The following is a 115,343-nucleotide window of genomic DNA, read 5'->3' as shown; positions in this document are numbered from 1 at the left end:
GGGCGTCGGGTCGTCGGTCACGACCTCGCTGAACATGCCGTAGAACGACGCGTTGAACCATTCGCGCAGGTGGTGATAAAAGCCGCCCGCGGCCGCCTGGGTGGCGAACGACGGATCGGTGCCGATCAGGTCGAGCGGGATCAGCAGGTTGGGGAAGCTCTCCGCCGCCGGGTCCTTGGCGTAGGTGCCGTGGCAGCCGGCGCAGTTGCACTCGAAGACCTGCGCGCCGTCAGCGGCGAGCGCCTCGTCGATCGCAAACGGATACGTGGGCGCTTCGAGCGAGGCGAGATAGGCCTGGATGTCGGCGAAATAGTCGACCACGGGGCCGGCCTCCTCGACGCTGTCGGTACACAGCGACGAGGCCAGGACCATGGTCCCGCGGTGGTCGCCGCGCGACATGCCGTTGGCGAAGTTGCTGGTCTTCTTGCCGACGCGCCACCACGGCGGCGGATCGGCGGGGAGCACCAATTCCGCGGAGAGCTCGTACAGCGGCTCGTCGCTCCACGCGAGCGTGACCGGATCGCGGTGCGACAGCAGGATGATGGCGAACATGACCGCCGGGTTGGCGCCGACCGTCATCATCGTCGAATAAGGCCCGAGCGCCGCGGCGCGGGCCTTGAACTTGTTGAAGGCGGCGTTGGCAAGGCTGGTCTCGGGCAGGTCGGGCAGCGGCTCGGCGAACTCGCTGAGCGAGGTCGTGAAGTCGGCCGAGGCCTTGCCGAGGCCGACGATCAGCTCGCCGTTGAAGTAGCCCGCGTGGCACTGCAGACAGTTGGAGACGACCAGCTCGCTGTCGTCCGCGAGGGTGACGACGTTCCAGGCGTGGCCGACCTCGGCGTTCTTGCCGGCGCGACCGGGCAGCGGCTCCTCGACGCCGAGCACGCCCTCGGCGAAGCCGAACAGGTCCCAGGGGATCCCGCAACTCACGTAATCGCGGGTCAGCAGCGCCGTGTAGCCCGCTGCTGGGTCTCCGGAGGGCAGCTCGGGCGCCGCGATCGGCTGCCCGCGCTCCCACGGGCCGCCGTGGCAGAGCGGCTCGCCGTCATCACCCGTGCTCGTGGCCTCGGTGGGGCTGCCGCTGCTGCTCTCGGTGAGGCTGCCGCTGCTGCCCGTGCTCGTGTCCGACGCGCTGCCCTGCTCGGTCGCCGCCGAAGGAGTGTTCGCGCAGGCCGACGCCAGCGAGAGGAGGGTGAGGACGGCGACGGGACGCATGCCGCCATCCTATCCGATCTGGCCGGATGGCATGGAAGTGTTCGCTGCCAAGCGCGAGGTGGGGCGACCCGACCACGCATCACGATGCGCGGTCAGGTCCGTATCACCGGGTCCGTCGACGGCGACGGAGCGCCAGGGCGCCGAGCACGACCAGCGGCGCGGTCGAGCCCCGGGAGCCGTCGACCCCGCACGCGCATCCGTCGTCATCGACGCCGGCCTGGCCGGCCCCGCTGTCCGAGGCCCCGCTGTCCGAGTCCTGGGTCTCCGACGTATCGACGCCTGCGCTGCCGTCGGAGCTCGAAGTGGTCGGCTCCGAGGTGGTCTCCGATCCGTTCGCCGTGTCCGACTCCGTGTCCGTGCCAGGTGCCTGGGTGCCGACGTGCACCACGACCTCGTCGAAGCCGATGTTGCGGTCGTGGTCGATCGCCTGCACGCGCACCGTGTAGACGCCCTGCGGCAGGCCCGACAGCGACCACGTCTTCTGGAAGTTGAAGCTCGGGCGATCGTCGACGAGCTCGCCGTCCTTGTAGATCATGATCTTCCAGCCGGCGCCGTCGTGGTCGTCGCTGATCTCGGCCTCGATGTCCACGTTGGAGCCCGGCGGGAGGTTCAGATCCTCGGCGGGCGAGACGATCGTGACGGTCGGCGGCTCGGTGTCGGGGGTGTTGGTCCCGAAGTACGCGAGCAGCTCGGCGTGGGTGTTCTGCGCCCCGCCGCCGCACCACACGTCGTGGGTCGACTGGCAATTGATGCTGCCGGTGGCGTCGTTGTACTCCTCGCAGTTGTCGCCCCAGACCTTGTCGCCGCCGTCGACGTACGGGTGCATGACGAACGGTGAGTTGAAGCCGGTGTCGATGTGGCCGAGCCCGAACGCGTGCGCGGCCTCGTGCAGCGCCGTCGTCGAAAGGGTGTTGGTCTGGCTCGGCGAGGCGGCGGCGGTGAACGCGAGGGTCGTGTCGCGCCACCATCGATCGCCGCAGTCGCTGCTGCACGACACCCCGAGGATGCCGGAGGACATGCCGATATCGCCGGGCTTGCCGCCCATCATGACCATGGCGTACGGCAGCTCGGGCGGGGGCGCCTTTTCGTACGCGACCCGGATCCCGTACGGCCCGAGCAGGTTCTTGAAGGTCTCGATGATCGCCAGCGCCTGGGCCTCGGTGCCGAGGAACCCGGGGTACTTGAAGTTGCCGACGATGCAGGTCGACTCCATCAACGCGGCGTTGCTGCCGTTCGTCATCTGGCCGCCGAAGAAGTTGAGGAAGATCGTGGCCCGGTGCGGCGGGTACTGCCATTCACCGAGAGCCGTCGTCGGCGCCGGCGATTCGGCGAACAGCTCGGCCGGACCGACGACGTCGCCGTGAACCTCGAGCCCGCCAGCCTCCAGCATGTTCTGGAAGTCGAGCCTCCGGGCCTCGAGCTCCTGCTCGGACGGCTCCGCGACCTCGGTGACGGGCCGGTCGAACAGCGTGCGCGGCCCCGCGGGAGACGCCGTCGCCGAGCCCGGTGCGACGATGGCCAGAAGGAGTGGGGCGAGCGCGAGGAGGGTTCGGCGTGCGTTCATCTCGGGTGGTCCTGGCCGTGGCACAGTATCACAGCGAGGCTTCCGTCGACGGCCGCGTGCAGCCGGCACGCATCGAAGACATGTCCGAAGGGACATGTCATATCTTTCGGGCATACGCGCCCGAGGGAGCTGCGTCGGTGCGAGCCCCCATGAGCCATCATCCGACCCGTGGCGGCGTGGCGCAACGAGAGGTCGCACAGCGACTCATTGTCGCAGCGAACTCATGCGGCTGGAGGGCGCCTTGATGACCCGGACGTCTCGCATGCACCCGCGTGCGGTCAGGGGCTCGGCGCTCGGCGGCGGCGCCTGACGCCGCCCAGGGCCAGCATCACCAGCCATGCCGCGGTCCCTGCGCTGCTGCGTACCGCGCAGCCGCAGCCTTCGTCTCCGCGCTCCTGGGCGTCGCCGCTCGAGTCCGAGTCCTCGGCTGCGGTCGCGCTCGCGCCGGAGCTCGTGGAAAGGCCCTCGTCCTCGCCCGGGTCCACGAAGAAGCAGACTTCCTGCGACACCGTCACGTTGGCGCCGTGATCGCGCGCCTCCACGGTGAGACAGTGGCTGCCCGCGGCGAACGGCCGGTCCAGCCAGCGATACGGCGCCAGCGAATCGGGGCCGGCCTGCGCCAGCCCGTCGATGCGCAGCGTGACCGCGGAGAGCCCGATCTCGTCGCTCGCCTCGGCGACGATCGTCACCAGCGCCGGCGCCTCGAATGCGTCCCCGTCCGCCGGGCTGGTGATCGTCACCACCGGCGGCGTGGTGTCGGCGACGGCGGGCCCGAACAGCCACAGCAGCTCCTGGTGCGCGTTCTGCCGGCCGTCGTCGCAGAAGCGCCGGTGCTGCTCGCAGTGGAGGGGGCCGCCGCCGGTCAGGGCCAGACATTCGTCGCGGAAGCTCGCGTCCACGCCGACGAGGGTCGGGTTCATGATCTCCTCGGGCTCGGCCACATGCTCGAGCCCGTAGGAGTGCGCGAGCTCGTGGCTGATCGTCGTCGCCTGGGCTGCCGCCGAGAATTCGTCGTCTGCGCCGTGGAACGCGAGCACGACGCTGCTGGCGACCCCGTCGTCGCAGTCGAGCGCGGACGCACCCGTCACGCCGTCGCCGAACGGGTTGGTCGGCGAGTTGACGCTCATCGCGTAGGCGCCGGCCTGCGGCCGGACATCGGTGATCGTCACGTCGTAGGCGGCCCAGTCGGCCAGGACCGCCTGCAGCGACGCGTCGCGCTTGCTGCCGAGGCCGTACGGCGCGTAGTCGGCGACGAACTCCGCGAACATCGTCGTGTCGGTGGTCGCGTCGTCCTGCTCGCCCTGCGCGAGGCTCACGCCGTCGTAGTTGAGGAAGAACACCCGGCTGCGGGCGTGGCCGAGCGCTGCCACGCCCGCTTGCGGCGAAGTGCTCGCGCACCAGGAGCGAGCCGCCGGCGCGCCCTCTGGCGGCGGCTCCGTGGCGGCTCGCGCGGTCGCGGCGATCAGGCCGACGCCACAAGCCAGGCTCCAAACCGCGAAGGGAGACGGAAGCAAGCGATCGTTCTCTCGCACGAACTTCACCACGTGCCCGCGCGATCGTCCAGCCGTCCCGGCGTGCGCCGGCGACAGCGTCGGCGACGCGCGAGTGCGGTGATTCGTCGATCGCCGAAGTACCGGACGCTTCGCGACGGGCTGGTACGACCTCGCCGATCTAAGTGCGGTGCGCGATCGTCGTCGCGGCCGAGGGGTTCGACCCTGCGGGGGAGGCGTGAGGAGCGGGTGCGCAAAGGAGGGGGCTGCGGATCCGGCGCTGCCCGTCCGGGCCCGGTTTGCGCCCGCGTAACCGCGGGTAAAGGGGTCGTAAGCGGGCGAGCGCGGGCGGGTCGGGCGACGAATAGTACCAGCATCGCCGGGGTCGAAAGCCCCGCAAGGAAAGACCCGCCATGAACGCCATCACCAAGATCCTGCTCCCCGTCGCGCTCCTCTTCGCTTGTGACACCGAGGACGGCGAAGACATCGAGTCCACCGAGCTCGCCGCCGAGTCGAACCACGAGGGCGAGGGCCGCCGCGGTCGTGGCGGTCCGATGCGGCTCGACACCGACAAGGACGGCGCCATCTCGCAGGCCGAGGCCGCGGGGCATCGCATCGCCGCGAAGTTCGCCGAGCTCGACGCGGACAAGGACGGCAAGCTCAGCCGCGACGAGCTGCGGGCCATGAAGGGCCGCGGCGGCAAGCACGGCGGCGGCAAGCGCCACGGCGACCCGGCCGAGCGCGCCAATCACCTCGTGCAGAAGTTCGACGCCGACAAGGACGGCAGCCTCAGCGCCGCCGAGCTCGTGGACCATCCGCGCCTCGCGGGCAAGTTCGCCGGGCTCGACGCGGACAAGGACGGCAAGCTCGGGCTCACCGAGCTGCAGGCGATGAAGGGCCGCGGCGGCAAGCGTGACCCGGCCGAGCGCGCGGCCCACTTCATGGCCCGCGCCGATGTCGACACCAGCGGCTCGCTGTCGCTGGCCGAGGTCGCCGACCACCCGCGGCTCGCCGGCGAGTTCGCGGCGATCGACACCAACAGCGACGGCGCCTTGAGCATGGCCGAGCTTTCCGCCTTCAAGCCCGCGCCCCGTGGCGAGCGCGGCTTCGGCCCGCACGGCGAGCGTGGCCGCGAGCGGACGGACCGCGGCTGAGCGAAGGCGATCGAGCCGGGGGAGAGTCGCTCCCCCGCTGCATGGGCTTCCGGAGCTCCTTCGCCCTCCGTCGCGCTGCCGCCCTCGCTCTCGGTGTCACTCTCGGGGGCGACGAGGGACTGCAGCTCGCCGTCACCTCCAGCCGCGTGCCGGCGGCGCCGCGCAGGGCGCGGCGCCGAACGACTCACTGGCACGGCAGGTGGACGTCGACGATCTGGCCGCTACGGACCGCACCCAGGGCGTCGCGGAACTCGAAGGCCGAGCGCTCGACCCCGCAGTTGCCGCGCTCGTCGCAGTCGTAACGCCGGCCGAACCCGAGGTCGATGGCGATGAGCTCCGCCTCGGCGACCGGCATCAGCTCGCCCAGGGCGCCGCGGCGGTCGCTGTTATGATCCGACCAGAGCACCAGCTCGTGGAAGATCGGGTCGGCCGCGGTGATCTTGCCGTCGCGGTCGACATCGAACTCGCCGAGCGCCTCGAAGCCATGGCTGGCGCGCACGCCGGTGGTCAAGAGCGTGCCGCTGCCGAACAGCTCGCGGCCGCTGCCGATGAGCCCGTCGCCGTCGCGGTCGAGGGCCAGCCACGGCTGGGCCGGCCAGTCGGTGCTGAGGCACGAGCCCTGGCCGCTGATGTCGAACGCCGCGGCCCCGGCGGCCTCGAAGCGGATCGGCTCGCCGTCGAAGCTGACGACCAGCGGCGTCCAGCAGCACGGGTCGTCGGTGCCGCAGCACGGGTCTTCGCTGTACCACTGTTCGACCGAGAGCGCGCCCTCGAGAATGGCGCAGTGGGTGCCCTGGCACTCGCCCTCTTCGAACACGTCGTCGGGGGTGCAGGCGTGTTCGACCGCGCAGGTCGTCCACTCCTCCGCGCCCCACGAGACCACGCAGAGCGACGTGCCTTCCTCGCCCCCCGCGGTGGTGCAGGGCATCGAGTGTTCGCCCTCGCACCACTCGAGCCGATCCTCGCCGCCCCACGACTGCGAGGTGGTCCAGGCGGCGAGGATCTCGTCGGGGCTCATGTCGGCGACGAGGAACTGGCACTCGTCGTCCGGGGGCAGGGGGTCGGTCGTGGTGCTGGTCTCCGAGTCGCCCTCGGAGTCGGCGCCCTCGGAGTCGTCGCCCTCGGTGGCGCTGGTCGTGGTCGTGGTCGACGGCGGGCTCGCCGGGTCGGTGTCAGCCTCGGAGTCGCCCTCGGAGCCGGCGATGTTCGTCGTGTCGCCCGGCGCGGTATCGACCTTTTCACAGGCAGGAGCGAGGCCGAGGAGCGGCGCGAGGGCGAGGAGGAGGCGAGGAGTCGACGGGCTGCGCGTCATGTCCGGCAGCGAATGCACGGGGGATGCCAGATCGTTTCCTGGCCCGTGGCGGCCCGTAGGGGCCGTTTCTCCGCGGGCCCATGGTGCGAGTGTCAGGGTCCTGGCGTCGATGTCCGCGTCGCGCGTGTCTCGACGAGGGGCCCGGAGCGGCCCTCCATTCAGTCGCTGCTCAGCGGCGAGCGGGCGGAGGAAAGGACGGCGTCACGAAGTTCGGGGTCGGCAGCGAAATCTCGGCCGGCAGCTTCGCGGTCGCGCCCGAGCGATAGAACTCGAGGATCGCAGCGAAGACTTCGGGCTGGTGGCGGGTCATCCGGGTCAGCTGCTCGTGCACGGCGCGGTGCACGATCATCACGCGGCCGCGCGGGAAGTAGGGCGCGATCTGCAGCATGTTCTCGATCGGCGTCGAGGTGTCCCAGTCGCCGTTGACGAACAGCACCGGCACCTCGCTCGTCGCCGGGGCGCGCAGCGCGTCGCCGAAATCGGGGGTCGGCCAGGCCGGGCGCGAGCTCTCGTGAGGCTCGAAGCTCCACGTGCCGAGGTAGTGGGTCGCTGGATCGCTGTGCAGCCGGTGCGCTCGGGTCGCGCTGAAGCCCAGCCCCGAATCGATCAGCGGCAAGATCACCGAGGAGAACTTCGACCTGCGGCGGCGCGCCAGCTCCTCCCGCGCCCACTCCTCGTAGCGGCCGTGATACAGCGACAGGATGAACGCCGGCCACGTTTCGGCGTCGTCGGGCAGCAGCGCATTTTGCAGGTCGGCGAGGCCGAGCACCACCGCTTCGGTCTTGCCGGTCTCGGGCACGCGGACCTTCACGGTGACCGGACCACGGGCGAACCGGTCGCGGAGCTCGCGGACCGCGGCCATCAATCCGCCGGGCGGCAGATACGGCCGCAAGTTCGGCGCGCGGTCGCCATCGAAGGCGATGCGCTGCAAGGCGGCGAACAAATAGGATGGCATGTCGACGCCGTCGTCGAGCGGCTCGACGCCGTAAAGCACGGCGCGCTCGACGATCTCCGGGTGCAGCCGCAGGACCGCGAAGCTCCACTGCGAGCCGAAGCTGCCGCCGAGCAGGTTGAGCTTGGCGTAGCCGAGCGCGCGGCGCAGCTCGGCGACGTCCTCGACGCACTCGCGCACGTGATAGCCGGACAGATCGTGATCCGGGTTGGCGGCGATCGCCGCGGCCGCAAAGGCGCGATAGGTCGCGCTCTCGGCCTCCATGGAGCTCGGGCGATCGAGCGGCGCGGGCACGGCATCGGGCAGGCGCAGGGTGGTGCCGCGGCGCGAGAACCCGCGCTGATCGAGCACGATGACGTCGGCGACGGCGCTGTAGCGGCGGAAGTTCTCGAGCCGGCGGCGCGAGTTCTCGCCGCTGTCGGTGAAGGCGTCGAGGTAGCTGTTGCCCGGCCCGCCGGGCAAGAACACGATCGGCGCCGCGCGGGTCGGTCGCGCCGCTCGCAGCCGCGCGAACCCGACGTCGATCACGCGGCTGTCCGCGGCAGCGCGATTCTCGAGCACGTGCAGGGTGCCGAGCTCGAACTGGATCTTCTCCCCCGCGGCGGAGGTCACCGACGCGGGTTCGAGCGAGACCGTCCCGGCCCGGGGGGCCGCAGGCGAGGCGAGGGCGAGCAGACCGGCGAAAAGTCGGGATATGAGCATCGAAACCGAAGAATATTCTCGAACTACCCGGTATTCTATCGAATAGAATTCGAACGGAGCCGGAGATGTCGACCCTCGACCGAATTGATCGCGCCCTGCTCGGGCTGCTGCAGAAGGATGCACGGATCTCCAACAAGGAGCTGGCCGCGAGCGTCGGCCTCGCGCCGTCGTCGTGCCTCGCGCGCGTGCGCCGGCTCGAGGCCGAGGGCGTGATCACCGGCTACCGCACCGAGCTCGCGCCGCGCTCGCTGGGCCTCGACCTCCAGGCCATGATCGCCGTCCAGCTCCGCCTCCACGTCGGCGAGGCTTTCAACAGCATCGGCGACCACCTGCGCTCGCTGCCCGAGACGGTCGCGGTGTATTGCCTCGGCGGCTCGACCGATTTCCTGGTCCACGTCGCGTGCCGCAACACCGAGCACCTGCGCGTGCTCACCATCCGCTCGTTCACCAGCCGCCCCGAGGTCAGCCGGATCGAGACCTCGCTGGTGTTCTCCTACGCGCGCTCGAACCTGGCCGTCGAATGAGCGCGCGGCCTCGCTGTCGCGGCGGGCAGCGAGCGCGCCCGCGACGATCGCGGCCGGGACTCAGCCGGCAGCGCCCGGCTCGCAGCGCACGAGGAACACCTTGAACTGCAGCGAGACGAAGATCGGTCGCGGCGCCACCAGGTCTGTCTGCGCGAACAACTCGAACAGCGCGGCGTCGGACTCGATGAAGTGCATCATGTTCGCGCTCTGACGCCGGCGTTCCAGATCCTCCTGGGGGATCCCGTGGGCACGCCAGCGCCGCAGCTCCACGTCCCACAGGGATGGGTCCATGCCGACGCGGCAGCCGACGACGAGCGGCGCGCCGGGCTTGAGCCGCCGGGTCACCTCGCGCAGCAGCGCGAGGCGCTCCGCTTCCGGCACGTGATGCAGCACTCCCAGCATTTGCGCGCCGTCGAAAGGAGGACCGGGAGGCAGGCTTTGCAGCTCGCCGACGTGCAGGTGCGTGCGCGAGAGCAGCCCCTCGGCGGCCAGGCGCTCGCGGGCGACCGCCAGCATCGCGTCGGAAGGGTCGACGCCCGTGAAGCGCCAGCCCGGGACCTCGAACCGATTATAAGGCACCAGCTCCGCGCCCGTGCCCAGCCCGACGAATAGCAGGGACGCGGTGTCCTGGCCGTCCAACTGGCTGGTGAGCGCGCTGACGCCGAGCTCGTACATCGCTTGCGTGCCCGCGAGCGCGACGGCGGCCTGGGTGTCGTAATGCGCGGCTCGGTCGGCACCGAAGCCCGACACGGGTGGATGAGCAGAGGGAGCGGAGTGTTCGTGGGCCATGAGGTGTCCTCCAGAGCGTCCGCGCGAGGCGGAACGTCGATGACCCGAGGATGCGCCCCGGCACGGGCGGGCGACAGGGCGAAGATTCATGCGAGATCGGCCGAGATTTCGCTCGGCCGGGTCGGCGGCCTCGGCTCCGTCATGCGGGAGGCGGTGCTTCGGGGAGGGCCTCGGACCCTCGGCCGGAGAGCGACGCTCGTATCGCCGCTACTCCGACCAGCAGGCCATCTCGTCGCACTCCCCGAGCAGCTCCGGCTCGGCCGGCTCCGGCCCGTCTTCCTGCTGATCCTTGGCCTTCTCTCCGACCACGTATTCTTTCGCCGGCCCCCAATATTTGGGGCGCTTGCGCTGGGCGTCGCTTTGATAGCCCTCGTAGTCGAGTTGATGCATGTAGAGGCTGTAAAAGGTCAGGGTCGGCTTGGCGGGCGCGGCCGGCTGGGCGGGCGGAGGCGGCTTGGCGGGCGTCGCGTTTTGAGCGGGCGGAGGGGTCTTGGCGGGCGCCTGCGTGGCGGGGGCTGGCGTTGCGGGCGCGGGGTTGGTGGGCGTGCCGGACGCAGGAGTCTGCGCGGGGGTCGTCGTGGCAGGCGCGGCCGGCTGGGCGGGCGGCGCCCCCGGGCACTCGAGCTTGTGCCGGATCAACGTGAACCCGGACGAATACAGCGCCTTCTTGTCCTCCGCCGGGAACGCGATCTCCTTGTACTTCTGATTGACGAGGTATGCGACGACCTCGCCGTCCTTGATGCAGCGGACGCCGTCGACCTGCTTGAGCTGAGTCCCGGTCCCGGCGTCGAAGTGGATCCCGCCGTGCCAGATGCCGCTCGCGCCGATCGGGTAAAAGCCGTCGTCCGCCTTCGGCAGGGCCGCTGCGCTCAGCGACGGCGAGCCGATGTAATAGCCGCCGTCCTGGACGTCCTTGCCTGCGTTGTCCGGGAACGGGAACACCCAGGCCGCGGCCTGGGTCCCCGGCTCCGCCGGCAACCAGGCGCTGCGCGCGGTGATGCGCTGATTGATGCTGCCGTCCCGCGCGTTCCGGAGGTTGGTGTTGTCCACCCAGTACTTGTGGTCGTGGATCACCGCCCGGAATGCGGGGTAGTCGGCGGCCGTGATCGACGGCAACAGGCGGGGCTTGTGCCGTTCGGAGAGGTCGCCGCGGAATCGCAGGTCGACCAGCACCTCTTTCATCTTTTGCGGGTAAGCGTCCCAGTTGCCGCCCCACGACCGGATGATGCTCTTCGTGTACCCGACGTACACCGGGTACACGTGGGTGAAGAGGGCCATCGACTGGTCGCGGGTCAGCAGGGGGATCGAGTCGGCGTTCGTGTTCACCCAGTCGCGAGCGGAGGTGCTGGTCAGGCCGGCGCCACCCACGAACTTGTCGATGCTGGTCTGGGGCACACCCGCGTTGGCGAGGTCGGTGCGGATCGACGCGGCGCTGCGCTGGCCCATGTCGTATCCGGGGCCGATGGTCACACCTGACACGCCTCCCGGCCAGTGCGCCTTGAGGACGCTCGGCAGGTGGCCGCCCTCGGTCCGGAATGTCAACTCGCAATAATCAGGGAACTCTTTGGTCGCCATCCCGCCACCCGCCGCCGATCGGTCGCGTCGCTCCGACGCGCGTTCTCATGAGCGAGGATATCGACGGGCCCAGGGCGGCGCAAGGCGGCCGCTGCGTCCGCGCGGGCCTGGCTCGGCCCGGCGGACAGACGCCCGACGCTCGAGTGCGCTCACGCCCCGACGATGACACGAGAGCGGAAGACCTCGGCCTGCGCCAGCCGCGTCTCGTCGCTCTCGGTCCTCGAAGCGAGCGCCAGCACGCACAGGCACATGAGCCTGCACGGCACGGGCTGCGCCTGGGACGCATCGCGCGCCCGCGGGGCGAGCCAGGGCGAACTCTCGTGCGTCCGGCGTGCGCCGCCCCGGTCGCGCGGGCGCAGCGGAAGTGATAAAAATGGAAGCTGTAGTTCGGCCGCCATGCTCAAGTTCGTCAAGCAACAGATGACCCAGCTCGCGGAGGCCGGCGCTCGTGACTTCGAGGCGCAGATGGTGAAGCGCCTCGGCGAGCAGCTCCCCTCCGTCGCGGGGATGAGCGGCGCGGAGCTCCTCGGCAAGGTCAAGGCGGGCATCGAGCGGGCGGCCGCGCATCACATCACCTCCGAGAAAGACGTCAGCCGCTTCCTCGCGCTGGCCGCCGTGCTCGGCGAGCAGTTCGACGTCGACCCGAAGCTCACGTGGGCCGCCGAGCTGCTCGCCAAGGCGAACCCCAAGTCCGCCACCGAGGTGATGGATCGGCTCTGCGAGGAGGCCGCGGCGCAGGACACCGGGGACGGCGAGAAGTCGCCGGCGCAGCCGAAGCCCACCCCCGCGGCCGACGAGGAGTTCAGCAACCGGGCAAAGGTCGGCGACCCGATCGGCCGGTGCCCGCGGGCGATCGCGCGTCGGCTCTACATGTTCTCGTCGTGAGCGCGGCGCCGGGCCGCCGGTTCTTGTCAGCGACCCCGCGACTCGTCAGACATGTCCTTCGAGACATGTTCTCAGAAGCGCGCGACGCCGGTGCGTCGGACATGTCCTTTGCGACATGTCTGTTCGCGCGAATCAATTCCCGGTCAGCGACCAGTGCGGCTCGTCGGATTTGGTCTTCGCGCCGTGGTAGGTCCAGTGGTAGACGCCGTAGGTCGCGCCCACCTCGAGCAGGTCTCGCTTCGAGCCGATCGCCACGGTCTTGCCGGTGGCGTCGACGACGCTCTTGCCGACGCCCCACGCCGGCGTGAAGCTGACGTCGATCGCCTGGCCCTTGTTGTGATTCGACCGGTAGGCCATGCCGATCGCGCCGGCGGCTCCGTACCTCGTGTCCATCTCTCGCGCCCCCTGCCGGGCGGCGGTGAGGTTCGGCTTGCCCGCGCTGTCGAGGTGCGCCCAGTCGATGTTGACCGGCGCGTCGCCGTCCTGCGGGACGAATGCGGGCACCTTGTCGGGCGCGAGCCGGCCCGCGGTGATCTCGCGGGCGTAGTACATCAAATAGGAGCGCTGCGGCGGGCGCAGCGTGGTGTTGATGTTCCTCGCCACGCCCGCGGTGGCGAGGGCGTTGAAGAAGTTCGTGACGCTCGTGCGGAACGGGTCCTTGAGGTCCGAGATGGCCTGGCTGGGCATGAAGCGGCTGACCCACACCGCGCCGCTCTTCTCCCGCGCGCCGCCGGTGTCGGCGCTGGCGGCGGTGGCGCTGGGCTGGGAGTAGAAGTTCTCGATGAGGCCCGTCGGATGGATGTGGTAGGCCACCGGGCTGCTCGGGAACCCCTGCACCTTGGCGGCCACCTGCGGCCACCACCGCAGCCCCTTGATCCGCAGCTTCTCGGCCTGCCACTCCGGCTTGCCGTCGAGGACCAGCGGGTCGAGGGCGTCCCACTTGGCGTCCTCGCCGCCCCACTCGCTCTCGTAGCGGCTGAGGATCCGGCTCAACGCCTGCGCCAGCAGCGGCTGCCGCATCGCCGCGCGCAGCTCGTGGGGCTCGAAGATCCAGTTCTTGTTGGTGTCGATCAGCTCGTAGAGCTTCTGCAGCAGCGCGCTCTTGTCGACCTTGTCGGCGCGCATCTTGAAGTCGCTCAGCTCCTCGTCGTTGGCCATGCCCATGCGGTAGAGCATCGTCGACCACTGATCGACCGGCTCGATCTCCCCCTCCTCGACGAACTCGAAGCCCGGCCAGGCCCACGGCGATTGCCACGACACCTTGTCGTGGCCCTTTTCACAGGCCCAGCCGACGGCCGTGGTGTTGCCGCTCGAGTCGGGGTCGCGCCGCGCCGACACGCGCCACCAGAGGTTGCCATCGGGGTCGGTGGCCCGCCCGCTCGCCGGCGTGCGCTCGAGCTCCGTCTTCGAGATCACGCGGGTGAGGGTGACCGGCGGATCGGCGGCGTTGGCCACCCGCAGCGGATACTCGCTCCACGTCTTCAACGGCACGCACGCCGTCGCCCGGGCGTCGAGCGCCGAGCGCTCCACCCACACCGGCTGGCCCGTCGGCACCAGCACCTCGCGTCGCGTATAGCCGAGGCGTCCCGAGGCGGCCTCGTCCTGCGTGCGCTGACCGTCCTGCGCGCCCACGAACCAGCCGGTGAAGACGGCGCCGCTGGCGTAGGTCTTGGTCGCGGTGTCGTATTCGCCGAGCGGGCGGCGCTCCAGCACTTGCAGCGTCGCGCGCTTGACCTGCACCCACGCGCCGGCGGCCTTGCTGGCGACGGGCGCCACCGGGTCGTCGGCCCCGATCTCGCCGTTCGACGACGCGGGCTGGACCAGCTTCGCGCCCTTCTCGACCACGAACAGGGTCCCGCTGCCGGCCGGCAGCGTCTTGGCGTATTGCCGGCACTTCTCGATGAAGCCCGGGACGTCGTCGCCGCTGAACACCTCGAGGTGGAGCAGCGGACGGCGCCCGCGGACCGGGGTCTGCAGCGCGTCGACGTGCTGTTGATATTCGCCGATGTATCCGACGAACTCGCCGGCCGCCATCGCGACCGGCTTGGCCGGGGCGACGACCTCGTCGAACACCTCGGGCTGGGCGGCGCCTTGATCGAGCTCGCCGATGAACACCCAGCCGGTGGCGGCCGTGGGATCGAGGGCGCCGTTCTGCTGCACCGGGGCGATCTGGCCGGACACCACGCGGCCGATCCGCGCCCACTTGCCGTCCGACGAGCGCTCGCCGAGCTCGATCCGTGCGCCGCGTGGGAGCAGGCCGAGCTTGGCGCTGCGTCCGCTCGCCTCCTTGCGGATGTTCAACCCGATGACCTTTGGGGTGCTCAAAGTGGTCCCTCGCCCCGGTGGCTGCGCGAGCGCGGAGACATCACCGAGTCCATCGCGGCGGACTGTAACACGGTCGCCTCCGGCACGGACGGCGCGACGAGCCCGCGCGCCCCGGACGATCGGCGTGAATCACCGAACTGGCGTGCGCATGCGGATGCCGCGTGGACCCCCTCGGATCGCCCGTGAGGCCCTCGCCCGGGCGCGGTTCGAGGACTCCTACGATTCCCGACGCGTGACGCCCGGTCCACCCGGAGGCGCGGGCGACGACGCACCGGATACGCACTGGACATAGCCGGTCCATGGGCCGGCCTTCTTGCGCGGCTGTCACGACGGCGACGAGCGCTGGCGAGCATGCGCAGAGGTCCGCGCAGCGACGCGCGAAGCCACTCGTGCGACTCACGCGCGGGCGCTCGCCTCAGGTCGCGACGATCACCCCGACCAGGATGACCACGGCGAGCGCGACATTGACGACGAGCAGCTTCTTCTGCAGCGACCATCCTGCGGCCGCGGCCAGCCGCGGTGACTTCGGCGGGACGGGCCCCGGCGCGAGGATCCTGGTCTGCTCGTGCGACGGCAGCTCCGGCGCGACCTCCGAGGATCCGCGCGACGTTGCGGCGTCGTCTTCAGACGCGCCTGGCGGTCGCCAGATCACCGTGCGATCCGGCTCGCTCGCTCGCACCGGGAGCTCGGGCGCCGGCAGGATCATCGTCGAGTCGGAGGCGGGCCGCGCCCCGACGAATGTCGCCATCGCGGGCGACGGGGTCGATCGATTCGCGGGCTGTCGAGTGACGCCATTCGCGGCGGCCGAGGCCGGCGCCGGCAGCCGCGAGAGCGAAGGATTCAAGGGCGAGCGCGCGACGACCGTCGCGTCGACCGGCGGCTCCGGACGCGCGATGGCCCGCTGGGACCCGGTGCCGGGGCGGGTGGAGGCTGCAGGCGAGCCGTTGACCGCGCGCCGCGAAGTCGCCCCCGACCTCGCGCTCGCCGGCGGAACAGACGCCTGCGCGCCCGTCTTGCGCGCGCGCGCAGCCTGAGCTGCCTGCGCGATCGCTTCGAGCGACACCACTTCGGTCCTGTCGCTCACCGGGATGGGGACCTGCGCGCCCGTCTCGTGCGTGCGCGCAGCCGGTGACGCGGGCGTGAGCGAATCGAGCGCGAGCACCTGAGTCCCATCGCTCGCCGCGGAGACGGGGACCTGCGCGCCTGTCCTTTGCGTGCGCGCAGTCGGTGACGCAGGCGCGAGCGAATCGAGCGCGAGCACCTGAGTCCCGTCGCTCGCGGGGACGGGGACCTGCGCGCCCGTCCGGCTCGTGCGCGCGGCCGGTGCCTGCGCGATCGAATCGAGCGCGAGCACCTGGGTCCCGTCCTCCAGCGGCGGCAGCAGGGGCGGCGGCGCGGCGGGCGAAGGCTTCGCCGAGCGAGGCGGGAGCGCCGAGGGGACCACGGACTGCGGGGCCGTGCGGCGCGATTGCGGAGGCGGGAGCGCCGAGGGGACCACGGACTGCGGGGCCGTGCGGCGCGACTGCGGAGGCGCCGTGTCGCGCCGTACGTCGCGCTGCGAAGACGCCGTCGCGCCGCCGTGCAACGGGGGCTCCGCGCCGGCGGGCGACGGCTCGGCGCGCGGGGCTGGTTTCGGCTCGCGCGAAGCCGGCGGCGGCGCGGGCTGGACCGCGACGAACTCGATCTCGAGCAGGGCGCACATCGCCACGCGCAGCGCCGCCAGATCGGCGTAGCGCTGCCCTGGATCGGCGCCCAGAGCCTTGTGGACGAGGTCGCGGACGCCCTGGCTCAGGTCGGCGATCGCGTCCACCCGCGGTGGTTCGTCGCCGACGCGCTGGCCCGTGATCAATTCACAGAGCATCACCCCGATCGCCCGGACATCGCTCCGCGGATCGCCGCTGTCGCCTTGCTGCTCCGGTGCGCGGTACGGCGAGTCCTCGACGCCCGTCACCTCGACGACCCCGTAGTCGAGCACCCGCACCTCGTCGCGCCCGGTCACGACGCAGCGCGACGGCGTCAGCGCGCGGTGGGCCACGCCCGTGGCCGCGTGCGCGCGCTCGACGATCGCCGCGATCCGCTCGCACAGGGTCAGCGCGCGCTGCCAGGGCGTGGGGCCGCGCTCGACCAGCCGCGCCAGGCTGGACGCCGCTTGTACGTCCGTCGCGCAATACGGCGGGGCGGGGGCGGCCTCCGTCAAGCCCCGGGGCAGCACCAGGCCCGGGATCTTGGCCGCGGCCGCCGCGCGGACCGCTCGAGCGAACGCGCTCCACGACTCGGCCCGGACGCAGGTCGGGTCGAACAGCAGCAGCTCCACCTCGCGGCCGACCTGATGATCGACGGCCAGGAACACCTGCGTCGATCCGCCCTCGCGCAGCGGCGCCATCAGCTCGAAGCGTTCGCGGACGCGGTCACCGACGCGCGGAGAGAACGAACCGGACACGGGCGTCCGACCATCATGCCCGCGATGACCCGCGTCTGTCCATTGCGCCGACGAAAGCGCGCGCGCGCCCGCGTCGCGCACGCATCCGCGGACCGCGGCGCGCATGATGCGTCCCATGGCCACATCGCCGTTCGTGTGTCGCCCTCCGCGTCTTCTGTTAGGCTGCCACGAACCCGCAGAAGGCCGTTGTCATGCCCGAAGCCGCCCGGATCAGCGACTATCACAGCTGCCCCAAAGACGGGCCCGTGCCGCACGTCGGCGGGCCGATCTATTCGGGCAGCGCCGACGTGATCGTCGGCTTCCTCCCGGCGGCGCGGAAGGACGATCGCGTCGTGTGCTTCCCGGTCGGTCCGACCGACAAGATCAAGCAGGGCTCGGCGACCGTGCTGATCAATCACCGCCAGGCCGCGCGCCGCACCGATCCCGCCGTGCACGCCTCGGGCGACATGATCACGGCCGGCTGCCCGACCGTGATCATCGGCGACACCCCGCAGAGCTTCGCGCTCCGGGTCGCCGCGCGCCGCGGGACGCCCTTCTGTGAGGAGTGCGAGCGCCAGCGCGTCGCGGTCGACACCTTCGACGACTCCGCCGAGCCGATCGCGTCCGACCCGGGCAGCGCGACCCTCGACGACGACGAGCCGCCGCCCGGCGCCCGCAGCGGCCGCGACGCCTTCGCCGACCTCGACGTCTCGAAGCACGAGCTCGCCGCCCAGGACGACGCGGACGACGGCCTCGCGGAGCTGCGCGTGCAGACCCGCTACGCCGTCGCCTATCAGTTCTACGCCGCGCACGGGCCCAGCAAGATGAAGCCGAGCCAGATCCTCTCGCACATCAAGGGCATCGACCTGAGCCGGCCCGTCTCGGTGCGCTCGTTCAGCGAGCAGACCCTGTTTCAGCGCAGCATCCCGGGCGCCGGCACCGGCCAGTACTTCACGCTCGACCCGTCGATCACGCCGGAGGAGGTCGGCTGCTCGTCTTCCGCCTACGCGCTCGTCGACGGCAAGCCGAGCCCGCCGCCCGTGGTCCGCGAGCCGCGCGAGGTCACCTTCGGCGATCCCGCTCTCGGCCTCCAGAGCACCGCCGCCCCCATCGTCGACGATTGGTCGCTCGCGGATCCCGTGCACTGCAAGGGCGGCGCCACGCAGGTCATGATCCCCAAGCGCTTTCACCCGTGGGGCTGACGCGTGTCCGAGCTGATGCGGATCACGTCGCGCGACGCCTTCGCGGAGGTGCTCGCCGAGGCCCGCGCCCACACCCGCGCGCTCGACCCCTCGCGCTGGCCCGCGCTGCGAACGATCGCCGTCCAGCTCGAGTTCATGGCCCGGACCACCGCCCGCGGCCGGATCCCTCACCCTGACGATCGCGCGCGCACCAACCTCGGTCCGCTCGGCCTCCGCGAGTTCGGCGAGCTCGACCCCGAATACGCCGACGCGCTCGGCGAGCTCGACTACACGTTCGCGCGCTATCACCTGCTGCCGCTCGGGCCGGCGACGAGGCGTCGAGCGATCTTGCAAGTATGGTCGGGCCGCGAGAGCTACCACAAGCTGATCCTCGAGCCGGGTGAGCCGCGCACCGTGGGCACTGCGCGGTCCGATTTCGTGGTCCACGCCGATGCCGGCGGCTCGCCGCACTTCCAGATCGTGTGGGACGGCGTGTGCGCCCACGTGCAGGCCCTCGACCCGCACCGGATCGCCGTCGACGGCGAGCCGTGCTTCGTCGGCGAGCTGGCCAGCCGCGGGTGGATGACGGCCGGCCGCACGAGCTTCCGCTTCCTCGTCGAGGACTACACGCCGCCGCCCGGGCCGGTCACGCCGAGCGAGGCGGGGCTCGCCGCTCTCGCCACGCTCCGGGCCCCGTGCGACGCGGGCACGCTCTACGCGGTCGTCGACGCCGCGCGCTCCGAGCGGGCGCTCCAGCTCATCGAGGAGAGCGTCGATCCCTACGCCTCGCTGTTCGACGGCGAGAGGGGCCGCGCGTTCGACGACGTGGCGCCGTACGTGGTCCAGCTGCGGGCCGACTCCCTGCTGCTCGAGCGCCTGGTCCATGAGGGCTGGGGCGACGCGTGGGGCGTGTTCCTCGTCAGCAAGAAGCCGCTCGAGGCGGTGCGGCGGCACCTGCGACAGTTCTTGATGGTCGAGGTCGAGGGCGAGGCGGACCGCGTGTATTTCCGCTTCTACGACCCTCGCGTCTTGAAGTCGCTAGAGCCGGTGTTCTCCCGCGAACAGCGGGCCGCGCTGCTGCGTGGGCTCGACGCCGTCTACTACGAGTCGTCGGACGCGCTGGCGGTGCTCGCCGCCGAGTGACGCGGCATGTCCGAAAGGACATGTCACTCGCGTGCGCCACGAGGTGGCAGCTCAGCGGCGCGGGTCCGGGCCGAGCATGTCCCAGCGGTTGCCGGCGATGTCGCGGAACACGGCGACGCGCCCGTACGGCTCGGTGCGCGGGGCAGACACGAACTCGACGCCGGCCGCGAGCATGCGCGCGTGTGCGGCCTCGAAGTCGTCGACGCGCAGGAACAGGCCGACGCGGCCGGCGAACTGCTCGCCGACAGCCGCGGCCTGACGCGGCCCGTCGGCGCGCGCGAGCAAGATCGCCGTCTGCGCCCCGGGCGGCCGCACGACCACCCAACGCTTCGAGCGCCCGTCGTTGGTGTGCGCCGGCGAGTCCTCGACCAATGTGAAGCCGAGCGCGCCGACGAAGAATTCGATCGCGGGGTCGTAGTCGTCGACGATCAGGGCCACGAGCTCGAGGGAGGACATGCCGCGCAGAGTATGCCGGATGTTCGGCTGCGTGATGGCGTCGGAGCTCGCCACGAGCAGCGCTTCGAGGTCGCGCTCAGCGTCGATGACCGCGACGGCCGACCTGGATTCGAGGGCATCCAGTAGAGCGTGACGAGCGGCGAGTCGCCGCTGGTCATGCGTCTCCCTGAACACACGTGAGGTGCCCGGTCGCCCGTGTTCTCGGTAGGGCAGGGCATGAGGCGGGGCCGTAGGTCCGGGGCTCGACAAATTTCGTGAGACGGTCGAGCTCCTCGCTGCGTCCTGCCGTGAGAGGGCCTGTCGAGCGCCGTGTCTCTCCCCGCGACCCGCGAAACGGCGAAGAACCTCACCGGCACCTTCTACGAGGTTATCCTCTGCGAAGACGACCAGACCTCGCATTGCTCGCACCCGGTCACCAACCTCCAGCGAACCGAGTCCACGTCCATGAGTGCCACGCCGAAGAAGAAGTCCGCGAAGTCTGCCGCGAAGAAGGTCCCCGCGACTGCGAAGGCAAAGTCCGCGAAGAAGGTCCCCGCGACTGCGAAGGTAAAGTCCACGAAGTCTGCCGCGAAGAAGGTCCCCGCGACCGCGAAGGCAAAGTCCGCCGCGCCCGCGAAGCCGAAGCCCGCGCGGCCGGGAAAAGCGTCCGCCGCGGCTCAGACGCTCACGGTCGAGGCGCTGCTGGACCGGAGCCGCAAGGCCGCGGGCAGCGTCGAACGTCTGCGCGAGTCGGCTGCGATCGAGGAGGCGGCGCGCCGCTGCGTCGCCGCCGGACGGCCCGAGCTGGCGGCCTCGCTCGCCCAGGGGCTCCGCGCCGACCTGCGGGCACCCACCCTCGCTATCGCCGCGGCGGCCGGAGCCGGCTCCGTGGACGCGGCGCTCGACGCGTTCGTGAAGAGCGCGGCCAAGGACCCCAGGGGCCGCCCGTTGTGGGCCGCCAACGCCGTCGAGGCGCTCGCTCTTGTCGGTGCCGGCGGGCGGGGGGCCGCGCTGGAGCAGCTCGTCGACGCGGTGATCGACGAGGCGTTCGCGGGCGAGCCGGAGTGGGGCGAGTCCGACCGCTTCACCGCGCTCGTGCCGCTGTTGCGCGCGCAGGTCGCGAACGGCGCCGCGAAGTCGGTGCGTCGCACGCTCGATCGCTGGCTGCGCGAGGACCCGGAGTCGCTCGGCGAGGTCCTGCAGTACGCAGACTCGCTGCTGTGGATCGCCGTCGACGATCCGAAGACCACGCTCGCGCTGATCAACGCCATCGAAGCCGGTTACCGCCACATCGCGCTGAAGCGAGGCGACGGAGTGCGGGCGTGCGCGACCTGGGCACGCGAGCACCTCGACACGCTCGTCGCGCTCGAGTCGGACGCGGCCATCCCGCTGGGCAGGCACCTCCTGGCGGCGGGTCGCGACGCCGAAGCGCGGCACGTGCTGGCGCCCCGCGCCGAAGAGGAGCCGCTGGCCTCGGAGCTCGTCGAGCGCCACCTCCTGCTCGGCGAGATCGAGGCGGCGAAGCGGCTCGCGCGCGACCCGGAGCTCTGGCCCGAGTCCGACAAGTTCACCCTGTACAGGATCCGCCTGGGCGTCGAGACGGTGGCTCAGGCGCGCGAGCGGCTGCGCCAGCTGAATCCGCGGACCGGTGGCAGCGTGATGGCGCAGGTGGGAGCCTTGAGCGACCTCGCGGGGCTGGCACTCGAGCGGGGAGAACACGCCGAGCTCGACCCGATCCTGGCGGCCATCGAGGGTCTTCTCGCTTCCAAGAAGCGGACGCAATACGACGTCGGGATCGAGGCGAGCATGCGCAGCCAGCTCGCGGACCTGCGGCTCCGCATCGTGGCCGCGCAGGGCGATCGGTCCGCGGTGGCGGCGGCGCTCGAGGCCGACCTCGCCGATCTGCCGCGCATTCAGGCCTACGCGAAGGACACCTACGGCAAGAACGCAGTCACGAGCTCGCTGGTGCACCGCGCGATGCGCCACGGGCAGCCGGAGCTCGCGCTCAAGGCCGCCAGGAAGGTCACCCCCGCGGACCGCCACACCGTCGCGCGGCAGGTCGCCGCCGCCTTCCTCCCCGCCGATCCGGGCGGCGCGCTCGCGGCCCTGGACGCGCTCGCCGGCGACAAGGCCGACTCGATGTTGCTCGCCCGTCCGCCCGACGGGACCGGGGCCGGCGTGCAACTGCTCCCGTCGATCTGGTCCGCCGTGCTCTCGCAAGCGACAGGGCAGGGCGCCGCATGACGTTGCGGGCCCGCTTCCATGCGCTGATCGACGAGCTCGCCGCGCACCCCGACATCACGACCGACAAGCAGACGCTGGGGGCACCGACGTCGGGGGCCGAGCTCGACGGGGCCGAGGCCGAGCTCGGCCGGCGCCTGCCTGCCGCGCTGCGGGCGTTCTACGCCGAGCTCGACGGGGTCGAGATTCGCTGGTCGCATCGCCAGGAGCGGTGGCGTGATTTCGGCGCGCGCGGGGCGATCCGGATGCTCCCCGTCGGTGCGCTCGCGCGGGTCGCCGAGCGCATCGGCGGCGGTCGCTGGATCCCGATCGATTTTCCGTACGACACCAGCTACCTCGGGCTCGCGCGCCGCTCTGGCGGCTTCTCGCTGGTCGAGGAGGACTCCGGCGAGGCGCGAGCGCTGACGAATTCGTTCAGCGTCTACCTCGACGCGCTGCTCGAGGCGCGCGGCTGGGCCTATTGGCAGCACATGTTCCTCTACCAGCCGCGCGGCCGTCATCTCCGCGTGGAGGACTCGCAGGGGCGAATGCAGGCGGTGTTGCCGGTGCTGTTCCCGGGCTTCGAAGTCCGCCGGGTGGGCAACGCCGCGAAGTGTCGCGCGGTCGACATCACCAGCCTGCTCGCGGGCGAACGGCTGCTCGTGTATCGCCTCCGCGACCTGCCGCCGGCGTTCACCGAGCCGGTGCCCGCAGCTGGCCCGCTGGCGGACAAGCTGTTCTTCCTGGTGGCCGCGAGCTCCTCGATCCCCGACGAGCTGTTCGCGGCCATCCCCGAGCCCGTGTGCGACGCCAGCGACGACGGGCGCCGGATCGCCGAGGAGATGGGCAGGATCGCCGGGCACGCCTTTTGCCTCACCGACCTGATCGCGCCCGAGCAGCAGGCGATCGGCGGTCGCCGCACGATCCAGGTGACGACTGGCTTTCACACGGGCAGCGCCGACGCGGTCGAGGCGTGGTTGCGGCGGCGCGGGTGTCAGTTGCTCCCGATCGACCGCTGGTTCGCGCAACTGTCGTTCTTCACTGTGCGTGCGGCCGACGGCGCGGCGCTCGACACGGTCCAGATGCGGAGCCGCGTGGTCAACTCCGGTTTGCGTCGCCCGCTGGCGGCCGTGGGGCGCGGGATCTTCGTGGTCGATCGCAGCGACGACGAGTGGCAGCAATTCGTGCTCTACCACCATCCGGACGGCCTCAAGTACGGCAGCGAAGCCCCCGGGCCCGGCGAACATTGCCTCGAAGTCGCGCTCGCGGACCTGGCCCCGGGGCAACTCACGGCGCTCGAACTCGGGCCGGCGCGCGGCGGGTCGGCCACGCAGGCGACCGCGCCGGCGGACGAGTGGATCGCCGTCGGCCGGCCGTCGGAGCTGCCGGCGGCGATCGCCGGGCAGCTGCCCGCCGGCTCGCCGTTCGCTTCGCGGCTGTTCTGGCTCGCGCCGGCTCAATCACCGCTGATTCAGGCGCTGCGCGCCGCGCTGGTCGAACCGCCGCTGGCGGGCATCAGCGCGGCCTTCCGCGTCTGCGACATGCTCGAGCAGTCCGCCGAGCCCTGGCGGCTCGCGCGAGGGCTCGCCTCGATCGCCGCCGGCTTTCACACCGCCGAAGGCGCGGACGTCGAGGCGTGGCTGCGCACGAGGGGTTGCCGCACGCTCCCCCTCGCCGAGCTGCTCACGTGATTGGCCAGTGCCAAATTCCTGGCTGCCCGGTGGAGCCCCCGGGCTCAACTCCGGCCGGTCGCGTCGCGCCACAGCTCGAGCAGCTTGCGCAGCGCCGACCCGTCGGGCCGCGGCGGCTCCGAGAGCTCCGGGTCGAGCTCGATGCCGAAGCGACGCAGATCGAGGAAGGGGTTCTTCTCGAGGTCGAATGCGCTGAGCGGGCGGTCGAGCCGTCCCGGGCGCAGGCCATACGAGACCGCGCTGCGCTGCACCGCTTCGCTCTCGAGGTATTGCAACCAGTGCTGCGCGGCCTCGAGTTCACGGGCGCGCATTTCGTCGTCGGGCCACATCAGCACCGCGGGGTGCTCGGCGACGTAGGTCGTCGGCGGGTAGTATACCCGGACCTCGCCGAGATGTTCGGATTGGAGCCGCCCGAGGATCGGGAAGACGAGGCTCTCGTAGGTGATGACGCCGTCGTAGCTCTTCGGCCCGAGGTCGAAGACGTGATCGGTCAGCAGGATCGCGGAGGCGAACCAATCGTCGCGCCCGGCGTTGCAGCGCCGCAGCCACCGCTGCAAGACCTCGCCCTCGCGCTCGAGCGCGGGCGCGAGGTCCCCGGCGCCGCCGGCGAGGAGGTGCTGCCGGGCCATCAGCGAGAGCGTCGCAATGCCGCCGGCGGACGACGTCGGCGCGGGGAACCCCAGCTTGACGCGGCCCCAGGAGCGCAGCGCATCGGGCGTCGGAATCGTCGGAGCGGCGGGCTTCGACGGGACCGCAGCGGCGGCGCGCCCCTTCTTCGTCACGACCGGCGGAGCGGGCTGCGCCGGCTTGCGCTGCAGGTACCAGTCGATCCAGGTGCCCGGGAGCATGTCCTCCTGCAGCACGTCTTCGAGCGCGGGCGCGCGAGGGATCGTCGGACAGAGCGCGTCGACCCAGAACCCCACCCCGTCGCGGTCGGCCTCGCGGATCGCCTGCAGCGCCCGGAACTGCTCCTCGTGCAGCAGGGCGACCAGCGGCGAGCGCACGAGGGGGCGCCGCTCGTCGATCCGGAACAGCGATTCGCTCGACTGCTCGCCCCAGCGGATCTCGAGGTAGCGCAGCGACAGCTCCTCGGCCGGCGCCCACAACGTCGGTCGCAGCTCACCGCGGAGAATGGCGCTGGCAGCGTCGAAATCGTCGCGCGCGGTCAGTTGCAGCTGGACGTTCGGGCACTCCTCCATGAAGGCGCTGGCGGCCTGCGTGAGCCAGGGACCCTGGTCGATGCTGTGGATGACCTCGACGAGGGTCGGCTGGCCACGCGGGCCAGGCGGGCCGCACTCGATCGGTGCTTCGCCGAGCTCGTCGCGGACCTCGACGAGCTCGGCGACCGGCGGGACGGCGTCGACCAGGTTGCCGCCGAGCGCCATGAACGCCGCGATGACGCCGACCACGACCCACAAGGCGCCGAGGAACAGCGCGTTACCGAGGATGGAGCTCCATCCCCGGCGGCGCACCGGATCCTTGCGCGAGGCCGGTTTGCGGCGGCCGAGCCTGAACAGCGCGACCACGAGGAAAGACAGCGCGAGGGCGAGGCCGATGCGAATCGCCGTCTCCATCACGCACATCCCGAATCGCGGCGACCCGCGCGTACTGGGGCATCTATGGGCATTGCGAAGGCATCCTCGTACACGGGCTCCAGAGCGTCAAACGAGCAGGCGATCATTCTCCGGGGCCGCATTCACGCCGAGCGCTCAGCGAGCCGCGGACGACGTGGTGGACGCCGAAGTGGCGGCCGTCGAATTGGAAGCCGTCGAGTTGGTGGCCGTCGACTTGGAGGCCGTCGAAGTGGCGGCCGTCGACTTGGAGGCCGCCGATTCGGCGGCCGCCGGCGCGGCGGCCGGCAACGAGTCACCACCGACGTTGAAAAGCAGCGAGGAGCCCGAGCCGGCCCCTCCGCCGAGCACGAGCACCTTGGAGTTGTTCGCCTTGGCCAGCTCCGACGTCGCTTCGAGGTCGCGCCAGCGCAGTACATCGGGGGAGAGCTCGCCGATGATCGTATTGTAGTCGCGGATGCCGCTCGCCTCGGTCCGCTTGCGCTGGGCCTCCGCCTCCTCGCGCTCGAGCCTGTGGCGATACTCGAGCGTGAGCTGCTCCTGGCGGTACCGCTCGGCGATCGCGGCGAGCACGACCTCCGGCAGATCGAGGTCGACCAGCTCGATCTCCTGGATCTGCACGTACGGCTTCTCCTCTTCGCCGTCGCCGAGTTCGTCGCGCGCGAGCGAGGAGATCCGCCGCAATTCAGCCATCAGGTCATTGGCGCTCGAATAGATCTTGTACGCCGGCCGATCGCCGAAGGCCCGCCGGACGTGGGCCTGGATGTCCGGCTCGATGATCCGCGCGAAGTAATCGGGGCCGATGTCGCGGTGCAGATGCCCGAGCATGTCGCTGTCCGGCCGGAACTTCACCGAGATGGCGACCTGCAGGTTGAGCCCCTCGTCGCTGAGGACGTCGAACTTCAGCGTCTTCTGCTGCAGGCGCACCTCGTACACCGTCAGGTGGTCCCACGGCGGGATGACGTGCAGCCCTTCGCCCCACACCCTCTCCGTCACGGTGCCTCCGGCGAAATAGCGGTACATCACCCCCTGGCTCCCGGTCGGGATGGTGATGAACATCCGCGGCCACAGGAAGCCGAGCATCAGCAGCACCACGACCAGCGCGGTGTAAGTGAGGTATTCGAACTGACCGAGCGTCCTCTCGCTCCATTCGCGGAAGGGCGAACGGTCGTCGACCTCCTTCGTCTCCTCGGTGCTCGCCATAGAATTTCAGCCTGCTCGCCGTTTGGCCTTGCGCGCGCCCGAGAGCTGCGCGGCGATGAATCCGCCGATCGGCGTCAGCACGATCGACAGCAGCGCTGTCCACCAGAAGCCGAGGCGCCGCGTCGTGCCGAGCAGCCCGAGCGCCAGCACGGTCACGATCGGCAGCGCGTAGACGAAGAGCAGGGTCAATTCCATCGCCGGCTCCTTCGGACTACGCCGGCTTCTGGGGCGACTCGCTCGACGCGCCGGGCCGATTGCGCAGCTCGGCGACCTTGTCCTTCGCGTCCTCGAACTCGCGCCTGAAGTGCTCGCGCATCCGGTGCGGATCGAAGTCGAGGAAGGTGCCGCCGGACTCGAAGTGCATGACGAACACGCGGCCGATGGCGTGCGTGAAGGCGCCGGACGCGACCGACACGCTGACGATGCCCAGCGCCTGACCGACCACCGGGATCAGCTTGGCGAAGCTCATGCCGAGCGCCGCGCCGACCCCGACGCCGCCCATGCCGACGAGCAGCGAACCGACGAGCTTCTTGGCGAGGTCCTCGCGGAACGTGATGCCGTAGAGCTCGGACAGCTCCTTGAGCTGCTTGACCTGCACCGCGCTGACGGCGAGCACGTCGGCGATGGGGATCGGTACCACCCCCGCGCCGAGCGCCCACAGGACGTTGCGATGGATGATCGCGTCGGCCTTCATCAGCCGAGCCTCCGGGTCAGGGGTCACTTCGTTCGTTTGTGTCGTCTCGCTCACCATGGATAGTACCTCACTGCATTTGGGTTTGAATGTCAAGGTTCGTTGCATCGATTTCTCGGCCGCGTGCGCTGCGCGGCTGTCGCCAAGAGCCCGCTCTGGCCCGTCTGGCACGCATGAACGCGCACGCCGGCACGGTCGTCGGATACGACCATGCGACGATCATTGCGCTGCAAAGCCTCCGGGACGCGCCCGCGGGCAGCGCTTTCCCGGAGCACCGGATGCGACGCTCGTATGCTTGCTCGGCGCTTATGACAAGAGTCAGATCGTCGCCTGCCGACCCCTCGTTCTGCTCACGTTCGTGTGCAAGCATGTGGCCAGGAGCGGCCCGCGGTGCGGGTACGCGAGCCAGTTCGGCGGTTCGCGCAGATTCGCCCGACTCGCCGGCAATGCCTGGAGATGGGATGTGAGTAGCGGACGCCGCGTCTCGCGATCGGTGACGCCGCGTGTTTCACCGGACCAGTTCACTGTCGTGCGCCGCGCGACGCGTAATGAATGTTGACGGCGACCGGCCGACGTGCGAGCGTGCTGTCGCGTTTCACCGCTGGATGCCGACTGAGCAGGAATACTTCGATGCGCGACGACGAGACGGATGACACCCTGCGTTACGAGGTGGTCCTCAACCACGAGGAGCAGTACTCGATCTGGGCCGCCGACCGCGAGCTGCCGGCCGGATGGCGCAAGGCGGGCAAGCGTGGCACCAAGCGAGAGTGCCTCGCCCACATCGATGAAGTGTGGACCGACATGCGGCCGCTGTCCCTGCGGATCGCCATGGCCAAGGCCGCGGGCTGAGCCCGTCCGGCCACCGGCGTACGACGGCATCGAACCATGACTATCGTCGAACTGTTCCTCGACGAGGCAGGGCGGGAGCGACGCGCGGTGCTGGCCGCGGCCAGCCTCGCCGGCGTCGCCAACGTGCTGGTGCTCGCGCTGGTCAATACAGCGAGCGCTTCGTCCGACCCGACCGAGTTTCGCGTGTTTGCGATGTTCGCCCTGGGCGTCATCCTCTACGCCGTGGCGGGGCGCGCCACGTACCACCGCTGTGTGGCCATCGTCGAGTCGGCGCTGCACCGCATGAAGACGCGGATCGTCGACAAGGTCGAGCGCGCCGATCTGGCCAGCATCGAGCGCATCGGCTCCGCCGAGATCTTCGACCGCCTCACCGAGAACGCGGCCGTGATCTCCGGGTGGGCAGGCAACATGGCCCACGTGCTGCAGTCGGCCAGCATCTCCGTGTTCGCCTGCCTCTACCTCGCGTACGTGTCGCCGACCGCGTTCATCTTGCTCGCGGTGCTGACCGCGATCAGCGTGAGCATCTACCGCGCCAGGATCCGCGAGCTCGACGGCTACTTCCAGGAGAAGGCCCAGACGCGCCTGCGCTTCTTCGACTCGCTGACGGATCTGCTGCGCGGCTTCAAAGAGGTGAAGTACAGCCGTCGCCGCGGCAGCGAGCTGCGCGCCGGCATCGTCGCGCACTCCGAGCGGATGCGGCGCGCGACGGTCCAGTCCGGCCGCATCTTCGACGACAACTGGATCTTCGCCAACTGCAGCCTGTTCGCGCTGCTCGGCACCGTGGTGTTCGTGCTGCCCCAGTACGTGCAGACGGACACGGCGATGACCGGCACGCTCGTCGCCGGCACGATGTTCATCTGGGGTCCGCTCAGCGGCATCATCAACGGCGTGTCCGCGTTCACTCGCTCCAACCAGGCGCTGGGCGAGATCGCGGCGCTCGAGGCCAAGCTCGACGCGGCCGGCCTCGAGAGCTCCGAGCCCGGCGAGGACCCCTGGGGCGGGCGCATCTCGTCGATCGAGCTGCGCGGCCTGCAATACGGCCACGCCGGGGGCAGCGAGCAGGGCTTTCACATCGGCCCGATCGACCTCACCGTGAAGGCCGGCGAGGTGCTGTTCATCGTCGGCGGCAACGGCAGCGGCAAGACGACCCTGATCAAGACGCTCACGGGCCTGTACGCGCCGAGCGGCGGGCGACTGTCGGTCGACGGCGTCACTGTCGACCCGCGCAACGCCGCCACCTACCGCGAGCTGTTCACGACGATCTACTCCGACTTCCACCTGTTCTCGCGCCTCTACGGCCTCGCCGACGTCGACGCCGGCGAGGTTCACCGGCTGCTCGGGCAGATGCACCTCCGCAGCCAGACCTCCTTCGCCGAGGGGCGCTTCACCAAGCGCGAGCTGTCGACCGGCCAGCGCAAGCGCCTGGCGATGATCGTCGCGCTGCTCGAAGACCGCCCGATCTACGTCTTCGACGAGTGGGCCGCCGACCAGGACCCCGAGTTCCGCAAATACTTCTACACCGAGCTGCTGCCCACGCTCCGGGCCCGCGGAAAGACCGTGCTCGCGGTCAGCCACGACGACCGCTATTTCTCCTGCGCAGATCGGGTCATCACGATGGAGCAGGGGCAGATCCGCAGCGTCCAGGTCTCCGCGGCCACTCCGTGACCTGCTCGGGATGATCGAGGCCGGGCGCGCGGTGCTCATCGCAGCTCCGCCTGGCTCGGTGGGAACGCTGCGTCGAGCACCGCCTCCCAGTTCACCGGCAGCTGCGGGACGCCGGCGGCGGCGATGCGCGCCGTGAGCTCGTCGCGGGCGGTGACGCCGAACCTCCGCACGTAGGCCGACAGGTACTCCGGGCGGGAGAACAGGAACATCAGATCGGTGAGCTGCATCGGGCGAATCACCAGCATCGGGTGCGGTGCTTCGAGCGGGCGGTAGTCCGGGTTGTGCAAACCGGGCTCGTGGCAGCCGGGATAGAACTGGCCGATCATCAGACCCTGCGCGGTGATCTCGGGCTTGAGCGCCTGTTGCACGGGGTCGATGAACCGCGGCCCCGCGTCGTTCGGCAGCCCGGGGAACAGGGTAAGGATGGCGCGGAACTCTCGACCCACGCCGGCGATCGGGAGCTCGGTGGGAAAGCGTGCCACCAGCGCGCGCATCACCGACTCCACGGCTGCGGGGTGGAGCTCTCCGTCGTACACGTGAAAGCGGATCGATCGGAAGCGGTTCAGGCCGGGCTCGACGAAGGGACACACGGACCCCTTGCGACCGATGATCGGGTTCGGTCTGGAGATGAACGTCTTGAGCCACGTCCGCACCTCCAGCAGCTGCGCGCGCGTCGCTGCCGGCAGACCGGCGCTCTGCTCGTCGAGCTGCTCGGCGCACAGCAGCCGAGCTTGTGATGGATCTGTCAGTTGCAAGACGTGTCCTCCCTCCGCCCGCGCGCGCATTCGATGATTCGCCGTAGCGACGACAGGAACGCGGCTGCGATCCGCTCGATCGTCGCGGTGTCGTGGACGGCGCTGCTGAAGCTCCAGCCGAGCCGCAGCCGCCCGTCCACCACGATGCAGCTCACCACGAGCTCGTGAAACAGCGCCATGTTGGGGCTGATGCTCGAGGGCGCCGTGCCGGCGAAGGACCACGGCGAGCCGGCCTCGTACTGCCCGAGGTAGTTGAACACCACCGGCATGGGCACCGAGAGCGACGCGCGCACGCTCGCGTCCGGATGCGCATAGCGCAGCCAGCCGTAGCCGAGGCCGCGGCCGGGCACGGACCGCAGTTGCGCTTGCACGTCGCGCAGCAATACGGCGGGGTCGTTGTCCGGCTGCACGCTCAGCCACAGCGGGAACAGCGTCGAGAACCATCCCACGGTGCGGGACACTTCCACGTCGGCCACGACAGGCTCGCGGCCGTGGTGCTGCAGCGCCACGCAGACCGTGTCTGTCGCGGAGGCGGTGCTCAGCGCCGATGCAAGGGCCGACAGCAGGACGGCGTCGATCTCCGTCCCGTGCGCCGAGCCCACCGCGCGCAGCAGGGCGCTGGTATCCGCCGGCGAGAGCTCCACCTCCACGGTGCGGCTGTCGCCGAAGCTGCCCGGCGCGACGTCGCGGTCGCGCACGATCGCGGTCATGCGGCGAGCGCACTGCGCCTGCCAGTACCCGAGCTCCTCCGCCAGGCCGCCGCCGGCGACGAACGCGTGCAGTCGCTCGGACCACTGGCGCAGCGACGTCGTCTTGGGTCCGAGCTCCGGCGTCCGTCCGGCGCTCAGCGCCTCGCATGCGCGCTGCAGGTCCTCGCACACGATGCGCCACGACACGCCGTCGGTGACGAGGTGGTGCAGGACGAGCACCAGCTGCGCGCCCGCCTCGCCCAGGTCCAGCCACGCAGCGCGGCAGATCGGGCCGCTGGAGAGGTTCATGGCGCGCTGCAGCCTCGCCACCGCCTCGAGCGCGGCGGCGTCGCGGGCCTCGCCGTCCACCGCCGAAAGATCGACCCGCTCGAGCGCGAGGGTCGCCCCCGCCTCGTGCTCCTGAACCCACCCGGACTCGCTGCGACGATATCGCAATCGCACCGCGTCGTGCTGGGCCGCGACGATGCGCAGCGCCTCTGCGGCGACCTCGGGCGAGAGCCCGGCAGGCGGCGTCCAGCGCATCGCGGGACAGTAGTGATGAGCATCGACGGGATCCGCGTCCAGGAACCAGCGCTGGATCGGCGTCAGCGGCACCGTCCCGTGCACGGCGTCCTGCTCGGCCAGCACGGCGCTCTCTCGCCGCACCACCAGCGCGAGCTCGGCCACCGTCTGATGCGTGAACATGTCGCGCGCCGTGAGATGGAGGCCGGCTCGCTTGGCGCGACCGATCACCTGCAGCGCCAGGATCGAGTCCCCGCCGAGCGAGAAGAAGTTGTCGTGGATCCCCAGCGGCGACACCTGCAGCACCGCCGACCACAGCTCGGCGAGCACGCGCTCGGCCTCGCTCCGCGGCGCCACGCAGGAAGTCTCGACCGCGTCGCGCGTCGCGTCGGGCGGCGGCAGCGCCTTGCGATCGACCTTGCCGCTGGGGCTCAGCGGCAGCGCCGTGAGCCGCACGAACAGCGAGGGGACCATGTATGTCGGCAGCGCGGCGCCGAGGTGCTCGCGCAATGTGTCGTCGGTGCATGCGCCCTCGCCGGGCACCACGTGCGCGACCAGGCGCCTGTCACCGGGCGCGGGCTCCCACACGCCCACGGCGCACGCTCGCACCGACGGGTGCGACGACAGTACTGCTTCGATCTCCCCGAGCTCGATGCGGAAGCCGCGGATCTTGACCTGGTGATCGATGCGCCCGAGGAACTCGAGCTGTCCGTTCGCGTCCCAGCGCACGAGGTCGCCCGTGCGATACATCCGCGCCCCGGGCACCGCGGAGAACGGGTCCGGCACGAAGCGCTCCGCGGTCAATTCAGGCCGCCCCAGGTACCCGCGCGCGAGCCCGGTCCCGCCGATGTAAAGCTCGCCCGGGACGCCCACCGGCGTCTGTCTCAGATCTTTGTCGACCACGTGGAGCTGCGTATTGGCGATCCCTCGCCCGAGCCGCACGGGGCTGGGGCCCGCGTCGACGCGCGACAGCGCGGACCAGATCGTCGTCTCGGTCGGGCCATACGCGTTCCACACCCGGGATGCCCTGCGCGTCAGCTCGAGCGCCAGATCTGGCGTCATCGCCTCGCCGCCGCACAGCACCTGCAGCGGCCGCTCACCTTTCCAGCCGGCGTCCAGCACCATGCGCCACGTGGCCGGCGTCGCCTGCATCATCGTCGCGCGATCGAGGGCGCTCACCAGCGCTTCGCCGTCGCTCGCGTCGTCGCGGGACACCAGGTGGATCGCGGCCCCCCGGATCAGGGGCATGAAGAGCTCGAGCCCGGCGATGTCGAACGACATCGAGGTCACGGCCAGCAGCGCGTCCTGGGGCCCGATCGCCGTCTGCTCGGCGAACGCGTGCAGCAGGTTCGTCAGCGCCGCGTGAAGGATCTGGACGCCCTTGGGCCGCCCCGTCGAACCCGACGTGTAGAGCACGTAGCTCGGGTGGTCCGGCCCCACGGCGACCGCGTGGGGCGTGCGCGGCTGTTTCCACGCGGGCGCGCCCGCGTCGAGGTGCACGGTCACGACCTCGTGCGGCGGGAGGCTGTCACGCAGGCGCGCCTGCGTGAGCAGCACGGCGGGCCTTGCGTCCGTCAGCATGAAGGCCAGCCGCTCGCGCGGATAGCTCGGGTCGAGCGGCACATAGGCCCCGCCCGCCTTGAGGATCCCGAGCAGCCCCACGACCATCTCGAGCGACCGCTCGACGCACAGCGCCACCAGCACCTCCGGACCGACGCCCAGGCCGCGCAGGTGATGAGCCAGCTGGTTCGAGCGCTCGTCGAGCTCCTGGTAGGTCAGCTGCTGCGCGCCGAACACCAGCGCCACGGCGGCCGGCGTGCGCCTGGCTTGCGCCGCGAACAGCTCGTGCACGCAGCTCTCGGCGGGATAGGCCGCCGTCGTGTCGTTCCACGCCGCGAGCTCCGTGTGCTCCGCCGCCGTCAGCAGGTCCAGCTGCGACAGGCGCTTGTCCGGGTGAAGCACCCCGTCCTGCACCAGCGCCTGCAGGTGCCTGGCGAGCCGCTCGACCGCGCCGGCGTCGACGCGGGTCGTGTCGTAGGCCAGGGAGACCTCGGTCCCCTCCGCGTCGTGAAGCACCCCGAGCGCCAGCGCTTGCTTCGCGGTCACCAGGCCGGTCGGCATCGCTTCGACGAGCGGCGACCAACCGGCCCCGGCGCTCGTCGTCGGCGGCGTCACCTCGAAGAAGGTCACGTCGAACAGCGGGCTCTCGCCGGCCTGGCGCGCCAGCCCCTGATCTTGCACGACGACGTCGAACGGCAGCGCCTGGTGCTCGTAGGACTCGAGCGCGGTCCGCCGCGCCCGCGCGAGCAGCTCGGCGAACGAGGGATCGCCCGCGAGGTCGGTGCGCAGCACCACCGTGTTGGTGAAGAACCCCAGCAATTCGGCCGCGCCCGGCACCTCGCGGTTTGCGATCACGGCGCCGAGCCCGAAGTCCTGCTGGCCGCTGTACCGCGACAGCACCGCCGCGAAGGCGGCATACCAGGCCATGAAAAGCGTGCAGCCGTGGGCCCGCGCGAGCGCCTGCAGCCCGCGGCTCACCGCCAGCGGGATCCGCAGCGCGGCGCTCGCTTCGAGGCCGGGACCGCGCGCCGGAGCGGCGCGAACGATGGGCAGCTCCAGCCGCGGCACGTTCGCCAGTTGGTTTTTCCAGTAGGTCCGCGACGCCGCGAAGCCGCCGGTCGTGAGCGCCTCCTGCTCGGCGCGGGCATAGTCGGCGAACTGGTAGGCGAGCGCCGGCGACTCCGCCGCTTCGCCGCGGCAGCACGCCTCGTAAAGGCGTGAGAGCTCGGACAGCAGCACGCCGCTGGACCACTCGTCGGTGATGATGTGGTGCTGAATGACGAGCACGACGTGGTGCTCGGCTCCCAGGCTCACGACCAGTGCGCGCGTCAGCGGGCCGGTAGCGAGATCGAAGCGGGTCCCGATCTCGGACTCGAGGTGGGCGCGCAAGGCGGCTTCTCGGATTGCCTCGGGCAGCGTCGAGACGTCCTCGATGCGCAGCGGGATCGAGGCGCTGTCCGCCACCCTTCGCATCAGCACGCCGTCGATCTCGGGATAGGTGGTGCGAAGGATCTCCTGCTGCTCTGCCAGCCGCTCCACGCTGTGACGCAGCGCCGGCAGCGAGAGCGCGCCACGGACGACGAACACGTGCGGGACCTGGTACGACCGGGCCTTGGGCGCGAGCTTGTCGACGAACCAGATCCGCCGCTCGGTCCCCGAGAGGCCGCTGTATGCGGGAGCGGCCGCGCCGCGCGGGGAAGGTGAGAGCGCGGGTCCGGGCCGCGTCTCCATCTCGACGAGCGACGCCGCCAGGGCCGCGATCGTCGGCCGTCGCAGCAAGGTGGCGAGCGTCAGCCCGAGCCCGAGCCTCGTCTTGACTGCCGACGCGACGCGCACCGCCAGCAGCGAGTGGCCGCCGAGCGCGAAGAAGTCGTCGTCGATGCCGATGGGGCGCACCTCGAGCAGCTGTTCCCAGATGGCCACGAGGGCGCGCTCGACGTCGTTGCGCGGGGCGACAAAGGCTTCGTCGGCGCCACGCATCGCCTCGGGAGAGGGCAGGGCCTTGCGGTCGACCTTGCCGTTGGTGCTCAGCGGCAGGGCGTCGAGGAAGACGAACGCCGACGGGAGCATGTAGTCGGGCAGGTCGCTCCGCAGGTGCTCACGCAGCGAAGCTGGCGTAAGGTCGTCTTGCTTCGCCACGACATAAGCGACGAGGCGCATGCTCCCTGGCGAGTCCTCGCGCGCGACGACGACGGCCGATCCGACCGCGGGATGAGACGCGAGCGCCGCCTCGACCTCGCCGAGCTCGACGCGGAAGCCGCGGATCTTGACCTGATGATCGACGCGGCCGAGGAACTCGAGCTCGCCGTCCTCGTTCCAGCGCGCGAGGTCGCCGGTGCAATACATGCGGGCGCCGGGCTGGTTCGAGAAGGGATCCGGCACGAACCGCTCGGCGGTCATGGCAGGGCGATTCAAATAGCCGCGGGCCAGACCGACGCCGGCGAGGTGGATCTCGCCGGGCATGCCGAGCGGGACCTGTCGCATCTTGCCATCGAGCAGGTGGATTCGAACGCCGTGCACGGGCCGGCCGATCGAGAACCGCTCCGGGCGCGACGGATCGAACCAGGCCTGGGCCGCAAAGATGCTGAACTCGGTGGGGCCGTAGGAGTTGAGGACCTGTCGGCCCTCGGCCCACTGAGCCACCAGTGAGGGTGATGTCTTGTCACCCGCGAGGGTGATGTGACGCAGCGCCGGCGCGCGGCAGCGGAGCACACGCAACATCGCAGGCGGGATGAAGGAGAAGGTGATGGCGCGGTGCTCGAGGCACTCGGCGATGCCCTCGACGGCATCGAGGGCGTTGCTGGGCAATACGCAGGTGGCGCCGTTGCAGAGGGAGAGCATCCAGTCGACGATCGCGCCGTCAAAGGCGATCGCGGCGCTGAAGAGGATGCGATCGCCGGGATGGACGACGATGTGCCGGCGCTGGAAGGCGACGCGGGCGGCGAGGCCTCGATGCTCGTTGACTACCGGCTTGGGCTTGCCAGTGGAGCCCGAGGTGAAGACGACGTAGTTGGCGTGGTCGAGGGTCACGCCGCTCGCGGGCGGCGTGCTCGGTTGCGAGGCCCACTGCGCCGCGTCGACATCGAGGCGCACCACCTTCACGTTTGGTGTTGCGAGACGATCCTCGATGGCCGCGTGCGTCAGCAGTACCGGCGCGCCGGCCTCGGCCAGCAGCAGCGAGAGCCGGTCCGATGGATACGAGGGGTCGAGCGGCACGAAGGCGCCCCCGGCCTTCAGGATGGCGACCAGACCGATCACCATGTCGAACGATCGCTCGACGCAGAGGACCACACGGACCTCGGGCCCGACACCGAGCGCGCGCAGGTGGTGCGCCAGCCGGTTGACCTGTGCCTCGAATTCGCCATAACTCAGCGGCTGCCCGTCCTGCTCGAGCGCGACGGCCTGCGGTGCTCTGACCGCCTGCTCGGCGATCAACTCGTGAATGCATCGTGCGGCAGGATCGGTGCGTGGCGTGTCGTTCCACGCGGCGAGCTTCTCGGTCTCCTCATCCGTCAGCAGATCGAGCTCGGAGACCCGTCGATTCGGATGCGCAGCGGCGTCGGTCACCAGCGTGCTCAGGTGCCCGCACAACCGCTCGGCCGCGACTCGTGAGACGCGTGTGGTGTCGTACAGCACCTCGACGACAGTCCCCTCGGCCGTGTGCTGCACGGACACGGCCAGCGCATTCTTGGCCGTCGTCACACCTCGCGGCACCGGACCGGAAATCGGCGACCAGCCGGCCGCGGCGTCGCCCTTCGCTGGCGTCACCTCGAAGAAGGTCACGTCGAACAGCGGATTCTCTCCGGCCTGTCGCGCCAGCCCCTGCTCTTGCACGACGACGTCGAACGGCAGCGCCTGGTGCTCGTAGGCATCGAGGGCAGTGCGTCGCGCCCGCGCGAGCAGCTCGGCGAAGCTCGGGTCGCCCGCGAGGTCGGTGCGCAGCGCCACCGTGTTGGTGAAGAACCCGAGTAAATCGGCCGTGCCCGCGACCTCGCGGTTGGCGATCACCGCGCCGAGCCCGAAGTCCGTCTGGCCGCTGTAGCGCGACAGCACCGCCGTGAGCGCCGCGTACCAGGCCATGAAGGGCGTGCATCCGTGGTCGCGCGCGAGCGCTTGCAAGGCGCGGCTCGCCGCCGGCGGGACGCCGAGCGTGACGCTCGCCTCGGGGCCGCGCTCCGGGCCGGTGCGAACGATGGGCAGCTCGAGCCGCGGCACGCCCGCGAGCTGGTGCTTCCAGTACGCCCGAGACGCCGCGAAGCCACCGGTCGTGAGCGCCGCTTGCTCGGCGCGGGCGTAGTCGGCGAACTGGTAGGCGAGCGCCGGCAGCTCCGCCGCCTCGCCGCGGCAGCACGCCTCGTAAAGGCGTGAGAGCTCGGACAGCAGCACGCCGCTGGACCACTCGTCGGTGATGATGTGGTGCTGAAGGACGAGCACGACGTGGTGCTCGGCCGCCAGGCTCACGACCAGGGCGCGCGTCAGCGGGCCGGTCGCGAGATCGAAGGGGACGGCGATCTCGGCCTCGAGGTGGGCGCGCAGGGCCACCTCTCGCGCCGAATCGGACAGCGCCGAGACGTCCTCCACGCGCAGCGGGATCGCCACACTGTCCGCCACCCTTCGCATCAGCGCGCCGTCGACCTCGGGGTAGGTGGTGCGCAAGATCTCCTGCCGCTCCGCCAGCCGCTCCACGCTTTGGCGCAGCGCCGGCAGCGAGAGCGCGCCGCGGACGACGAACACGTGCGGGACCTGGTACGACCGGGCCTCGGGCGCGAGCTTGTCGACGAACCAGATCCGCCGCTCGGTCCCCGAGAGGCCGTCGTACGCGGGCTCGGCCGCGCCGCGCGGGGCGGGCGAGAGCGCGGGTCCCGGTTGTGTCTCGATCCCGGCGAGTGACGCCGCCAGGGCCGCGATCGTCGGTCGTCGCAGCAAGGTGGCGAGCGTCAGCCCGAACCCGAGCCGAGCCTTCACCGCCGAGACGACGCGCACCGCCAGCAGCGAGTGGCCGCCGAGCGCGAAGAAATCATCGCGGACGCCGATGGGGCGGACCTCGAGCAGCTCCTCCCAGATGGCCACGAGGGCGCGCTCGACGTCGGTGCGCGGCGCCGTGAACGTCTCGGCCGGACCGCGGCTCGCGTCGGGGGCGGGCAGGGCCTTGCGATCGACCTTGCCGCTGGGATTGAGCGGCAGCGCGTCGAGGAAGACGAACGCCGAGGGCACCATGTACTCCGGCACCGTCGCGCCGAGGCGCTCTCGCAGCTCGCTCACGATGGCTTGGTCGCCGACCACGTAAGCCACCAGCCGCTTGTCGCCGGTGGCATCCTCGCGCGCCACGACCACGCAGTCGCGCACCGAGGGATGCGCGGCGATGGCGGCCTCGATCTCGCCGAGCTCGATGCGGAAGCCGCGGATCTTGACCTGGTGGTCGATGCGGCCGAGGAACTCGAGCGCGCCGTCGTCGCGAAAGCGGGCAAGGTCGCCGGTGCGGTACATCCGAGCGCCGCGCACGAGCGGATCGGGCACGAATCGCTCCGCCGTGAGTCCTGGGCGATGAAGGTAGCCGCGCGCGAGCTGGACGCCCGAGAGATACAGCTCCCCAGCGACGCCGACGGGGACCGGCCGAAATGCAGCGTCGAGCACGTAGGTGCGGGTGTTGTCGATCGGCTTGCCGATCGGCACCGGCCCCGTCTCGTCGGGCCGGCAGGCGTGGCGCGTGACGTCGATGGCGGCCTCGGTGGGGCCGTAGAGGTTGTGGAGCTCACCGCGGTTGCCCGCATACCAGGCGGCGCGCAGGTGCTCGGGCAACGCCTCGCCGCTGGCGAACACGAGGCGCAGCGAAGCGCGCTCGCGGGGCTCGGTCGCCGCCAGGAACACGGCGAGCATCGACGGCACGAAGTGGACCACGGTGACGTCGGCCGCCGCGAGGACGGCCGCGAGGTAGCGCGGATCCTTGTGCCCCTCGGGCGCGGCGATCACCATGCGGGCGCCCTCGATGAGCGGCCACCACAGCTCCCAGCCGGACACATCGAACGACAGCGGCGTCTTCTGCAAGATCGCGTCGCTCGCCTTCAGAGCGTAGGCCCGCTGCATCCAGCGCAGGCGGTTGTAGAGGCCGCGATGCGTGTTGAGCACGCCCTTGGGCTGCCCGGTCGAGCCCGAGGTGTAGATGACGTAGATCGCGTGATCGGGGCCGACGTCGACCGCCGGGGACGTACGCGGTTGACGCTGCCAATCGCCCTCGTCGAGCTGCACGGTCGCAACGTCGTGCGGCGGGAGGCTGTCTCGCAGGCGCGCCTGCGTGAGCAGCACGGCGGGCCGCGCGTCCTTCAGCATGAAGGCCAGCCGCTCGCGCGGATAGCCCGGGTCGAGTGGCACATAGGCCCCGCCCGCCTTGAGGATCGCCAGCAGGCCGACGACCATCTCGAGCGAGCGCTCGACACACAGTCCGACCAGTACCTCCGGGCTGACGCCCAGCCCGCAGAGGTGATGGGCCAGCTGGTTCGCGCGCTCGTCGAGCTCGCGGTACGACAGTCGCTGATCGCCGAACACCAGCGCCACGGCGTCGGGCGTGCGCGCGGCCTGTTCTTCAAACAGCGCGTGGATGCACCGCGCCGGCGGATACGCCACCACCGTGTCGTTCCACGCCGCCAGCGTCGCGTGCTCCGCCTCTGTCAGCAGGCCGAGCTCGGACAAGCGCCTGCCCGGGTGCGCGACCATGTCGAGGAGGACCGTTCGCAGGTGCCCCCACAGCTGCTCGATGTCCTCGCCGCGCAGCGCCGCGGGTTCCCACATCCAGCGCAGGTCGAGGGTCGTCCCCACCGCCACCGTGATGGCCAGCGGATAGCTCGTCTGCTCGAAGGCCTGGAAGTCCACGATCGGCAGGGCCTCGGCCTGCTGCGCCGCCTCGTCCACCGGGTAGTTCTCGAACACCAGCAGCGTGTCGAACAGCGCGCGACCGCCACCCACCGCGCTCGCGCGCTGCACCTCGTAAAGCGGGGTCGCCTCGTGCACGCGCAGCTCGACCTGCTCGGCTTGCAGTCGCTGCAGCCATTCGAGCACGATCTCCGAGCCGGACCAGCGGGCCCGCAGCGGCAACGTGTTGATGAACAGGCCCACCATCCGCTCGATGCCGCGGAGCGGCGCGCTGCGACCGGAGGTCGTCACGCCGAAGACGACATCCGTGCGCCCCGTGGTGCGGCCGAGGAGCTGCGCGAGCGCCCCTTGCACCACCGTGTTCAGGGTCAGCCCGTGCCGCCGCGCAAAGGCCGTGAGCGCCTCGGTCTCGGCCGCGGTCAGCGAGGCATCCCGCTGCTCGTGCTCTCGCGTCGCCTCTGCGGGCGCCTGTGCGGGCGGCGGGAACGGCAGCCGGGTCGGCTCCTCGACGCCGGCCAGGTACGCTGCGAAGAACGCCGACGACGCCGCCTGGTCGCGCGTCGCGAGCCAGGCGATGTACCGCTCGTAGGCCACCGGCTCCGGCAGCGCGAGCCGGCGCCCGCCCCGGTTCGCGGCATAGGCGGCCTGCAGCTCGCCGAGCACGACCGGCATCGACCAGCCGTCGGCCAGGATGTGATGCGTCGTCTTGAGCATCCACGTCCGGCCGCCAGGCAAACGCACGAGCACGACTCGCGCCAGCGGGGCCCGCCCCAGATCGAAGCCGGCCGCCCGCTCCTCGCGCCGCAGCGCCTCCCACCGCGCCTCCGCCTCGGCGACTTCCAGCGAGGACCAGTCGTGCGTCGGCATCGCGAATTCGACGCTCCTCCGCACCACCTGCAGCGGCTCCGGGACCCCCTGCCACAAGAAGGCCGTGCGATACACCGCGTGGCGCGCGAGCACGGTCTTCCACGCGCTCTCGAGCGCCGTCGCGTCGACGTCGCCGCCCAATTGCAGCGCGAGCTGGACGGTGTAGGTCGGCGACTCCGGCTCGTTCAGGGCGTGGAAAAGCAGCCCAGCCTGCAGCGGCGAAAGCGGGTAGACGCTCTCGACGTCGCGCATCGCCCCGAACAGTCCGTCCAGGGCTGGTTGCTCGATCCGCGCCAGCGGGAAGTCCGAGGGCGTGTATCCGAACGCTTCGCCCGCCGCGCAATGATCGATGATTCGCCGCAGCGAGGCGACGAACCGCGCGGCGAGCCGCGCCACCGTCGCTTCGTCGTGAATCGCCGCGCTGTACGTCCATTCGAACCGCAGCCGGCCCTGCCACACGCCGCCGTTCACCGCCAGCGCGTGCCACAGCGCCATTCGCGAGCTCGTGGTCCTCCCCGTCGGCTCCGCCGCCGGTGCGAACATCGACCGGCCTTGCGTCCCCATGTCGAACTGCCCGAGGTAGTTGAACACCACCGGCGGATCGACCGAGAGTGCGGCGCGCACCGCCTCGTCCGAATGTGCGTACCGCAGCCAGCCGTAGCCGACGCCCCGGTTCGGCACCGAGCGGAGCTGCTCCTTGATCCCCTTCAGCAATGTCCCGGGGTCGTCGGTCGCCGGGACCGTCAGCCACACCGGGAACATCGAAGTGAACCAGCCGACGGTGCGGGACACTTCCACGTCCTCGATCAGCGCCTCGCGGCCGTGCCCCTCGAGGGTGACGCACACCGTGTCCGTGTCGCAGAACTTGCTCAGCGCCGCCGCGAGCGCCGAGAGCAGGACATCATTGATCTCGGTGCGGTAGGCCGCGCTCACGTCGTGAAGCAGCGCCCGGGTCTCTGCCTCGGACAGCTCCACGTCGACCGTGCGACTGTCACCGACGGTGCCCGGCGCCGCCTCGCGATCTCGCGGCAGCGGCGTGATGCCGCGCGCGCACTGGGCTCGCCAGAAGTCCAGCTCCTGCGACAGGCCGCCGGCGGCGACGAATGTGTGAAGCCGCTCCGACCACTGCCGGAACGAGGTCGTCTTGGCAGCGAGCGCCGGGGTCCGTCCGGCCAGCAGGGCCTCGCACACGCGCTCCAGGTCCTCGTGCAAGATCCGCCAAGACACCCCGTCCACCACGAGGTGGTGCACCACGAGCAGCAGCCGCGTGCCCTGCTCGCCCAGGTCCAGCCACGCCGCGCGGGCCACCGGACCCGCGGACAGCGACAGGCTGCCTTGCAGGTCGTCCGCCGACGCCTCCACGGCCGCCCTGCGCACGTCGGGTGGCAGCGCCGAGAGGTCGATGCGCGCGAGCGGCAGCGCCGCGTCCTCCGCGTGGATCTGGACCCACCCGGATTCACTATGATCATACCGCAAGCGCAGCGCGTCGTGCTGCCGCAAGACGACCTGCAGCGCCTCGGCCACGAGCGCGGGCGACAGCGCGGGCGACGGTGTCCACATCCAGGCCTGATTGAAGTGGTGGGCCTCCTCGGGGTTCTTGCTGAAAAACCACTGCTGGCTCGGCGTCAGCGCGGCCGTGCCGGTCACCGCCTGCTCGGCCACGGCCGCGCTCGAGCTGCGCGCCACCTGCACCAACTCCGCGACCGTCTGGTGCATGAACATGTCGCGCACTGTCACGTGCAAGCCGGCTCGCTTGGCCCGGCCGACCACCTGGATCGCCAGGATCGAGTCTCCGCCCAGGGCGAAGAAGTTGTCGTGGAGCCCCACCGCCGCGATGCGCAGCACCTCCGACCAGACCTCGGCGAGCGCTCGCTCCGCTGCGGTGCGCGGAGCGACGAAGGCCTCGTCGGCGCCGCGCATCGCCTCGGGAGCGGGCAGGGCCTTGCGATCGATCTTGCCGTTGTTGGACAGCGGCAGGGCGTCGAGGAAGACGAACGCCGACGGGAGCATGTAGTCGGGCAGGTCGCCTCGCAGGTGCTCGCGCAGCGAGGCCGCCGTGAGCGCCTCGTGCTTCGCCACGACATAGGCGACGAGGCGGGTGCTGCCCGGCGAGTCCTCGCGCGCGACGACGACGGACGATGCGACCGCGGGGTGAGACGCGAGCGCCGCCTCGACCTCGCCGAGCTCGACGCGGAAGCCGCGGATCTTGACCTGATGATCGACGCGGCCGAGGAACTCGAGCTCCCCGTCCTCGTTCCAGCGGGCGAGGTCGCCGGTGCAATACATGCGGGCGCCGGGCTGGCTCGCGAAGGGATCCGGCAAGAACCGCTCGGCGGTCATGGCGGGGCGATTCAAATAACCGCGGGCCAGGCCGACGCCGGCGAGGTGGATCTCACCCGGCATGCCGATCGGGACCTGTCGCATCTTGCCATCGAGCAGGTGGATTCGAACGCCATGCACGGGCCGGCCGATCGAGAACCGCTCCGGCCGCGACGGATCAAACCAGGCCTGCGCAGCGAAGATGCTGAATTCGGTGGGGCCGTAGGAGTTGAGGACCTGGCGGCCCTCGGCCCACTGAGCCACCAGCGCGGGCGATGTCTTGTCACCCGCGAGGGTGATGTGGCGCAGCGCCGGCGCGCGGCAGCGGAGCACACGCAGCATCGCAGGCGGGATGAAGGAGAAGGTGATGGCGCGGTGCTCGAGGCACTCGGCGATGCCCTCGACGGCGTCGAGGGCGTTGCTGGGCAACACGCAGGTGGCGCCGTTGCACAGCGAGAGCATCCAGTCGACGATCGCGCCGTCAAAAGCGATGGCGGCGCTGAAGAGGATTCGATCGCCGGGGTGGACTGCTATGTGCCGGCGCTGGAAGGCGACGCGGGCGGCGAGGCCTCGATGTTCGTTGATCACCGGCTTGGGCTTGCCGGTGGAGCCCGAGGTGAAGACGACGTAGTTGGCGTGGTCGAGGGTCACGCCGCTCGCGGGCGGGGTGGTGGGTAACGAGGCCCACTGCGCCGCGTCGACATCGAGGCGCACCACCGTCACGTTTGGTGTTGCGAGACGACCCTCGATGGCCGCGTGCGTCAGCAGTACCGGCGCCCCCGCCTCGGCCAGCAGCAGCGAGAGCCGGTCCGGCGGATACGAGGGATCGAGTGGCACAAAGGCGCCCCCGGCCTTCAGGATGGCGACCAGGCCGATCACCATGTCGAACGATCGCTGCACGCACAAAGCGACGCGGACCTCGGGCCCGACGCCGAGCGCGCGCAGGTGGTGCGCCAGCCGGTTGACCTGTGCCTCGAATTCGCCGTAACTCAGCGGCTGCCCGTCCTGCTCGAGCGCCACGGCCTGCGGTGCTCTGACCGCCTGCTCGGCGATCAATTCGTGAATGCACCGCGCGGCAGGATCGGTCGGCGGCGAGTCGTTCCAAGCCGCGAGCTTCTCGATCTCTTCGTCGGTCAGCAGCTCGAGCTCGGAGACCCGTCGGTCCGGATGCGCGGCGGCGTCGGTGACCAGCGTGCTCAGGTGCCCACACAACCGCTCGGCCGCGATTCTCGAGACGCGTGTGGTGTCGTACAGGACTTCGACGACAGTCCCCTCGGCCGTGTGCTGCACCGACACTGCCAGCGCATTCTTGGCGGTAGTCACGCCCTCCGGCACCGCGCCGAGGCGCGGCGACCAGCCGGCCGCGGCGCCCGTCGTCGGCGGCGTCACCTCGAAGAAGGTGACGTCGAACAGCGGATTCTCTCCGGCCTGTCGCGCCAGCCCCTGATCTTGCACGACGACGTCGAAAGGCAGCGCCTGGTGCTCGTAGGCATCGAGCGCGGTCCGTCGCGCCCGCGCGAGCAGCTCGGCGAAGGTCGGATCGCCCGCGAGGTCGGTGCGCAGCACCACCGTGTTGGTGAAGAACCCCAGCATCCCCTCGGTCCCGGCGATCTGGCGGTTGGCCACCACCGCGCCGAGCCCGAAGTCCTGCTGGCCGCTGTAGCGCGACAGCACAGCCGCGAGCGCGGCATACCAGGCCATGAAGGGGGTCGCGGCGCTCTCGTGGGCGAGCGCCTGGAGCTGGCGGCTCGCCTCTGGCGACAGGCGGAGCGAGACAAAACCTTCGGGCCCCGAGACCGCTCCCGCAGCGGGAGCGACGATCGAGAGGTCGAGCCGCGGGACTTCGACGAGGGCCTGCTTCCAGTAGGCCCGCGACGCCGCCAACCCGTCGCCCGCGAGCGCCGCTCGCTCTGCACGCGCATAATCCGAATACTGGTAGGCGAGGGGAGCCAGCGCGGTCGTCTGCCCGCGGCGCGATGCTTCGTAAAGGGACGACAGCTCCGCGAGCAGCAGCCCCCAGGACCACTCGTCGGTGATGATGTGATGCTGATGCACGACGACGACGTGCCGGTCCGCGGCGGTCGTCACGGCCAGGACCCGGGTCAGGGGCCCGCGCTCGAGGTCGAAGCGGGACTCCACCTCCGCGGCGAGCATGGCCCGCAACGCCGGATCGCGCTGCGCTGCGGGCAGCGCCGAGACGTCCTCGACGCGGATCGGGATCGACACGTCGTCCGCCACTTCTCGCCGCGGCGCGCCGTCGACCTCCGGATAGGTCGTACGGAGGATCGCGTGACGCAAGACCAACGCGTCCACGCTGTCCCGCAGGGCCCGGACACACAGCGCGGACGCAACCTCGAACACGTGCGGGATCTGGTACGACCGCGCCTGCGGCGACAGCTTCTCGAGGAACCAGATCCGCCGCTCCGTGCCCGACAGGCCCGCGAACGGCGCCTCGCCGTCCGCTCGCGGCAATAGGCTGATCGGGGGCGCCGGTCGCTCTGCCCGCGGGTCCCAGAGCACCGCCAGCGCCTCGATCGTCGGGTTGCGAAGCAGCGCGGTCAGGCTCGGCGCGCTCCCGAATCGGGCCTGGATGGCGGACAGGACGCGAAAGGCGAGCAGCGAATGACCACCCAGCAGGAAGAAATCATCGCGCACGCCGATGGGGCGGACCTCGAGCAGCTCCTCCCAGATGGCCACGAGGGCGCGCTCGACGTCGGTGCGCGGCGCGACGTAGGTCTCTGTCGCGCTACGCGTCGTTTCGGGGGCGGGCAGGGCCTTGCGATCGACCTTGCCGCTGGGATTGAGCGGCAGCGCGTCGAGGAAGACGAACGCCGAGGGCACCATGTACTCCGGCACCGTCGCGCCGAGGCGCTCTCGCAGCTCGCTCGCGGTGGCGTCTTTGCCGACCACGTAAGCCACCAGCCGCTTGTCACCGGTTGCATCCTCGCGCGCCACGACGACGCAGTCGCGCACCGAGGGATGCGCGGCGATGGCGGCCTCGATCTCGCCGAGCTCGATGCGGAAGCCGCGGATCTTGACCTGGTGGTCGATGCGGCCGAGGAACTCGAGCGCGCCATCGTCGCGAAAGCGGGCAAGGTCGCCGGTGCGGTACATCCGAGCGCCGGGCACGAGCGGATCGGGCACGAATCGCTCCGCCGTGAGTCCTGGGCGATGAAGGTAGCCGCGCGCGAGCTGGACGCCCGAGAGATACAGCTCCCCAGCGACGCCGACGGGGACCGGCCGAAATGCAGCGTCGAGCACGTAGGTGCGGGTGTTGTCGATCGGCTTGCCGATCGGCACCGGCCCCGTCTCGTCGGGCCGGCAGGCGTGGCTCGTGACGTCGATGGCGGCCTCGGTGGGGCCGTAGAGGTTGTGGAGCTCGCCGCGGTTGCCCGCATACCAGGCGGCGCGCAGGTGCTCGGGCAAGGCCTCGCCGCTGGCGAACACGAGGCGCAGCGAAGCGCGCTCGCGGGGCTCGGTCGCGGCCAGGAACACGGCGAGCATCGACGGCACGAAATGGACCACGGTGACGTCGGCCGCCGCGAGGATCGCCGCGAGGTAACGCGGATCCTTGTGCCCCTCGGGCGCGGCGATCACCATGCGGGCGCCCTCGATGAGCGGCCACCACAGCTCCCAGCCGGACACGTCGAACGACAGCGGCGTCTTCTGCAAGATCGCGTCGCTCGCCTTCAGACCGTAGGCCCGCTGCATCCAGCGCAGGCGGTTGTAGAGGCCACGATGGGTGTTGAGCACGCCCTTGGGCTGCCCGGTCGAGCCCGAGGTATAGATGACGTAGATCGCGTGATCGGGGCCGACGTCGACCGCAGGAGGCGTACGCGGCTGGTGCTGCCAATCGCCCTCGTCGAGCTGCACGATCGCAACGTCGTGCGGCGGGAGGCTGTCTCGCAGGTGCGCCTGCGTGAGCAGCACGGCGGGCCGCGCGTCCTTCAGCATGAAGGCCAGCCGCTCGCGCGGATAGCCCGGGTCGAGCGGCACATAGGCCCCGCCTGCCTTGAGGATCGCCAGCAGGCCGACGACCATCTCGAGCGAGCGCTCGACACACAGTCCGACCAGTACCTCCGGGCTGACGCCCAGCCCGCAGAGGTGATGGGCCAGCTGGTTCGCGCGCTCGTCGAGCTCGTGGTACGACAGTCGCTGATCGCCGAACACCAGCGCCACGGCGTCGGGCGTGCGCGCGGCCTGATCTTCAAAGAGCTGGTGGATGCACCGCGCCGGTGGATACGCCACCGCCGTGTCGTTCCACGCCGCAAGCTGACGCAGCTCGTCCGAGGCGAACTGAGGCAGGCGACCGATCGGGCTGTTCGGGTCGGCCATGCCGGCCCAGCGGAGCACGTCCCCCGCGTCGGCGGGGCTGCCTGCATCCTGCTGCGCAGCGACATTCTGTTCAGTCCTCGGCTCGAACCCTCGAACGTCCCGGCTCTCGTCGTGCATGCTCATGTTAATTCCTGACCGATGCCCTGGCATTCATCCGCGCGCTCGCCGTGGCGAGCGTCGCGCCGATCACGGGATGCACCACGCCCGTGTCCGCGGGTCGAACCCTGGATCCACCGGCCCTCGTGATCGAATTCGGCAACCTCGTCTCCTCAGCCGCGATTGCGGTGGCGGTACCGCCCTCGCGGCCGCCCTGCAGTGACCCGGAGCTTGCCGACATCGAAAAAAACTGCGCTCCTATTCGGCTCGTCTCTGAAGAGAGAAAGGACATCATCGGGCCCCCGACGTCGTTTCACGCCCTGTCGGGGGCGCGTCGCCACTCCTGCCATATTTCTCTCGATATTCGCAGGGTTGCGAAATGGCGGACTTATCGGGGGAAATCGAACGAGTCGTGGTGCTGCCGTCATCGATCCACGGGCGGGCGCCCGATGGGCGCCCGATGGGCGCCCGGCTGGCGAATGTCGAGTGCGATTGCACGCACCATCGCAGGATGGTCGTCTGCGCTCCCCGGTTCACCACGGGCATTCAAGGCAGTGGTGGTGCTCGGGTCAGCGCGCTCGAGAGGTCGTGAGGGTCATACGGCCTCGCAAGTGTCGCCCGTCGGCGGCGGCGGGCATGTTGCCTGCTGCACCTCGACGATCTGCATCATGCCTTCGTCCTCGTGCTCCAAGATGTGGCAGTGCAGCACGTACTGCCCCTGGAAATGCGGGAAGCGCGACAGGAACTTGAGGGTGCCGTCGGCGTTCGTGCCGCTCGTGGGGATGAGACAGGTGTCGCGCCAGATCGCCTGACTCGGGCTCTTCCCGTTGATGCTCGTCACCAGGAACGAGTTGACGTGGATGTGGAAGGGATGAACCGTCTCACCCCCGGTATCGCTGAACTTGTTGACGAGCGTCCACTCCTCCACGGCGTCGAGGGCGATGCACTGGTCGATACGGCTCATGCAGAACGTCCTGCCGTCGATGAGGAAGTGCGCGCCGTCAGCGTCCACGTTCACCGCGAACTCGACCTGGCGAGTGTTCGTGATCGCGTTGCCGGGCTTCGACATGTCGTCGAACGACGGGTAGAGCGCTGGCGGCGTCAGCACCTGCGGGATCTGCAGGCTCGTGTCCGGCTTGCCCGAGACGACCACGGTGGCGAGGACCTGCGGCGCCCAGCAGACGAAATCGAGGTAGCCGAGCGCCACCATCTGGTAGGTGCCCGCTTCGAATTGGACCAGCATGTCCACGCGGCCCCCCGGCGGGATGACGTACTCGACCTCGGACACGGGGTCGGCGAGCGGCATCTTCAGGGGTGCGCCGTACGTGATCCCGTCGGTCGCTACCTGGTAGTACGTGGCCGACTTCGCCCTCAGCGCGTCCCGATCGAGCATGGGCGGGCCGCCCGAGGCGGCGCAGGAGTAGCCGAACGGATCGTAGCCGGGCTTCGGCAGCGAGGTCGCGGTGTCGGCCTGATCGTCCGGCACGCGGAGGAAGGCGACGTCCAGCGGCGCACGAAAGCCGGTGTGAAGCAGCCGAAGCCGCTGCACCTCGCCCGGGCGCATGCGAAGGACCGGATCGATCTGTCCGTTGACGTGGAAGAAATCTTCGACGCCCGGAGGAAGCGGACCGGAATGGCCCATCTCCCCGTACGTCGCGAGGCGGGTCTTGCCATCGCACGAATCCTGGGTCTGGATCATGTACTCGCCGACGACGAGGAGCTGCTCCTTGCCCTGCCCCGGCCCGGGCTCGGGCGAGAACAGCCTGTCGAGGTCGTCTCTCTCCTCGTCGCGAATGATGAGCGCCCCGACCATGCCGCCTGCCACCTGGATCGCCGTCGATCCGTGCATGTGCGGGTGGTACCAATAGGTCCCGGCCGGATGGTTGGCCTTCGAGCCGTCCGGCATGGCGATGTCTCGCGGGATATCGAAGACGAAGTCGTAGCTCTCACCAGGACCGATGATCAGGAAGACATCATCGCCGGGCGGCCCGGGGTCGACGTGCAGGCCGTGCGTATGGAGGTTGGTCGAGTTGTTGTGCGTGCCCGGGCCGTGGCCGCCCGCTCCGTGCCCGCCGCCGCTGCCGCCGCCCATGGCGCAGTCGGGGGGGTCCACGGCGCTGTTGTCGTCCGGGAGGCCGTTGATGAGCTTCAGCTTGAGCCGATCGCCCGGGCGGAGCTCGATGCTCGGGCCCGGGACCACCCCCGTATACGTCGCATCGCCGAAGCTCGCCTCGCCGCGAAGGACCTTGAGCCCCGTGTACGCCCGGGTCATGAACGTATACTGGCCCACCGTCACTTCGGTCTCGGTGATGGTCACCTCGATGTCGAGCACGCCGTCGCGCGAGCGGACGCTGGCGGGCGTGAAGAGCTCGCCATTGGCGACCGGTCGCGGATCGCCGTCGTCCCCCGGACTGCAACCAGTGAGCCCGGGCAGCAGAAAACCCGCGCCGAGCGTGGCCCCCACCTTGAGGAAGCCGCGCCGATCGATCGTCAGCGCGGCAGGGGACCGGTCGTTGCCAGGCGAAGGTCTCTTCTGAAGGGTCATGAAATTCTCGTCGAGCCTCGGGGTGATGGGCCCGCCCGGATCCGAGGCTTGAGGGTGAAGAGCCAGGACCCTCCGGTTGCGATCCAAAAAACTTCGAACTATTTTCGCGCCCTCGCTGGCGACCTCCACGGCGTCGGCGGCAGGGGCAGCAGAGCCGCCCTGTGGGCCTCGAAGCGCTACTGGGCGCCCGGCCATGGAGAGTCCGTCTGGGTCGGCTACGGAACGGGTCGACCCCGATCTGCCTGCAGGGCTGCGGAAAATTTCGAGTTATTTTGGATCGCAGCGAGAGGGTCCAGGCTCTTCACCCGTGAGCCGCGAAGCGCGCTCGTACTCTCGTCGCCGATCGAACTCCCCATGAAGATGCATCGTGTCGTCGTGCTCGTCGCCGCGTCTGTCGCGGTTTTTGCCCATTCCACCGTTGCCGCAGCCGACCCGGCCGGCGATCAGCTGCTCGCCGATATGGACGCGGCGTTGAACCGCGCCCAGACCCTCGTGATCGACTTCGAGGTCTTGAACCAGGAGGCGGGCAAGCCCGAGCGCAAGATGGCCATGCAGCTGGCGAGGAAGGCCAAGAAGCACCTCTTCGAGTTCAGCGCCCCGGCCGACATGAAGGGCACCAAGTCCCTCACGCTCTCGCCGACGGAGATGTACGTGTTCTTGCCCTCGTTCGGGAAGGTCCGCCGGATCGCCAGCTCCGTGGCCGATCAAGGCTTCTTCGGCCTCGCTTACAGCCAGACCGACCTCACGACCACCGCCTACGGCGCGCGCTACACGGCTACCCGTACCGGCGAGGATGCCACCACCTGGAAGCTGGTGCTCACGCCGAAGGCCGGCGTCGAGGCGCCGTACGCCCGCATCGAGATCGCCGTCAACAAGGACCGCAAGCTGCCCGGCGAGCTCAAGTACTTCGACGCCCAGGGCAAGCAGCTCAAGATCGAGACCCGCACCGGCTACTCCTGCGAGGGCAACGTGTGCGCGCCCGCCGAGTCCAGGATGGTCGACAGCGTCAAGGGCGGCCAGACCCGGCTCGTGCGCAAATCGTGGCAGGTCAACGCGCCGCTGCCCGACGACCGCTTCACCAAGCGCGCGCTCGAGAATTGACGGCAATCGCTCTACCGGGCCCCGCTCAGCCGCGCGAGCGGGTCATCGGCCCGCTCGAGCTCAATGACCCGTGCGGCAATACCCATCACCTCACCATGTTCATCGCCGCTTGCGCGCTCGGGGCGCGGAAAACTCAGCCGGCCCCGCGAAGCTCGCCGCGGTCCGGCGAATCCACCTTTTCAGGTGGCGAGTGGTCTGCCGAGGATACGATGGCGCGGTGCGAGCCGATCCCGAGAAGGCGAAACTCGAGCAAGACATCATCGACCGCCCCGACGACCGCCGAGCAGGGGACGCCTCCGCCGAGCGGCTGAGATCCGAGGGTGACTCGCGGGGCGAGCCGAGCCTTGGCACCGATGCGGCCCTCGCCCGCGGCCTCGCGCTGTTCAACGCCGGCGATCACTTCGCGGCCCACGAGGCCTGGGAGGACCGCTGGCGCGTGGCCACCGACCCCGACGAACGCCGCCTGCTGCAGGGCCTCATCCAGGTCGCCGCGGCTCACCACAAGCTGCATGTGCAAGGCAAACCCGAGAGCGCTGCGCGGCTGCTCGCGCGCGGGATGGCCAAGCTCGACGCGTGCGCGCCGGACGCCGGGGGGCTCGCGCTCGCCGATTTCCGGGAGGCGACGCGCGCGTGGTTCGCCGCCGATCCGCCACGGCGCGACCCGGGGCCCACGCTGGGGTTTCGGCGGTGACCCGTGGGCTGCGGGCCGCGGACGGTGTATTCCTCCCGGCACCGTGGCCTACGCCCGCGCCGAACCTCAAAGCGTCCGCCGCGAGGCGCTGCACCTGCGCGACGGGGCGCTGCGCATCGTCGCGGTCGCGGACACGCACAGTCGACCGCACCCCGGGGCCATGGCTCACATCGCCGCGCTCGAGCCGCAGTACATCTTGCATGCCGGCGACGTCGGCGAGCTCGCGGTGCTGACCGAGCTCGAGCGGATCGCCCCGGTGTTCGCCGTACGCGGCAACATCGACGCGAAGGCGGCGACGCTGCCGGACCTGCGCACCCTCGAGGTCCGCGACGGCGACGCCGTGCGGCTCACGATCGCCATGCTGCACATCGCCGTGGCCGGTCCGCGGCTGCGGGCCGACGCTGCCCGGTTCGCCCGGGCCGAGGATGCCTCGCTGGTCGTCTGCGGGCATTCGCACGTGCCCTTCATCGGCCGCGACCGCGGCATCGCGGTGTTCAACCCCGGGTCGATCGGCCCGCGTCGGTTTCAACTGCCCATCGTGTTCGGCGTCCTCGACATCACGCCGGAGCGCGTCGGCCTGCGGCACGTCGACTGTGAGACCGGCGCCGTGTGGACGCCGCCGACCTGACTCCCTCCGTGCGTCGAGCCGAAGTCTCAGGTGCCACGGCGGTCGGGCGGCTGGCCGCGGCGTGTCCCGCGCTCGCTGCCACGTAGGCGCTCGCGCCCAATCTTGCCCCGATCCATGGCGGAACCGCCGGGGAGCATTATGTGTCGCCGGTGACGAGCACATCGGACCACGAACTCGGACTCCTCATCGGGGTCCTGCCCGCCGAGCTGCAGAGCGCCGTGCGCGCGCTCGCGCCGGCTCAATTGCTCGAGGTGGTGATGGACCTCGGTCGCACGCCCGAGGCCCGGCTCGAGGGCCGCGCCGAACGCCTGGCCGGCACGCCCGTCGGCCGCGCGGACATCGACGCCGTGCTCACCGAGTTGAGCCCGGTGGGCGAGGACAACCGCACCGGCATCGAGGGCACGCTGCACCGGATCTCGGTCATCCGGAACCGGCGCGGCGAAGTCGTGGGCCTGACCCTGCGCGTGGGGCGGGCGGTGGTCGGCGCGGTCGAGCTGTTGCGGGACCTGGTCGAGACCGGGCAGAACGTGCTGCTGCTGGGCCGGCCAGGCGTCGGCAAGACGACCAAGCTGCGGGAGATCGCGCGCGTGCTGGCCGACGACCTGGGGCGGCGCGTCGTCGTGGTCGACACCTCCAACGAGATCGGCGGCGACGGCGACGTGCCGCACCCCGGCATCGGTGCCGCGCGGCGGATGCAGGTGCCGCGGCCCGACCGCCAGCACGCCGTGATGATCGAAGCGGTCGAGAACCACATGCCCGAGGTGATCGTCGTCGACGAGATCGGCACCTCGGCCGAGGCCGCGGCCGCGCGCACCATCGCCGAGCGCGGAGTGCAGTTGATCGGCACGGCGCACGGCAACACGCTCGAGAACCTGGTGCTGAACCCGACCCTCTCGGACCTGGTCGGCGGCGTGCACACCGTCACGCTCGGCGACGACGAGGCCCGGCGGCGGCATTCCCCGAAGACGGTCACCGAGCGCCGGGGGGCTCCCACTTTCGATGTCGTGGTCGAGATGGTCGGACGCGACGAGGTCGTGGTGCACCACGACGCCGGCGCCGCGGTCGACCGGCTGCTCGCCGGTGATGCCGTGAGAGGCGAGCGCCGGCAGCCGGGCCGCGCACCGACGCCCGACGTCCCCGCGGCCGCGCCCGAGGCCCCCGGCCCCGCCAGGCGCTCCCGGGCGGGGAACCCGGCCACGTGGGAGGGCCCGGTGCTGATCTACCTGCACGCGATCAGCCGCGACCTCCTGGTCCGTGCGCTCCGCGACGTCTCGGTGGACGCGCGGATCGTGAACAACCCCGAGCATTCGGACATCATCTTCGCGCTGCGCGCCCGGGCGGACGACCAGAAGATCCGCCGGCTGGCAGAGGCGGGTCGGCCGGTGCACACGGTCAAGCGCAACAGCGGCTCGGAGCTGCGTCGCGTGCTGCAGGCCGCCTTCCCGACGGTGCCGGGCATGGACGACGAGGTCGTCCGCGAGGCCATCCTCGAGATCGAGCAGGCGATCGACCGGGCCGTGAGCGAGAACATCACCGTGGCGCTAGGGGCCCAGCCGCCGCCGCTTCGCAAGGTGCAGCACCGGGTCGCGGCCCGGCACCATCACGTCGAGGTCTACTCGGAGGGCCACGAGCCCTTCCGTCACCTGGTCGTCCGCCCCGCGGGGGGCGACGATTTCGACGAGGACGAGGCGGCCGCGCCCTGAACCTTCGCGCCGTAATCGTCCGGTCTGCCGCATCGTGAAGAGTCCGGGGCGTTCGGCCGAACGGCCTCGCCCCGGTCGCGGAGATGGGCGTGGAGGAGTGGGAACGGCCCGCGCTGGGGTGATAGACTGCGGTGGTGGGCTCCTTGCGCGAAATTGCGAGCGACCACCGCGTCACGCTGACCGGTCGCACCGTGATCGGCCGCTCGCATCGAGCACGATTGCCCCTGAAGGGCCGCACCGCGTCGTCCGAGCACGCCGTGCTGTTCTGGGACGCTGGCTGGATCCTCCGCGATCTCGGCAGCCCAGAGCTTCTTCGACGATGATCGGCGGATCGAGCGCCTCCATGGGCACGCTTGTGTCGGGCTCGGATCAGAGCATTGCTACTCGGCGAATGCCGAGGCAGCCGCGGCCTGCTGATTCGTCCCCCGCGGATCGTTCCCGTAGCGTCGGGCCCGATCCGGCCGCCGATGATGGGATGTCTCCTTGGACATGTCTAAAAAGGCATGTTCATGACGACATGTCCTCGCGGCCTCACGATGCGGGCGACACCCGCGCGACAGGGCGGCGCGCAGGGACGGCGCGTCGTCGCGGTCCAGGTGACGTGAGCATCCGGGCGGACAGGGAGCCGCGTGACGACCTCGACGGGCGTTCGTCGCGGGGTCGCGTCACAGCATCGGCAGGCCGCACACGTGCTTGCCGATGAAGGACATCTCGTGGCGCGTTCGACCCCGCTTCATGCGGCGCGATCAGAGTGGCGCGTCGGCGACGAGCTCGACCGTCACCCCGCGGGCGAGGCCCAGCCGCACCGTCGTACCCGGCGACACCAGCGTCAGCGGCCAGTACAGGTAGTAGTTCGCGCCGGTGACGTCCTGCCCGCCGACCGCGACGATCTCGTCGCCGACCTGCAGCGCGGCCGCGGCCGCCGGGCTGCCCGGGCGCACCACCGCGACGGTCAACCGCCGCTGCAGCGGGTCCGCCCCCGGTTCGGCCTGCTTGAGTCCGATCCCGAGGTCGCCCCCCGACTCACCGCTGCGGACGGCCTTCTTCACCAGCCGGATCGGCGGCAGCTCGATCACCGGCCCGCCCTCGAGCCGCGTGTTGATCGAGGCCGACGCGTACGTCTCCGCCTCCTCCGGGGAGGCCTGCACCATCACCAGGCCCGTCGGCGCCCGCGCGACCTCGAACCGCCCCGCCGCGTCGCTGACGTGCTTCTTGTCGCCGGGTTCTCCGCCGAAGCGGACGATGGTGCTCTCGAGGATCTGCACGGCGACACCCGGCACCGGCCTGCCCTCGAGGTCGACTACCGTGCCACGCACCGTCACCTTCGCCGCGAGCTCGACGCGGATCCCGGTGTTCTCCTCGCCTGGCCCGAGGGACATATCCATCGTCCGCGTCCCCTCGGACGCCGACACCTGCACCCGGTAGGTCCCGGGCGGCAGCTCCGCGAAGCTCCACGCCCCGTCGGTGCGGAAGAACGAGTCCATCCGGCGGAACCCGGTCCTGATGTCCTCCACCTTGACAGTGAACTCCTGCGGCGCCCTGCCGCCGGGCAGCGCCACCGTGCCGCCGAGCCGCCCCGTCTCGGCGATCGTCAGCACGACCTCGCTGCCGGGCGCGACCTGCTCGGCGATCGCCTCGCCGCCGCCGCGCCGGTATGCGCGCACGGTGTACTTGCCCGGGAACAGCCCATCGAGCGAAAACCGGCCGTCGCCGTCGGTCAGGCGCGGCCGTTCGGAGTCGCGGTCGAATCGCCCCGTCAGCAGCCCGGCCCCTCGCCCCGCGGCGCCCCATTCCTCCGACTCGCGGATCGCCTCGACGAATGCGTCGGGCACGACCTCGCCGTGCTCGCCGCGGACCGTCCCGACGATCGTCTCCGAACCTGCCTCGACGACCAGCTTGACCGTCTCCACCGCCCCGGGGCGGACCTCGAGCTTCACCCCCTGCGCGTCGTCCGGACCGGCGCCCGGTGCCCGCAACACATCGTCCTTGGCAGCGAGGACCCGGTACTCGCCCGGCGCGATCTCGCGGACGACGAAGGTGCCGTCGTCGGCCGTGGTCACCTGCGGGCCGGGTCGCGCTCCGAGAAACTGCACCCCCACGCGCGCAAGCCCCTTCCCATGCGCGTCGCGGACCTCGCCGCGGACCTCGCCGGACGTCGGCGCCACCAGCCGCACGCCCTCCACGTCCTGTCCTTCGGGCACCGTTACCTCGGTCGGCTTGTCCGGCGTCACCCGCTTCTGGTTTATCGCAGACGCGTAGACCTGATAAGTCCCGGGCAGCAGCCCCGGGAGCTCGAAGCGCCCCTGTGCGTCCGACTGGCTGTCTCGCGCGCGAATCGTCCGCGCCCGCGGCTGCGCGGGGTCTTGTTTCGAGTGTGCCGATAGCCGGAGGCCCTGCATCGGCTCGCCCTTCGCCGTGACGATGACGCCGCGGATCGCCTGGCCGCGCGTCACTTCCCAGCGCAGCCCGGTCGCGTTCGCGTCGGCGACAACCACCGGCTCGTACCGCTCCGCCGACACGAAGCCGCGGCAGTCGACAGTCACCTCGTAGGTCCCCGGCAAGAGCCCGTCAGCGTGCGCCACCCCGTCGGCCTCGATCTCCACCCAGTGCTCGCGGCCCTGGGCCGGATCGCGCAGCCTCACCGATCCCTTATTGCACGACGTCCCGCCGGCCACGAACACCCGTCCCTCGACGTAAAACGCCGGGTGCGCCCGAATCACGATCGGCGCTGACGTCTCGCCGAGCCCGAGCACGACCTGCTCCGTCGCCACCCCGTACACGTCGTCGGTCGTCGCCTTCGGCTTGTACGCCCCCGCCGCCAGGCGATCGATCCGGAAATTGCCGCCCGCGTCGGTGCGCGCCCGTCCGCCTTCGGCGAACGCGTCGCCGCGCTCCGCCGTCACCTCCGCCCCCTCGATCGGCGAACCGTCGCCCGCGCGCACGACCTTGCCGACCAGCACAGCCTCCGGCGTCAAGAACACCTCGAAGGTGTGCCCGGGCGCGACCCCGTAGTCCTGCCCATCGGCGTAACCCTCGGCCGTCGCCCGCACCCTGGGTCGACCCGGCGGCACCCACAGCGAGAATTCGCCCTCCGGCCCCGACGTCGTCGCCGCGACGCCGGTCCCCTCGATACCCCCACCGGACGTCACGAGCGCGCCCTCGATCGCGCCGCCGCTGAGGTCCTTGATCGTGCCGCGGATCTCGACCCCGCCGCCCGGCAGCACGATGTCGATGCCGCGCACGTCGACGGCCGGGCGCAGGTCGATCGTATCGCGCCGCGCCGCCCCCTCACCCTGCACGTAAAAAGCCGGGATGTGGCCCGGCGCGCTCGCGCTGACGCGGTGGCGGACCGCCCACAGCCCCGCGAGCACGTAACCGCCGTCGCGCCCCGTCTCCACGCATGTCGGCTGCCGCAACGCGGCCACGTCGAGCCGGCGCGAGCTGGTGAACGCGCAGACCTGCGCGCCCGCGATCGCCCGCCCGTCCGGATCGGTGACCTTCCCGGAGATCGTGGCGAACCCGATCCGCCGCGGGTCGCCCGTATCCTCAGGATCCGCGGAGAGCACCACGCGCGGTTCAGGGACGGCTCCCGCCGCCGCCCGGTCGCGATAAGGCTCCTTCGTCGGCCGCGACCACAGCAACCACGCTGTCACGGCGGCGAGCGCCGCCCCCACGACGATTCGCGTCCTGCGTCGCACGATCATGCATTCCCCCGAAATCCGGCGCGATCGAACGCGCGCGGGACACTTTATCTCCCCAATGCGCGCACGCGCGAGAGGGGAACAGTCGTGCAGTGTTCGACGTATTCGTATTCGTGGCAGAGGCTCGCGCGAGGCGACGAAGCCGCCCAATTGCTCGTCGATCTCGATGGTTCGGCGTTGTCGCCGACGTTGCGGACACGGCCACGTCCATGGATGCGACACCGCCCTAAGCCCATTCATGAGCGCCCTCAGGGACAGCCCGGCGCGGCGTGGATCCCCGGTGGGGACTCGATCACCCAATCTAGGCCGGCCAGCGGGCGCGGCACCTACCCGACGACGACAAGTCGATAGGGCTGCACGCGCTCGGTCAGGAGTACGAGGCCGCGATCAGCGAGTACATCCGCGAGACCCTCGCGGCCCGGCTCCCCGGCGCGAGCGCGACCACGTCTACGACGACGTGGCAGGCATCGACCCGCGCAATGGCTGTTGCCTCGATCGGCCTCTGTTGCCTGACGGAACGCGGGTTAGATCGGGGCAGATGGGGGAATCGCTTCCCCGCTCGGAACGCCGTCTTGGTGCACAGGGAACCCAGGAAGCCGGGAATGGGGTGCACGTCGCGGGGTCGCTTCACAGCATCGGCAGGCCGCACGCGTGCTTGCCGATGAACTCGTAGAGCAGGTCCGTCGTCGGCGACATCACCGTCGCCGCGTGGGCGTCGCGGAATTGGCGCTCCACGCCGACGTCCTTGCGATAGGCCGCGCCGCCGCAGATCCGCATGGCGAGCTCGGTGACCTCGGTGGCGACCTCGGCGGCGGCGGCCTTGACCTCGAGCACGCGGAGCTGAGCGTCGGGGCGGCCGTCCTCGAGGGCGGCGAGGGTGTCGGCCAGCAGGGCGCGGGCCATGTCGCGCTTGAGGACGCAGCGGGCCACGAAGGCGCGGATGGTCGGCAGGTCGGCCAGGGTCTGGTCGGTGTGCGAGAAGCGGGCCCGGCTGGCGTGGGCGACCGCGCCGGCCACGGCGGCGTCGACGATGCCGATGTAGCAGGCGGCCGACAGCACCTGAAAGTGCGGCAGGACGATCGTCATCATGATGTCGAGGCCGCCGCCGTCGAGGCCGAGCATGGCGGCGGGGTCGAGGCGGACGTCGTCGGCGCGGATCGGGGCAGAGGAGTTGCCGCGCAGGCCGAGGCCGTCGAACGGGCGCGGAATGGTGAGACCCGGGCTGGCGGCGGGGACGAGCCACAAGGTGCTGAGCTCCTGGGCGGTGACCGGCTGGCTCGACCACACGTAGCTGTCGGCCTCGCCGGCGGAGGTCGACCAGCTCTTCTCGGCGTCGAGGCGGATCTGGCCGCCGGCGACGGCGCGGGCGGTGCCGACCGGGGCCCAGAAGTGGCTGCGCGAGCCGGCCTCGGAGAAGGCGAGGGTGGTGATGTGCCGGCCCGCGGCGATCGCCTGGCGAACCGCGCGCGGGCCGTGGCGCTCGATCACGGCGGCGCCGCAGTAATGCATGCAGAGGACCATGCCGGTCGAGCCGCAGGCGCCGCCGACGAGCTCGACGACGCGGGCCGCGGCGCGCAGGTCGAGGCCAGCGCCGCCCACGTCCTCGGCGCCGAGGAGCCCGAGCAAGCCGGCGTCGCCGAGGCCGCGCAGGGCGGTCCGCGGATACACGCCGCGATCGACGTCGCAGGCGTGCGGGACGATGATGTCGTCGACGATCCGCCGCGCGCGCTGGAGATACCCGGGGTCGTTCTGCATGGGCACCATCGTCGGGTGCAAGGGCCAATCGGGCAAGCTTCCAAGGTCGAGGTCGCTCGAGGTGGAGAACCCCCGAACGCAGTTATGAATCGATGTTAGGTGTCGCATCGCGGCGACAGGGGCGCGGCAGCGCGGCGCGGGGCGTCGCCTCGTGCACGAGAGTGCGGCGGCGAATCAGGCACCGGCGTCGCGGCCGGCGTTGCCGCGAATCGGGGCACCGGCGTCGCGGCCGTCGGTGCTGCGAACTATAGCCTTCAAGTCGCAGCCGACGCGGCTGCTAAACAGAGCACCGGGGTCGCGGCCAGCGCCGCAGCGAATCATGGCCCTCGAGTCGCAGCTGACGCTGCTGCGAATCAAAGCACCGGGACGCGGCAAGCGCTGTTGGGAATCATGGCCCTCGAGTCGCAGCCGATGCGGCTGCTAAACAGAGCACCGGGGTCGCGGCCGAAGCTGCAGCGAATCGGGGCTCCGGGGTCGCGGCCGAAGCTGCAGCGAATCGTCGCTTCGAGTCATAGCCGGTGCAGCCGCGAATCATGACCCCGCGAGTCGCGGCCGACGCTGCTCGCGTCCTGCCGCGAATCGACGGCCTTCGCGTCCGCGGGCGCTCAGCGCGAGGGGCCGGTGTCGTCGAGGCCGCGTGGGGCCGGGGTCGGCGGCTTCTCGGTCCCGGCGAACTCGACGGGCACGGCCACGGTCACGTCGGCGCCGGGCGGCGCGGCGAGGGTCGGCGGCTTCTGGGCGATCTGGCCCGTGAGACAGGCGCCGACGCCGGGCATGCCGGGCACGTCGGACACGCCGAGAGTCAGCAGCGCGCCGTCGCTGGCGTAGCTGGCCTCGACGGTGAAGGTGGCGCTGAAGTCGGAGCCCGGCGGCCAGCAGGCCTGGCGCAGGGCGGCGCGGCGGCTGGCGAGCTCGGCGCTGACGGCGGCGAGGACCTGCGGGCGCACGGCCTCGCTGGCCTCGCTGGCGGCGTTGAGGCCGGGGCTGCCGACGACCGGCGGCCCGGGCGGCTGCTCGGGCGCAGGCGGGGCAGCGGGCCGCTGGGCGACGGTGTCGCGCTCGCGGGCGACGCCGTCGGGGTCGGCGCGGCGCGGCTCGGCGGGGTCGCCTTCGACGCGCGGGCTGGCGGGGTCGTAGTCGGCACCGGCGACCCCGAGCGGGCGGCCGTCGACGTTTACGGCGGTGCCAGGAGCGGTCGCAGAAGCTGCCGACGGCGCGGGCCGGTCGGCGAGCACGAGCCACAGCAAGAGGCCGCCGCCGCCGAGCAGGGCCGCGCTCACGAGATAGATGCCGCGTGATGCCAAGGGTGGTCCTCGGGACAGGTCGATGGAAGAGCCGTCAGGGGAAGGTCGCCGCGTGATGCCAAGGATGTTCCTCGGGACAGGTCGATGGAAAAGCCGTCAGGGGAAGGTCAGCGTGGGGCTGGCGGTGACGGTCTGGCCGGGTCGGGGGATCCGCAGCGGTGGGAGTTTGGCGAGCACGCACTCGGTGACGGCCGGGCGCGAGGCGCCGCGCTTCTCGAGCGAGCCGCGGGCGATCTGCTGGCCCTCGGCGTCGAAGGTGTAGTTGAATTCGAGGACCACGGGCGGCGGCGGGGTCTCGCCGACGACCGCGGGCAGGTAGCAGGCCTGGCGCAGCGCCTCGACGTGGTAGGCGAGGGCGTTGGCGGCGTGCTGTTGGGAGGTCGCCAGGTCGAACGCGGGGCCAGCCGGCGGCGGGGCGCCGGCGGCGGACGGCTCCGGGGCCGCGACCGGCAGCTCGCGCGGGGCGAGGCTGCGCAGGCCGAGGAACAGGCCGAGGCCGATCAGGGCGCCGGCGAGGAGGATGGCCGTCGAGGTCGACACGGGACGCGGAGCATGCCGGAGCCGGGACCCCGCGACCAGCGACGGCGCGGGGTCCGGCGCCGTGTGCTCAGTTGGTGATCATCACCCAGCCGGTGACGAAGCCGTTGTTGTTGATGGTGTTGAGGCTGGTGTTGGCGACACACAGGCCGACGTTCCAGCTGCCGGCCCCCGGGATGACCGAGCCGGTGGCGCCGATCGGGTAGGGGTTGGTCGTGAACAGGTGCTCGACGCCGTTGTTGTTCGAGAACGGGGTCAGGGCGCCAGGGTTGGCCGCGTTCTGATAACAGAGGTCGACGAAGCTGAACTGCGCCCCGGCGTTGAGGTAGCCGAGCGACGAGGTGGCCGTGCCGGTGAGCCGCTGGTTGCCCACGGTGTTGACCACGACCGGGGTGCCACCGAAGGTCCAGGTGGCGTTGGGGGCGATGTTGCCGACCTGGCTGACGAAGCGGGCCACGGCGACGACGCCGGTGGGACCCTGCGGGCCTTGCGGGCCGACGGCGCCCTGGGGACCGACGGGGCCGACGGCGCCCGCGGGGCCTGCAGGACCGGCGGGACCGGCAGGACCGGCGGGACCGACCGCACCGGCGGGGCCGGCGGGGCCCATGGGACCGATCGGGCCGACCGGGCCGACAGCGCCCTGCGGCCCGGAAGGACCGGCGGGACCGACGGCACCCGCGGGGCCGGCAGGACCGGCAGGACCTGCGTCGCCCTGCGGACCGGAGGGACCGGCGGGGCCGACGGCGCCAGCAGGGCCGGCAGGGCCGGCAGGGCCGGGGTCGCCCTGCGCGCCCTGAGCGCCCTGAGCGCCCATTTCGCCCTGCGGGCCGGCCGGGCCGGCGGGACCGGCGTCGCCCTGCGGGCCGGCGGGGCCGGCGGGGCCAGGATCGCCCTGCGGGCCGGCAGGACCGGCGGAGCCCATCTCGCCCTGCGGGCCGGCGGGACCGGCGGGGCCGGGGTCGCCTTGCGGGCCCTGAGCGCCCTGCGCACCCATCTCGCCCTGCGGGCCGGCGGGGCCGGCGGGACCGAGGTCGCCCTGCGGGCCCTGGATGCCCTGCGGACCGGTCTCACCCTGCGGCCCCTGGGCGCCCTGCGGGCCCTGGGTGCCTTGCGGTCCCTGGGCGCCCTGGGGGCCTTCGGGGCCGGCGGGACCGGCCGGGCCGACCTGGCCGAGGTCGCCGGAGGGGCCCGGCGGGCCTTCGGGGCCGGCGGGACCGGCGGGACCGGCCGGGCCGGCGGGGCCGTCGGGCCCGGGCGGGCCGTCGGGGCCGGCGGGGCCTTCGGGACCGGCCGCGCCGGCGGGGCCGGCAGGACCGGCGGGGCCCTCGGGACCAGCGGCGCCCTCCGAGCCGGCGGGACCGGCAGGACCGGCGGGTCCGGGCGGGCCGGCGGGGCCGATCAGGCCCGAGGGATCGCCGACCCACTGGCCGTTCTGATCGATCACCGCACCGAAGCCCTGGATGTTGACATTGGTCGGGTTGATCTCACCGCGGACATCGCCGGCGAACATCGCATACGGGACGCTGACGATGGCGGCGCGCGGGGTCATCTCCGGGTCGCCGCCGACGGTGATGCCGAGCCAGCGGGTCGTGCCGTCGAAGACGTTCTCGTCGAGCACAAGCTGCTCGCCGAGGCGGACCGAGAAGAAGCCCTCGTCGAAATCGACGGTGATGGTCTCGGACCAGATCTCGTTGCCGGCGACCTCGTCGTCGTAAATGGTGAAAATGAGGTCCTGGGTGCCGTCGACGGGCAGACCGTTGGCGTCGAACAGGCGGCCCTGGTGGGTGACGAGCTCCGGCACGGCGAGCGCGCTGGCCTCGAGCGGCAGCAGCCACGCGGCCGCGAGGGCCGGGGCGAGCCACCATTTTTTGAGGGACGAGACGGAGGAGGAGCGACGGAGGGTCATGGAGGGTTCCCGTTGGCGCCGATGAGGCCGCCCTGCAGGCGAAAGTTATTCGAGGTGTAGACGCCCTGATTCTGGGTCGGCTGACCCAGGGTGAAGACCATGCGGAAGTTGGGGCTCTGGGCGACGGTGCCGCTGTTGACGGTCTGGGTGATCGACTTGCCGACGAGCTCGTTGCCGGTGGTGCCGTCAGTGTCGGTATCCGTGGTGTCCGTGGTCGTCGTGGTGGTCGTCGTGGTGGTCGTGGTCGTGTCGGTGGTGTCGGTGGTATCGGTGGTGGTCGGGTCGGTCGGGTCGACCGCGGTGGTCGAATCGGTGCCCGTCACCGAGGTGGTCGGCGGCGAATCGGTGGTCGTCGGGACCGTGGTGGTCGGCGGCGAATCGGTGGGGTCAGGGTCGTCCGTGGTCTGCGTGCTCGTGCCCTGGGCGGTGTCCGTGACCGTGGTCGTGTCGTCGGCGCACGCTGCTGTCAGCAGCGCGGCGACGCCGAGCGCCAGCCACGGGCGCGGCGGCCCATGGGCGGTAATTCCAATCCATGTCATCCCGTGCATTCCTCCTCCATGCAATCGCCGACGCGCCCATGGGGTGCGTCGGTGGGGGCAGACTATCCACGAAGTCGGAGCTCGCTGAAGGTCTCCGAGTGCGGTCCGCGCGGGACCATGCACGCCGGCGGCGGCGCGGAATCGAGGCTGGCGGCCACGCGGAGGAGCGGCCAGGTCGGGCCATCGAACGCCGTTCGTATGGCTCCGCGCCGATCTTCGCGATGGCGCGATGTCGGCGCCGGCTCGCGGCTTCGATCGTGACGACCGCGACAGCATGCGCGCGCCCGCCGGGGGCCGATGGAGACGATCGCCGGGCTGCGCCGCGCCCGAAAACGCCCGCGCGCGCGCCTGGCCGCATTCAGCGTGGCAATGATGGCAGTGCCGCGGGTGCGACCCAGGGGGTCGTAGCAATGGGCGCTCGCTCGAGCGCGTGCGCGATCGGGGTCACGCCGCGCCCGGGTCACCTGACTTTTGGGTTAGGTGATCCGGGCGCTGCGCTCATGCGCTCAATTGGTGAGCTGGATCCACCCGTTGACGCGGTTGTTCTCGTCGAGGATCTCGCCGCCGTAGTTGTTGCGAATGCAAAGGCCGACGGTCCACGAGCCGGCGCCGGGCACGATCGTGCCGGCGGCGGTGAACGAGTTGGCGAACTGCTCGATGCGCGGCGACACGAAATTGACGCCGCTGAAGTTCTTCAGGGCCTGCGCGCCCTGGCGATAACAGAGGTCGAGGTCGACGCGGCGCCAGGTGAGGGTGGTGCCGTGGGCCAGACCCGCGGTGGCGGTGCCGGTCAGGCGCTGGCCGGCTTCGACGGAGATGACCGCGGTCGGGCCGACGAACACCCACGCCGGGTCGAGCGGGATGTCCTCGATGGCGCCGGCGAAGCTGGCGGTGGCGATGATGCCGGTCGGACCCTCCGGGCCGGCGGGGCCGACGGGGCCGCTCGGGCCCTGGGCTCCGGCGGGGCCGGCGGGGCCGGCGGGACCGGCAGGACCGGCAGGGCCGACGCCGCCTGCAGGACCGGCAGGACCGGCGGGGCCGGCAGGGCCAGCGAGGCCCATCGGGCCCTGGGGACCCTGCGCGCCGGCAGGACCGGACGGGCCGGACGGACCGGCGGGACCGGCGGGTCCAGGCGGGCCGGCGGGGCCCTCGGGACCGGCGGGGCCCTCGGTGCCGGCGGGACCGGCGGGACCGGCGGGTCCGGGCGGGCCGGCGGGACCGAGCAGGCCCGAGGGGTCGCCGACCCATTTGCCGTTCTGATCGATGACCGCGCCGAAGCCCTGGATGTTGACATTGGTCGGGTTGATCTCACCGCGGACATCGCCGGCGAACATCGCATACGGGACGCTGACGATCGCTGCGCGCGGGGTCATCTCCGGGTCGGCGTCGACGGTGATGCCGAGCCAGCGGGTCGAGCCGTCGAAGACGTTCTCGTCGAGCACCAGTTGCTCGCCGAGGCGCACCGAGAAGTAACCGTCGTCGAAATCGACGGTGACGGTCTCGGACCAGATCTCGTTGCCGGCGAGCTCGGCGTCGTAGATGGCGAAGGTGAGGTCGTGGGCGCCGCTGACGAGCGCGCCGTTGGCGTCGAACAGGCGGCCCTGGTGGGTGACGAGGGCCGGTACGGCGAGCGCGCTGGCCTCGAGCGGCGTCAGCGTCACGGCGGCGAGGATCGGCGCGAGCCACCACGGCTTCAGGGTCGAGACGGAGGAGAGGCGACGGAGGGTCATGGAGGGTTCCCGTTGGCGCCGATGAGGCCGCCCTGCAGACGAAAGTTATCGGAGGTGTAGAGGCCCTGGTTCTGGGTCGGCTGACCCAGCGTGAAGACCATGCGGAAGTTGGGGCTCTGGGCGACGGTGCCGCTGTTGACGGTCTGGGTGATCGACTTGCCGACGAGCTCGTCGCCGGTGGTGCTGTCGGTGTCGGTGGTGTCGGTCGTCGTCGTCGTCGTCGTCGTCGAATCGGTGGTGGTCGGTTCGACGGTGGTGGTCGGCTCGACCGCGGTGGTCGAGCCGGTCTCGGTGGTGGTCGAGGTCGGCGCGTCGGTGGTGGTCGGCGCGACGGTGGTGGTCGGCTCGTCGGTGGTGACGGTCGATTCGACGGTCGTCTGCGTGGTCGTGCCCTGGGCCGTGTCGGTGACCGTGGTCGTGTCGTCGGCGCATCCGCCCAGCAGGGCGACGGCGGCGAGGGTCGCCCACCAGCCGGGCCGCGGCGGGCCGTGGGCCTCCATGGTGTTCCATCTCATAAGCTGCATCGTGGTTCCTCTAGCCAATCCGCCGCCGCGCCCCGGGCCCGGCGGCGCGGCCACAGTAGCCGCGAAGCCCTGCGCTGCGAAGGTCCCCGAGGGCGAGGGCACGGGGCTCGACGGGGGGCGCGAAATCGCCCGTCTTGCGATCCCGGGGCCGCGGGCGGCGAGCCGACGGTGTGGTCATTCCGCCGCGGGTCGCCGGTCGCTCGCGGGGGCTCCGGCGGCGAACGGCGATCGCCGGCGGATGGGCATGTCTCGAAGGACATGTCCCGACGTCGATGCGACCTGTCCCGAGGGACATCTCATCGGTGGGCCGGCTCGGGCAGTCGCCGATGCGAGATGTGGGCGACGCCATCGCCGGGCGCAGAGCCATGAATTCCTCACACGTGCGCGCCGCGAATTTCACCGGCAGTCGCGGTAGCGTCGAGCGATGGACGAACGCGAGAAGGACACGCGCGACAAGATCGCGGCGCTGAAGGCCGGGCTGGCCGGGCAGGGCTCCGCCGAGGAGCTGTACGACCACCATCGCCTCGCCGTGGTCGCGCTCGAGTTCCGCGAGTCCGACGCGATCGCCGGGCTGCCGCCGGTCGACGAGGCGCTGGTCGAGGAGCTGCGCGCGCTGTCGTGGCAGGCGCAGGCGCAGGCGGCCGCCGGCGGGCATCACGAGGCGGCGCTCGGGCTGGCGCGGCGGATCGTGCAACGGGAGGACTCGCAGCTGGCGGGGGCGTCGTGGTCGACGCTGACGCGCGCGGCCGCGGCCGACAATACCGGCGCGCTCGACGTGCTGCTCAGCTACATGTGGACGCGCGGGCTGGCCGGGCCCGACGGCTGCGAGGGCGACGAGGACGAGGCCCGCGCGGCGGCGGTGCGCTCGGCCGAGAAGGGCCACGCCGACGGGCTGTTCGAGGCCGCGGTGCTGGTCGGGCGCAGCGACCCCGAGGCGGGCCGGGCCTACAACGCCAGGGCGGCGGCGCTCGGGCAGGCGCGGGCGATCTTCAACGAGGGCTACTACGCCGAGACCGGCGACCGCGTGGCCCAGGACGACGCGGCCGCGTTCGCGTGGTACCGCAAGGCCGCCGACCTCGGGCACGTCAAGGCGGGGGCGCTGGTCGGTATCAAGTGCTATCAGGGCCGCGGCCACGCGCGCGACCCGGAGGTCATCGCCAAGTACCTCGGCCTGGCCCACGCAGGCGGGTTCCCGTGGGCCAGCCTGGCCGAGGTGCTGGGGGCCGGCGACGAGGAGATCGCGGAGATGCACGCGATCGCGGAGATCGAAGCGGACGACGACTACGATCCGTACGGCGACGCGGACGAGGACGAGGACGGCGAGGACGAGGAGAATTGAGCTGTTCTTCGGGACATGTCGATACGGACATGTCCCGAACGAGCGGTGAAGAGGGCCCGCGTGAGCGACATGACCGATGCGACATGTCCCGCGGGACAGCATGCGGACGCCGTTCGCCGCGCTCGCAAGCGGCGCATCGCGCGTCACGCGCGATGTCGCCTGCGTCGCGGAGATCGCCGCCCCTCGTGCGCTACGGCATGCGCCGGAGCGGGCGGGCCCGGCCCGGGGCCGAAAGCCGTCTGACGGGCCGCTGACGGCCCTTCGGCGGGGGTGACCTCTGCATGGGGGAGCGCCGGCAAACAACGTCACGCTTCCGTCACGCCGCGACGTCGGGCACAATGCGGCGCTGCCGCGATGTCCGTCGAAGATCCGCCCAGAACGGCGTTTTTGGCCCATATCCCGTTTGCCGCCGCGGTCGCCGGCCTGGCCTCCCTGATCGATTTCGTCAGCGGCGGGCAGGGTGTGGGTGCGTCGGCGGCGATCGCCGCTCTCGGCGTCGGCGTCGGCGCCGGCGCGGTGCTCGGGGGCGTGTTCGCCGGGGTGCTGCGCGGGCTGCAACGGCTGCCGACGTGGGGGCGGGCGCTCGCGTGGCTGGCGGTCGGCGCCGGGCTGACCGTCTGGCTCATGGACCAGCTCGGGGTGATCGCCCGCTTCGGCGGCAAGGACCACGCCGACGCCGTGGCCGCGGCGATCGCCGGCGTGGGCGCGGGGCTGGGGCTGGCGCTGCTGGGGTTCGTCGCCCAGCCGTCGGCGACCCAGCCGGCCTGGCTGTCGCGCACGTGGAAGCGGCCGCTGTGGACCGGCCCGCTGCTGGCGCTGGCGGCGGTCGGCTTCATCGTCGCCGATCGCCGGGTCGGGGTCGACAACTATCCGGCGGCGCACACGGCCCTGCGGGTGATGGCGGTGCTGATGCTGACGATCGTCGGCGTCGCCTGCCTGCGCTACTGGCCCCGCCGCCTGCGCGTGCCCGCGTGGGGGCGCCCGGTCGGCGCGGGCGTGCTGGCGTTGCCGTTCGTGTGGGCGCTCGTGGTCGTCGACGGCGACCGCGACCTGCTCGCGGGCCTGCTCGAGCGGCCGTTCTCGAGCCTGTCGCTGCGGACGCTGCGGACCCTCGGCGACGTCGACCGCGACGGTTACTCGCCGATCCTCGGCGGTGGCGACTGCGCCCCGTTCAACGCCGCGGTCCACCCGTTCGCGCGCGAGCTGCCCGGCAACGGCGTCGACGACAACTGCGTCCTCGGCGACGCGCCGGTCGAGGAGCCGGTCGCCGACCCGCCGGTGCCCGACAAGCCGCCGCCGACCAGCGTCGTCCTCATCACCATCGACACCCTGCGCGCCGACCACGTCAGCTGGGGCGGCAAGCGCAACACCACCCCCGAGATGAAGAAGTGGTCCGAGAGCGGGACCCGCTTCATCCGCGCCTACACCGGCGGCTCGTGGACCAGCCTGGCGCTGTCGTCGATGTTCCGCGGCGTGTACCCGCGGCGGCTGGTGTGGAACCCGTTCTTCGAGACCAACAAGTTCCGCCTGCTGCGCAGCACCGAGATCGATCAGCTCGACGACGGCGAGCTGCTCAAGCTCAAGTTCGGCCTGCCCGCGGCCGAGAAGTACGTGCCGCTGCAGACGTTCTTGAAGCGGCGCGGCATGTACACCGCCGCGGTCATCGACGACGGCTCGACCGGCTTCCTCGACGCCTCGACCGGCGCCTACCCCGACTTCGACGAGTACGAGGAGGTCTCGGGCAAGGCGCTCGACGTCGCCGTCACCGACGCCGCGATCAAGATCCTCGACGCCCAGCCCAAGGACCGCCCGTTCTTCCTGTGGGCCCATTACTTCGGCCCGCACGGCGGCCACTCGTGGCACCGCGGGGTGCCGCGGTGGGGCAACAGCGTCGCCGGCAAGTACGACCACGAGATCGCGTGGACCGACAAGCACGTCGGCCGCCTGCTCGAGCGCATCGACGAGCTCGCCAAGGAGCGCGAGATCGCCGTCATCATCACCGCCGACCACGGCGAGAGCCTCGGCGCCAAGCGCCGCACCCACGGCGTCGGCGTCGGCGAGGACGACATCCGCGTGCCGCTGGTCGTGCGCGGCCCCGGCTTCGCGCCCGGCACCACCTCGAAGCAGTTGGTCGGCACCGTCGACGTGATGCCGACGATCCTCAAGTGGACCGAGACCCCGGCGCCCGAGGGCCTCGACGGCCGCGACCTCGCCGGCATCCTCTCCAACCCGGCCTCCAACAAGAACCGGGTGCTGGTGGCCGAGACCTGGCGCTTCACCGCCAACGGCGCCGCGACCCACAACATGGTCACGGTGTTCGACGGCACCTACAAGCTGGTGTGCAACCTGCTCGACGAGGCGCTGTCGGCCCGCAAGCAGCAAGGCGACAAGCCGCTGCCCTACGGCGATCCGAAGATCGAGCGGCTGCAGGGCGCGCTCGACGGGTACCTCGAGCGCACCGGGCCGCCGAACTTCGTCGACTGACGGCGAGAGCGGACATGCGCGAAAGGGCATGTCCCCACGGACATGTTCTTAAGGACATGTCTCGATCGCCATGTCGAGCCGGGTCGCGCTTTGACTCGAGAGTCCGTACGCCCGGGTGGATTCTCGATGGCGGCGTCGAGGAGCCGCGCAACCATCTAGAAGCTTTCAAACACCCCTCGCGGCGCTTGGCGCGGAAACGCTCACGGGCTATGGGTCGTGCCATGAGCCAGCAGCAGCATCGCAGCGCCCGACGCCGCGCCGAGAAGCGACACCTTCGGGAGGTCGAGCGCCGGAAGGCCCGGACCGTCGCGCGCAAGGACGGGTCCACCCCCGCGCCTCCGCGCCCACTCGCCCGTGACGGGCGAGTGCTCAGCGCTGACGAGGACACCGACGTGCATCCCTATCTGACGCAGCGTGAGCGTGAGCGCGAGCTCGTCGTCCGTGGCACGCCGTGGCGTTGGCGGCACGAGATGCCCGGCTTCTGGACGCACGCGGAGGTCGCCGCGCTCGCCGACGACGCCCTGTTCACCGGCCTCGCCGACCGCGGCCTCGTCCTCTCTCGAGCCGACGTCCTGGCTCACATCGCCCGGATGCCCGCCGGCGGCTCTGCCTGGCGAATGTCGCGGATTCACTGGTTACCCGCCCTCGGGTCGCGCGTGTCGGCGGCGGACCGCGATTTCCTCGGGCTCGCCGCCGTCGAGTTGTGGCGACGGCTTCGTCCGGAAGATCCGCCGCTCGAGTCGTTGCTGGCGCTCCTGGCGGACGCCGACGACCTGCGCGACGACGACATGGTCGGGTGTCTCACCGCTCGGCTCCGCTTTCTCGCGGCGGTGCGCGGGCGCGGCGGGTCGGACAGCGCCGGCGAGATCGGTGGCGTCCGCCTCCCGCTCGGCGAGGAGCACATGCGAGCCGTCCTCATGGCTTTCAGATTCGTCGAGGCGCACCCGGAACTCGTCGCCACCACGATCGCCGAGGTGGACCCATGGGTCGCCCACGTCGGCGACTCCGAAGACTCATTCCTGGCGCGCGCGCTCGCCGTGCTTTGCAACGAGCTCGGCCACCATGACGAAGCCGAACGGCGCCTCCGCGCCGCGCTGGCGCTCCGCCCCGACGAACCGGCGACGCGCAGGATGCTCGCCGCACACCTCCACGAACACGCGGGGGGCGACCGGGCACGCCTCGTCGAGGCCCTCGAGCTGTGGGATTCGGCGCATCGGTCCGCGGAGCCCGACGACGACGACGAGGAGTCTGCCAGAGATGAAGCGCTCTTCCGGAGGATCCGCGACTCGATCGTCGAGAGCCTCCGCGCTCACGAAGAGCGAGCCGTGGACGCCGCGGAGTGAAGGCCCTCTCGTCGTACCGACGGGTCGTCGCCACCGACCGACGCGGCCGTCCATTTACATCGTCACCACGGGCCGGGACCGCTACGCCTTGAGCCCCTCGGCCGCGAACGCGGCGACCACCGCGGGCCGCGCGGCGACGCGGGCCTGGAAGGCGGCGAGGTTGGCCGGCAGCTCGGCGGCGAACAGCTTGGGGTAGACGCGCAGCGCGAAGAAGGCGTAGGCGTCGAGCACCGTGAACGCGTCGCCGTGGAAGAACGGCCGCTCGCCGAGGTCGCGCGCCAGCAGCTCGACGCGCGCGGTCAGCCGCTGGGACGCCCAGCGCTTGGCCTCGTCGCCGGCGTTCGGCATGATCGTGAACGGGGCGAAGCCCTTGTGCAGCTCGGTGGCGATGAAGATCAGCCGCTCGTCGAAGCGGACCCGCTCCAGCCCGCCGTGGAGCGGCGCGAGCCCGGCCTCGGGCCAGGTGTCGGCGACGTACTGCAGCAGCACGGCGGTCTCGGTCAGCACCTCGCCGTCGGGCAGCCGCAGGGCCGGGACGTAGCCCTTGGGGTTGACGGCCGCGAAATCTTCGCCGGCCTCGGTCTTGCGGGTGCGCAGGTCGACGCGCGCCAGCTCGAAGGTCGCGCCGGCCTCGCGCAGGGCGATGTGCGGGGCGAGGGAGCACACGCCGGGGTAGTAGTAGAGTCGCAGCGCTTCGGTGGTCATGCCCCGATCTACGCCGCCCGCGGCGCTTGAACAATCCCGGGCGATTGATCAATCTGTTCACGGCCATGAACAGCCGCCCCGACTTCGCCGCCGTCGAGGCGTTCGTCCGCGTCGCCGAGGCCGGCAGCTTCCGCGCGGCCGCGCTGGCCCTGGCGGCGCCGGTGTCGACGGTCAGCGTCCAGGTCAGCCGGCTCGAGGAGCGGCTGGGGACCCGCCTGTTCGAGCGCACGACCCGGCGCGTGCGCCTCACCGACGAGGGCCAGCGGTACTTCGAGCAGGTCCGCGCCGGCCTCGACGTGGTCACCGAGGCCGAGCGCACGATCGCCGAGGCGCGCGGGGAGGCGCGCGGTCGCCTGCGGATCGCCGCGCCGGGCGGCTTCGGCGAGGGGGTGCTGGGGCGCGTGCTCGGCCAGTTCGCCCGCGAACACCCGCACGTCGAGGTGGAGATCGAGCTGTGCGCCGGGCAGCTCGACCCGCTGCGCGACGGCTTCGACGTGGTGATCCAGGCCGAGCCGGCCGCGAGCGCGTCGCTGGTGGCGCGCAAGCTCGGGGCGCCGGCGAAGTACCGCCTGGTGGCGAGCCCGGAGTACCTGGCGCGCCGCGGCGCGCCGACGCACCCGCGCGAGCTGGCGAAGCACGTGTGCCTGGTGATGGGCACGCGCCGCGAGGCGACGACGTGGCGCTTCTCGAAGGGCTCGGCCCGCCCGGCGATCGTGCACCGCCACGCGACCGCCAACAGCTGGCCGCTGATCCGCGACCTGGCGGTGTCAGGCTGCGGGATCGCCCGGCTGCCGGAGTACCTGGCGGCGCCGGCGATCTCGGAGGGCCGGGTGGTGCCGGTGCTCGACAGCTACTGCCCGGCGGTGGAGCAGATGTACGCGGTCTATGCGAGGAGCCGCCACGTGCCGGCGCGCCTCAGCAGCTTCGTGGCGACGCTGCAGAAGTTCCTGTCGGTGTGGCCAGGGTGCCTGCCGAAGCCGCCGCGCGCGCCGGGGTGAGGCGGGGATGTGTATGCGTTCGTCCTCGTTCCTTGTTCCGCGTGCGGCGTCTCCGGAGCTCGGAGAGGTTCACCGTGAGTGAGCTGTCGTCGGTGACGGCATTGTGGCGACGCATGGTGAGCGCGAGCGGCTCACAGAGTAGTGAGGGTCAGAACTGGAACTTCAAAGAGCATCCGCTTAGACCACACTGAGCGCGTCGCGGCTTGAGTCTGGGCGGGGCCACGAAGGCCGCGACGAGCAGTCCTACACCAATGACAAAGAACGTGGTTCCGACGACCCAGCCGGCTGGCGTCAGCTTTCCGAGCGAGCCGACGCCATCGCTGTCGTCGACATGGCACTCCTTATCCCAGGAAATGCAACTGTTGCCGCACGGTTTGCCCTTCATGCAGTTCACCCGAAGATTCACACCGTCCACCCCGGATTCATGAGCAAACCCAGTCTGGGACTGGGTCTCGAGCGGCTTTCGTGCGAAGACGAATGTGAGACTCGAGATAAGGAACGCACTCGTACTCCCCAGGGCCAGACCAAATCTGAGTTTGAAACGGCGGGGCTGGAGCTCAGATTTTTCGTCGTCAGCGCAGCGCTCGGCTGCCGACTTGGCCGGCGCCGGATCGTCGAACACCTCTACCTCGCTTTCCTGGGCTTGAGGGAGCGGTGCGAGCGCAGCGGTGGGCGCAGGTCGCGCAGGTGGATGGAGCTCGGCCGTCGAGGGACATACATCACCCAGCGGTACGCATCCCCCTGAAGCACACGAGGTGGTGTTTTTGGGGCAGAGAAGTGGCGCACCAACAGGTTGAGCAGCGAGAGCTAGCGCGACGAGCACCGCAACCAGGGACATGGTGCATGTCTACATCGGCAAGACATGAATGAGTTGCTGCGGCCCACAGTGTCGACTAGCTTTCTCTCACGGTCCTCACCCATAGCTGGCCTCGACGACTTCGTTCAAAATAGTCGGGTCGATCGGCAGCGCGCAACCGATTGCCCTCGAATGGGAGGTGGGCCCTTCATGGTCGGGGGGGGGCGGGTTTGCCTACGCATCGCCTACGCACTCGGGTACGAGGGCTATCGAGCGGAATCAGCGGGCGTACCTTTATATCATTCACGGTAATATAGGTGAGGGTCGTGTTCGTGCCGCTAACGATAGAGCCGACGATGGATGCGCTTTATGCTGAGCATAGGAATTCCGCATTTTCAACATACAACATCGTTGCGCGCGGGTTTGTCCGTAGTGGGTGTGCCGAGCGGTCGGGAACTCTGCAAATGCAGTGAGCGCAACGCGCCTAAAGTCGGCCACTTGGAGAACTGCGAGACACGTCTCTAAGTCTCGTCGTGCGGCTGCGCGAGGGGCCGGCGGCCCGCCCTATGCGTGCGTCGGGGCTCGCGGTGGCGCTTCGCGGTGGCGTTCGTGGGCCGCTCGTGGAATAGTGGGGCGCGTGACCGCGTTCGGGGCGACGATGCGAGCTGGCCTGGTCCTCGTCGCTCCTGCGGTCCTGCTGGCGTGCGCGCGCGCGCCGGCCGGGGCGGCGATGCCGGTGCCTCCGCCCTCGGAGCCGGCTGTAGCGGTGGTGGTGGAAGCCGAACCGGCGCTCGCGCCTGAGCCGCAGCCGGCGGAGGCGGTGAGCGAGTCGTCGCGGCTGCTCGCCGAGGTCGAGGCGATGGAGGTGTCGGCGCGCTGGGCTTGGGCGGTGGCGACGTTGCCGGAGCTGGCGGAGCACCGGGAGGCGGGGGACGAGGAGGAGCGGTGGGCGGAGTTCCGCCGGCTCGTCGGCGCTCGCACGAGGCTGTGGGTGCGGGCCCGCGGCGACCGCTGCTTCGCGGTGCGTGGCGGGTGGGAAGACGACGGGTTCTTCGGTCGCGCGCGCGAGGTCGCCACGGTCGCGGGCACCCGGAAGACCGTGCGCTACGAGGGCGTCGACATCACCGAGCGTGGGATCATCACCACAGGGCCGCACGGCGAGGCGTTCGAACGCGACGCTCGCGGTCGCTGGCAGCCGGACGGCGAGTTCGGGCTCGGGTCGTTCGCCACGCTGGCCGACGGGCCCGCCTTCGAGGTCAAGGCGGGGGCCGCGTACTTCGGCGCTGCCGCGTACACGCTGAAGATCGTGTGCAGCGAGGCGAGCGTGCGGGAGGAGCAGTGCGTCGACGGTCAACCACGTCGCTGCAGCCGTTGCAGCCGCCTGACGGCGTATCCGCAAGGTCCGAACATGGCCATGGCCGGGTCGATGGGGAGCTTCGTGCGCGGGGGTGACAGCGTGGACTGCAGCGCCCCGTGTCCGCCGGATGTGCTCGGCGCCCAACTGGCGGCGCTCGAATTGGCGGTGAAGGGGCGCACGTTCATCGAGGCCGAGCTGCCGGAGGCCGGGGTGTATACGGAGGCTCGGGCGTGCCGCGGCGATCGTCGCATGCGCTGATGCAGGGTCGGGCGAGGGGCGGCGGTCTGCGGTCGCATGCCGTTGCGTGCGCGTTGTGGGATCGGCGGGTTCGTCCCGGAGAAGGCGCTGCCCGGGTTCGGCGATAAATCGGGCACCGGGGCAATTGAATCGCGGTCGCAGGACACCTGATCTTTGGGCGGCACAACCACGGCAGCTCGCGCGATGCCGCCGCGAATGCACAGGGTGAGCGCCCGCGGACGCCTCCGCCAAGGCTGGGCTCGATCGTCGCACATGTCCTCGGGGACATATGACTTCGCCTGCGCGTCGAATCCTGCAGGGCCCGCGGTGAGCGCCCATCATCTCTCGTTCGCAGAGACAAACGCCATGCCGACGTTCTCCACCGTTTATCCGACCTTGCCCATCGCCGCGTGGGTCGCGCGCTCGCTCGCTACCACGCCGGCGGAGCTCGAGCCGATCCTCCGCCGCGGGCACGCCGAGAGCCTCGAGGAGGTCGCGGCGCTGCTGTCGCCGGCGGCGATCGAGCGCTTGCCGGCCGTGGCCGCGCGCTCCGGCGAGCTCGCGCAGCGCCATTTCGGGCGCTCGATCCGCCTGTTCGCGCCGCTCTATCTTTCGAACGAGTGCGTCAACGTCTGCTCCTACTGCGGTTTCTCGCGCACCAACCCGATCCCGCGGATCACGATCGCGGGCGAGCAGGCGGTGCGCGAGGTCCAAGCGTTGCGGGCGCGCGGCATCGGCTCGCTGCTGATCGTCGCCGGCGAGCATCCGAAGTTCGTGTCGAACGGGTACGTCGAGGCGGTGATCCGCGCGGTGCTGCCGATCATGCCCGAGGTTTCGATCGAGATCGGTCCGCTCGAGAGCCAGGCCTATGTGCCGATGGTGGCGGCCGGCTGCGCCGGGCTGGTGGTGTATCAGGAGACCTACCACGAGCCGACGTACCGCGCGGTCCATACGGCGGGGCCGAAGAAGCGCTACGCGTGGCGCCTGGACGCGCCGGAGCGGGGCCTGGCCGGCGGGTTTCGCCGCCTCGGGATCGGCGCGCTGTACGGGCTCCAAGATTTCCGCTTCGAGGCGCTGTCGCTGGCGGCGCACGCCGATCACCTGCGGCGCACCTGCCCCGAAGTGCAGCTTGCGATCAGCCTGCCGCGCTTGCGGCCGGCGGCCGGCGCGTTCCAGCCCGACCCGCAGTACGTGCCGAACGACGAAGAATTTTTGGCGATCGTCTGCGCGCTGCGGCTGTTCTTGCCCGCGGCCGACATCGTCGTGTCGACCCGCGAGTCGGCGCCGCTGCGCGACCGCATGGTGACGATCGGCGTGACGACGATGAGCGCCGGCGCGAGCACCGAGCCGGGCGGCTACAGTGATTTCGCACAGGACGAATGGACACCCGTGCGCGAGCAGCCCGGCGAGCAGTTCCACATCGCCGACGAACGCCCGCCCCGGGCCGTGGCGGCGATGATCCGCCGGCGGGGCTACCTGCCGGTGTGGCAGGGCGCGTGAAGCCGCGAGGACGAGCGGAGCCCGGATCGAGCCCGCCGCGGGCCGGCTCTGCCGCTATTCGGGCTCGAGCACGAATGGGTAGCTGACGATGACGATGCCGCCGCCCTCGGGCGGAGGGAAGCGCCAGCCCGCGGCGACGCCGGCGATGCATTCGGCGACCGCCTGGCCGGCGGCGGGGAGGGTCGAGTCCTGGACCACCGCCAGCTTCACCACGCCGTCGCCGCCGATCGTGAACTGGATCGTGACGCGCCCGGCGAGGGTCGGGGTGTGGGCCAGGCCGGCCGTGTAGCAGTCGCGGACGCCGGCGATGCCGCTGCGGACGACGCGGCGGACGACGTCCTTGTCGAGGCTGCCAGGCAGGTCGGTGCGCCAGCTGCCGGCAGGGCTGTCGGTGGCCACGAAGTGGCCCGAGCTGCGCAGCGGATCGGCGGCGCCGGGATCGGCGGAAGGCAGGCTGCCGGTCGAAGACGAAGCCGAAGGCGCGGCGCCAGCGGGCCGGGAAGGCGCGGCGGACGAGGTCGCGTCGGCAGGGGCGCTGGTGGCTGGCGGGGACTCGGGGCTCGCCGCCTGGCCGGGAGGGGTGGCGCTGGCCGGCGCGGCGGCCGCGGGCGGCTCGGGCGCGGGGCTCGGCGGCGCGGCGCTCTCGGCGGGGCGACAGGCGGCGAGCGAGAAGGCGAGCGCCGAGCCGAGGCGCGCTGCGAGGACCAATGCAAGACGAGAGCTTCGAGGCATGGCGACCCGCGAGCAGGGTACAGGCGTGGCGAGGCATGGCCAAGCGCGGCGCGTGCATGGTCGCGTGAACGCCATTCGAGCGCCGTACTGCAACCTTTGCGAGGCAGGTCGATGCGCGGTCGTCAGCGCTGCTCGATCTGCAGGCCGAGCTCGGCGGGCTCGCGGGTCCTGCGGCCGAACTGCGCGTAGTAGCGGCCGGGCGGGAGTACGAGCTCCTCGGTCGTCCCGGGCATGATACCGATCTCGAGATCGTCCCAGCACGAGCCGCAGCGGATGATCCTGAAGAGCGCCCATTCGGACGACGCGGATGGCGTGATGCGGTAGGTGCCTTCTTGCGCGATCTCGAAGCCGCGGCTCGTGAACATCAGGCCGTGCCTGTCGGGGCCGAGCACGTCGGCCTGGTCGCACGCGAGGTTCGCGGTGAGGGACAGCGTCGCGCCGTCCCACGGCTGCAGCGGCAGGTTGCAGTCGAGCACGGCGATCCGGTTGCTCGTGCTGCTGCAGCTCGGATAGTCGGCGAAGTCGGCCATCGCGTCCTCGATCGGCTCGCCGAACACCTCGGCGAAGATCGGGGCGAACTCGTCGAACTCGGCCTCGCGCCAGGTCGAGCGCATGAACTCGACGAACACCGAGAGATCGTGGCGCTCGATCAGGAAGCGGACGAACCGGCCGGCGGTGTGATAGTCGGCGATATCGTCGATGTCGCCGTGGAGCACCCGGGCGAGCGGGGTGCCGCTGAGGATGGAGGCCGAGGTGTCCGCGAAGACCTCGGCGAGCCCCTCGTTGAAGGCTCTCGGTCCGGACAGGCCGCCGAGGTTGGCGACGACGTGGGTGAGCTCGTGGAAGTTGAAGCTGCTCTCGGCGAAGAACGCGTAGGGCGCGTCGTCCCAGGCGCACCCGCGAGCGCGCTGTCGGCAGTACTTGCGGACCTGCCGCTGCTTGATGCGGGTGAAGTGGATCACCTCGGGCAACTCGAAGCCCATCAGGGCCGCCACCTCGACGGCGTGGCGCTCCTGGAGGACGAACGAGCCGCGACAGACCGGCGCGTCGATGGTCGTGCTGTAGTGGAGGAACTCGCCCTCCCAGATCGGCTCCGGGATCGCGGGGGTGCAGGCGACGAGGGCGCCGAGGAGCAGCAGGAGTCGCATCGGTGATCGAGGGTACCCGGGCGAACGGCGCGGTGGCAGGGGTCGGTCGTTGTCTTGTCGGAGCAGGACGGCGCGGTGGCAGAGTTTCGGTCGGTGTCTCGCTGGAGCCGGGGAGGTCGAGCGTCGCCGAGGAATCACATGTCCTGAAGGACATGTGCGCTCAAATCCGCGTGGTCAGCCGCGCGGGGCGCTGTGCTTGCGGAGGAAGCCGACCACGGCGGCGACGAACTGCGGGGCCGCGCGCTCGAGGTGGGCCGCGTGGTCGTAGCCGGCGAGGACCTCGATCTGGGCGCCGCCGGGGACCTGCGCCAGCCGCTCTTGCAGGCACGCCGGCGTGACGACCGGGTCGCGGTCGCCGTGGATCGCCAGCACCGGCGTGGAGAGGCGGGCGAAGTCGGCCCACACGTGGAGGTCGCGCCAGTCGGCCTTGACCGGGTCGGCGGCCAGGGCTGCGGCGGCGAAGGCGTCGGCGACCCCGGGCTCGAGCGTGTCGGGGGTGATGAAGTCGGAGCGCGCGGCGGCCTCGGTGTTGCTGGTCTTGGCCGGCGGCGCCGGAGGCTTGGCGGGCGGCGGGGTCTTGGGCGGGCACGGCGAGCCGTAGAGGATCAGCGGGCCGATGGCGTCGTCGTGGCGCTCGGCGGCGAGCGCTGCGACCCGGGCGCCGAGCGACCAGCCGAGCACGGCGGGCCGGGTCGGCAGCCCGGTGCCCGCGAGGCGAGCGACGGCGGCGAGATCGTCGGCGGCCTGGATCGGGTCGGTGTAGCCGCTGGGGTCGCGCGCGGTGGCCCCGTAGCCGCGCAGGTCGACGGCATAGACCGCCAGGCCCTCGGCGGCGAGGTTGTCCATCAACGAGACGCGCGCGCCGGGCACCTGCAGGTCGAAGTCGGGCAGGGCGCTCCAGGTGCGGCCGTGGACCAGGACGATCGCGCCCCACGGCGCCGCGGGGCGCTTGACGTGCACGGCGATGCTGTGACCGTCGACCGCGACGCTGGTCTTCTCGAGCGCGGGCGGCTGGCTGTCCTCGGGGACAGGTGATGCAGGTGCGGGCGGCGCGACGGGCGGCGGCGCGGCGACCTCGGGAGCGACCGACTTGGCCGCCTCGCCGGCGCAGGCGAGACCGGAGGCGGCGAGGAGGGCGACGAGGCGGCGGAGCATGCCGCGAGGGTCGCAAACAACGGCCCCGGGGCGCAATGGCGAGGTCGCCGAGGGTCGGGCGCTCGGAGCCGACCGGGCCCTTCACCACGAGGCTGCGGGCGGACGTTGGTAGTCCGAACGGGAGAGCGGACGGTAAGCGGATGCGCGGCTGCTTCGACTCCCGGCCGCGAGTTTCATGGGACTCGATGCGTGTCCTCATCCGCCGCGGACGAGGCGACGAGTGACCTCGATCCCGGGGCGGATGGGGCCGTCACCCAATTGCTGTGACGGTGACGACGCCACGGAACCGGATCGTTTCGAGAGCGAGGCTCGCGATGATGTCGCCTGCGTGCACCCACGCAATGCCGCGGGATCTGTCCGAGCCACGACGAATGTGGCGACGCGCGCTACGCAGCGCGGGTCGGGATGTCCTTTATAAAACATGGCCCGAGAGCCAGGTGTCGAGCTCTTGCCGCAGCGGGGTGAAGCCGTCGCCGAGCAGGGCCTGGGCCTCTTCGACGCGGGCGCGGGCTTCGGCGCGGGCGGCTGGATCGGGCCACAGCGCCTCGGCGAGGGCCAGGCGCAGGCGGGCGGACACCTCGGGGCGGGCGGGGGCGTGGTCCTTCGGTTCGGCCGCGAGGGCGCGGCGCAGCGGCTCGCGGGCGGCCGCGGGGTCGCCGGCGTCGAGGGCGGTGCGGCCGAGCGCCAGCAGCAGCGGCTGGACCAGCGGGTGGGCGTCGCCGCTGGGCTCGGCGATCGCCAGAGCACGGCGCAGCAGCGCCTGCGCGGCGGCGAAGCGGCGCTCGCGGCGGGCCACCTCGCCGAGGTCGTGCAGCAGGTCGGCGACCTCGGGGTGGTTCGGGCCGAGGGTGCGCTCGCGGATCGCCAGAGCGCGGCGGAGGATCGCCTGGACCTCGCCGAGCGACTGCTGGCGCAGGCGGATCTGGGCGATGTTGCGGAGCGTCGCGGCGACCGACAGGTGGTCCGGGCCGAGCGTGCGCTCCTTGATGGCGAGGGTGCGGGCGTGCAGCGCGGTGGCCTCGTCGTCGCGGCCGGAGTCGCCGAGCACGGCGGCGAAGTTGCCGGTGACGTTGGCGGTCTGCGGGTGCTCGGGGCCGAAGAACTGCTCGGCGAGGGCGACGGCGCGGCGGTGGTGCGCCTCGGCGTCGGCGCGCAGGCCGAGCTCGGCGAGGGTGTTGCCGAGGTTGCTCAGCGTGCCGATCAGCGCCGGCGGGTCGGGCTCGTCGGGGCGGTCGAGCAGGGCCAGGGCGCCCTCGTGGAGCTCGCGCGCGGCCACGAACTCGCCGCGGATCTGGCGGACGATGCCGGTGTGGCCGAGCCGCTTGGCCTCGAGGACATGTCCTTCGGGACCTAGCCTTTGGACCATGGCGCCGGCGAGCTCGGACCAGCGCAGGGCCTCGTCGGTGGCGGTCTGGTGGACGCCGACGCAGGCGATCAGCTCGACCATGGCGCGCGCGGCCAGCTCGTCGAGGCGGGCGGCCACGGCGGCGAGGGCGGCGCGGGTGAGGGTGGCCTCGGCGGCGCGGGGGTCGCGGGTGCGGTTCTGCAGCAGGCCGAGCACGTAGGCGGCTTCGGCGGTGAGCGGCGGGTGATCGAGGCCGGCGGCGGCGGCGGCGGCCTCTTCTGCGCGGGCGAGGCCGTCAGGCAGGCGGCCGGCGTCGAACAGCGCCTTGGCGTCGGCGAGCTGCTGGCGCGCGGCGTGGAGCTGGGCGAGGGCGGCGGGATCGGTGGGCAGGGCGGCGGGGCCGGTGAGCGCGGCCGGGTCGGCGCAGCGCTGCACGGGGGTGAGGGCGGCGGCCGCCTGGACGGCGCGGTCGACGACCTGGGGACCTGTCCGAACGAGCAGGTCGGTGAGGGCCGCGAGCTCGCGCCGGCGCTCGTCGAGGCAGGTCATGCGCAGGGCCAGCAGCTCGGACGACTGCAGCTGGAGCACGTGGGTGGCGCGGCAGGCGTCGGCGTGGCCGGCCAGCCAGGTCGCGGCCCAGGCGTCGAGGCTGGCGACCACGCGGTCGGCGGTGGCGCGCGCGTGGGCGCGGCCGGTGGCGAGCAGGGCCGCGTGCACCTGGGCCCGGCGGCCGGGGTCCCAGGCGCCGGCGAGGGCCGCCGCGCCGCCGCGGCACACCCCGTCCTCGCCGCCCGAGCGGGCGTAGCCCCACACGCCGGCGCCGAGCAGCAGGCCGAGCGCGAGCCCGGCGGCGCCGGTGGCCCGGACCCGGCGCGAGCGCAGGGCCCGGCGCTCGAGCGCGTCGAGCAGGGCGCCGACGTCGGGCCAGCGCGCGCGTGGGTCGACGCTGAGGCCGCGGGCCAGCGCGCGCGGCAGCCAGGCCGGGGTGCGTCTGTCTCTCGGGACAGCTCGCAGCTTGCCGCGCGAGATCGACTGCAGCAGCGCCATCGCCCCGCCCTCGCCGAACGGGTGCATGCCGTGGATCGCCTCCCACAGGGCGACGCAGAAGCTGAACTGGTCGCTGCGCGGGCTGGTCGGCAGGCCCATGAACTGCTCGGGGGCCATGTACGCCGGGGTGCCGACCAGCGCGCCCACGCGGGTGAGACGGCTGTCGACGCTGACCAGCGAGCCGAGGTCGAGGTGCGCGCCCGAGGCCTCGGCGAGGTGCTCGCGCAGGCTGGAGATGTCGGACAGGCGGTCGCGCAGGCCCGAGGCGTCGGCCCGCTCGCGCAGGCCCGTGACCTCGGGCAGGCGCTCGCGCAGGCCGGAGGCCCACGGCGGCGGGGTGTCGAGGGTGTCCTTTGAGGCATGTCCTTCGGGACATGGCCCTTCGGACTCGCTGGCGCGGGCCAGGCCGAAGTCGAGCACGCGCACGCGGCCGTCCTCGCCGACCAGCACGTTGTCGGGCTTGAAGTCGCGGTGGACCAGGCCGGCGGCGTGGGCGGCCTGCAGGCCGCGGCCGGCGGCGATGAACAGGGCGAGCACGTCCCGCCACGGCAGCTTGCGCTCGGCCAGGTAGCTGCGCAGGGTGACGCCGGGGACGAATTCCATGGCGACGTAGACGCGGCCGTCGACCTCGCCGGCGTCGTGCACGCCGACGACGTTGGGGTGGGCGAGGCGAGCCAGCGCCTTGGCCTCGCGGCGCAGGCGAGCGCCAGGGCCGTGGCTGTCGTCGGCCCCGGCGCCTTCAGGCCGACCGAGCAGCTTGAGCGCGACCTTGCGATCGAGGCCAGGATCGAAGGCGGCGTAGACGACGCCCATGCCGCCGGCGCCGAGCGGCTCGAGGATGATGTAGCGGCCGAGCAGCTGGCCGCGCTCGAGCGGCGCGTCGACGATGTCGTGCGTGGCCGCGACCGGCCGATCGTCGGCGACGGCGGTGCGCGTCAGCGCGAGCGTCGAGGCGTAAGCCCGGTCCTCCACCAGCGAGCGAGTATATCGAGGCGGATGACGATGCGCGCGGGCAGTTTCGGGCGGTTGGTGATTGCGAACGCGGACCCCGCAGGCGGGAGGTACGGCGAGGGGTTACCCGCAGAACGTGGATTCGCACCCGGCCCCGCGCACGGTTGGGACCGCTGGGCGGCGAATGGTGGGAGTGGTCGGCGCACGCGGTGACGCGAAATGGGAGGAAGGGCGGAATGCGACGAGGCGGGGAGGGCAGGCGCGGGGGCGGGCGCCCGGGCTCGCTCGCGGAGATCGGCGGAGTCGGTCGGACGTACGAAGCGAGGGCATGCGTCTTCGCGTCCTCGAGCCCTGCGATGCTAACTGGGACACGATGGAATCGACGGCGGTCGGGCGGCGCTGTCAGACATGTCGCCGCGAGGTGCACGATCTGACCGCCCTGTCCGCGCGCGAGGCGGAGCGCCTGCTTCGGTCGCCCGCGGGGCCGCGGCCGTGCGTGCGCGTGCGGGTCGACGAGGACGGGTTCGCGGTGTTCCGCCGCGAGCCGCCGCGGCTCGTTCCGGCGGTGACGGCGATGGTGCTGGCGGCCTGCGCTCCTCACACCCCGGAGGCGCAGCGGCTCGCGCCCGCGGTCGAATCGGAGGTCCCGGCGCTCGCCAGGCCGGTGCCGGTGATCCCCGACGGCGCGGCGTCCGTCGGTGCGGCGCCGGAGCCGAGCCCGCCGAAGCCGGTCAAGCCGCCCCCGAAGCAGCCGGGGCGCGAGCGGGTGCTGATGGGCGACCCTTGGGCGGGCTAGCGAAGGAAGCGGAGCGCGCCGTCGACGAGGACGCCGAAGCTGGGCCGGCGAATTCGCCGGGGCGCCGCGCGAAAGAGCGGCGGCCTGGAACGACCGTGGCTCGACGTGCTCGGGGGATGGCCTCCCGCCGCGATCCTCCTGTTCGCGGTGAGCGTTACGGCCGAACCCGGCAACACCGCGAGGTTCAATCTCCTCCTGTGCGTCGCCGTCCCGGCTGGCATTACCGATCCCATGCAGGCGAAAGCGGGGGGCGGAGGGGTATGCAAAGTCTATCTCGAGCCAGTGTCACACCCCTTGCCCTTCACCGGGCGCGGCGTCCGGTCTATAGGTGTCCCTTTCCGTGACACGTGGAGCATAGTTGGCAGAAGATACAATCAGAGGCATGAGGCAAGGCGCTGTCGTGGATCCGGCCCTGGCCCTGGCACTTCGGGCACCTCGAGGCGTCATCGGAGATCGCGCCACTGCTGCCGCAACCATCGCAAGGTGTGCAGAAGATACATCCCGGGGAATGAGGCATCGCGCTCCAATGAAGTTTTCCGGAGCCGCCACACTTGAAACATGCTTGAGCCATGACGCAATCTTCCCACAAGCTTGACGTGCTTCGACCGCGAATTTTTGCGCCCACCGGACCACGGCTGGTCGGATTCGCCCCCACGCCCTGACGCATCACCGAGGCCGCCCCGCCGCATCCTTGCGTCTTGCTTCGACAGTTTGCGGGAGCCTCAGCCGTTCATTGTTCAGTGGCCGCGCGGGGCTCACCACTTCCACTCGCAGGCGAGCAGCCACGCGAGGAACGAGCCGTTCTTGTACGGCATGGGACCTTCCTCGGGCACCCAGTCGAACATGTGGCCCGCGCCGCCGGCGGACAGGTCGATGCCGGTGACTTCGTCGTCGATGCCGGCGAACACGACGGCGTGGGGGCCGATGGAATTGTTGAACAATGCGCGGTGGACCCGCACGAGCTCGAGGGGCCACAGGTAGGGGGAGGAGCCGTCGCTGCCGTCGTGGCGGCGGTACCAGGCGCGCACGTCGTCGGGCAGGGTGAGGCCGAGGGCTTGCTCCGTCTGGGCGATCTCCCGCGGCGTGGCGCCCCTGCGCAGCTTGACGCCGAGCTGGGTCGCACGCCGCTCGACGCGGGCGAACAGCTCGTCGCGGGTCGGCGGAGCCGGGGCCGGTCTGGCAGCGGCGGGGCGGCGCGCGGGCTTGTGCGTCGCGGTCGGCGAGGGGCGGGCGGCCGGCTTTTCGGGGGCGGAACGGCGTGCGGGGGCCTTGCTCGTCGCGGATCTCGATGTGGCCTTGCGGGTCGCCATGGCCGGAGGATCGCACGCGGGCGGGCGGGTGTCACGGCGGCGAGCAAGGGCCACGCGGGTCCGACCCCGCAGGTGCCGTGGATGCAGGCTGCGGCCGCGCGGCGGCAGAGGACGCGTGCGCGAGCGACATCGACGTTTGCCGCTCACCGCGAGGACCACGACGATCCGAGGCCACGCATGCGTGCATCCGCGACCTCGCCCTGCTCGTGTCCGGAAGCGATCAAGCCGCCGCGGTCGCGCGATTCGTGGCCGCGCCGAGGGACTTCAAGGCGGTCGCCTCACTCGCCCGAGTAAAAGCCTACGCGATACACGGTCACCGCGATCGCAAGCCCCAGGTCGCCCAGCCGGCGTACGAGCCCCACGGAGAGGGCGTAGGTGACGTCCTTGGGCGTGGTGCCGCTCTCGAACGCGAGGTCGACGACGCGGCGGGTGCACTGGTCCCAGGCGTCGCGGGCGGGCGGGGACAGGCCTTCGAGCAGGGCACAGAGGTGTGCGACGGACTGTTCCGGCGAGCCGTCCACCGCGATCCCGAGCGCGACGGAGTGGAGCTCGCCCGCGCGATCGTGGAGGTGGATCACGACCTCGGGCTCGAGCTCGGCGACGACGCGATCGAGGCTCGTGGGCGCTTCGAATTCAAGGTGGGCCGTGATGTAGCGGATCTCCATGGGCGCCGCGACGATAGCAGAGAGCACCCGCCCGTCGCGTGCCACGATCCGTGTCTGAAGGATCGGTGCCGGTTTTATCTTTGGACATGAGTGTCGTCCCACGAGAGTCGAATCCTCCGGGTTGGCCCGGACTGTCAGTCGCGGTGTTCGGGCGGGCGAGGTCGCGGTGCTGCGCGTGACGCGGGTCTTGCCCGGGCCGCGGGGGTCCGCGCGAGGCGTGTCGGATCGGTCACGTCGTCGCCCGGCGAGGTCGTCGCGACCGGGAAGGGCCGCCGGAGACCAGGAGCGTGGCGATCCGGGGCGATGCGCGGTTTCACTCCTGGCCGCGCCGGGCGGCGCTCGCCCGGGCGGGCGCGAGGATTCCGGGTGCGTCGGCGGCGGGCGTCGTGAATACTGACGGACCGCGCCATGAGACGCCTCGGCTGTCTTTTCGCTGTCCTGTTCGCCGACCTCGTCCTGCTCGCGAGCGGCTGTTCGCGCAGCGGCCTGCGTGACGCCAGCGATCTGACCGGGGAGCAGCTCGCGGCCGCGGGGCAGTCGCGCTGCAGCGTGGTCAAGGATCCGGACAAGCCGCTGATCGTCGAGTGGTCGGGGATGGACGCGGCCGAGCTCGAGTCGCGGCTGCTCCGTGGGGTGGTCGCGGTGCGCTACGAGGATTGCGAGATGGAGGTGTTGCGCGGGTGTACGGCGCCCGGCAACTATGCGTATGCGCAGACCACGACCGGGTCGCAGAGCATTCATATCGGCTCGCTCGACGAGCTGCTGATCAACATCCCGCTCGGGCTGGCGCAGCTCGGCGGGCGGGTCGAGCGGGGCGAGGCGCTCGAGCTCGACATGGTGGTGGTCGGCCGCTACGAGGCGCCGCAGCCGGGCTACACGGCGAAGGAGCTGCGGGGCGGGCCCGAGTGCGCGCGCGCGACCCACGTGGTCACGGGCGTGAGCCTGGGGGCGTTTCGCCTGTCGTCGGTCGCGGACAGCGCGCGCGGCGGGGCCGGGGCGGTGCTCTCCGGGGCGTCGGAGGACACGGTCGAGGTGCTCAAGGAGTCGCCGCCGAACATGCTCGAGGCGTGCGCCCAGGTGGCGGCGACCGACGACCCGCGGCGGCACGTGTGTACTGCGCCGATTCGCCTCGAGGTGGCGCCGATCTCGGCCCACGCGGAGGCGCTGGCCGGGTCGCAACAATTCCTGCGACCGCCCGACCTCGACCGCCGCGAGGTGCAATCGATGGACCTGGACGGCAGCCTGGCGGCGCATCAGGCCTACGACGTGGCGGTCAAGGTGCAGGCGGACCGGCGGGCGACGCCGGAGCGCCACGCGGAGGCGTGGTGCGGATTGGCGGCGATCGAGCAGGACAACCCGTACCTGACGCAGGCGCGCGAGCTCTGCGATCGCTGGCGCGATCACGGGGCGGTGCTGCGCCAGAGCGAGGCGCGGATGATCCGCGATTACGACGAGCTGCGGGTGCTGCTCGAGCTGCGCGGGGTGCCGGTCGAGGTCCAGGAGCGGGCGGCGGCGAGCTTCTTGGTGACGCACTCGGGGCTGTCGGCGGAGGCGTATCCGCGGATCCGCGCGGTCGAGCGGGCGAAGCGGCGGCTCAGTCGCGGCGACCGCTCGAGCTTGCCGTCGTTCTCGGCGGCGGCCGCCGACGCGCCGCCGCCGGTCGACAGCCAGATCGGCAGGACCATGATCGACCGCCGCTCGTATCGCAAGGCGATCAGCGTCGGGTTCGCGCCGCGGTGGTTCCCGCAAGGCTACGGGCTCGGCGGGACGGTGCTCGGGCGCGTCAACTATGTGCACGAGGTCGGCTTCGAGGTGGCCTATGCACAATACGCCGGCTACGGGCCGCGCTGGCGCTACATCCTGGCGATGGCCCGCTACGAGCGGGTGTACCGCCCGCACAAGGTGTTCCGCCCGCACATCGGGGCGTCGTTCGGGGCGCTGATCCCGATCTCGAGATGCGCCCAGGCGCCGCACCCGTGCGCGTCGCCGGCGGGGGTGATGACGTTGAACGGCGGGGCGCGGGTGTCGCTGACGCCGTGGCTGTCGCTGGTGGTCCAGGGCTTCGCGGGGGCGATGACGGCCCGGCCGTTCTTCGTCGGCGGGGTGTCGGGGGGGATCGAGTTCACGATCCCGACCGGGCGCGACTGGCCGCAGTGACGGGCGGGGAAATAATACGGTAACGTCTTTTAGGACATGTCCGTCAGGGCATGTCCGAAGAGCCTGGAGCGGCCGCGCAGATCGGCGATGGGGAGAGACGCGCGTGGTGCTCCAGCAGCGCTGCGTGCGGCCCGAGATGTGTCCAATTCGGGCCTGGATTCGGCTAAGATCCGGGCTTCGATGTCTGGACGAGCAGCGCGGGTCTGGTCGAGGGCTTGGCTGGCGGCCGGGCTGCTGGGGAGCGCCGGTTGCCGCGAGCTGCCGGCCCCACGGGCGCCCGAGGTGGCGGCGCCTGCTCCCGCTGCGCCGGTGGATCGGCAGGCTGCCGCGATCACGGACATCGCGGCGGGGCAGCGGCACACGTGCGTGCTGCAGGGCGGCGAGGTGCGGTGCTGGGGGTATCGCGCGGGGCGGTGCGGCGAGACCGGCGAGGAGGCGCCGATCGTGGGGTTGCCGCCGGCGCGGGCGATCTTCGCCGGGGTCGATCGCACGTGCGCGACCGTCGAGGGCGGCGGGCTGTGGTGCTGGGGCGCTGACTGGCGCCCCGAGGCGATCGCCAGCGCGTCGGGCGGGCTGGACCTGGCGAAGGTCGTCGAGGTCGCGGCCGGGGCCGAGATCGGCTGCGCGCGCGACAGCGGCGGCGGCGTGGGCTGCTGGGACTGGAACGGGGCGCCGCGGCCCAAATCGCGGCTGCGTCTCGCCGAGGCGGGGACGCGGGTCTCGGCGCTCGCGGTGCATCCGCACCTCGACGCGTGGATGCTGGTGGCGGACGACGAGGTGCGCTTCGCCGGCGGCCACCGCGTCACTCCGTCGGAGCTGCCGGCGATGGTCGACGTGGCCTACGCCGATTGGGAAGGGTGCGCGGTCGATGTCGAGGGCGCGGTGCATTGTTGGCAGTTCGAGCCCACGCGGGTGCGGCGATCGCAGCTCTTGAACCTGCCACCGCTGGTCGATGTGGTGGCGGGAGACTTTCATTTCTGCGGCCGTACCCGCGACGATCGATTGTGGTGCTGGGGGCGCGGCGAGGACGGGCAGCTCGGGCGCGGGATCGAGGGGATGTCGGCGCGAGACAACCAGCCGCTCGCGGTGCCCCTCACGGATGTCCGCAAGGTCAGCGCCGGTGCGGCGCACACCTGCGCGCTCACGGGCGATGGTTCGCTGCATTGCTGGGGTGACAATCGTTGGGGGCAGCTCGGCCTCGGCGAGTATGATCGCGGGCCCCGGCGGTGGCGCGAGGGGATCCAGGCCGGCGGGAGGATCGTCGCCGGGCTCTCGACCTGCCTGCTCGACGACGGGGTGCTGCGCTGCGCCGGGTCGTTGCGCGAGCGGCCGCAGCTGCAGTTCGAGGCGCTGAGCGGGACCCAGCGGGTGACGAACGCCGCGGCGGCGCGCGGCAACCTGTGTGCGGCGCTGGTCGGCGGGCGCGTGGCCTGCTGGCAGGCGCGGGGGAGCGAGCCGGCAGCGCCGTTCGTGGTGCCGAACGTGAGCGATGCGGTCGACCTCGCGGTCAACAGTCGGGGCGGCTGCGCGGTCGGGGCCGACCGGCGCGTGCGCTGTTGGGGGCGCGACGTGTTCCGCTGGCTGGGCGGCGACATCCACGGTCACGCGCACGGGCACGATGATTTTTATCGCGACGCGGTGCATTGCCACGAGGACGATCCGAGCGCGTGGGAGTGCATCTACGCGCCGCTGCGGCCGTGGGCGCGGGCCATGTTGCCGGCGCCGCACAGCGACGGGGCCGGGCTGGTGATGCCGGGGATCGCCGACGCGACGGCGGTGGCGCTGGGGCGCGAGCACGCGTGCGTGCTGCGCGAGCACGGGGTGGTGACCTGCTGGGGCGGTGATTTCGGCGACGCGCCGCGGCGGGCTCTGGCGGATGCGTTGGCGGGGCGCAAGGTGCGGGCGATCGCGGCGCCGCACCTCGGGGTGTGTGCGCTCGACGATGGGGGCGAGGTGGTGTGCGAGAACTTCTCGGTGCCGGCGAAGCTGCCGAAGATCGTCCAGCTGTCGGCGGGCGAGACCCACCTCTGCGCGCGCGGTGAGGCGGGCGAGGTGCTGTGCTGGGGCCGCAATGCGTTCGGTCAGCTCGGCGACGGCGAATGCATGGACCGCGACGCGCCGGTGCGGGTGGCGTTGCCGGGGCCGGCGCGGACGATCGCCGCGGGCACGCGCCACTCGTGCGCGAGCCTGGTGGACGGCTCGTTGTGGTGCTGGGGCGACGAGCGTGACGGCGGGACGGCCGTCGATGCGCCGCGTCTGGTCGCCAGCCCGGCGCGGCGCGGCGGGCCCATGCCGACGGGCGCGGTGGAGCCGTTCACGTGGCCGCCGCTGGGGCCCGACGACGGGCTGGAGCGCACGATCGACGCCCGACTGCGGCAGGAGTTGGGGCCGGCGGTGAGCCGCGACTGCTTCACGCTCGAGTGGTACCGCGGCCGCTGCGGCGCGCGCGGCGATCTCGACGGCGACGGCGAGATGGACGTGGTGGTGACGATCCGCCGCGGCACCGGTAAGCGGGTGCGGCGAGGGCTGGCGGTGCTGTGGGGCGCGGGCGGCAAGACGGAGTTCGGGGCCGGTCAGGCGTTGCCGAAGATGCGCAAGGCGGGGCTGGATCCCGCCGGCAAGCCGCTTCCGGACAATGCCCGCGATCTGGCGTGGATCGGCGGGTGGGGGGTGTTCACGGGCAAGCAGCCGATCCGCATCGACGGGCGGCTCGGCCTCGCGAGTGACACCGGGACGACCGCGTGGCCAGCCGCGGCCCTCGGTGACGTGCTGGTCCTGGCGGACGAGCGGGCGCTGGTGGTGATGTACCTGGGCGCCGGCGGCTGGGGTGTGTACGAGGTCGGGCTGCCCGAGCGCTGAGCCTGTGGCTGTCTGTTCGGACGTGTGCGATGGGACATGCTCTCATGGACATGTCATACAGGGCATGCCCCATGGAGCATGTCCACGCGACCCTGTGCTCGGGATGGCGGGGTCGGCAGCGGGCCGGCGTGCCCCGCAGGCTCGGGGATCGCGCCGGTCCGGGCGTCGTTTCGGAGAAACGCGGGTTCGCAGGTGCCGGGGATGCTCCGGCGATGCGGGATCGGCTCGTATCGGCGGGGCTTTCGTGCCATCCTGGGCCGCATGTCCGAGACCGGGTTGACCGCATCGCGCTCGCCGCTGTTCGCCTTTGTCGCCACGGTGCTGGTGCCGGGGCTCGGTCACCTCTACGTCGGCAGCCCGCGGCTGGCGCTGGCGATGCTGTTGACGCTGAGCGTGGTCGTGCAGCTGCTGCTGGTGGTGCCGGTGGCGCTGGGCGTGCCGACGCTGTGGGGCACCGGGCTGGCGCTGTGCATGGCGCTCGGCTTCAAGTTCGCGCTGGCGTTCGACGCGGCGCGGCGGGCCCGGCGGCACGGGGACGCCTATCCGCTGCGCACGTACAACCGGGCCGGGGCGTACCTCGGCTTCATCGCGGCTTCGATGGTGCTCGGCGGGGTGGCCAACGCGCTGCGGGCCGAGTACGCGCTCGAGACGTACAGCACGCCGAGCGGGACGATGCAGCCGGGCCTGCGCGAGGGCGACCACTTCGTCGTCACCAAGCTCCACGAGCGCGCGCGTGTGCCGGCGCGCGGCGACGTGATCGCGTTCCTCTACCCCGACGATCCGTCGCAGACCTTCGTGAAGCGCGTGGTCGGGCTGCCGGGCGACAGCGTCGCCGAGGCCGAGGACGGGGCGCTGATCGTCAACGGCACGCGGTGGTCGCGGCGCCCGTGCGAGGGCGAGACGCCGACGTGCTGGTTCGAGACGACGCCGGACGGCCGCGAGTACGCGATCCACGTCACGGCGCCGGTCGCCGCGCGGGCTGCCACGGTCGTGCCGGCCGACCATGTGTATGTGCGCGGCGATCACCGCGGCCTGTCGCACGACAGCGCGCATTTCGGGCCGGTGCCCGTAGCGATGATCCGCGGCAAGGCGCAGGCGGTGTTCTGGCCGCTGGAGCGCTTCGGCACGCCGCTGTGATCTGCGCTCAGCGCCGGCGGTAGCGGAGGGTGAGGCCGCCGATCGGGCGTGACAGGCCGCCGGTGAGCAGGGTGAACCACCGGCGCGGGCGGTCGACGATCTGCCACTGGTAGTCGCGCAGGAGGGGCACGAGGATCGCGGCCAGCATCGCGTAGGCGAGCGGGCGGCCCGAGCACAGGTTGCGGCCGGTGCCGAAGGCGCCGAATTGCAGCGGGGTCGAGCCGACCGGCGGGCTCTGATAATTGTCGGTGGTCATCGCCTCGAAGCGCTCGGGCCGATACTCGTGCGTTCCGGCGTAGCGGGCGGGGTCGAGGTTGACGAGGCCCATGCTGGCGCCGACGACGGTGCCCTTGGCCAGCTTGAAGCCGCCGAGGTCGATGTCGTGCATGGCCATGCGCCACAGGCCGCCGTTGCTGCGCAGGCGCATGCTCTCGTTGATCGCGCGGTGCAGGTGGACGAGCGAGCGCATGGCGGCGAGGTCCATCGGCGCGTCGGCGGGGAGGGCGGCGATCTCGGCGCGCACCCGGGCGAGCGCGTCGGGGTGCTCGACGAGGTCGCTGAGGGTCGAGGCGACCGACATGGCGGTGTTGGTGTGGGCGCCGAAGATGGTGCCGAGCACGCGCAGGGCGAGCCAGCGGACGCTGTTTTTCTCGGTCCCGCCGGCGGCCATGTGGTCGATGGCGAACTGCAAGAAATCGTCGTGCTCGCCGCGGTCGGCCATGCGCGCGCGGACCTCGTCCTCGATGAGGCTCATCATGCGATCGAAGGCGGCGCGGCGGCGACGGGCCGAGGCGGTCTCGATCGGGAGCATCATGCCGAGGATGCTAAAGTCGCTCTCGAGCACGTGCATGGCCTCGGCGAGCTCGTCGGCGTGCCGCTCGGCGCCGGCGTGGCCGAGCACGTAGTGGGCGACGACGTGGAGGACGACGTCGTTGGCCATGCGCAGGCCGTCGATGGTGCCGTGGGTGCCGGGGATCCGCCGCGCGAGCACCTGCGGGGCGAAGGCGACGGTGGGGCCGACGTGCTTGCCGATGTACTTGACCGACAGGCCCTCGCGCATCGGCTTGTCGATCTCGGTGAACAGCTCGGGGCCGAGGATCCGGCCGACCAGGTGCTTGTAGGCGGCGACGAGGCTGAGCTGATCGGTGGGGGTGCGGATGACCTGCTCGAACAGCTCGGGGGCGCCGACAGGGTCGACGAAGGTGAGGGTGGTGCCGAAGATCCGCGCGGAGAAGACGGGGCCGTGACGGCGATGGCCGCGGCGCTGGAAGGCGATCGGGTCGCGCATGATCCCGAGGGTGTTGCCGACGAGCGGCAGGCCGAACTGGCGGGGCGGAGATGCGTCGGGCTGCTGCATGCGGGGACCGTAGCAGTCGGCGCAGCGCCGGCGCAGGGGCGAGGCAGACCCCACCCCGAGGGCGTCGCGCGCCGCGGTCTCGGAGACGGCGGAGGCCCGGCGTCGTGCGTTTCGTCAAGCAGTGAGGGCGCTGAACGGCGGTCGATCGCAGGGCGCGGGGATTGCCTGGAGCGCGCGTCGGGGGCCGTCTCGCGGTGGATCGGGGCGGATGTCCTCGAGGACATGTGCGAGGCGGCAGGTTCGCGGCGCGCGCGGTGATCGACGCGGCCCATCGACATGTGCGAAGCGCCGGGTTCGAGCGGGTGGGGTGATCGTCGTGTCCCATCGGACATGTGCGAAGCGCCGTGTTCGAGCGGGCGCGGCGATCGACATTGGCCCATCGGATATGTGCGAAGCGCCGTGTTCGAGCGGTTCGGCGATCGACATGGCCATCGGACATGTGCGGAGCGCCGTGCTCGAGCGGCTCGGCGATTGACATGACCCATTGGACATGTACGAAGAGTTATGTTCGAAGCGCGAGCGGGCTGCGCTCGCCATGTCCGAACGGACATGTCTCATGAGACCTGTGGTTGGGGCACGCGGGTGGGCTCGTTCGGGATGTCCTCGCGGACATGGTCCAGGAGCCAGGTCGGGAGCAGCGGCGACCACGGGCCGGGGCTGGCCAGCCACAGGCGGTGCAGCGGGCGGGTGGCGGCGACGTAGAGGGCGCGGCGGGCGTCAGCACGATCGGGGTAGGTGGCGCCGTCGAGGTCGGGGACGATCACGAGGTCGAACTCGAGGCCCTTGACGTCCTGGACGGTGGTGACCTCGATGCCGGGGGCGAACCGGAATTCGCCGTCCTCGACGACCAGGCGGGCCGGCAGCGCGCGCGCGAGGTCGGCGTGCAGGGCCGCGGCGGTCTCGACGTGGCGGCAGACGACGGCGACGTGGACGTGCGGGTCGGCGCGCGTCAGCGCGAGCAAGGCGTCGGTGAGGTCGGCGACGAGGTGGCAGGGGCTGTCGTGGCGGGTGACGAGCAGGTGGTCGCGGTGGGCGACGTCGCGGGGCCGCTGGCCAGGGTCGAGCACGGCGCGGGCGACGTCCTCGATGGGCGGCGGGCAGCGGTAGCTGACAGTGAGCGCGGCGGTGGTGGCCTCGCTGCGCCCGAGCTCGGCGAGCACGGCGGGCCAGCCGGGGAAGGCGGTCGAGGCGTCGACTTGCTGTCGCTCGTCGCCAGCGACGGTGACGGTGCCGTCGGGCGCGACGGCGCGGGCGAGCAGCTCGAGCTCGATGGGGGCCAGCTCCTGGGCCTCGTCGAGCAGGATGTGTTGATAATGCGAGAGGGCGCCGTGCGGGGTGCGGTCGCCGCCGGTGATCCGGCGATGCAAGGCGAACAGGACCGCGAAGTCCTCGACGTCGAGGGTGTCGGCGTCGGCGAGCGGGGTGCCGGCGTCGATCGGGCGGCCGTCGAGGGTTTGCAGCCGCTCGCCGTCGACGTGGGCCATGGCCCGCTCGGTGGTGGCGCTGAACTGGATCTTGGTGTGGGCGAGCACGTCCTGCAGGACCGCGGGGCCGAGCTCGTCCGGAGCCTGGGCGGCGACGTCGGCCAGCAGTTGGCGGTCGCCGTAGAGGTGCAACAGGAGGTCGCGCAGGCTGACGGCGTGCTCGCGGTAGCCGGACGCGAGGTCGCGCATGGCGGCAGTGCCAACGACGATCTGCGGCAGGACGGTGCGCAAGGCGGGGTGGCGCTTGAAGGTGCGCACGCCGGGACCGGCGGCCTCGCTGAGGCGGCGCGGCAATTGGGGGAACAGGCGCCGGGCCTGGGCGGTGACCCATCGCTCGAAGGTGTCGACGTGGACGCGCGCGACGCCGAGGTCGGCGAGCATGCGGACGGCCAGGCGCTGCAGGCCGGGGGTGGGCACGAGCATGAGGGCGCGAAACGGACGGCGGGCGTCGTGGGCGGCGCGGGCGAGGAAGGCGAGGCGGTGCAGGGCGACGGTGGTCTTGCCGAAGCCGGCCTCGCCGAGGACGAGCAGCGAGCGCTCGGCGGCGAGTTCGACGGCGGCGCGCTGGTGCGGATCGAGCTCGACGCGCGCGGGCGACAGCGGGCGGCTGCGCTGGGCGGGCGGGCGCGGGGCGATACGCGGGCCGGGCCGCTCGTCGGCGAGCCAGAGGTCGTGTGATTGACGACGGAGGCGGCGATCGGCGAGGTCGAGGCCGACGAGCTCGCCGGCGCGGAGGTGGACGAGGTGACGGCGAACGACGACGCCGCGCAGGGGGCGATCGTCGCGCTCCAGCTCGTAGTCGTCGCCGACGTCGCAGGTGAAGAAGACCTCGGCGAGCGGGGCGGTGCGCCAGTCGACGAGCGCGAGGTCGTGACCGACGAAGGCGCGATCGGCGAGCAAGACGTCGCGCTCGCCAGCCGCGGTGCGCACGCGCAGGCGGCCGAAATAGCGGGCCCCGGGCAGCGCAGCGGCGAGGTCCCGCAAGACGCGGCGCTCCTCGGCGACGAGTTCGGCCTCCGGCGGGGCGAGCGGTCGAGTCATGGGCGAAAGATGACACCGCGGCTCGAGGGGGCGAGCGCAGGCGCGGAGAGGATGGGTGCGGATCCTCCAGGCCGAGCCGGCGGACGTGAGCAGATCGGGGCTGGTAGCGGGACGCTGCGACGTGTTAGGGTCGGTTCAGTGGTTGGGTGATGGGTCGCGTTCGCGGGCTGCGAGGCGCGGCGCGATGCAGGATGTTGGTGGGGCTCGGAGATCGCGGTGGTGCGGTCGTCGAGAGGGCGGATGCCGCCACTGGAGATCGCGCCGCGAAGGTCGGTGCATCGCGGGAGTGGGTGATTCGGCGGGCGGCGTGGATTGATGGCAGGGCGAGGTCCGACGGGGCGTGGGCCTGCGCGAGTTTGTCGAGGACGACGAGCGAGTCGCGGTCTGCGTCGCCGTGATGCTGCGGCGATCGCGGTGCTACCGTCGTGGGCGTGTCCGAGTCCGTCGATCCGCGAGTGTCCCGACTGCGTCCGTGTGGCCCGCCGACGCTGCTCTACAGCATGCTGGACGGCACGCCGGCGCGGAACCTGCTCGGTTACGGCGATCCGTGCGTGGCCCGGGTCGACGGGCGCTGGACCATGTTCGTCGGCGGGTTTCAACTCGACTTTCGCAACAACCTGTTCGCGCTGCAGCTGCCGGCGGGGGCCGAGCTGGACTCGCCGCAGTGGTCGTCCGTGAGCGAGCCGGGGCGACCGGGGCGGGCGCAGCGGCTGGCGCCGCAGCCCGGCCGCGACGCGTGGGATCACCACGGGCTGCACACGCCGAGTTATGTGCGCGGGCGGGTCGGCGACGAGGAGGTCGAGCGGATCTATTACGCGGGGCGCGGTTCTTCTCCGGGGTCGACGCGCGGCGCAGCTGGCCGCGGCTGGCGCTGCGCAACTTGATGCGAGGGAAGTTGCCGCGGGCGCCGGCGCCGTTCTTCTTCGCGCTGGGGCGGCTCGACCTGAAGTTCTCGTGAGGGGCGGCTGGCGGTGAGCTGTCCGAAGAGTCACGTCGTGCGATATGGCTCAAGAGACATGTTTATGAAAGATCGGCGGCGCGGAGCTCGGCGCGCACGCGCATCAGCGCCTCGCCGAGCAGGTTCTTGCCGCGCCACTGGGCCGGGTCGTGGATCCGCGGGTCGTCGGCGCGCAGGCCGACGCCCCACAGGCGGTCGAGCGGGCTGGCCTCGACGAGCAGCTTGTCGCCGGTGGCGAGCAGGGCGGCGCGCAGGGCCGGGTCCTGGCCGAACTTGGCCCGGTTGCCGCGCACGACGATGTCGAGGCACTCGCGGTCCCACACGGCCTGCTCGAAGCCGGCGACCTCGCGGCCGAGGGCCTTGTGCTGCTTCGGTGAGTCGGTGGCGAGGATCCGGGCGCGGGTGGCTTCGTCGCCGAACAGCCGGGCCTTTTCGGCCATCATGAACTGCTCGGCGCAGCCGTAGGTGACGCCGTCGACCTCGAAGCGCGAGGGGGTCCACTGGCCGAACAGCCCCGGCGGCTGCCAGAACAGCACCATGGTGGCGGTCTCGATCACCTGCGAACCGTCGAAATCGGGCTGGGACATCGCAGAGGCGACAGTAGCAGCGAAGGCGCGGCGACGTCGACGGAGATCGAGCTCCTCGATACCGCGCCGGCCTCGAACGCCTCGATACATCCTGGAATGCGACGAGGCGATCGATGCCATGCTTGCGCGCATGTCCGCGTCGTCGCACGCGCGCGGCGCCGCCGTGAGCTCGCGGGGGTCGCTTCGCAATCGTCGGCGCGCGCGGACGTTGCGACCCGATCGGCCAAGGACTCAGGCGTTGCGCAGCTCTTCGCGGAGCTGCATGAGCAGGTAGCCGAGGCGGTTCTTGCCGCTGCCGTCGCCGCCGTCGCCCCAGTAGGCGTCGTTGGCGGTGTGCTCGACGAGGCGGGCGTTGCCGGTGGCGAGCAGGAGCGCGCGGAGGTCGTCGTGCTGGTTGAACTTGGCGCGCAGGGCGTCGAGCATCACGCGCTCCTTGACGGCCTCCCAGTCGCGCCGCAGCGGGCGCTTGCGGTCGCGGCCCATCTCGGCGGCCAGGCGCGGCTTCTTGACGCGACGGATCTCCTCCTCGTGCGGCGTGCCGGCGAACTTCTGGGCCTGGAAGTAGTGCTCGCTGGTCGGCCACCTCTTGCCGCCGAGCTTGATCGGGAAGGGGGCGAAGTTGGAGAACTCGCCGTTCAGTTCGCCGGCCAGGTAGAACTCGATCACGTCGGGCATGGCAGAGCGGTGAGGATCCGCGAAATGCGGCCGGTCTGCCAGTCGGTGGCCGGCACGAAAGGAGCTGGTCGAAATTGCATGCGGCGGGCAGCCCGGCCCGAGCCGCCTCGGGCAGGGCCCCATGGCGCCGACGAGGCTCGCGCTCGCGCTGCTGGCCGTCGCTGGCCGTGAGCCGCGTCCGCGGCCGTCCCGCGTCCCGGAGAGCTTCGCGGCGGCGGGCTCGACGGGGGCTGCGAGGTGGCGGTCGTTCGCGCGAACATCGCCGCAATTTTTCTCGGCGGCCCGGTTACTTCGCCGGCCATGAACACGATGACTTCGTCTTTCGCTCGCGCCTGTCTGATCGCCGGAGTGTTCGCACTCGCCGCGTGCCCCGGCGGCGAGTCGATGACCACGGACACCGACGCGACGACCGACGCGACGGCAGGCACCGACGCGACGGCAGGCACCGAGGACACGGCAGGCACCGACGCGATGACGACGGCGCCGACCTCGACCACGGAGACCACGGAGACCACGGAGACCACTGCGCCGACCTCGACGGAGGGCACGACCGAAGCGACGACCGCCGAGGAGCCCGGCACCACCACCGGCGGAGAGGTCTCGCCCGAAGTCGACGCCGCGTGCGAGTCGCTGTGCGAGAAGTTCGTCAACGAGTGCGAGTCGCCCGAGTTCGGCGACGTCGCCTCCTGCAAGCTCGACTGCACCAGCGACCTCCCCGGCGGCGACGAGGCGTGCACCGCGGCCACGGTCGCGGCCTACCAGTGCGCCAGCGGGCTGACCTGCGAGGAGCTGCTGAGCGAGAATTTGAACGGCTGCGCTGCGGAGTCGCTGGCGCTCGTGGAGGCGTGCTCGGCGGAGGAGTGCGAGGAGATCGGATCCAGCGAGGGGCCGGATACGTGCTCGTACGGCTTCCAGTGCATCGACGGGCCGGCGGAGGAGATCCGCTGCGAGGGCGACACTTGCACGTGCCTCATCGCCGGCCAGCCGGACGGCACGTGCGGGTCATCCGAGGGGTTCTGCGCGCTCGAGCCGGACGAGAAGGCGGATATCTCGTTCGAGTGCTGCGGCTTCGAATTCTGATCGAGCTCCCGCAAGGATCGCGGTCGTAAGGCAGGTTGCGTCGCGTGCGGCTCGCGCTGCACCCGCGCGAGCGACGGTCGAATCTCTCCGGCGGACCGCGGGAGCAGCGGCGGATATATTTCGAGCTGGCCGAAGGGACATGTCGCGGGGCCGCGCTTGGCGGGCCCCGCGAGTTGGCGTAGGCTCGCGCGCATCATGTCGCAGCTGTCGCCGAGGGACATCGCCGTGCTCGAGGAGCGTCGCCAGGCCGAATGCACGGTGGCGGCGGCGCTGGTTTCGGAGCCGGTCGCCGGCGGGTTCATGTCGGTCAGCGGGCCGGGTTCGTGGACCAATCAGGCGTGCGGGCTCGGGCTCGCGGGGCCGGTCGCGGAGGCCGAGGTCGACCGCCTGGTCGAGTTCTACGCCAGCCGCGGCATCGAGCCGAAGCTCGAGGTGTGCGCCTTCGCCGACGAGACGCTGCTGGCCGCTCTGGCGGCCCGAGGCTTCGTGCTGCGCGAGTTCGAGGCGGTGCTGGCCCGGCCGCTGACGGCGGGCGAGGCGTTCGCGCCGGCGCTCGGGTGGCCGGCCGGGATCACGTTCGCGCGCGTCGATCGGAAGGATAGGGCCCAGGTCGAGGCGTTCGTCGAGGCTTCGACCTGCGGCTTTCGCCCCGAGGGCGCGCCGGTGCCGGAGGCGCTGGCAGACGCGTCGCGGCGGATGATCGCGGAGGCGCGCACGGAGTGCTTCCTGGCGCTCGACGGCGCGGCGGCGGTCGGGGGCGGTTCGCTCGATGTCGGCGAGGGGGTGGCGGCGCTGCTGGGGACTTCGGTGCGGGCGAGCCACCGCGGGCGGGGGATCCAGCAGGCGCTCATCGCGTTGCGGCTGCAGGCTGCGCAGGCCCGCGGGTGCGCGGTGGTGTGCATCCATTCGCGCCCGGGCATCCCGACCGAGCGCAACGCGGCCCGCATGGGGTTCGCGCTGGTCTATCACAAGGTGGCGCTGGTGCGACCAGGGCCGGGGCTGGAGCCGTCGCCGTGACCGCGGCGGGGCTGGCTTCGCTGCTGGACGACCGGATCCGGGTGGCCCGCGGGTTCGTGGCGCCGGCCCGCGCGGCGGCGCTGATGGCGACGCTGCTGCGCGAGACGCCGTGGCTGGCGGTGCGCTACGAGAACGGCGGGCGCCCGCGCGAGCTGCCGCGGCTGACGGTCAACTACGGCGAGCGGTCCTATGATTATTCGGGGCTGGTGTTCACGCCGCTGCCGTGGACGCCGCTGCTGACGGAGCTGCGCGCGCTGGCGGAGGCGACGGCGGAGACGCGCTTCAACGCGCTCATCGTGCAGCTGTACCGCGACGGCGAGGACGGGGTGAACTGGCACGCGGACGACAGCCCAGGGGTGGGCCGCGACCCGATCATCGCGTCGCTGTCGTTCGGGGCGACGCGGCAATTCCTGGTCCGCGCGCGCGGGGCGAGCGAGCCGTGCCTGACGCTGGCGCTGGCGGCGGGCGACCTGCTGATCATGCGCGGCGACCTGCAGCACACGCACCAGCACAAGGTGCCGCGCGAGCCGGGGGTGACGGGGCCGCGCATCAACCTGACCTTTCGGACATTGGCAGGACCGGCGCCGCAACCGGAGGTGGCGCACGCGAGCCGGGTGGTGCGCTGGCCCGACGAGGAGGGGTGAACGGACCGATGAACGCGCATGTCCTGGAGGACATGTGATTCTGTCCTTCGGGACAGATGACCGAAGTTCACGCCGCGGGCGAGGCGAGGGGCAGGGTGATGACGAGGGCGGCGCCGCGGGCCGGGCCGGTGTCGACGTGGATCGTGCCGCCGTGGGCGTCGACGATCCGCCGGGCGATCGCCAGGCCGAGGCCGGAGCCGCCGCGGCGGCGCGCGGGGTCGGCGGTGTAAAACTGCTCGAACACGTGCGGGCGGTCGGCGTCGGCGATGCCGGGGCCCTGGTCGCGCACCGTGATGTCGACGCGGCTGCCGCGACGGCGGGCCGCGACCTCGATGCGGCTGCCCGCTGGCGAGAACTTGAGGGCGTTGTCGAGGACGCACAGCAGGGCCTGGGCGATCCGCTCGGGGTCGATGCAGACGGTCAGGTCCTCGTCGAGGTCGACGGCGAGCGAGACGCGGCGGTCGAGCGCGCGGCCCTCGATGGCCCGCGTGGCCCGCTCGAGCACGGGCCGCAGGGCGGTGTCGCTGCGCTCGAGGCGGGTCGAGCCGGCCTCGAGGTGGCCGAGGTCGAGGAGGTCCTGGATCAGGGTGCGCAGCCGCGTGGTCTCGTCGACGGCGGTGCGGACGAAGCGAGTGCGCAGCTCGGGATCCTCGCCGGCGCCGCCGTCGAGCGCCTGCAAGGTGACGTGGAGGTTGGAGACGGGGGTGCGCAGCTCGTGCGAGGCGTTGGCGAGGAAGCTGCGGCGCTCGCCCTCGAGCGCGGCGAGCCGCTCGGCCATGCGATTGAGCTCGGCCGCGAGCTCGCCGAGCTCGTCGGCGCGGGCGATCGCCAGGCGAGCGCCGAGCTCGCCGCGGCCGAGCGCGACCGCGAAGTCCCGCATCTGCTGGATCGGCCGCGCCAGGCCGCGCGCGAACCATGCGACGAAGCCGGCGCCGACGGCGAGGATGACGGCCAGCGCGGCGAGCACGGTGAAGACCGTGGCCGTCATGTGCGCCTGCAGCTGGGCGAGCGAGCGCGACATGCGGATGACGCCGAGCTGGCGGCCGTGACGGACGATCGGGACGGCGTGGTAGATGCGCTCCTGGCTGTCGACGAGGCCGGGAGCGATGCCGTTGGCGGCGCGGCCGGCCAGGGCTTCGGCCATGCCGGGCACCGTGGGCCAGACGATCGCGCTCTCGGCGGGGTCTTGCTGCGAGGTGGCGAGCAGGCGGCCGTCGGGCGCGACCACCCGCAGGGCGATGTCCTCGGGGGCGCCGTAGCGCTCGACGAGGAGGCGCAGGCGGGTCAGGTCGTCCTGCTCGAGCAGGTCGCCGGCGGTCTGGGCCAGCGCGTGGGTGCGGGCGCCGAGGTCGGCCGCGGCGGTGGCCAGGTAGAAGCGCTCGAACGACCACAGGACCACCGACACGAGCGCCCCGGCGCACAGCACCAGCAGGCCGAGGGTGGTGACGAACAGGCGCCGGCGGACGCCCAGACGCCCGAATCGTCGCTTGCTGCGGGCGGTGGCGGGCATGCGAGCGGTGGTGGCCTCGATCAGGACGGCAGGTCGTAGCGGAAGCCGATGCCGGGCACGGTGATGACGAGGCGCGGCTGGGCCGGGTCCTCCTCGATCTTCTCACGCAGGCAGCGGATGTGCACGGCGAGCAGGGTGTGGCCGTCGGGCGCGCCGTGACCCCAGGTGCGCTCGATCAGCTCGGTGCGGGTGACGACGCGGCCGGGGTAGGACAGGAGGATCCGCAGCAGCGCGTACTCGGCCGCCGAGGTGGTGATCGCCCGGCCGCGCACGAGGACGGTGGCGCTGTCGAGGTCGACGACGACGCGGCCGCCCTCGAGGCGTCCGTGCGCGGGCGGCCGCTCGCTGGCGGAGATCCGCGGGATCGGGGCCTGGCGCAGCAGGTCCTCCATGCGCTGGACCAGCAGGCGGTCCTCTTCGAGGAGGCGCTGGGCGCTGGCCCGCCGGCGCAGGACGGCGCCGACGCGGGCGATCAGCTCGGGGGTGTCGAACGGCTTGGTGACGTAGTCGTCGGCGCCGACGGTGAGGCCGTCGACCTTGTCCTGGCCGCGGTCGCGCGCGGTCAACATGACGACCGGGACGTCGGACACGGCGCGCAGGCGGCGGCACACCTCCATGCCGTCGAGGCCGGGCAGCATGAGGTCGAGGATGACGAGGTCAGGGTTGCGGGTGCGCGTCTGCTCGAGCGCGCTGGCGCCGTCCTCGGCGGTGGTGACGCTGTAGCCCTCGCGGGTGAGCGCGTAGCTGAGGCTCGCGCGCAGGGGCTCCTCGTCGTCGACAATGAGGACTCGCGGCATGAGAGGGGGCATGATCGGCGGGCGCCCCGGCGCAAGCTCGGACATGGGCTATAGGCCGGGCTCGGCCTCACAGGACCGCCCCGGGCGCTGTTCCGGGCGCAAATTGAGGATCGCGTGATTTGCGCCGATGTGCCGCGGTAGGAGCGCAGGGCGTCACTGGACCGGCTCGTCGAAGTGGACGGCCCAGTTGAAGAGGCTGTAGCCGTGGCGGCTGACGGTCGCATCGGAGTCGCGCAGGTTGCCGCGGGCGCCGGTGGTCGGGCCGGCGCTGACGCCGGGCACGCCGGTGGCGGCGTAGCGGACCCGCTGGTTGCCGCCGACGGGCTCGGCCGCGAGGGTCAGCTGGACGGTGGTGGGGCCCGCGAGCGCGACCGCGGCGATCGCCGGCGGGGCGCCGCTGCTGTCGGTGAACTCGAAGCCGTAGTTGCCGGGGTTGCTGACGAGCAGCTCGTCGAGCACCAGCGGCGGGGTCAGGACCTCGAACTCGACGGTGACGACGGCGCCCTCGCGGGTGATGCTGCGCGGCGCCAGCGGTCGCCACGGCAGGCCCTCGACGAGGACCCGGCGGTAGGCCTTGGCGTAGTACTCGCCGAGCCAGCGCGAGCCCTCGCCGGTGAGGTGCACGCCGTCGACGTAGGGCAGCATGTACTTGGGGCCGACGACGAAGATCCGGTCGGGCCGGGCCCGCGCGGCCGCCAGCTGCTCGCCGGGGATCCGCGAGACGCTGCTGCCGTACATGGTCCAGCTCGACATCTGGCACAGGAACATCGGCACGGGGTAGGGCTGGGCGGTGATGGCCTTCACGTCGGCCTCGTAGTCGCTCTGCCAGGCCAGCAGATCCTCGGCGTAGGCCAGGTTGCCGCCGAGGTGGTCGCTCTCGCCGTGGACGATGGCGACGGCGCGCACGGCATAGGCCTCGCCGGCCATGGCCGCGAGGGCGACGCCGGCGGTGACCTGGGCGACGCCGTTGGCGTAGGGCGCGGTGCCCTTCTTGAGCGCGCCGTAGGGCTGGCCGCCGACGCCGTGGGCCGAGGCGAGGATCTTGTGGCTGCCGCCGCGGTCCTGCTCGAGCTGGCTGACGAGGTTGGCGGCGCCCGAGGCGATGGTCTCGCCCTCGCCGCCGTTCCAGGTCTCGATCAGCGGGATGAAGCCCGTGAGGCCCACGCCGCCGGCCCGCACGCCGGTGTTGAACGAGACGTTGGCGAACGGCTGCTCGACGCTGACGACGACGGAGCCCGAGCCGGTCGAGAGGCTCTGTCCGCTGATGAGGAGGTGGTGCAGGCCGACGCCGACGCACTGGCCGTAGACGCAGGGCTGTCCCGAAGGACAGGCGGTATCGCAGCCGCCGCAGTGGGCCTCGTCGTTGCCGGGGTCGACGCAGGCCTCGCCGCACAGCGCCTGTTCGGGGGCGCAGCCGGGCACGCAGGTCGCGGCGACGCAGGCGACGCCGGGGTCGCAGGCGCGGTCGCAGGCGCCGCAGTGACTGGGGTCGACCTCGAGGTCGACGCAGGCGCCGTCGCAGGTGGCGGTGCCGGGGCCGCAGGCGACGCCGCACTGGCCTTCGAGACAGGCGAGGCCGGCGTCGCACGGGCTGTCGCAGCCGCCGCAATGCGCCGGGTCGTGGGCGACGTCGACGCAGGCCCCGTCGCACTCGGCGAGCGGCGCGGGGCAGCCGCCCGCGGTGGTCGGCGCGTCAGGGCCGGTCGAAGTCGGCTCGCCCGTGGCCGCGCCGCCGCTGCCGGTCGAGGCGACGGTGTCCTCGGTGGTGGTGCCGGCCGCGGACGGGCAGGCGCACAGGAGCACGAGGACGAGCGAGGGACGGACGCGGACCGGCACGGGCCCACGATCGATCAGCGGCGACGTGCGTGCAACCAGGCCGCGCGCCGGCGCGCGCACGCTGCGGAGAATGTCTCTGCGGACATGTCATGGGGGCCATCCGGGCCGCCGACCCCGGGTCAGGCTGAGCGCCCCCGCGCGTGGCCGTGCGCGTCGCTGCGCGCGGGCCGGGGCGCCCCGTCCGCACCGTCGCGGTGGCCTCGCAGGCGTCGCCGCGCGCTGCGACTGTCGGCGGCGAATCGTCGATCGCCCGCCGGCGGGCGGGGCACGTCCCAAGCTCGGGTTCATGCAACCACGAGAGTTCGTGAACACGAAGACGATCGAGGCGACCGGGAGCAGCGTCGTGCGCGCGGAGCCGGACGCGGCGATCCTGCGGCTCGGCGTGACCACGCAGGCCAAGCAGCCGGCGGAGGCGGTGCAGGAGAACGCCGAGCGCATGGTCAAGGTCATCGCCGCGGTCAAGCAGCAGAAGATCCCCGAGTCGGCGATCCAGACCGCGGACCTGCAGCTCGAGGCCGTCACCAAATGGGACGAGGACACGCAGACCGAGATCCTCGTCGGTTATCGCGCGACCAATGTGATCAGCGTGACGGCCCCGGTGGCCCGCGCGGTCGCGGTCTACGACGCCGGCGTGTCGGCCGGGGTCAACACCGCGAGCGGGCTGCGCTTCGTGGTCAATGACGACAAGAAGTACCGCCGCGAGGGGCTGGGGCAGGCGACCAAGCTGGCGATCGACGAGATCCACACGGTCGCCAAGGCGCTCGGGGCCCTGCTCGACGGGCCGCTGATGGCCCAGGTGATCGAGGACATGCCGCCGCCGCTGCCCGAGTACCACTTCGCGGCGGCCGACGAGCTCGGGGCGGCGACGCCGATCATCCCGGGGCGGATCGAGATCACGTCGCGGGTGCGGGTGATCTACGCGGTCAAGGGGGCTTGACCGGCTCGGCGCGCGCGGACACGCCGATCGGGAGGATCGCGCGCAGGTCCTTTGGAGCATGTCCCTGAGAGCCTGTGCTTTCGGAAATGTCTTCGGAGACATGTCCTGAAGCACCGGTCGCCGCGACCGCCGCTCGCGGCGGTCGGTGACGATCGCTCAGCGGGCCGCGGCGCGGGCGGCCGCGTGCTCGCGCAGGGAGGTCATCAGCTCGCCCCACCACAGCCCGGTCCCGCGCAGGAACGCGTCGACCGGCTGGCCGTGGCGGGCCGGGTGGTCGGGGCGCAGCTCGCTCCAGCCGCGGTGCTGCACGCGGACACAGGTCCCGTCGCCGCTCGGCGTGAACTCCACCTCGACCTCGGTGCGCTCGCTCGGGGCGAAGTTGGCCGCGCGCCACTCGAACACCAGGCGGGTCGGCGGCTGCCACACCAGCACGCGCCCGGTCTCGACCACCCGCGTGCCCGCGTCGGTGGTGAACGACTCGAACAGCCGGCCGCCCACCTCCGGCTCGAGGCGGATGATCCCGCGGTGCTTGCCCGCGACCCGGAACTTGCTCCCGCGGCGCCACCATTGATCGATCTCCTCGGTGAAGATCTCGAACGCCAGCGCCGGCGGCACCGCCACCGACACCGACACGTTGGCCGCGTCGCCGCGCAGCTGCGTCGTCATGCTCTTCTCCCGCGGGCCCGGCGTTCGGCGTGGGCCTTGAATGCTTGCAGTTGGTCGGCCCAGAATTCCTCGACCTCGTCGAGCCAGCCGCGCAGGCCGGTGAACGGCGCCTGCTCGAGGCGGTACACGCGGACCCGGGCGTCGTCGTCCTGCGCGTCCTCGCGGACCAGCCCGGCCTTGCGCAGCACGCGGAGGTGGCGGCTCATGGCCGGGCGCGTCATGTCGAGCGCCTCGGCGATCTCGCTGGCGCGCCGGGGGCTGCGGCGCAGCAGATCGATCACGCCGCGGCGGGTCGGGTCGGCCAGCGCCGCGAGGGTGCGGTCGAGGTCAGCCGGCACGCTGCCCCGGGTCGCGCACGCGCTGCATGAACCACCACTGGTGGCCCTCGGGGTCGAGCGCGCCGTAGCTGCGGTCGGCCCAGTAGTCCTCGCCGTAGTCCTCGGTGCTGGGCTCGCGGAACACCCGGGCGCCGCTCTCGCGGGCGCGGGCGCAGTGGGCGTCGACGTCGTCGACGAAGATGCACAGCGTCTGGGTGTTGCCGCCGTCGGCCGCGCGCGGGCTGATGTGGCGCTTCTGGTAGCCCTCGCGGCCGGGGTCGCGGCGCGTGGTGCCGCCGACCATGATGAGGCCCTCGCCGAAGGTCAGCTCCGAGTGGGCGATGTCGCCGCTCTCGCCCTCGACCTTGAGGCGGACCTCGAAGCCGAACGCGCGGCACAGGAAGTCGATCGCGGCGGCGGGGTCGTCGTAGAAGATCGAGGAGGAGATGCGGGGCCATCCGGCCGGCGTGCTCTTCATGCGGTGCTCCGTTGGTTGCGGGTTCGATGAATAGTTAACCCGATAAGCAACCATTGTCAAGGACGTGAATTCCGGGCCCTGCGGGCCCGGAGCTCGCGTGAGGCGGTGAATCAGCGGGCGGGAGCGGGCCCGGCCAGGGCCTCGTCGAAGCGCTTGACGTAGGCGGCCTGGGCCTTGGCCTTGGCCGGCGCGTCGTCACCGACCGGCTCGATCACGCCGGCGAGCGCCTTGACCAGGGCCCGGCGCTCGCTGCCGGACGGGGTGCCGGCGATCCGGCGCAGCAGCTCGACGAGCGCGGCGAAGTGGGCGGCGTGGCGATCGACGGCCTTGCCGATGTCGGTCAGGTGGGTGCGCAGCAGGGCCGTGTTCTTGGGGTCCTCGGGACCTGTACTTTCGGCCAGGTCGACGATCAGCGCGTGGGCGACGCCCGACGCATCGCCCTTGACCGGGTCGAGCGCCAGCAGCAGCGACGCGCCGCGCGGGCCGGCCGAGGCCTGGGCGGCGCTCTTGCCCTTCGCCTTGGCCTGCGCCTGCTTGATCTGCGGCTGCAGCCGGGCAGTCTCGTCGGCGCCGCGGACCGCAGCGGCGGCGAGGCGACCGAAGCGGAGCTCGAGCTCGGTGAGCGGGCGGGCGATCGCGGGGCCGGCCTCGCTCGCCGCCAGCACCGCGGCGAGATCGGCCTGCGTGACCGGGGCGTCGTCGGGGCTGATCAGCAGGTCCTGCACGCCCTGCAGCTCGCGCGTGAGATCGCGGGCGCGGGCGTGGACCTCGTCGCCGCGCACGACCTCGTCGGCGCCGCTGCCGGCCAGCAGGCGGAAATGATACGGCGACGGCTCGCCGCGGCGCAGCCGGCCCCACACCTCGGCGCGCGCCTGCTCGTGGCGCAGGCGCGGCTCGTCCGGATCGCCGCCGCGCTGGATCACCGCGTGCTCGAGGCGCAGCACGTTGGCGGGCGCGTCGTAGCCGGCGGGGCGACCGGGGTGATCGCGGAACCACGCCAGGTCGTAGGCCGTGCGCGTGTCGCCGGCGGAACGCAGCTGCTCCGCCAGGCGCCCGAGCGGCGAGCCGCTCTCGGCGCTGATCCACAGCGCCGCCTTGCCGTCGCCGCGCTCGACCTCGTGCACGATCGACAGCTCGCTGAGCCGCTTGGAGGCGGCGTCGAGCAGCGGGACGGTGAGTCGCTCGAGATCGGGCTTGCCGGCGCCGCCCGGCTGGGCCGCGGCCTGCTCGAACTGGCCGGCGAGGTCGGCGTAGCTGCCCTTCGGGGCCGGCTTGCCGGCCGGCGCGGCGCTGCTCGGGCCGGACCCGGCGCCAGCCTCGGGCGTGTTCGTGGCCGATTTTTCACATGCACCGAGAGACAGGGTCCACAGGACAGGTACGAGGCGCGCGAGCGCGGGGGTCCGTCGCATGCGGCCGACTATGCCACAGCGTCGGCGCGCGGACACGCGCTCCGGCGCGCGCGGCTGGCGGCTACACTGCCGCGATGATGCGTGGCCGCTGTTCGCTGTTCCTGTCCGTGCTCCTGCCCTGCGTCGCCTGCGGCGACGACACCATCGCGACCACCGAGTCGGCCGCGACGAGCGACACCGGCACGGGCACGACCGACGATCCGAGCACCGGCGGGCCGACCACCGACGCGCCGACCACCGCGGCACCGACCACCAGCGCCATGAGCGACAGCGAGTCGGGGACGACGACGACGACCGGTGACACGACGACGACGACCGGCGACACGACGACGACCACTGGCGAGACGACGGCGGTCGATACCAGCACGACCGCGGACTCGAGCACCACCGACGCGATCACCACCGACACCAGCACCACCGGCGACCCGTGCGAGGGCGGGCCCGATGGCGACGGCGACGGCGTCCCGGACGCCTGCGACGTGTGCGAGGGCGGCGACGACGGGCTCGACGGCGACGGCGACGGGATCGCCGACGCCTGTGATGCGTGCCCTCAGGACGCCAGCAACGACAGCGACATGGACGGCGTGTGCGACGGCGACGACCTCTGTCTCGCCGGGCCCGACGACGTCGACGTCGACGAGGACGGGATCCCCGACGCCTGCGACGACGAGGTCGCGCTCGTCATCGACACGCCGATCGACGACTACGACGTGGCGGCCGACGGCGCGCTGGTGGTCGTGCGCGGCGACGCGGGCTCGCTCAAGGTGACCTGCTGGAACGGCGACGGCACGGTGCGGCGGCCGGAGTTCGTGGCCGGCAGCTACGACGCCGGTCAGGGGCTGGGGGCGAAGCCGGAGATCCACATCGCCCGCGAGGCGCAGAAGGTCCTCGTCACGTGGTTCGACGCCGGCGGCGACCCGGCGAGCCACCGCATCGCCTATTCGCTGCTGGACAACACGTGCCAGCCGGTCGTCACCGCCGAGACGGCGATCGCGCTGCCGGACGCATACTTCGAGTTCCACAACGCGGCGATCGACGCCGCCGGCAACAGCGTGATCACGGTGTCGCCGAACCAGACGCTGATCACCTTCGTCGACGCCGACGGGCTGGCGGGGGCGCAGCAGGAGGCGTTCGACATCGACGCCGTCTACGGCAACCACGTCGCGCTCAACCAGGCCACCGGCGAGGGCATCGTCGCCGCGCAGAAGCACAGCGGCAACGGCATCTACTACCGCCGCTTCAAGGCCGGCGGCGCCGGGTGGATCGATGCGGGCCCGGTGCAGCTGTCCGTCAACTATCACTACTGGTACGACGGCTTCACCGTCGGCATGAACGACGAGAGCGAGTTCGTGTTCCTGTGGCGCTCGGACGGCACCGCGCTCGACATGCGGTTCTTCGCCGCCGATGGCACGTCGGTGGCCGACGTCCAGCGCACCACGATGGATTTCGAGGGCTGGGACGGCGGCCACTGCTATGATTCGTTCCGCCGCCGGCACCAGGAGATCCCGGTGCGCGGCGAGGACTTCGTGCTCGGCGAGGTCTACAACTGGATCACCCCGCAGCCGAACCGCGTCGTCCAGCATTTCGCGTACACGCCGCTGGGCGAGCTGGTCGGCGAGGGCGAGACCGACGTCAACCTCGACGAGGGCCTGCAGATCCGCGTCGACGCGCTCGGCCGCAGCTTCCTGCGCGGGCCGAGCGGCATCGTCGTGCGCGCCGCCTATCCGTGAGCGGCTCAGGCGGCGTGGGTGGTCGCCTTCTCGGCGGCGATCGCCTCGATCATCGTCTTCACGAACGCGGGGATGTCGTCGGGCTTGCGGCTGGTGACGAGGTTGCGGTCGAGCACGACCTCCTCGTCGACCCATGAGGCGCCGGCGTTCTGCAGGTCGCTGCGCAGCGACGGCCACGAGGTCAGCTTGCGCCCGCGGACCCCGCCCGACTCGATCAGCGGCCACGGCCCGTGGCAGATGGCGGCGACCGGCTTGTCGCTGGCGACGAAGTGACGGATGAACTTGATCGCGTCCTCGTCGATGCGCAGCTTGTCAGGGTTGATGACGCCGCCGGGCAGCAGCAGGGCGTCGTAATCGACCGCGCGCGCGTCGCTCAGCGCGAGGTCGACCGGGAACGAGTCGCCCCAGTCGCCGCCCTTCCAGCCGCGCACCTTGCCGGACTCGGATGAGACGAGCACCGTCTCGGCGCCGGCGGCATCGAGCGCCTCGCGCGGCTTGACCAGCTCGCTCTGCTCGAACCCCGAGACGACGAGGATCGCGATCTTCTTGCCCTTCAGCGATGTGGAACCCATCAGCGATTTTCTCCCGCCCATGGCATGCGCGAGTTCCGGCGATGCGCAACCGAGCGAGCCGCGCGGCGGGCTCGACCGTCGCCGCAGCAGGCTCGACGGTCAAGGTCATGGCGGGCCCGCCTCCGTCGCTGATTCACGCGGCGCACGGGGGCGCGATCCGTCCGGCGAACTCACGGGGCGTGCGCGCTCCGGCGCGACAGATCGGGCGAATCGTAGCGACGCCCCGCGCATTCGTCGTGGGCGGAGGATGAGCGTCGGAGGTACGCGCATTCGTCGATTCGCGTGCGGATCGCGGTGGAGGCGCCGGACCGACCGCGGCGCGCGGCTTGCCGGCGCTGCGGCCCGCGCGTAGATTTCGCCAATGTCGATTGTCGATCGTTCGACCGCGCTCATGGTCTGCGGGCTGCTGACGGCCTGTCCTTCACAACCTGTCCCCGGGGACACAGAGACGGACACCGGGGCCGCGACCGCGAGCGGCAGCGAGACGGCGACGACCACGAGCGACGATCCGCCGACCACCGGCGATCCGACATCCACGACTACCACCGGCACGAGCACGGGCGAGAGCACGACCACCGAGGGCGTGAGCGCGACCGAGACTTCGACGAGCACCGGTGAGGCGACGACTTCGACGAGCACCGGCGAAGCGACGACCTCGACGAGCACCGGGCCGGACACCTCGACGAGCACTGGCGAAGAGACGACGACGACGAGCACCGGGCCGGACACGAGCAGCACGGGCGGGCCGCCGGGTTGCGGCGACGGCGTGGTCCAGCCGGGCGAGGCGTGCGACGACGGGGCCAACGCCGACCTCGACGACGGCTGCCTGCCGAGCTGCGAGCTGGGCATGGGGGCGCCGCTCGACCCGCTGGTGATCCCCAAGCCGGCGGGGGCCGACGACCTGCGCTGCATGGCGCCGCTGCCGGGGTGGTTCCTCGACGCGTCGGCGATGATCGTCGGCCGCGCGCTGGCGGACTTCGGGCCTGAGGGGCAGACGGCGGCGCAGCTGTTCGAGGTGTCGCTGCCGGGGGGCGACGATCCTGGCTTTTGGGACATCACCGAGTGGGCCGGCGAGCACGGGCGGGCGCCGCTGCAGGCCCAGGGGATCCAGGGGCAGGCGGTGGTCGCGGGGATCGTCGACACCGAGGCGCAGGAGCCGGGCTCGGGCGGGCACATGTGGCTGGCGAACGTCGGCGGTGACGGCTCGACCGCGTTCTTCACCGACTACGTGGACCTGCCGGTCGCGGTCACCGACCTGGCGTGGACGGGCGGCGACATCGCGGTCGTCGGCAACCACGCGGCCGGCGGCGCGGGGGCGTGGGTGCTGCGCTTCGACGGCGGGGGCGCGCTGATGTGGCAGCACGACGCGCCGGTCGGGGTCGGCTGGACGGTGCGCTATCGTGGGGTGGCGATCGACGATGTCGGCACGATCTACGCCGTCGGCGAGCGCCACGCCGACGATGATGCGTCGGACCAGCTGTTCCTCGAGGCGCTGTCGCCCGAGGGCCTGCCGCTGTGGGACGTGATGCTGCCGGCGCCGACGCACGCGCACGCGCTGCCGACCGACGTGGTGGTGACCGGTCAGACCGGGCTGGCGGTGGCGCTGACGCAATTCGATGGAGATGTCCCTCAGGACAGCTTGCTCGGCTACGCGATGTTCGCCACGGCCGACGGGGCGCAGCTGTGGTGGCAGGAGTGGGCGCCGCCCGACGGCTGGTCGGTGCGGGCCGGGCCGGTCGAGGCGGAGCCGTTCGGCGGTATGTTCGTCGGCGTCGGCGAGCACGACGGCGACCAGTCGCGCACCCGGGTGCTCCGGATCGACCAGGACGGGGCGGTGCTGTGGGCCACCCAGCGCCCCGGCGGCGACGTGCGCGATCTGGTGTTCGCCAGCCAGCCGGAGCGGGTCTACGCGCTGACGAAGGACGCGATCCTGCCGTACCACAGCTGGTGAGCGCGGGCTGCGAGCGCCGCGCGCGGGCGGCGAGGGCGGCGTTGTGGCGGAGCCGACAGGCGGGGCCTCGCGGTCGTCGCGGCGCCTGGACAAGCTCGCCGGCGGTGTGACCCTTGCAATCGCATGACCGCAGCGACTCGAACCTTTGGCGTCGGGATCGTCGCCAGCGCGGCGCTCGCCGCCTGTGTCGACGGCTCCGGGGGACGGATGCCCGAAATCACCGATTCGGCGGGCACGCTCGCGGAGGCCGAGCCGGGGGCGACGAGCGTGGACATACCTGTCCCCGAGGACAGGCCCGAAGCGGAGCCGCCGAAGACCCGCGTCGAGCAGCTGCTGGCGGCCCTCGACACGGCGATGTACGGCTGCCCCGAGCGCGCGTGGCCCGACATCGCCGGCAACCTGCGCCAGCGCCAGGTGGTGCTGACGTCGCTGGCCGACGATCTGGCGTGGGTGTGGAACGATCAGGGCGGCGGAGGCAAACCGCCGGTCGTCACCCAGCGAACGCTGGCGGCGCTGCCGCCGGAGTGGCAGTCGTACTTCAACGTCGGCGAGCTGGACGGGGTCAGGTCGCTCGGCATCTCGCTCGATCAGACGCAGTCGCAGAACGACTGGTGGGTGAGCAATGGCGGCACCCTGTGGCCCGATTTTGCGGCGTCGCTGATGTTCCACGAGGGCTTCCATTTCCTCGCCGATCAGGACGACTGGAAGACGGGTATGGGCAGCCGCTCGGCGCCCTATCCGGAGCCGTGGGAGCCCCGCTACCTGCGCCGGCAGCTGGTCCAGGCCCTGCGCGCAGAGATCGTCGCGGAGGGCGACGGCCTGGCGGCGGCGGCCCACTGGCACGCGCGCCTGCAGGCCGAGCACGCGGCCGAGATGAAGGCGATCCGCAGCTATGATTGCACCGAGGGCTCGGCCGAGTACGTCAGCCTGATCATGAGCGCGATCGCGGAGCTCGGGTGCGAGTCCGACGACGCCGAGGTGCTGGCGCTGGCGCGATCGCACCTGCCCGACGGGCTGTTCGTCAGCGACGGTTCGCGGTTCGCCAGCGACCTCGAGCCCTACGAGCTCGGGGTGGTCGCCGGGCTGCTGCTGCGCCGCGCCGGGGCGCCGGGGTGGGAGCTGGCGGTCGAGAAGGGGGAGGCGCCCGCCGACCAATTGCTGGCCCACGTGAAGCCCGCGCCGCAGGCCGACGAGCCGGCGGTGCAGGCGGCGGCGCAGACGACGGTGGCGCAGCGCAACGCGGCGGTGGCGACGGAGATCGAGCCGATGCTGGCGCGGATGCAGGACCCGGCGTACACGCGCGTGGCGGTCCGCTTCGACTGGATCGCCGGCTCGTTCGGGGTCGGCGGGTTCTATTATCTGGCGGCCGATCCGCAGCAATCCGAGGTGATGCTGAACTTCTCGGCGGTGCTGAACACGCCGTCGAAGGTGATGATCGCCGTGACCGACCAGACCGCGCTGGCGGGGGTGAAGACGCCGTGCGGGTTCCCGGACGGCTATGCGATCGTGCTGACGGTGCCGACGGCGGCGCTGACGATCGCGGGCGAGCTGGCGACGGCGTCCGACGGGGAGCTGAATTTCGCCGGGCTCGCGGTCGAGGCGACGAACAATGGCGACATGCTGCCGTGGCTGTGCCCGATCGAGGCGGGTGGTGCCGACAATGCGCCGCCGCTGATGCCGGACCTGCACGTGCTCCGGCAGGCCGCCGAGGGCCCGCGCCGGGCCGTGGTCCGCCGCGGTCGCGCGCGCTGAATAACGCGTCAGGCGGGCGAGTTCGCGCAGTTTCGCGCGAGTTCGCGCAATTTCCTTGACGGGCCGCGCGTTATCGCGCGACCCTCCCGGTATGCGCCTCGCCGCCGACGCCCCCGCGCCCGACTGGGACTCCATCGAGTTCGCGTTCGAATGCGCAGACCCGGAGAACCGCGCCTACTACGATACGGTGACGGGCGAGGTGTGCGTCACCGGGCCGTTCGAGGACGACCCCGGCGAGCGCGAGCGCATCGACGCGGC

General features: G+C 71.7%; 78 protein-coding genes (2 of these 78 only partly in view). 33 read left to right on the top strand and 45 right to left on the bottom strand.

Annotated elements, in window-relative coordinates:
- The 3 genes from POL25_RS06055 to POL25_RS44155 all read right to left on the bottom strand — a co-directional run.
- A protein-coding gene (locus tag POL25_RS06055; protein ID WP_272084915.1) for a c-type cytochrome crosses the window boundary here: on the bottom strand, positions 1–1,212 show its 5' portion. 327 nt of this gene lie to the left of the window's left edge; only the first 1,212 of its 1,539 coding nucleotides appear in the window; its start codon is at positions 1,210–1,212; its stop codon lies off the left edge, out of view.
- A 103-nt stretch (positions 1,213–1,315) separates the two neighbouring features.
- Positions 1,316–2,776 carry an Ig-like domain-containing protein gene (locus POL25_RS06050; RefSeq protein ID WP_272084913.1) on the bottom strand — a complete coding sequence of 487 codons (1,461 nt, stop codon included), beginning with the start codon at positions 2,774–2,776 and terminating at the stop codon, positions 1,316–1,318.
- Between the two features lie 278 nt (positions 2,777–3,054).
- Positions 3,055–4,146, bottom strand: coding sequence for an Ig-like domain-containing protein (locus POL25_RS44155; RefSeq protein ID WP_272084911.1), 1,092 nt, complete (start codon positions 4,144–4,146; stop codon positions 3,055–3,057).
- A 533-nt stretch (positions 4,147–4,679) separates the two neighbouring features.
- Here POL25_RS44155 and POL25_RS06040 point away from each other — a divergent pair.
- Positions 4,680–5,420, top strand: a complete 741-nt coding sequence (locus POL25_RS06040; RefSeq protein WP_272084909.1) for an EF-hand domain-containing protein — start codon at positions 4,680–4,682, stop codon at positions 5,418–5,420.
- 184 nt (positions 5,421–5,604) lie between these two features.
- Here the strand turns inward: POL25_RS06040 and POL25_RS06035 are convergent, their stop codons facing one another.
- The gene (locus POL25_RS06035) at positions 5,605–6,732 is read right to left on the bottom strand and encodes an SPM autocatalytic domain-containing protein (RefSeq protein WP_272084908.1); all 1,128 of its coding nucleotides are present in this window, start codon (positions 6,730–6,732) and stop codon (positions 5,605–5,607) included.
- Positions 6,733–6,901: 169 nt separating this feature from the next.
- Positions 6,902–8,296 carry an alpha/beta hydrolase gene (locus POL25_RS06030; protein WP_272084906.1) on the bottom strand — a complete coding sequence of 465 codons (1,395 nt, stop codon included), beginning with the start codon at positions 8,294–8,296 and terminating at the stop codon, positions 6,902–6,904.
- Between the two features lie 155 nt (positions 8,297–8,451).
- Between POL25_RS06030 and POL25_RS06025 the strand changes: the two genes are divergently transcribed.
- Positions 8,452–8,910 carry an Lrp/AsnC family transcriptional regulator gene (locus tag POL25_RS06025; protein ID WP_272084905.1) on the top strand — a complete coding sequence of 153 codons (459 nt, stop codon included), beginning with the start codon at positions 8,452–8,454 and terminating at the stop codon, positions 8,908–8,910.
- Between the two features lie 60 nt (positions 8,911–8,970).
- On the opposite strand, the gene POL25_RS06020 is transcribed toward POL25_RS06025, so the two are convergent.
- Together POL25_RS06020 and POL25_RS06015 are read right to left on the bottom strand one after the other, a co-directional pair.
- Complete coding sequence (locus POL25_RS06020) at positions 8,971–9,699, bottom strand: class I SAM-dependent methyltransferase (protein WP_272084904.1); 729 nt, start codon at positions 9,697–9,699, stop codon at positions 8,971–8,973.
- A gap of 207 nt (positions 9,700–9,906) precedes the next feature.
- Positions 9,907–11,241 (bottom strand): pesticin C-terminus-like muramidase, encoded by a 1,335-nt coding sequence (locus POL25_RS06015; protein WP_272084902.1) that lies wholly within the window; start codon positions 11,239–11,241, stop codon positions 9,907–9,909.
- A gap of 429 nt (positions 11,242–11,670) precedes the next feature.
- Here POL25_RS06015 and POL25_RS06010 point away from each other — a divergent pair, with 429 nt between their 5' ends.
- Positions 11,671–12,159 carry a hypothetical protein gene (locus POL25_RS06010; RefSeq protein ID WP_272084901.1) on the top strand — a complete coding sequence of 163 codons (489 nt, stop codon included), beginning with the start codon at positions 11,671–11,673 and terminating at the stop codon, positions 12,157–12,159.
- 132 nt (positions 12,160–12,291) lie between these two features.
- Here POL25_RS06010 and POL25_RS06005 read toward each other — a convergent pair whose 3' ends face one another.
- Together POL25_RS06005 and POL25_RS06000 are read right to left on the bottom strand one after the other, a co-directional pair.
- Entirely contained in the window at positions 12,292–14,460 is a 2,169-nt protein-coding gene (locus POL25_RS06005) for a hypothetical protein (RefSeq protein ID WP_272084900.1), read from the bottom strand.
- Between the two features lie 439 nt (positions 14,461–14,899).
- On the bottom strand, positions 14,900–16,924 hold the full coding sequence (locus POL25_RS06000) for a serine/threonine protein kinase (RefSeq protein ID WP_272084899.1): 2,025 nt from the start codon (positions 16,922–16,924) through the stop codon (positions 14,900–14,902).
- A 191-nt stretch (positions 16,925–17,115) separates the two neighbouring features.
- On the opposite strand from POL25_RS06000, the gene POL25_RS05995 reads away from it, so the two are divergent.
- Positions 17,116–18,105: a PAAR domain-containing protein gene (locus tag POL25_RS05995; protein ID WP_272084897.1), complete on the top strand. Its 990-nt coding sequence runs from the start codon at positions 17,116–17,118 to the stop codon at positions 18,103–18,105.
- A 3-nt stretch (positions 18,106–18,108) separates the two neighbouring features.
- Positions 18,109–19,227, top strand: coding sequence for a DUF4123 domain-containing protein (locus POL25_RS05990; protein WP_272084895.1), 1,119 nt, complete (start codon positions 18,109–18,111; stop codon positions 19,225–19,227).
- A gap of 51 nt (positions 19,228–19,278) precedes the next feature.
- On the opposite strand, the gene POL25_RS05985 is transcribed toward POL25_RS05990, so the two are convergent.
- On the bottom strand, positions 19,279–19,683 hold the full coding sequence (locus POL25_RS05985; protein ID WP_272084893.1) for a VOC family protein: 405 nt from the start codon (positions 19,681–19,683) through the stop codon (positions 19,279–19,281).
- A 309-nt stretch (positions 19,684–19,992) separates the two neighbouring features.
- Between POL25_RS05985 and POL25_RS05980 the strand changes: the two genes are divergently transcribed.
- Together POL25_RS05980 and POL25_RS05975 are read left to right on the top strand one after the other, a co-directional pair.
- Positions 19,993–21,906, top strand: a complete 1,914-nt coding sequence (locus tag POL25_RS05980; protein WP_272084891.1) for a hypothetical protein — start codon at positions 19,993–19,995, stop codon at positions 21,904–21,906.
- Positions 21,903–23,573 (top strand): SMI1/KNR4 family protein, encoded by a 1,671-nt coding sequence (locus tag POL25_RS05975; protein ID WP_272084889.1) that lies wholly within the window; start codon positions 21,903–21,905, stop codon positions 23,571–23,573. The genes POL25_RS05980 and POL25_RS05975 overlap by 4 nt, the downstream gene beginning before the upstream one ends.
- A gap of 44 nt (positions 23,574–23,617) precedes the next feature.
- Here POL25_RS05975 and POL25_RS05970 read toward each other — a convergent pair whose 3' ends face one another.
- The 4 genes from POL25_RS05970 to POL25_RS05955 form a co-directional block, all read right to left on the bottom strand.
- Positions 23,618–25,147: a substrate-binding domain-containing protein gene (locus tag POL25_RS05970; protein ID WP_272084887.1), complete on the bottom strand. Its 1,530-nt coding sequence runs from the start codon at positions 25,145–25,147 to the stop codon at positions 23,618–23,620.
- 135 nt (positions 25,148–25,282) lie between these two features.
- On the bottom strand, positions 25,283–26,347 hold the full coding sequence (locus POL25_RS05965; protein WP_272084886.1) for a prohibitin family protein: 1,065 nt from the start codon (positions 26,345–26,347) through the stop codon (positions 25,283–25,285).
- A 6-nt stretch (positions 26,348–26,353) separates the two neighbouring features.
- Complete coding sequence (locus tag POL25_RS05960) at positions 26,354–26,542, bottom strand: hypothetical protein (protein WP_272084884.1); 189 nt, start codon at positions 26,540–26,542, stop codon at positions 26,354–26,356.
- Positions 26,543–26,558: 16 nt separating this feature from the next.
- Positions 26,559–27,041, bottom strand: a complete 483-nt coding sequence (locus POL25_RS05955; protein ID WP_272084882.1) for a YcjF family protein — start codon at positions 27,039–27,041, stop codon at positions 26,559–26,561.
- A gap of 627 nt (positions 27,042–27,668) precedes the next feature.
- Between POL25_RS05955 and POL25_RS05950 the strand changes: the two genes are divergently transcribed.
- Both POL25_RS05950 and POL25_RS05945 read left to right on the top strand, forming a co-directional pair.
- The gene (locus POL25_RS05950; RefSeq protein WP_272084880.1) at positions 27,669–27,887 is read left to right on the top strand and encodes an MbtH family protein; all 219 of its coding nucleotides are present in this window, start codon (positions 27,669–27,671) and stop codon (positions 27,885–27,887) included.
- A gap of 36 nt (positions 27,888–27,923) precedes the next feature.
- Positions 27,924–29,552 carry a cyclic peptide export ABC transporter gene (locus POL25_RS05945; RefSeq protein ID WP_272084879.1) on the top strand — a complete coding sequence of 543 codons (1,629 nt, stop codon included), beginning with the start codon at positions 27,924–27,926 and terminating at the stop codon, positions 29,550–29,552.
- A 35-nt stretch (positions 29,553–29,587) separates the two neighbouring features.
- Here the strand turns inward: POL25_RS05945 and POL25_RS05940 are convergent, their stop codons facing one another.
- The 3 genes from POL25_RS05940 to POL25_RS05930 all read right to left on the bottom strand — a co-directional run bounded on the left by POL25_RS05940 (position 29,588) and on the right by POL25_RS05930 (position 50,236).
- Entirely contained in the window at positions 29,588–30,307 is a 720-nt protein-coding gene (locus POL25_RS05940) for a DUF6875 domain-containing protein (protein WP_272084878.1), read from the bottom strand.
- Complete coding sequence (locus tag POL25_RS05935; protein ID WP_272084875.1) at positions 30,298–47,484, bottom strand: non-ribosomal peptide synthetase; 17,187 nt, start codon at positions 47,482–47,484, stop codon at positions 30,298–30,300. Before POL25_RS05935 ends, POL25_RS05940 begins: the two co-directional genes overlap by 10 nt.
- A 673-nt stretch (positions 47,485–48,157) precedes the next feature.
- Positions 48,158–50,236 carry a multicopper oxidase family protein gene (locus tag POL25_RS05930; RefSeq protein WP_272084873.1) on the bottom strand — a complete coding sequence of 693 codons (2,079 nt, stop codon included), beginning with the start codon at positions 50,234–50,236 and terminating at the stop codon, positions 48,158–48,160.
- Positions 50,237–50,578: 342 nt separating this feature from the next.
- Between POL25_RS05930 and POL25_RS05925 the strand changes: the two genes are divergently transcribed.
- From POL25_RS05925 to POL25_RS05905, 5 genes are all read left to right on the top strand, one after another.
- Positions 50,579–51,208: an outer membrane lipoprotein-sorting protein gene (locus POL25_RS05925; RefSeq protein WP_272084871.1), complete on the top strand. Its 630-nt coding sequence runs from the start codon at positions 50,579–50,581 to the stop codon at positions 51,206–51,208.
- A 217-nt stretch (positions 51,209–51,425) separates the two neighbouring features.
- Complete coding sequence (locus tag POL25_RS05920; RefSeq protein ID WP_272084870.1) at positions 51,426–51,899, top strand: DUF309 domain-containing protein; 474 nt, start codon at positions 51,426–51,428, stop codon at positions 51,897–51,899.
- Between the two features lie 43 nt (positions 51,900–51,942).
- Positions 51,943–52,527, top strand: coding sequence for a metallophosphoesterase family protein (locus POL25_RS05915; RefSeq protein WP_272084869.1), 585 nt, complete (start codon positions 51,943–51,945; stop codon positions 52,525–52,527).
- A 149-nt stretch (positions 52,528–52,676) separates the two neighbouring features.
- The gene (locus POL25_RS05910; RefSeq protein ID WP_272084868.1) at positions 52,677–54,230 is read left to right on the top strand and encodes an AAA ATPase domain-containing protein; all 1,554 of its coding nucleotides are present in this window, start codon (positions 52,677–52,679) and stop codon (positions 54,228–54,230) included.
- Positions 54,231–54,364: 134 nt separating this feature from the next.
- Complete coding sequence (locus POL25_RS05905; RefSeq protein WP_272084867.1) at positions 54,365–54,553, top strand: FHA domain-containing protein; 189 nt, start codon at positions 54,365–54,367, stop codon at positions 54,551–54,553.
- A 423-nt stretch (positions 54,554–54,976) separates the two neighbouring features.
- Here POL25_RS05905 and POL25_RS05900 read toward each other — a convergent pair whose 3' ends face one another.
- From POL25_RS05900 to POL25_RS05865, 8 genes are all read right to left on the bottom strand, one after another.
- Positions 54,977–58,081, bottom strand: a complete 3,105-nt coding sequence (locus POL25_RS05900) for a carboxypeptidase regulatory-like domain-containing protein (protein WP_272084865.1) — start codon at positions 58,079–58,081, stop codon at positions 54,977–54,979.
- Between the two features lie 477 nt (positions 58,082–58,558).
- Entirely contained in the window at positions 58,559–59,686 is a 1,128-nt protein-coding gene (locus POL25_RS05895; RefSeq protein WP_272084863.1) for an acyl-CoA dehydrogenase family protein, read from the bottom strand.
- A gap of 605 nt (positions 59,687–60,291) precedes the next feature.
- Positions 60,292–60,990 carry a hypothetical protein gene (locus tag POL25_RS05890; RefSeq protein ID WP_272084862.1) on the bottom strand — a complete coding sequence of 233 codons (699 nt, stop codon included), beginning with the start codon at positions 60,988–60,990 and terminating at the stop codon, positions 60,292–60,294.
- Between the two features lie 96 nt (positions 60,991–61,086).
- Entirely contained in the window at positions 61,087–61,530 is a 444-nt protein-coding gene (locus POL25_RS05885; protein WP_272084861.1) for a hypothetical protein, read from the bottom strand.
- Between the two features lie 67 nt (positions 61,531–61,597).
- On the bottom strand, positions 61,598–63,433 hold the full coding sequence (locus tag POL25_RS05880; RefSeq protein WP_272084860.1) for a DUF8740 domain-containing protein: 1,836 nt from the start codon (positions 63,431–63,433) through the stop codon (positions 61,598–61,600).
- The gene (locus POL25_RS05875) at positions 63,430–63,981 is read right to left on the bottom strand and encodes a hypothetical protein (protein WP_272084859.1); all 552 of its coding nucleotides are present in this window, start codon (positions 63,979–63,981) and stop codon (positions 63,430–63,432) included. Before POL25_RS05875 ends, POL25_RS05880 begins: the two co-directional genes overlap by 4 nt.
- A 497-nt stretch (positions 63,982–64,478) precedes the next feature.
- Positions 64,479–65,702, bottom strand: coding sequence for a DUF8740 domain-containing protein (locus POL25_RS05870; protein WP_272084857.1), 1,224 nt, complete (start codon positions 65,700–65,702; stop codon positions 64,479–64,481).
- The gene (locus POL25_RS05865) at positions 65,699–66,226 is read right to left on the bottom strand and encodes a hypothetical protein (protein ID WP_272084855.1); all 528 of its coding nucleotides are present in this window, start codon (positions 66,224–66,226) and stop codon (positions 65,699–65,701) included. Before POL25_RS05865 ends, POL25_RS05870 begins: the two co-directional genes overlap by 4 nt.
- Before the next feature lie 424 nt (positions 66,227–66,650).
- On the opposite strand from POL25_RS05865, the gene POL25_RS05860 reads away from it, so the two are divergent.
- From POL25_RS05860 to POL25_RS05850, 3 genes are all read left to right on the top strand, one after another.
- Entirely contained in the window at positions 66,651–67,565 is a 915-nt protein-coding gene (locus POL25_RS05860; RefSeq protein WP_272084854.1) for a tetratricopeptide repeat protein, read from the top strand.
- A gap of 354 nt (positions 67,566–67,919) precedes the next feature.
- Positions 67,920–70,049, top strand: a complete 2,130-nt coding sequence (locus tag POL25_RS05855) for a sulfatase (protein ID WP_272084852.1) — start codon at positions 67,920–67,922, stop codon at positions 70,047–70,049.
- 221 nt (positions 70,050–70,270) lie between these two features.
- Positions 70,271–71,392: a tetratricopeptide repeat protein gene (locus POL25_RS05850; protein ID WP_272084850.1), complete on the top strand. Its 1,122-nt coding sequence runs from the start codon at positions 70,271–70,273 to the stop codon at positions 71,390–71,392.
- Positions 71,393–71,473: 81 nt separating this feature from the next.
- Here POL25_RS05850 and POL25_RS05845 read toward each other — a convergent pair whose 3' ends face one another.
- On the bottom strand, positions 71,474–72,097 hold the full coding sequence (locus POL25_RS05845) for a glutathione S-transferase N-terminal domain-containing protein (protein WP_272084849.1): 624 nt from the start codon (positions 72,095–72,097) through the stop codon (positions 71,474–71,476).
- 65 nt (positions 72,098–72,162) lie between these two features.
- Between POL25_RS05845 and POL25_RS05840 the strand changes: the two genes are divergently transcribed.
- Positions 72,163–73,095, top strand: coding sequence for a LysR family transcriptional regulator (locus POL25_RS05840; protein ID WP_272084848.1), 933 nt, complete (start codon positions 72,163–72,165; stop codon positions 73,093–73,095).
- 148 nt (positions 73,096–73,243) lie between these two features.
- Here the strand turns inward: POL25_RS05840 and POL25_RS05835 are convergent, their stop codons facing one another.
- Complete coding sequence (locus POL25_RS05835; RefSeq protein WP_272084847.1) at positions 73,244–73,717, bottom strand: hypothetical protein; 474 nt, start codon at positions 73,715–73,717, stop codon at positions 73,244–73,246.
- Positions 73,718–74,528: 811 nt separating this feature from the next.
- Here POL25_RS05835 and POL25_RS05830 point away from each other — a divergent pair.
- Positions 74,529–75,506: a hypothetical protein gene (locus POL25_RS05830; protein ID WP_272084845.1), complete on the top strand. Its 978-nt coding sequence runs from the start codon at positions 74,529–74,531 to the stop codon at positions 75,504–75,506.
- Between the two features lie 345 nt (positions 75,507–75,851).
- The gene (locus POL25_RS05825) at positions 75,852–76,985 is read left to right on the top strand and encodes a ThiH family protein (protein WP_272084844.1); all 1,134 of its coding nucleotides are present in this window, start codon (positions 75,852–75,854) and stop codon (positions 76,983–76,985) included.
- 54 nt (positions 76,986–77,039) lie between these two features.
- On the opposite strand, the gene POL25_RS05820 is transcribed toward POL25_RS05825, so the two are convergent.
- The 4 genes from POL25_RS05820 to POL25_RS05805 form a co-directional block, all read right to left on the bottom strand.
- Positions 77,040–77,717: an AgmX/PglI C-terminal domain-containing protein gene (locus tag POL25_RS05820; protein WP_272084843.1), complete on the bottom strand. Its 678-nt coding sequence runs from the start codon at positions 77,715–77,717 to the stop codon at positions 77,040–77,042.
- Positions 77,718–77,839: 122 nt separating this feature from the next.
- Positions 77,840–78,865 (bottom strand): hypothetical protein, encoded by a 1,026-nt coding sequence (locus POL25_RS05815; protein WP_272084842.1) that lies wholly within the window; start codon positions 78,863–78,865, stop codon positions 77,840–77,842.
- A gap of 174 nt (positions 78,866–79,039) precedes the next feature.
- A complete protein-coding gene (locus tag POL25_RS05810; RefSeq protein ID WP_272084840.1) occupies positions 79,040–80,020 on the bottom strand; it encodes an alpha/beta hydrolase in 981 nt (326 codons plus the stop codon).
- A gap of 412 nt (positions 80,021–80,432) precedes the next feature.
- Positions 80,433–83,384: a tetratricopeptide repeat protein gene (locus POL25_RS05805; protein ID WP_272084838.1), complete on the bottom strand. Its 2,952-nt coding sequence runs from the start codon at positions 83,382–83,384 to the stop codon at positions 80,433–80,435.
- 352 nt (positions 83,385–83,736) lie between these two features.
- On the opposite strand from POL25_RS05805, the gene POL25_RS05800 reads away from it, so the two are divergent.
- Positions 83,737–84,159 carry a hypothetical protein gene (locus tag POL25_RS05800; protein ID WP_272084837.1) on the top strand — a complete coding sequence of 141 codons (423 nt, stop codon included), beginning with the start codon at positions 83,737–83,739 and terminating at the stop codon, positions 84,157–84,159.
- Between the two features lie 755 nt (positions 84,160–84,914).
- Here POL25_RS05800 and POL25_RS05795 read toward each other — a convergent pair.
- Both POL25_RS05795 and POL25_RS05790 read right to left on the bottom strand, forming a co-directional pair.
- A complete protein-coding gene (locus tag POL25_RS05795; protein ID WP_272084836.1) occupies positions 84,915–85,469 on the bottom strand; it encodes an SMI1/KNR4 family protein in 555 nt (184 codons plus the stop codon).
- Positions 85,470–85,747: 278 nt separating this feature from the next.
- A complete protein-coding gene (locus POL25_RS05790) occupies positions 85,748–86,134 on the bottom strand; it encodes a hypothetical protein (RefSeq protein WP_272084835.1) in 387 nt (128 codons plus the stop codon).
- Between the two features lie 408 nt (positions 86,135–86,542).
- On the opposite strand from POL25_RS05790, the gene POL25_RS05785 reads away from it, so the two are divergent.
- The 3 genes from POL25_RS05785 to lepB all read left to right on the top strand — a co-directional run bounded on the left by POL25_RS05785 (position 86,543) and on the right by lepB (position 92,287).
- Complete coding sequence (locus tag POL25_RS05785; RefSeq protein ID WP_272084834.1) at positions 86,543–88,291, top strand: hypothetical protein; 1,749 nt, start codon at positions 86,543–86,545, stop codon at positions 88,289–88,291.
- Positions 88,292–88,471: 180 nt separating this feature from the next.
- Positions 88,472–91,150: an RCC1 domain-containing protein gene (locus POL25_RS05780; RefSeq protein ID WP_272084833.1), complete on the top strand. Its 2,679-nt coding sequence runs from the start codon at positions 88,472–88,474 to the stop codon at positions 91,148–91,150.
- A 261-nt stretch (positions 91,151–91,411) separates the two neighbouring features.
- Entirely contained in the window at positions 91,412–92,287 is an 876-nt protein-coding gene (gene lepB / locus POL25_RS05775; protein WP_272084832.1) for a signal peptidase I, read from the top strand.
- Between the two features lie 7 nt (positions 92,288–92,294).
- Here the strand turns inward: lepB and POL25_RS05770 are convergent, their stop codons facing one another.
- Complete coding sequence (locus POL25_RS05770) at positions 92,295–93,644, bottom strand: cytochrome P450 (RefSeq protein WP_272084831.1); 1,350 nt, start codon at positions 93,642–93,644, stop codon at positions 92,295–92,297.
- Positions 93,645–94,198: 554 nt separating this feature from the next.
- A complete protein-coding gene (locus POL25_RS05765) occupies positions 94,199–96,169 on the bottom strand; it encodes an ATP-binding domain-containing protein (RefSeq protein WP_272084830.1) in 1,971 nt (656 codons plus the stop codon).
- A 431-nt stretch (positions 96,170–96,600) separates the two neighbouring features.
- On the opposite strand from POL25_RS05765, the gene POL25_RS05760 reads away from it, so the two are divergent.
- Entirely contained in the window at positions 96,601–97,053 is a 453-nt protein-coding gene (locus POL25_RS05760) for a hypothetical protein (RefSeq protein ID WP_272084829.1), read from the top strand.
- Positions 97,054–97,189: 136 nt separating this feature from the next.
- On the opposite strand, the gene ybiA (POL25_RS05755) is transcribed toward POL25_RS05760, so the two are convergent.
- Together ybiA (POL25_RS05755) and ybiA (POL25_RS05750) are read right to left on the bottom strand one after the other, a co-directional pair.
- Entirely contained in the window at positions 97,190–97,714 is a 525-nt protein-coding gene (ybiA, locus tag POL25_RS05755) for a riboflavin biosynthesis intermediates N-glycosidase (RefSeq protein ID WP_272084828.1), read from the bottom strand.
- Positions 97,715–97,945: 231 nt separating this feature from the next.
- A complete protein-coding gene (gene ybiA, locus POL25_RS05750; protein WP_272084827.1) occupies positions 97,946–98,389 on the bottom strand; it encodes a riboflavin biosynthesis intermediates N-glycosidase in 444 nt (147 codons plus the stop codon).
- Positions 98,390–98,689: 300 nt separating this feature from the next.
- Here ybiA (POL25_RS05750) and POL25_RS05745 point away from each other — a divergent pair, with 300 nt between their 5' ends.
- From POL25_RS05745 to POL25_RS05735, 3 genes are all read left to right on the top strand, one after another.
- Positions 98,690–99,469 (top strand): hypothetical protein, encoded by a 780-nt coding sequence (locus POL25_RS05745; protein ID WP_272084826.1) that lies wholly within the window; start codon positions 98,690–98,692, stop codon positions 99,467–99,469.
- Between the two features lie 195 nt (positions 99,470–99,664).
- Positions 99,665–100,486: a GNAT family N-acetyltransferase gene (locus POL25_RS05740; protein ID WP_272084825.1), complete on the top strand. Its 822-nt coding sequence runs from the start codon at positions 99,665–99,667 to the stop codon at positions 100,484–100,486.
- Positions 100,483–101,130: an alpha-ketoglutarate-dependent dioxygenase AlkB family protein gene (locus POL25_RS05735; protein WP_272084824.1), complete on the top strand. Its 648-nt coding sequence runs from the start codon at positions 100,483–100,485 to the stop codon at positions 101,128–101,130. The genes POL25_RS05740 and POL25_RS05735 overlap by 4 nt, the downstream gene beginning before the upstream one ends.
- Before the next feature lie 67 nt (positions 101,131–101,197).
- Here POL25_RS05735 and POL25_RS05730 read toward each other — a convergent pair whose 3' ends face one another.
- The 3 genes from POL25_RS05730 to POL25_RS05720 all read right to left on the bottom strand — a co-directional run bounded on the left by POL25_RS05730 (position 101,198) and on the right by POL25_RS05720 (position 105,273).
- Positions 101,198–102,640 (bottom strand): sensor histidine kinase, encoded by a 1,443-nt coding sequence (locus tag POL25_RS05730; RefSeq protein ID WP_272084823.1) that lies wholly within the window; start codon positions 102,638–102,640, stop codon positions 101,198–101,200.
- A gap of 20 nt (positions 102,641–102,660) precedes the next feature.
- Positions 102,661–103,437 carry a response regulator transcription factor gene (locus POL25_RS05725; RefSeq protein ID WP_272084822.1) on the bottom strand — a complete coding sequence of 259 codons (777 nt, stop codon included), beginning with the start codon at positions 103,435–103,437 and terminating at the stop codon, positions 102,661–102,663.
- A gap of 153 nt (positions 103,438–103,590) precedes the next feature.
- Positions 103,591–105,273 carry an MXAN_6577-like cysteine-rich protein gene (locus tag POL25_RS05720; RefSeq protein WP_272084821.1) on the bottom strand — a complete coding sequence of 561 codons (1,683 nt, stop codon included), beginning with the start codon at positions 105,271–105,273 and terminating at the stop codon, positions 103,591–103,593.
- 286 nt (positions 105,274–105,559) lie between these two features.
- Between POL25_RS05720 and POL25_RS05715 the strand changes: the two genes are divergently transcribed.
- Positions 105,560–106,210: an SIMPL domain-containing protein gene (locus POL25_RS05715; protein ID WP_272084820.1), complete on the top strand. Its 651-nt coding sequence runs from the start codon at positions 105,560–105,562 to the stop codon at positions 106,208–106,210.
- Positions 106,211–106,366: 156 nt separating this feature from the next.
- On the opposite strand, the gene POL25_RS05710 is transcribed toward POL25_RS05715, so the two are convergent.
- The 4 genes from POL25_RS05710 to POL25_RS05695 form a co-directional block, all read right to left on the bottom strand.
- Positions 106,367–106,876, bottom strand: coding sequence for an SRPBCC domain-containing protein (locus POL25_RS05710; protein WP_272084819.1), 510 nt, complete (start codon positions 106,874–106,876; stop codon positions 106,367–106,369).
- Positions 106,873–107,214, bottom strand: coding sequence for an ArsR/SmtB family transcription factor (locus POL25_RS05705; protein ID WP_272084818.1), 342 nt, complete (start codon positions 107,212–107,214; stop codon positions 106,873–106,875). The genes POL25_RS05710 and POL25_RS05705 overlap by 4 nt, the downstream gene beginning before the upstream one ends.
- Positions 107,204–107,671: a VOC family protein gene (locus tag POL25_RS05700; RefSeq protein ID WP_272084817.1), complete on the bottom strand. Its 468-nt coding sequence runs from the start codon at positions 107,669–107,671 to the stop codon at positions 107,204–107,206. The genes POL25_RS05705 and POL25_RS05700 overlap by 11 nt, the downstream gene beginning before the upstream one ends.
- 110 nt (positions 107,672–107,781) lie before the next feature.
- The gene (locus POL25_RS05695) at positions 107,782–109,080 is read right to left on the bottom strand and encodes a hypothetical protein (protein WP_272084816.1); all 1,299 of its coding nucleotides are present in this window, start codon (positions 109,078–109,080) and stop codon (positions 107,782–107,784) included.
- Between the two features lie 74 nt (positions 109,081–109,154).
- Here POL25_RS05695 and POL25_RS05690 point away from each other — a divergent pair, with 74 nt between their 5' ends.
- On the top strand, positions 109,155–110,810 hold the full coding sequence (locus POL25_RS05690) for a hypothetical protein (RefSeq protein ID WP_272084815.1): 1,656 nt from the start codon (positions 109,155–109,157) through the stop codon (positions 110,808–110,810).
- Positions 110,811–110,815: 5 nt separating this feature from the next.
- Here the strand turns inward: POL25_RS05690 and POL25_RS05685 are convergent, their stop codons facing one another.
- A complete protein-coding gene (locus POL25_RS05685; protein WP_272084814.1) occupies positions 110,816–111,382 on the bottom strand; it encodes a type 1 glutamine amidotransferase domain-containing protein in 567 nt (188 codons plus the stop codon).
- Positions 111,383–111,743: 361 nt separating this feature from the next.
- Here POL25_RS05685 and POL25_RS05680 point away from each other — a divergent pair, with 361 nt between their 5' ends.
- The 3 genes from POL25_RS05680 to POL25_RS05670 form a co-directional block, all read left to right on the top strand.
- A complete protein-coding gene (locus POL25_RS05680; RefSeq protein ID WP_272084813.1) occupies positions 111,744–113,333 on the top strand; it encodes a hypothetical protein in 1,590 nt (529 codons plus the stop codon).
- A 123-nt stretch (positions 113,334–113,456) separates the two neighbouring features.
- Positions 113,457–115,085 (top strand): hypothetical protein, encoded by a 1,629-nt coding sequence (locus tag POL25_RS05675; RefSeq protein WP_272084812.1) that lies wholly within the window; start codon positions 113,457–113,459, stop codon positions 115,083–115,085.
- A gap of 91 nt (positions 115,086–115,176) precedes the next feature.
- Positions 115,177–115,343 carry the beginning of a UPF0158 family protein gene (locus tag POL25_RS05670; RefSeq protein WP_272084811.1) on the top strand. 319 nt of this gene lie beyond the right edge of the window, so the window shows 167 of its 486 coding nt (coding positions 1–167); it begins with the start codon at positions 115,177–115,179; its stop codon lies beyond the right edge, outside the window.

The organism is Nannocystis bainbridge (assembly GCF_028368995.1).
GTDB classification, from domain to species: Bacteria; Myxococcota_A; Polyangia; order Nannocystales; family Nannocystaceae; genus Nannocystis; species Nannocystis bainbridge.
The sequence above is the reverse complement of the archived record's forward strand: the minus strand, read 5'-3'. Positions and strand labels throughout refer to the sequence as shown.

What these genes read in the sequence shown, in the direction of transcription:
- POL25_RS06050 (WP_272084913.1), bottom strand. Translation starts at nt 2,776, where the DNA reads ATGAACGCACGCCGAACCCTCCTCGCGCTCGCCCCACTCCTTCTGGCC.
- POL25_RS06040 (WP_272084909.1), top strand. Translation starts at nt 4,680, where the DNA reads ATGAACGCCATCACCAAGATCCTGCTCCCCGTCGCGCTCCTCTTCGCT.
- POL25_RS06035 (WP_272084908.1), bottom strand. Translation starts at nt 6,732, where the DNA reads ATGACGCGCAGCCCGTCGACTCCTCGCCTCCTCCTCGCCCTCGCGCCG.
- POL25_RS06025 (WP_272084905.1), top strand. Translation starts at nt 8,452, where the DNA reads ATGTCGACCCTCGACCGAATTGATCGCGCCCTGCTCGGGCTGCTGCAG.
- POL25_RS06020 (WP_272084904.1), bottom strand. Translation starts at nt 9,699, where the DNA reads ATGGCCCACGAACACTCCGCTCCCTCTGCTCATCCACCCGTGTCGGGC.
- POL25_RS06010 (WP_272084901.1), top strand. Translation starts at nt 11,671, where the DNA reads ATGCTCAAGTTCGTCAAGCAACAGATGACCCAGCTCGCGGAGGCCGGC.
- POL25_RS05995 (WP_272084897.1), top strand. Translation starts at nt 17,116, where the DNA reads ATGCCCGAAGCCGCCCGGATCAGCGACTATCACAGCTGCCCCAAAGAC.
- POL25_RS05985 (WP_272084893.1), bottom strand. Translation starts at nt 19,683, where the DNA reads ATGTCCTCCCTCGAGCTCGTGGCCCTGATCGTCGACGACTACGACCCC.
- POL25_RS05975 (WP_272084889.1), top strand. Translation starts at nt 21,903, where the DNA reads ATGACGTTGCGGGCCCGCTTCCATGCGCTGATCGACGAGCTCGCCGCG.
- POL25_RS05970 (WP_272084887.1), bottom strand. Translation starts at nt 25,147, where the DNA reads ATGGAGACGGCGATTCGCATCGGCCTCGCCCTCGCGCTGTCTTTCCTC.
- POL25_RS05965 (WP_272084886.1), bottom strand. Translation starts at nt 26,347, where the DNA reads ATGGCGAGCACCGAGGAGACGAAGGAGGTCGACGACCGTTCGCCCTTC.
- POL25_RS05960 (WP_272084884.1), bottom strand. Translation starts at nt 26,542, where the DNA reads ATGGAATTGACCCTGCTCTTCGTCTACGCGCTGCCGATCGTGACCGTG.
- POL25_RS05955 (WP_272084882.1), bottom strand. Translation starts at nt 27,041, where the DNA reads ATGAAGGCCGACGCGATCATCCATCGCAACGTCCTGTGGGCGCTCGGC.
- POL25_RS05950 (WP_272084880.1), top strand. Translation starts at nt 27,669, where the DNA reads ATGCGCGACGACGAGACGGATGACACCCTGCGTTACGAGGTGGTCCTC.
- POL25_RS05945 (WP_272084879.1), top strand. Translation starts at nt 27,924, where the DNA reads ATGACTATCGTCGAACTGTTCCTCGACGAGGCAGGGCGGGAGCGACGC.
- POL25_RS05895 (WP_272084863.1), bottom strand. Translation starts at nt 59,686, where the DNA reads ATGCAGAACGACCCCGGGTATCTCCAGCGCGCGCGGCGGATCGTCGAC.
- POL25_RS05880 (WP_272084860.1), bottom strand. Translation starts at nt 63,433, where the DNA reads ATGACCCTCCGTCGCTCCTCCTCCGTCTCGTCCCTCAAAAAATGGTGG.
- POL25_RS05875 (WP_272084859.1), bottom strand. Translation starts at nt 63,981, where the DNA reads ATGCACGGGATGACATGGATTGGAATTACCGCCCATGGGCCGCCGCGC.
- POL25_RS05870 (WP_272084857.1), bottom strand. Translation starts at nt 65,702, where the DNA reads ATGACCCTCCGTCGCCTCTCCTCCGTCTCGACCCTGAAGCCGTGGTGG.
- POL25_RS05865 (WP_272084855.1), bottom strand. Translation starts at nt 66,226, where the DNA reads ATGCAGCTTATGAGATGGAACACCATGGAGGCCCACGGCCCGCCGCGG.
- POL25_RS05860 (WP_272084854.1), top strand. Translation starts at nt 66,651, where the DNA reads ATGGACGAACGCGAGAAGGACACGCGCGACAAGATCGCGGCGCTGAAG.
- POL25_RS05855 (WP_272084852.1), top strand. Translation starts at nt 67,920, where the DNA reads ATGTCCGTCGAAGATCCGCCCAGAACGGCGTTTTTGGCCCATATCCCG.
- POL25_RS05850 (WP_272084850.1), top strand. Translation starts at nt 70,271, where the DNA reads ATGAGCCAGCAGCAGCATCGCAGCGCCCGACGCCGCGCCGAGAAGCGA.
- POL25_RS05845 (WP_272084849.1), bottom strand. Translation starts at nt 72,097, where the DNA reads ATGACCACCGAAGCGCTGCGACTCTACTACTACCCCGGCGTGTGCTCC.
- POL25_RS05840 (WP_272084848.1), top strand. Translation starts at nt 72,163, where the DNA reads ATGAACAGCCGCCCCGACTTCGCCGCCGTCGAGGCGTTCGTCCGCGTC.
- POL25_RS05825 (WP_272084844.1), top strand. Translation starts at nt 75,852, where the DNA reads ATGCCGACGTTCTCCACCGTTTATCCGACCTTGCCCATCGCCGCGTGG.
- POL25_RS05820 (WP_272084843.1), bottom strand. Translation starts at nt 77,717, where the DNA reads ATGCCTCGAAGCTCTCGTCTTGCATTGGTCCTCGCAGCGCGCCTCGGC.
- POL25_RS05815 (WP_272084842.1), bottom strand. Translation starts at nt 78,865, where the DNA reads ATGCGACTCCTGCTGCTCCTCGGCGCCCTCGTCGCCTGCACCCCCGCG.
- POL25_RS05810 (WP_272084840.1), bottom strand. Translation starts at nt 80,020, where the DNA reads ATGCTCCGCCGCCTCGTCGCCCTCCTCGCCGCCTCCGGTCTCGCCTGC.
- POL25_RS05800 (WP_272084837.1), top strand. Translation starts at nt 83,737, where the DNA reads ATGGAATCGACGGCGGTCGGGCGGCGCTGTCAGACATGTCGCCGCGAG.
- POL25_RS05795 (WP_272084836.1), bottom strand. Translation starts at nt 85,469, where the DNA reads ATGGCGACCCGCAAGGCCACATCGAGATCCGCGACGAGCAAGGCCCCC.
- POL25_RS05790 (WP_272084835.1), bottom strand. Translation starts at nt 86,134, where the DNA reads ATGGAGATCCGCTACATCACGGCCCACCTTGAATTCGAAGCGCCCACG.
- POL25_RS05785 (WP_272084834.1), top strand. Translation starts at nt 86,543, where the DNA reads ATGAGACGCCTCGGCTGTCTTTTCGCTGTCCTGTTCGCCGACCTCGTC.
- POL25_RS05780 (WP_272084833.1), top strand. Translation starts at nt 88,472, where the DNA reads ATGTCTGGACGAGCAGCGCGGGTCTGGTCGAGGGCTTGGCTGGCGGCC.
- lepB (WP_272084832.1), top strand. Translation starts at nt 91,412, where the DNA reads ATGTCCGAGACCGGGTTGACCGCATCGCGCTCGCCGCTGTTCGCCTTT.
- POL25_RS05770 (WP_272084831.1), bottom strand. Translation starts at nt 93,644, where the DNA reads ATGCAGCAGCCCGACGCATCTCCGCCCCGCCAGTTCGGCCTGCCGCTC.
- POL25_RS05765 (WP_272084830.1), bottom strand. Translation starts at nt 96,169, where the DNA reads ATGACTCGACCGCTCGCCCCGCCGGAGGCCGAACTCGTCGCCGAGGAG.
- ybiA (WP_272084828.1), bottom strand. Translation starts at nt 97,714, where the DNA reads ATGTCCCAGCCCGATTTCGACGGTTCGCAGGTGATCGAGACCGCCACC.
- ybiA (WP_272084827.1), bottom strand. Translation starts at nt 98,389, where the DNA reads ATGCCCGACGTGATCGAGTTCTACCTGGCCGGCGAACTGAACGGCGAG.
- POL25_RS05745 (WP_272084826.1), top strand. Translation starts at nt 98,690, where the DNA reads ATGAACACGATGACTTCGTCTTTCGCTCGCGCCTGTCTGATCGCCGGA.
- POL25_RS05740 (WP_272084825.1), top strand. Translation starts at nt 99,665, where the DNA reads ATGTCGCAGCTGTCGCCGAGGGACATCGCCGTGCTCGAGGAGCGTCGC.
- POL25_RS05730 (WP_272084823.1), bottom strand. Translation starts at nt 102,640, where the DNA reads ATGCCCGCCACCGCCCGCAGCAAGCGACGATTCGGGCGTCTGGGCGTC.
- POL25_RS05725 (WP_272084822.1), bottom strand. Translation starts at nt 103,437, where the DNA reads ATGCCGCGAGTCCTCATTGTCGACGACGAGGAGCCCCTGCGCGCGAGC.
- POL25_RS05715 (WP_272084820.1), top strand. Translation starts at nt 105,560, where the DNA reads ATGCAACCACGAGAGTTCGTGAACACGAAGACGATCGAGGCGACCGGG.
- POL25_RS05710 (WP_272084819.1), bottom strand. Translation starts at nt 106,876, where the DNA reads ATGACGACGCAGCTGCGCGGCGACGCGGCCAACGTGTCGGTGTCGGTG.
- POL25_RS05700 (WP_272084817.1), bottom strand. Translation starts at nt 107,671, where the DNA reads ATGAAGAGCACGCCGGCCGGATGGCCCCGCATCTCCTCCTCGATCTTC.
- POL25_RS05695 (WP_272084816.1), bottom strand. Translation starts at nt 109,080, where the DNA reads ATGCGACGGACCCCCGCGCTCGCGCGCCTCGTACCTGTCCTGTGGACC.
- POL25_RS05690 (WP_272084815.1), top strand. Translation starts at nt 109,155, where the DNA reads ATGATGCGTGGCCGCTGTTCGCTGTTCCTGTCCGTGCTCCTGCCCTGC.
- POL25_RS05685 (WP_272084814.1), bottom strand. Translation starts at nt 111,382, where the DNA reads ATGGGTTCCACATCGCTGAAGGGCAAGAAGATCGCGATCCTCGTCGTC.
- POL25_RS05680 (WP_272084813.1), top strand. Translation starts at nt 111,744, where the DNA reads ATGTCGATTGTCGATCGTTCGACCGCGCTCATGGTCTGCGGGCTGCTG.
- POL25_RS05675 (WP_272084812.1), top strand. Translation starts at nt 113,457, where the DNA reads ATGACCGCAGCGACTCGAACCTTTGGCGTCGGGATCGTCGCCAGCGCG.